104 protein-coding genes, 1 tRNA gene, 1 other RNA gene and 1 riboswitch (1 of these 107 only partly in view) are annotated in these 113286 nt (G+C 66.6%); of the genes, 61 read left to right on the forward strand and 45 right to left on the reverse strand.

Features of this window, described 5'->3' with window-relative positions:
• Together A6M56_RS10265 and A6M56_RS10270 are read right to left on the reverse strand one after the other, a co-directional pair.
• A partial coding sequence (locus A6M56_RS10265; RefSeq protein WP_286758128.1) for an aminotransferase class III-fold pyridoxal phosphate-dependent enzyme occupies positions 1-208 on the reverse strand: 208 nt, incomplete at its 3' end.
• Positions 209-484: 276 nt separating this feature from the next.
• Positions 485-1534 carry a CDP-6-deoxy-delta-3,4-glucoseen reductase gene (locus tag A6M56_RS10270; RefSeq protein WP_102080054.1) on the reverse strand — a complete coding sequence of 350 codons (1050 nt, stop codon included), beginning with the start codon at positions 1532-1534 and terminating at the stop codon, positions 485-487.
• A gap of 104 nt (positions 1535-1638) precedes the next feature.
• On the opposite strand from A6M56_RS10270, the gene A6M56_RS10275 reads away from it, so the two are divergent.
• Both A6M56_RS10275 and A6M56_RS10280 read left to right on the forward strand, forming a co-directional pair.
• Complete coding sequence (locus tag A6M56_RS10275) at positions 1639-2604, forward strand: NAD-dependent epimerase/dehydratase family protein (RefSeq protein WP_045787496.1); 966 nt, start codon at positions 1639-1641, stop codon at positions 2602-2604.
• A 1-nt stretch (position 2605) separates the two neighbouring features.
• Positions 2606-4270 (forward strand): GGDEF domain-containing protein, encoded by a 1665-nt coding sequence (locus A6M56_RS10280; RefSeq protein WP_045787495.1) that lies wholly within the window; start codon positions 2606-2608, stop codon positions 4268-4270.
• Positions 4271-4272: 2 nt separating this feature from the next.
• On the opposite strand, the gene A6M56_RS10285 is transcribed toward A6M56_RS10280, so the two are convergent.
• Positions 4273-6087: a chloride channel protein gene (locus A6M56_RS10285; RefSeq protein ID WP_102080053.1), complete on the reverse strand. Its 1815-nt coding sequence runs from the start codon at positions 6085-6087 to the stop codon at positions 4273-4275.
• Complete coding sequence (locus tag A6M56_RS10290; RefSeq protein ID WP_045787493.1) at positions 6074-6532, reverse strand: MarR family winged helix-turn-helix transcriptional regulator; 459 nt, start codon at positions 6530-6532, stop codon at positions 6074-6076. The genes A6M56_RS10285 and A6M56_RS10290 overlap by 14 nt, the downstream gene beginning before the upstream one ends.
• Before the next feature lie 252 nt (positions 6533-6784).
• On the opposite strand from A6M56_RS10290, the gene A6M56_RS10295 reads away from it, so the two are divergent.
• Entirely contained in the window at positions 6785-7987 is a 1203-nt protein-coding gene (locus A6M56_RS10295; RefSeq protein WP_045787492.1) for an MFS transporter, read from the forward strand.
• Between the two features lie 85 nt (positions 7988-8072).
• On the opposite strand, the gene ilvD (A6M56_RS10300) is transcribed toward A6M56_RS10295, so the two are convergent.
• From ilvD (A6M56_RS10300) to A6M56_RS10320, 5 genes are all read right to left on the reverse strand, one after another.
• On the reverse strand, positions 8073-9932 hold the full coding sequence (gene ilvD, locus A6M56_RS10300) for a dihydroxy-acid dehydratase (RefSeq protein ID WP_062737868.1): 1860 nt from the start codon (positions 9930-9932) through the stop codon (positions 8073-8075).
• 203 nt (positions 9933-10135) lie between these two features.
• Positions 10136-10220, reverse strand: a tRNA-Leu gene (locus A6M56_RS10305).
• A gap of 74 nt (positions 10221-10294) precedes the next feature.
• The gene (locus A6M56_RS10310; protein ID WP_102080052.1) at positions 10295-11179 is read right to left on the reverse strand and encodes an NAD(P)-dependent oxidoreductase; all 885 of its coding nucleotides are present in this window, start codon (positions 11177-11179) and stop codon (positions 10295-10297) included.
• 29 nt (positions 11180-11208) lie between these two features.
• Positions 11209-12390, reverse strand: a complete 1182-nt coding sequence (locus A6M56_RS10315) for an ABC transporter substrate-binding protein (RefSeq protein ID WP_045787489.1) — start codon at positions 12388-12390, stop codon at positions 11209-11211.
• Positions 12391-12427: 37 nt separating this feature from the next.
• A complete protein-coding gene (locus A6M56_RS10320; protein ID WP_045787488.1) occupies positions 12428-13369 on the reverse strand; it encodes a CysB family HTH-type transcriptional regulator in 942 nt (313 codons plus the stop codon).
• A 164-nt stretch (positions 13370-13533) separates the two neighbouring features.
• Between A6M56_RS10320 and A6M56_RS10325 the strand changes: the two genes are divergently transcribed.
• The 7 genes from A6M56_RS10325 (at position 13534) to cobA (ending at position 20613) form a co-directional block, all read left to right on the forward strand.
• The gene (locus A6M56_RS10325) at positions 13534-14307 is read left to right on the forward strand and encodes a sulfite exporter TauE/SafE family protein (protein WP_045787487.1); all 774 of its coding nucleotides are present in this window, start codon (positions 13534-13536) and stop codon (positions 14305-14307) included.
• A 129-nt stretch (positions 14308-14436) separates the two neighbouring features.
• Complete coding sequence (locus tag A6M56_RS10330) at positions 14437-16107, forward strand: nitrite/sulfite reductase (protein ID WP_045787486.1); 1671 nt, start codon at positions 14437-14439, stop codon at positions 16105-16107.
• 16 nt (positions 16108-16123) lie between these two features.
• Complete coding sequence (locus A6M56_RS10335) at positions 16124-16669, forward strand: DUF934 domain-containing protein (RefSeq protein ID WP_045787485.1); 546 nt, start codon at positions 16124-16126, stop codon at positions 16667-16669.
• Complete coding sequence (locus A6M56_RS10340) at positions 16666-17469, forward strand: phosphoadenylyl-sulfate reductase (protein WP_045787484.1); 804 nt, start codon at positions 16666-16668, stop codon at positions 17467-17469. The genes A6M56_RS10335 and A6M56_RS10340 overlap by 4 nt, the downstream gene beginning before the upstream one ends.
• A gap of 10 nt (positions 17470-17479) precedes the next feature.
• A complete protein-coding gene (gene cysD, locus A6M56_RS10345; protein ID WP_045787483.1) occupies positions 17480-18430 on the forward strand; it encodes a sulfate adenylyltransferase subunit CysD in 951 nt (316 codons plus the stop codon).
• 2 nt (positions 18431-18432) lie between these two features.
• On the forward strand, positions 18433-19752 hold the full coding sequence (locus tag A6M56_RS10350) for a sulfate adenylyltransferase subunit 1 (RefSeq protein WP_102080051.1): 1320 nt from the start codon (positions 18433-18435) through the stop codon (positions 19750-19752).
• Between the two features lie 54 nt (positions 19753-19806).
• Positions 19807-20613, forward strand: coding sequence for a uroporphyrinogen-III C-methyltransferase (cobA, locus tag A6M56_RS10355; RefSeq protein ID WP_045787481.1), 807 nt, complete (start codon positions 19807-19809; stop codon positions 20611-20613).
• Between the two features lie 6 nt (positions 20614-20619).
• Here the strand turns inward: cobA and A6M56_RS10360 are convergent, their stop codons facing one another.
• Positions 20620-21636, reverse strand: coding sequence for a zinc-dependent alcohol dehydrogenase family protein (locus tag A6M56_RS10360; protein ID WP_102080049.1), 1017 nt, complete (start codon positions 21634-21636; stop codon positions 20620-20622).
• Between the two features lie 122 nt (positions 21637-21758).
• Here A6M56_RS10360 and A6M56_RS10365 point away from each other — a divergent pair, with 122 nt between their 5' ends.
• Together A6M56_RS10365 and A6M56_RS10370 are read left to right on the forward strand one after the other, a co-directional pair.
• Positions 21759-22655 carry a LysR family transcriptional regulator gene (locus A6M56_RS10365; RefSeq protein ID WP_062737829.1) on the forward strand — a complete coding sequence of 299 codons (897 nt, stop codon included), beginning with the start codon at positions 21759-21761 and terminating at the stop codon, positions 22653-22655.
• 28 nt (positions 22656-22683) lie between these two features.
• Positions 22684-23100, forward strand: coding sequence for a 5-carboxymethyl-2-hydroxymuconate Delta-isomerase (locus A6M56_RS10370; RefSeq protein WP_045787478.1), 417 nt, complete (start codon positions 22684-22686; stop codon positions 23098-23100).
• Here A6M56_RS10370 and A6M56_RS10375 read toward each other — a convergent pair.
• The 3 genes from A6M56_RS10375 to lptF are packed head-to-tail and all read right to left on the reverse strand — an operon-like array spanning position 23093 to position 25787.
• Positions 23093-23464, reverse strand: coding sequence for a sirohydrochlorin chelatase (locus A6M56_RS10375; protein WP_102080048.1), 372 nt, complete (start codon positions 23462-23464; stop codon positions 23093-23095). The genes A6M56_RS10370 and A6M56_RS10375 overlap by 8 nt on opposite strands.
• Positions 23464-24657 (reverse strand): LPS export ABC transporter permease LptG, encoded by a 1194-nt coding sequence (lptG, locus tag A6M56_RS10380; protein WP_045787924.1) that lies wholly within the window; start codon positions 24655-24657, stop codon positions 23464-23466. The genes A6M56_RS10375 and lptG overlap by 1 nt, the downstream gene beginning before the upstream one ends.
• The gene (gene lptF / locus A6M56_RS10385; RefSeq protein WP_045787476.1) at positions 24657-25787 is read right to left on the reverse strand and encodes an LPS export ABC transporter permease LptF; all 1131 of its coding nucleotides are present in this window, start codon (positions 25785-25787) and stop codon (positions 24657-24659) included. The genes lptG and lptF overlap by 1 nt, the downstream gene beginning before the upstream one ends.
• 114 nt (positions 25788-25901) lie before the next feature.
• Between lptF and A6M56_RS10390 the strand changes: the two genes are divergently transcribed.
• Genes A6M56_RS10390 through A6M56_RS10400 form a run of 3 tightly spaced genes read left to right on the forward strand, consistent with a single transcriptional unit; the run spans position 25902 to position 28280 of the window.
• On the forward strand, positions 25902-27416 hold the full coding sequence (locus tag A6M56_RS10390; RefSeq protein WP_045787475.1) for a leucyl aminopeptidase: 1515 nt from the start codon (positions 25902-25904) through the stop codon (positions 27414-27416).
• Between the two features lie 22 nt (positions 27417-27438).
• Positions 27439-27867: a DNA polymerase III subunit chi gene (locus tag A6M56_RS10395; protein ID WP_045787474.1), complete on the forward strand. Its 429-nt coding sequence runs from the start codon at positions 27439-27441 to the stop codon at positions 27865-27867.
• Complete coding sequence (locus A6M56_RS10400) at positions 27864-28280, forward strand: DUF2486 family protein (RefSeq protein WP_102080046.1); 417 nt, start codon at positions 27864-27866, stop codon at positions 28278-28280. The genes A6M56_RS10395 and A6M56_RS10400 overlap by 4 nt, the downstream gene beginning before the upstream one ends.
• A gap of 56 nt (positions 28281-28336) precedes the next feature.
• Here A6M56_RS10400 and ilvD (A6M56_RS10405) read toward each other — a convergent pair whose 3' ends face one another.
• Positions 28337-30010 carry a dihydroxy-acid dehydratase gene (gene ilvD, locus A6M56_RS10405; protein WP_102080045.1) on the reverse strand — a complete coding sequence of 558 codons (1674 nt, stop codon included), beginning with the start codon at positions 30008-30010 and terminating at the stop codon, positions 28337-28339.
• 109 nt (positions 30011-30119) lie between these two features.
• Here ilvD (A6M56_RS10405) and A6M56_RS10410 point away from each other — a divergent pair, with 109 nt between their 5' ends.
• Together A6M56_RS10410 and lgt are read left to right on the forward strand one after the other, a co-directional pair.
• The gene (locus tag A6M56_RS10410) at positions 30120-31064 is read left to right on the forward strand and encodes a LysR family transcriptional regulator (protein ID WP_102080044.1); all 945 of its coding nucleotides are present in this window, start codon (positions 30120-30122) and stop codon (positions 31062-31064) included.
• Between the two features lie 12 nt (positions 31065-31076).
• The gene (gene lgt, locus A6M56_RS10415) at positions 31077-31979 is read left to right on the forward strand and encodes a prolipoprotein diacylglyceryl transferase (protein ID WP_045787470.1); all 903 of its coding nucleotides are present in this window, start codon (positions 31077-31079) and stop codon (positions 31977-31979) included.
• A gap of 66 nt (positions 31980-32045) precedes the next feature.
• Here lgt and A6M56_RS10420 read toward each other — a convergent pair whose 3' ends face one another.
• From A6M56_RS10420 to A6M56_RS10435, 5 genes are all read right to left on the reverse strand, one after another.
• Positions 32046-32747: an SIMPL domain-containing protein gene (locus A6M56_RS10420; protein WP_045787469.1), complete on the reverse strand. Its 702-nt coding sequence runs from the start codon at positions 32745-32747 to the stop codon at positions 32046-32048.
• A 94-nt stretch (positions 32748-32841) separates the two neighbouring features.
• Positions 32842-33312, reverse strand: a complete 471-nt coding sequence (locus A6M56_RS10425; protein WP_062737974.1) for an EVE domain-containing protein — start codon at positions 33310-33312, stop codon at positions 32842-32844.
• Between the two features lie 111 nt (positions 33313-33423).
• Positions 33424-33643, reverse strand: a non-coding RNA gene (gene ssrS, locus A6M56_RS24285) — 6S RNA.
• 214 nt (positions 33644-33857) lie between these two features.
• Entirely contained in the window at positions 33858-34175 is a 318-nt protein-coding gene (locus A6M56_RS10430) for a cell division protein ZapA (protein ID WP_102080043.1), read from the reverse strand.
• 2 nt (positions 34176-34177) lie between these two features.
• Complete coding sequence (locus tag A6M56_RS10435) at positions 34178-34495, reverse strand: hypothetical protein (protein WP_045787467.1); 318 nt, start codon at positions 34493-34495, stop codon at positions 34178-34180.
• Positions 34496-34638: 143 nt separating this feature from the next.
• Positions 34639-34889: riboswitch (cobalamin riboswitch) on the forward strand.
• Between the two features lie 256 nt (positions 34890-35145).
• Here A6M56_RS10435 and A6M56_RS10440 point away from each other — a divergent pair.
• The 7 genes from A6M56_RS10440 to cobC are packed head-to-tail and all read left to right on the forward strand — an operon-like array spanning position 35146 to position 41885.
• A complete protein-coding gene (locus A6M56_RS10440; protein WP_102080042.1) occupies positions 35146-37029 on the forward strand; it encodes a TonB-dependent receptor domain-containing protein in 1884 nt (627 codons plus the stop codon).
• Complete coding sequence (locus A6M56_RS10445; protein WP_104610425.1) at positions 37026-38045, forward strand: FecCD family ABC transporter permease; 1020 nt, start codon at positions 37026-37028, stop codon at positions 38043-38045. The genes A6M56_RS10440 and A6M56_RS10445 overlap by 4 nt, the downstream gene beginning before the upstream one ends.
• Entirely contained in the window at positions 38042-38881 is an 840-nt protein-coding gene (locus tag A6M56_RS10450) for an ABC transporter ATP-binding protein (protein ID WP_062737823.1), read from the forward strand. Before A6M56_RS10445 ends, A6M56_RS10450 begins: the two co-directional genes overlap by 4 nt.
• Entirely contained in the window at positions 38868-39491 is a 624-nt protein-coding gene (cobO, locus tag A6M56_RS10455) for a cob(I)yrinic acid a,c-diamide adenosyltransferase (RefSeq protein WP_102080040.1), read from the forward strand. The genes A6M56_RS10450 and cobO overlap by 14 nt, the downstream gene beginning before the upstream one ends.
• Positions 39491-40537, forward strand: coding sequence for a nicotinate-nucleotide--dimethylbenzimidazole phosphoribosyltransferase (gene cobT, locus A6M56_RS10460; protein ID WP_102080039.1), 1047 nt, complete (start codon positions 39491-39493; stop codon positions 40535-40537). Before cobO ends, cobT begins: the two co-directional genes overlap by 1 nt.
• 2 nt (positions 40538-40539) lie before the next feature.
• Entirely contained in the window at positions 40540-41322 is a 783-nt protein-coding gene (locus A6M56_RS10465) for an adenosylcobinamide-GDP ribazoletransferase (RefSeq protein WP_045787461.1), read from the forward strand.
• Entirely contained in the window at positions 41307-41885 is a 579-nt protein-coding gene (cobC, locus tag A6M56_RS10470; protein ID WP_062737820.1) for an alpha-ribazole phosphatase, read from the forward strand. Before A6M56_RS10465 ends, cobC begins: the two co-directional genes overlap by 16 nt.
• 27 nt (positions 41886-41912) lie before the next feature.
• On the opposite strand, the gene A6M56_RS10475 is transcribed toward cobC, so the two are convergent.
• From A6M56_RS10475 to cobU, 4 genes are read right to left on the reverse strand one after another with little or no spacing between them, the layout of a single operon-like run.
• Complete coding sequence (locus A6M56_RS10475) at positions 41913-42857, reverse strand: cobalamin-binding protein (RefSeq protein WP_045787459.1); 945 nt, start codon at positions 42855-42857, stop codon at positions 41913-41915.
• A gap of 22 nt (positions 42858-42879) precedes the next feature.
• Complete coding sequence (gene cobD, locus A6M56_RS10480) at positions 42880-43887, reverse strand: threonine-phosphate decarboxylase CobD (RefSeq protein WP_045787458.1); 1008 nt, start codon at positions 43885-43887, stop codon at positions 42880-42882.
• Positions 43884-44855, reverse strand: a complete 972-nt coding sequence (cbiB, locus tag A6M56_RS10485; RefSeq protein ID WP_254171169.1) for an adenosylcobinamide-phosphate synthase CbiB — start codon at positions 44853-44855, stop codon at positions 43884-43886. Before cbiB ends, cobD begins: the two co-directional genes overlap by 4 nt.
• Positions 44856-44860: 5 nt before the next feature.
• Positions 44861-45445: a bifunctional adenosylcobinamide kinase/adenosylcobinamide-phosphate guanylyltransferase gene (gene cobU, locus A6M56_RS10490; RefSeq protein WP_045787456.1), complete on the reverse strand. Its 585-nt coding sequence runs from the start codon at positions 45443-45445 to the stop codon at positions 44861-44863.
• Between the two features lie 49 nt (positions 45446-45494).
• Here cobU and A6M56_RS10495 point away from each other — a divergent pair, with 49 nt between their 5' ends.
• Positions 45495-46991 (forward strand): cobyric acid synthase, encoded by a 1497-nt coding sequence (locus tag A6M56_RS10495; protein ID WP_102080038.1) that lies wholly within the window; start codon positions 45495-45497, stop codon positions 46989-46991.
• A 76-nt stretch (positions 46992-47067) separates the two neighbouring features.
• Positions 47068-47733 carry a ParA family protein gene (locus tag A6M56_RS10500; RefSeq protein ID WP_045787922.1) on the forward strand — a complete coding sequence of 222 codons (666 nt, stop codon included), beginning with the start codon at positions 47068-47070 and terminating at the stop codon, positions 47731-47733.
• A 51-nt stretch (positions 47734-47784) separates the two neighbouring features.
• Here the strand turns inward: A6M56_RS10500 and panC are convergent, their stop codons facing one another.
• From panC to A6M56_RS10515, 3 genes are read right to left on the reverse strand one after another with little or no spacing between them, the layout of a single operon-like run.
• Positions 47785-48636 (reverse strand): pantoate--beta-alanine ligase, encoded by an 852-nt coding sequence (panC, locus tag A6M56_RS10505; protein ID WP_045787454.1) that lies wholly within the window; start codon positions 48634-48636, stop codon positions 47785-47787.
• A gap of 23 nt (positions 48637-48659) precedes the next feature.
• The gene (locus A6M56_RS10510) at positions 48660-49541 is read right to left on the reverse strand and encodes a segregation and condensation protein A (protein ID WP_045787453.1); all 882 of its coding nucleotides are present in this window, start codon (positions 49539-49541) and stop codon (positions 48660-48662) included.
• A gap of 31 nt (positions 49542-49572) precedes the next feature.
• The gene (locus tag A6M56_RS10515; RefSeq protein WP_045787452.1) at positions 49573-49761 is read right to left on the reverse strand and encodes a DUF3460 family protein; all 189 of its coding nucleotides are present in this window, start codon (positions 49759-49761) and stop codon (positions 49573-49575) included.
• A 225-nt stretch (positions 49762-49986) separates the two neighbouring features.
• On the opposite strand from A6M56_RS10515, the gene A6M56_RS10520 reads away from it, so the two are divergent.
• From A6M56_RS10520 to A6M56_RS10530, 3 genes are all read left to right on the forward strand, one after another.
• Positions 49987-51774, forward strand: a complete 1788-nt coding sequence (locus A6M56_RS10520) for an autotransporter assembly complex protein TamA (RefSeq protein ID WP_102080275.1) — start codon at positions 49987-49989, stop codon at positions 51772-51774.
• 11 nt (positions 51775-51785) lie between these two features.
• Entirely contained in the window at positions 51786-55691 is a 3906-nt protein-coding gene (locus A6M56_RS10525; RefSeq protein ID WP_180964258.1) for a translocation/assembly module TamB domain-containing protein, read from the forward strand.
• A gap of 95 nt (positions 55692-55786) precedes the next feature.
• Positions 55787-56329: a hypothetical protein gene (locus A6M56_RS10530; RefSeq protein ID WP_045787919.1), complete on the forward strand. Its 543-nt coding sequence runs from the start codon at positions 55787-55789 to the stop codon at positions 56327-56329.
• A gap of 565 nt (positions 56330-56894) precedes the next feature.
• On the opposite strand, the gene metG is transcribed toward A6M56_RS10530, so the two are convergent.
• Together metG and A6M56_RS10540 are read right to left on the reverse strand one after the other, a co-directional pair.
• The gene (gene metG / locus A6M56_RS10535) at positions 56895-58964 is read right to left on the reverse strand and encodes a methionine--tRNA ligase (protein ID WP_102080274.1); all 2070 of its coding nucleotides are present in this window, start codon (positions 58962-58964) and stop codon (positions 56895-56897) included.
• Positions 58965-59254: 290 nt separating this feature from the next.
• Entirely contained in the window at positions 59255-59884 is a 630-nt protein-coding gene (locus A6M56_RS10540; protein WP_045787451.1) for a YiaD family glycine zipper/OmpA-like lipoprotein, read from the reverse strand.
• A 205-nt stretch (positions 59885-60089) separates the two neighbouring features.
• On the opposite strand from A6M56_RS10540, the gene apbC reads away from it, so the two are divergent.
• The 15 genes from apbC to A6M56_RS10615 all read left to right on the forward strand — a co-directional run bounded on the left by apbC (position 60090) and on the right by A6M56_RS10615 (position 75863).
• Positions 60090-61178, forward strand: coding sequence for an iron-sulfur cluster carrier protein ApbC (apbC, locus tag A6M56_RS10545; RefSeq protein WP_102080273.1), 1089 nt, complete (start codon positions 60090-60092; stop codon positions 61176-61178).
• Between the two features lie 3 nt (positions 61179-61181).
• The gene (locus A6M56_RS10550) at positions 61182-61697 is read left to right on the forward strand and encodes a DUF3305 domain-containing protein (RefSeq protein ID WP_045787450.1); all 516 of its coding nucleotides are present in this window, start codon (positions 61182-61184) and stop codon (positions 61695-61697) included.
• A 15-nt stretch (positions 61698-61712) separates the two neighbouring features.
• Entirely contained in the window at positions 61713-62273 is a 561-nt protein-coding gene (locus A6M56_RS10555; RefSeq protein ID WP_102080036.1) for a DUF3306 domain-containing protein, read from the forward strand.
• 81 nt (positions 62274-62354) lie between these two features.
• Positions 62355-64514, forward strand: coding sequence for a 4Fe-4S binding protein (locus A6M56_RS10560; RefSeq protein WP_102080035.1), 2160 nt, complete (start codon positions 62355-62357; stop codon positions 64512-64514).
• A 19-nt stretch (positions 64515-64533) separates the two neighbouring features.
• Positions 64534-65205, forward strand: coding sequence for a TorD/DmsD family molecular chaperone (locus A6M56_RS10565; RefSeq protein WP_045787447.1), 672 nt, complete (start codon positions 64534-64536; stop codon positions 65203-65205).
• Positions 65206-65440: 235 nt separating this feature from the next.
• Positions 65441-65683: a twin-arginine translocation signal domain-containing protein gene (locus tag A6M56_RS10570; RefSeq protein ID WP_045787446.1), complete on the forward strand. Its 243-nt coding sequence runs from the start codon at positions 65441-65443 to the stop codon at positions 65681-65683.
• A gap of 58 nt (positions 65684-65741) precedes the next feature.
• Positions 65742-68738 carry a molybdopterin-dependent oxidoreductase gene (locus tag A6M56_RS10575; protein WP_102080034.1) on the forward strand — a complete coding sequence of 999 codons (2997 nt, stop codon included), beginning with the start codon at positions 65742-65744 and terminating at the stop codon, positions 68736-68738.
• Positions 68739-68750: 12 nt separating this feature from the next.
• Complete coding sequence (fdh3B, locus tag A6M56_RS10580; protein ID WP_045787444.1) at positions 68751-69419, forward strand: formate dehydrogenase FDH3 subunit beta; 669 nt, start codon at positions 68751-68753, stop codon at positions 69417-69419.
• 14 nt (positions 69420-69433) lie between these two features.
• Complete coding sequence (locus A6M56_RS10585; protein WP_045787916.1) at positions 69434-69673, forward strand: hypothetical protein; 240 nt, start codon at positions 69434-69436, stop codon at positions 69671-69673.
• A 23-nt stretch (positions 69674-69696) separates the two neighbouring features.
• Positions 69697-70857 (forward strand): formate dehydrogenase subunit gamma, encoded by a 1161-nt coding sequence (locus A6M56_RS10590; protein WP_102080033.1) that lies wholly within the window; start codon positions 69697-69699, stop codon positions 70855-70857.
• 25 nt (positions 70858-70882) lie between these two features.
• Positions 70883-71200, forward strand: coding sequence for a hypothetical protein (locus A6M56_RS10595; protein ID WP_045787442.1), 318 nt, complete (start codon positions 70883-70885; stop codon positions 71198-71200).
• Positions 71201-71278: 78 nt separating this feature from the next.
• Positions 71279-71821 carry a superoxide dismutase family protein gene (locus tag A6M56_RS10600; protein WP_045787441.1) on the forward strand — a complete coding sequence of 181 codons (543 nt, stop codon included), beginning with the start codon at positions 71279-71281 and terminating at the stop codon, positions 71819-71821.
• A gap of 91 nt (positions 71822-71912) precedes the next feature.
• Positions 71913-72788, forward strand: coding sequence for a formate dehydrogenase accessory sulfurtransferase FdhD (locus A6M56_RS10605; protein ID WP_045787440.1), 876 nt, complete (start codon positions 71913-71915; stop codon positions 72786-72788).
• A 173-nt stretch (positions 72789-72961) separates the two neighbouring features.
• Positions 72962-73528 carry a dCTP deaminase gene (dcd, locus tag A6M56_RS10610; RefSeq protein ID WP_045787439.1) on the forward strand — a complete coding sequence of 189 codons (567 nt, stop codon included), beginning with the start codon at positions 72962-72964 and terminating at the stop codon, positions 73526-73528.
• Between the two features lie 55 nt (positions 73529-73583).
• Positions 73584-75863, forward strand: a complete 2280-nt coding sequence (locus A6M56_RS10615; RefSeq protein WP_045787438.1) for an arginine/lysine/ornithine decarboxylase — start codon at positions 73584-73586, stop codon at positions 75861-75863.
• A 109-nt stretch (positions 75864-75972) separates the two neighbouring features.
• Here A6M56_RS10615 and A6M56_RS10620 read toward each other — a convergent pair whose 3' ends face one another.
• From A6M56_RS10620 to A6M56_RS10640, 5 genes are all read right to left on the reverse strand, one after another.
• Positions 75973-78033 (reverse strand): T6SS phospholipase effector Tle1-like catalytic domain-containing protein, encoded by a 2061-nt coding sequence (locus A6M56_RS10620; protein WP_102080032.1) that lies wholly within the window; start codon positions 78031-78033, stop codon positions 75973-75975.
• The gene (locus A6M56_RS10625; RefSeq protein WP_102080031.1) at positions 78012-78257 is read right to left on the reverse strand and encodes a DUF3304 domain-containing protein; all 246 of its coding nucleotides are present in this window, start codon (positions 78255-78257) and stop codon (positions 78012-78014) included. The genes A6M56_RS10620 and A6M56_RS10625 overlap by 22 nt, the downstream gene beginning before the upstream one ends.
• Before the next feature lie 313 nt (positions 78258-78570).
• Positions 78571-79986 carry an argininosuccinate lyase gene (argH, locus tag A6M56_RS10630; protein ID WP_062738283.1) on the reverse strand — a complete coding sequence of 472 codons (1416 nt, stop codon included), beginning with the start codon at positions 79984-79986 and terminating at the stop codon, positions 78571-78573.
• Positions 79987-80090: 104 nt separating this feature from the next.
• Positions 80091-80810 (reverse strand): anti-sigma factor, encoded by a 720-nt coding sequence (locus tag A6M56_RS10635; protein WP_045787436.1) that lies wholly within the window; start codon positions 80808-80810, stop codon positions 80091-80093.
• A complete protein-coding gene (locus A6M56_RS10640; protein WP_062738285.1) occupies positions 80810-81457 on the reverse strand; it encodes an RNA polymerase sigma factor in 648 nt (215 codons plus the stop codon). Before A6M56_RS10640 ends, A6M56_RS10635 begins: the two co-directional genes overlap by 1 nt.
• Before the next feature lie 191 nt (positions 81458-81648).
• On the opposite strand from A6M56_RS10640, the gene A6M56_RS10645 reads away from it, so the two are divergent.
• The gene (locus A6M56_RS10645) at positions 81649-82254 is read left to right on the forward strand and encodes a ferritin-like domain-containing protein (RefSeq protein ID WP_062738286.1); all 606 of its coding nucleotides are present in this window, start codon (positions 81649-81651) and stop codon (positions 82252-82254) included.
• 31 nt (positions 82255-82285) lie between these two features.
• On the opposite strand, the gene A6M56_RS10650 is transcribed toward A6M56_RS10645, so the two are convergent.
• Positions 82286-83170 carry a LysR family transcriptional regulator gene (locus A6M56_RS10650; protein ID WP_045787433.1) on the reverse strand — a complete coding sequence of 295 codons (885 nt, stop codon included), beginning with the start codon at positions 83168-83170 and terminating at the stop codon, positions 82286-82288.
• Between the two features lie 136 nt (positions 83171-83306).
• On the opposite strand from A6M56_RS10650, the gene A6M56_RS10655 reads away from it, so the two are divergent.
• Positions 83307-84719, forward strand: coding sequence for an MFS transporter (locus tag A6M56_RS10655; RefSeq protein ID WP_045787432.1), 1413 nt, complete (start codon positions 83307-83309; stop codon positions 84717-84719).
• Positions 84720-84722: 3 nt separating this feature from the next.
• Here A6M56_RS10655 and ppc read toward each other — a convergent pair whose 3' ends face one another.
• The gene (gene ppc / locus A6M56_RS10660) at positions 84723-87734 is read right to left on the reverse strand and encodes a phosphoenolpyruvate carboxylase (RefSeq protein WP_062738288.1); all 3012 of its coding nucleotides are present in this window, start codon (positions 87732-87734) and stop codon (positions 84723-84725) included.
• 109 nt (positions 87735-87843) lie between these two features.
• On the opposite strand from ppc, the gene hemC reads away from it, so the two are divergent.
• From hemC to A6M56_RS10675, 3 genes are read left to right on the forward strand one after another with little or no spacing between them, the layout of a single operon-like run.
• Positions 87844-88860, forward strand: a complete 1017-nt coding sequence (gene hemC / locus A6M56_RS10665) for a hydroxymethylbilane synthase (protein WP_102080030.1) — start codon at positions 87844-87846, stop codon at positions 88858-88860.
• Positions 88861-88875: 15 nt separating this feature from the next.
• Positions 88876-91002 carry a fused uroporphyrinogen-III synthase HemD/membrane protein HemX gene (gene hemDX, locus A6M56_RS10670; protein ID WP_279196126.1) on the forward strand — a complete coding sequence of 709 codons (2127 nt, stop codon included), beginning with the start codon at positions 88876-88878 and terminating at the stop codon, positions 91000-91002.
• Positions 91003-91004: 2 nt separating this feature from the next.
• Positions 91005-92198: a heme biosynthesis protein HemY gene (locus A6M56_RS10675; protein ID WP_062738290.1), complete on the forward strand. Its 1194-nt coding sequence runs from the start codon at positions 91005-91007 to the stop codon at positions 92196-92198.
• A 23-nt stretch (positions 92199-92221) separates the two neighbouring features.
• On the opposite strand, the gene A6M56_RS10680 is transcribed toward A6M56_RS10675, so the two are convergent.
• The 5 genes from A6M56_RS10680 to A6M56_RS10700 all read right to left on the reverse strand — a co-directional run bounded on the left by A6M56_RS10680 (position 92222) and on the right by A6M56_RS10700 (position 96867).
• Positions 92222-92755 (reverse strand): cytochrome b/b6 domain-containing protein, encoded by a 534-nt coding sequence (locus tag A6M56_RS10680; protein WP_102080028.1) that lies wholly within the window; start codon positions 92753-92755, stop codon positions 92222-92224.
• A 4-nt stretch (positions 92756-92759) separates the two neighbouring features.
• Complete coding sequence (locus A6M56_RS10685; protein WP_063391635.1) at positions 92760-93026, reverse strand: PepSY domain-containing protein; 267 nt, start codon at positions 93024-93026, stop codon at positions 92760-92762.
• A gap of 158 nt (positions 93027-93184) precedes the next feature.
• The gene (locus A6M56_RS10690) at positions 93185-94513 is read right to left on the reverse strand and encodes an MFS transporter (protein ID WP_102080027.1); all 1329 of its coding nucleotides are present in this window, start codon (positions 94511-94513) and stop codon (positions 93185-93187) included.
• Between the two features lie 124 nt (positions 94514-94637).
• On the reverse strand, positions 94638-95396 hold the full coding sequence (locus A6M56_RS10695) for an SDR family oxidoreductase (protein ID WP_063391633.1): 759 nt from the start codon (positions 95394-95396) through the stop codon (positions 94638-94640).
• Between the two features lie 34 nt (positions 95397-95430).
• Positions 95431-96867, reverse strand: a complete 1437-nt coding sequence (locus A6M56_RS10700) for an aldehyde dehydrogenase family protein (protein WP_045787423.1) — start codon at positions 96865-96867, stop codon at positions 95431-95433.
• Between the two features lie 164 nt (positions 96868-97031).
• Here A6M56_RS10700 and ppa point away from each other — a divergent pair, with 164 nt between their 5' ends.
• Both ppa and A6M56_RS10710 read left to right on the forward strand, forming a co-directional pair.
• A complete protein-coding gene (gene ppa, locus A6M56_RS10705; RefSeq protein WP_045787422.1) occupies positions 97032-97559 on the forward strand; it encodes an inorganic diphosphatase in 528 nt (175 codons plus the stop codon).
• Between the two features lie 298 nt (positions 97560-97857).
• Positions 97858-98046 carry a hypothetical protein gene (locus A6M56_RS10710; RefSeq protein WP_082062881.1) on the forward strand — a complete coding sequence of 63 codons (189 nt, stop codon included), beginning with the start codon at positions 97858-97860 and terminating at the stop codon, positions 98044-98046.
• Between the two features lie 71 nt (positions 98047-98117).
• Here the strand turns inward: A6M56_RS10710 and A6M56_RS10715 are convergent, their stop codons facing one another.
• The gene (locus A6M56_RS10715) at positions 98118-99341 is read right to left on the reverse strand and encodes a GNAT family N-acetyltransferase (RefSeq protein ID WP_102080026.1); all 1224 of its coding nucleotides are present in this window, start codon (positions 99339-99341) and stop codon (positions 98118-98120) included.
• A 54-nt stretch (positions 99342-99395) separates the two neighbouring features.
• Between A6M56_RS10715 and A6M56_RS10720 the strand changes: the two genes are divergently transcribed.
• Genes A6M56_RS10720 through glnK form a run of 3 tightly spaced genes read left to right on the forward strand, consistent with a single transcriptional unit; the run spans position 99396 to position 102023 of the window.
• Positions 99396-101033, forward strand: a complete 1638-nt coding sequence (locus tag A6M56_RS10720; protein WP_045787419.1) for an NAD+ synthase — start codon at positions 99396-99398, stop codon at positions 101031-101033.
• A 9-nt stretch (positions 101034-101042) separates the two neighbouring features.
• On the forward strand, positions 101043-101669 hold the full coding sequence (locus tag A6M56_RS10725; protein WP_045787418.1) for a class I SAM-dependent methyltransferase: 627 nt from the start codon (positions 101043-101045) through the stop codon (positions 101667-101669).
• A 15-nt stretch (positions 101670-101684) separates the two neighbouring features.
• On the forward strand, positions 101685-102023 hold the full coding sequence (glnK, locus tag A6M56_RS10730) for a P-II family nitrogen regulator (protein ID WP_045787417.1): 339 nt from the start codon (positions 101685-101687) through the stop codon (positions 102021-102023).
• A gap of 39 nt (positions 102024-102062) precedes the next feature.
• Here glnK and A6M56_RS10735 read toward each other — a convergent pair whose 3' ends face one another.
• From A6M56_RS10735 to trxB, 3 genes are all read right to left on the reverse strand, one after another.
• A complete protein-coding gene (locus A6M56_RS10735) occupies positions 102063-102683 on the reverse strand; it encodes a trimeric intracellular cation channel family protein (RefSeq protein WP_045787416.1) in 621 nt (206 codons plus the stop codon).
• A 37-nt stretch (positions 102684-102720) separates the two neighbouring features.
• Entirely contained in the window at positions 102721-103386 is a 666-nt protein-coding gene (locus tag A6M56_RS10740; protein ID WP_045787415.1) for a Smr/MutS family protein, read from the reverse strand.
• A gap of 109 nt (positions 103387-103495) precedes the next feature.
• Positions 103496-104455: a thioredoxin-disulfide reductase gene (trxB, locus tag A6M56_RS10745; RefSeq protein WP_045787414.1), complete on the reverse strand. Its 960-nt coding sequence runs from the start codon at positions 104453-104455 to the stop codon at positions 103496-103498.
• Between the two features lie 223 nt (positions 104456-104678).
• Between trxB and A6M56_RS10750 the strand changes: the two genes are divergently transcribed.
• The 3 genes from A6M56_RS10750 (at position 104679) to A6M56_RS10760 (ending at position 108230) form a co-directional block, all read left to right on the forward strand.
• Positions 104679-107021: a DNA translocase FtsK gene (locus A6M56_RS10750; RefSeq protein WP_045787413.1), complete on the forward strand. Its 2343-nt coding sequence runs from the start codon at positions 104679-104681 to the stop codon at positions 107019-107021.
• Between the two features lie 89 nt (positions 107022-107110).
• On the forward strand, positions 107111-107758 hold the full coding sequence (gene lolA / locus A6M56_RS10755) for an outer membrane lipoprotein chaperone LolA (protein WP_045787412.1): 648 nt from the start codon (positions 107111-107113) through the stop codon (positions 107756-107758).
• A gap of 46 nt (positions 107759-107804) precedes the next feature.
• On the forward strand, positions 107805-108230 hold the full coding sequence (locus A6M56_RS10760; protein WP_102080025.1) for a hypothetical protein: 426 nt from the start codon (positions 107805-107807) through the stop codon (positions 108228-108230).
• Between the two features lie 15 nt (positions 108231-108245).
• On the opposite strand, the gene A6M56_RS10765 is transcribed toward A6M56_RS10760, so the two are convergent.
• Entirely contained in the window at positions 108246-109142 is an 897-nt protein-coding gene (locus tag A6M56_RS10765) for a LysR family transcriptional regulator (protein WP_045787410.1), read from the reverse strand.
• Positions 109143-109272: 130 nt separating this feature from the next.
• Here A6M56_RS10765 and speB point away from each other — a divergent pair, with 130 nt between their 5' ends.
• The 4 genes from speB to serS form a co-directional block, all read left to right on the forward strand.
• Positions 109273-110232: an agmatinase gene (speB, locus tag A6M56_RS10770; RefSeq protein ID WP_102080024.1), complete on the forward strand. Its 960-nt coding sequence runs from the start codon at positions 109273-109275 to the stop codon at positions 110230-110232.
• Between the two features lie 32 nt (positions 110233-110264).
• Positions 110265-111569 carry an MFS transporter gene (locus A6M56_RS10775; RefSeq protein ID WP_102080023.1) on the forward strand — a complete coding sequence of 435 codons (1305 nt, stop codon included), beginning with the start codon at positions 110265-110267 and terminating at the stop codon, positions 111567-111569.
• Positions 111570-111659: 90 nt separating this feature from the next.
• Complete coding sequence (locus tag A6M56_RS10780) at positions 111660-112979, forward strand: replication-associated recombination protein A (RefSeq protein WP_102080022.1); 1320 nt, start codon at positions 111660-111662, stop codon at positions 112977-112979.
• Positions 112980-113057: 78 nt separating this feature from the next.
• Positions 113058-113286, forward strand: the beginning of a protein-coding gene (gene serS / locus A6M56_RS10785) for a serine--tRNA ligase (protein ID WP_045787406.1). It continues 1088 nt past the right edge of the window; 229 of the gene's 1317 nt are visible here — the first part of the coding sequence; the start codon lies at positions 113058-113060; its stop codon lies off the right edge, out of view.

Genomic DNA, 113286 nt, shown 5'->3' on the forward strand with positions numbered 1-113286 from the left:
TGATGAGCTTCCTGGCCTGGGTGTTGAGCGCCTCGATCATGCCGTCGTTCGAGTGGCCAAGGCAGTTGACGGCCCAGCCCTGCACGAAGTCCAGGTATCGCTTGCCGTTGTGGTCCGTCAGCCACGAGCCCTTGCCCTCGGTGAAGACGATCTCGGGCCGGTTGGTGATGTACATCAGGGACTGGACGGGGTAGTCAGCAAACGCCATGGCAGAAGCTCCAGAAAAAAGGCGGCAAGGAAATGAAAAGAGCGTGAAAAGAGCGGCGGGAAAAAGACAAAGGCCACGGGGGTCGCCCCGTGGCCTTGTGATCGTCGAATCCTGCGAACCCGATATGCAATCAGCAGACAGCCGCGCGGCTTCCCGAAGGGAGCAACGTACGGCGGCGTCGGAGGTGCAGGGCCTGGTTCATAAGGCGCAAGAATAAGACGGATGCCATGTCAAGTCAAAACCAAATTTTGACCGTCTTTGGATTTGTGCAACGCCTCAGCCCGCCGGGTGCAGGTCGGCTTCCGAGGTGAACGAGTCGGCAAAGAACGCGTCTGGATGCATCTTGCATTGCGCGGCAAAGTCGTTGCGGGCGGCATTGACCATGACCGGCGCCCCGCACGCGTAGACCTCGTGGTTGGACAGGTCTGGGTGGTCGGCCATCACAGCGTGGTGCACGAAGCCGGTGCGGCCCGTCCACGCGTCTTCGGGCAGGGCGTTCGAGATGACCGGCACGTAGGTGAAACCCGGGATCGTGCGCGCCCATTCCTCGGCCCTGGCGTGCATGTACAGGTCTTGCGGACGGCGGCCGCCCCAGTACAGCGTCATCGGGCGCTTGCTGCCGATGAACTGGGCGTGCTCGATGATGGCCTTGATGGGCGCGAAGCCCGTGCCGGAGGCCAGCAGCATGATCGGCTTGTCCGAGTCTTCGCGCAGGAAAAAGCTGCCCAGCGGCCCTTCGAAACGCAGGATGTCGCGCTCCTTCATGGCCGGCGCGCCTTCCTTGGCGCCGAACACATAGTCGGTGAATACGCCGCCCGGCATGTGGCGGATGTGCAGCTCGATCGGGCCTTCTTCGTGCGGCGGATTGGCGATCGAGTAGCTGCGGCGCTTGCCGTCGCGCAGGAGGAATTCGACGTACTGCCCGGCCAGGAACTGCATGCGCTCGGTGGCCGGCAGTTGCAGCTTGACGATGGTCACATCGGGCGCGGCCTTTTCCAGGGACGCCACGCGGCACGGGATCTTCTTGATGGGCACGTCGCCGGCGCCTTGCACTTCGCGCACTTCAATGGTGACGTCCGTGGCTGGCGTGGCGCAGCAGAACAGCGCCCGGCCCTCGGAAGCTTCCTGCGCGGACAGCGCGTTGGGCGAATGGTTGCCCTGCACGATCGAGCCCTCGCGCACATGCCCCTTGCACGAGCCGCATGCGCCGTTCTTGCAGCCGTACGGCAGGCCGATGCCCTGGCGAAGCGCCGCTGCAAGGATGGTCTCGCCGTCTTCGGCCTGGAACTGGCGGCCGCTGGGCAGCACGTTGATCTGGTAAGCCATACTACAATCCGAATATGTTGAAAAGAGTCTCTGGTCGCCTGAATGCGGCGCATTCGGCGGCACATCCGAGGGTGAGCCCGGCAGTCGCCCGGCCACCGGAATCCATGTCACGTCTGGGGCTTCCGCGCGTACTCATCGTCGGCTGCGGGGACGTCGGGCAACGTTGCCTGGCGATGCTGCGCACGCGTTTCCGCGTCTTTGCCGTCACGTCGCGCGAAGCGGGCCGTGCTGCCTTGCGCGAAGCGGGCGCCGTGCCGGTGCTTGCGAATCTTGACGATGCCGCATCGCTGCGCCGTCTGCGCGGGTTGAGCCAGCGCGTCCTGCACCTGGCACCGCCGCCCGCCACCGGCCGCGACGATCCACGCACCGGCGCGCTGCTGCATGCGCTCGCGCGTCCCGCCCGGAGCCCCCGGGCCACAAAGCATCGCATTTTACCCGAGCGGCCGCGCACGTCTGGCCGCTTCACGGGCCGCTTGAAAACCCGCCTCCAGGCGCGTGCGTTCGTGTACGCCAGCACGAGCGGCGTGTACGGCGATGCCGGCGGCGCCTGGGTGGAAGAAAGCCGCCCCGTGAAGCCGGCCACCGCCCGTGCCCAGCGCCGCGTGGCCGCCGAGCGCCGCGTGCGCTGGTTCGGAGCAGGCGGCGGCTGGCGCACGTCCATCCTGCGCATCCCCGGAATCTATGCGGCCGAGCGCCTGCCGACCGCCCGGCTGGAGCGCGGCACACCAGCCTTGCGCGCCGAGGACGATGTCTACACCAACCATATTCACGCCGACGATCTCGCGCGGGCATTGATCGCGGCGCTGTTCCGCGGCAGGCCGCAGCGCATCGTGCATGCAAGCGATGCGTCGGAGTTGCGCATGGGCGATTACTTCGACGCCGTGGCCGATGCCCGCGGCTTGCCGCGTCCGCCGCGCATCTCGCGGGCCGATGCCACGCAGCAGATCGAGCCGACGCTGCTGTCGTTCATGAGCGAATCGCGCCGTCTGCGTAATGCCCGCCTGATGCGCGAGCTGCGCGTGGTGCTGCGGTATCCGACGGTGGCGCATTTCCTGAGCGGTGGGGCTTGACATGGAGCCCCCGGCGCCCGCGGTATCTTCGCCCAGCCCGGCGCGGCGGCGTGCGATCCGGCTCGCGCTTGCGCTGACCGCGGTGGTGGTCGGCGTGGGAACGTGCTGGATTGCCGCATGCATCGTTGCGGACATGATTGCCGCGCGCGACGTGCAACAGATGGTCGAAGCCCGGCGCCAGCTTGCCGCCCAGGTGGCCGAGGGCATGTCGAGCCAGATCACGGCCGACGTCGCCCTGCTGCGCGCCATTCCGCAGACGCTCGCGCAGATCGATGCGATCCCGCGCGCGGTCAACCGCATCGATACGCGCCGCTGGAGCCTGATGGACCAGGGCTCGCGCGCCAAGGAGGCGCAGTCGTATCCGGAGGTTGCCGACATCAACGCGTTCCTGAGTACGACCGCCGGCAACCTCGGCCTCGACTACGTCTGGGTGGTCAATCGGCACCACTATGTGGTGCTGGGCAACATCGCCGGACACCCGGAGTCGTTCATCGGCGTGCTGTCGAGCATGCAGCCGTACATGAAGGAGGCGATGCTCGGCGGGTTGGGCGAGCAGTTCACGGTCGGGCGTGTCACCGGCGTGCCCGGGTTGTTCTTCGCCGCGCCGGTGTACGACGCGGGCGGCTACCTCGTTGCGGCGATGGGCACCAAGGTCAGTCTGGCACGCCTGCAGCACTGGGTATCGCACCCGACCTCGCTGGTCGCTGACGCAAACGGGCTGATCATCCTGTCGACTGACGCGTCGCTGGTCGGCAAGATGCTGCCGGGCGCCCGTCTGCAGCAGATGAGCGCCACCGATCGGTACGACGCGTACCAGCGCGTCGACTTCGACGTCTGGCCGTACCAGTCCGCCGCGCAGCCGCATCACCCGGTGCCGCGATGGGTGCCGCAGGACGTCCGCGATACGCTGGCCTGGCGCGAGGGCAGCGCAATGCCGTCGCTGACGGTGTCACGCAATGCCAGTGCCGATCTCACCGTCGTCGTGGCCGAGCCGCTGCCCGCGTGGAGCCAGCAGATTGCGGACCACACTCGCAATCGCACCCTCTGTTTCGTGCTCTTCGTGAGCGTGCTGGCGACGTTCGTTCTGGTGGTGTGGTCGCTGGTGCGCGAACGGCAGCATCATCGCGTCACGCGGCATCTGAACCAGCGGCTGCAGCGCACCAACAGCGCACTGGCCAACGAGGCGCACTTCGACCACCTGACCGGCGTGCTCACGCGCCGGCGCTTTCTGGCGCTGTTCGATACGGTGCTGATGCGTGCGCACAACCGCGGCGAGCCGCTTGTGCTGGTGCTCGCCGATCTCGATCACTTCAAGCGCATCAACGATACATGGGGCCACGCGGTAGGCGATCTGGCGCTGCAGCGCTTCGCCTCCCTTGCCACCGCGGTCCTGCGCAGCAGCGACATGGTCGGCCGCCTGGGCGGCGAGGAATTCGCCATCGTCATGGGCCGCACGACGCTGGACGCGGCAACGGAAGTCGCGGAGCACCTGCGCGCCTCCGTGGCCGAGACCGACGACAACTTTCCCACCGGCCTGTCGATGACCGTCAGCATGGGCATGACGGCCCGCCGGCCGGGCGATACCGCATCGGAGATGCTCAAGCGCGCAGACCTTGCGCTTTATCGCGCCAAGGAAAGCGGCCGCAACCGGCACGTGGCCGGCTGAGATCAGCGGGCCTGGCTGGCGCGCCCGTTGCGACGGCGGCGCAGCTGGAGGTGTGTGCGTGTGCCCGACAGCGGCACCCGGCGGAAGCGCTCCCGGCGCTGCTCCTCGTCGAAGAACGCGAGCGACGGTTTGACCAGGTCGCTGCGCGAGACGATGCCCACCACGCGGCGCGATTGCGAATCGGCCACCACGGGCAGCCGCTCCAGCCCATGCACGGCCAGCCGTGTGGCGACGATGCGGCAGGTCTCGCCGGGCAGCGCCATTGACGGTGCGTTGGCGCCGAACAGTTCAGCCACGGTGTGCGCGCCGCGCGCCTGGCCGGCCAGTAGCGCCTCGCGGTCGAGCATGCCGACGAGGGCGCCATCGCGCACCACCGGGAATGCGCGGTGCGCCTGCTTGGCCCCAAAGCGCGTGGCCAGCGTCTCCTGCAGCGTGGCGTGCGCATCGATGGTCTGCACCGAGCGCGTCATCACTTCATCGACGGCGTGGCGCTCGAGCGGGTCGACGGCGTATTCGCGATAGATGTGGAAGCCGCGGCGCGCGATCTTCTCGGTCATGATCGAGCGCGGCATGGTCAGCACGACAAAGCCATAGGACACCGCTACCGCCAGCAGGATCGGCAGCAGGGCATTCACATCGTGCGTGAGCCCGAAGGCGAAGACAATGGCGGTGAGCGGGGCGCCCAGCACGCCAGCCAGCGTGGCGGCCATGCAGACGAGCGGCCACAGGCCCGGATCGCCGCCCGACAGCACGGGGCCGATCAGCACGCCAAGCCCGGCGCCCATCATCAGCAGCGGGGCCAGCACGCCACCCGAGGTGCCCGAGCCCAGCGCGATCACCCAGATGATCGCCTTGACGACCAGCAGCGCCATCGCCACGCCGATGGCCAGGTGGTTGTGCAGCAGGTCGCCGATGACGTCGTAGCCGACGCCCAGCGCGCGCGGCTCGAAATAGCCGCCGATGCCGACCACGAGCCCACCGATGGCCGGCCACCACATCCAGTGGATCGGCAGGCGGCCAAACAGGTCTTCGGTCTTGTACAGCGCCATCGACAGCGACCGTGCCAGCGCGCCGCACAGCAGCCCGGCGACAATGCACGAGCCGAGCGCCGGCAGCGTCGCCGGTGCGGTTTCCAGCGGGAAGAGGGGGCCGGGCTCCAGCACGAGCACACGGAGGAAGCCCGCGACCGCGCACGCCACTGCCACCGGCAGCATGCTGCGCGGGCGCCATTCGAACAGCAGCAACTCGACGGCCAGCAGCAGCGCGGCCACCGGCGTGCCGAACACTGCCGTCATGCCGGCCGTGGCACCGGCCACCAGCAGCGTCTTGCGCTCGGCGGCGGTGAGCTTGAAGAACTGCGCAAACAACGAGCCCACCGCACCGCCCGTCATGATGATCGGGCCTTCCGCACCGAACGGCCCGCCGCTGCCGATCACGATGCCCGACGACAGCGGCTTGAGCACCGCCACCTTCGACGACATCTTGCTCTTGCCGAACAGGATGGCCTCGATGGCTTCGGGAATGCCGTGGCCGCGGATCTTCTCCGACCCGAAGCGCGCCATCAGCCCAACGATCAACCCGCCGATGAGCGGGATCGCGACCACCCAGATCCCGAGCGTGTTGGTGGCCGGCGAGCGATCCGCCAATGACAGCGTCTGGAAGAAGAACAGGTTGGTGAAGAAGCGGATCAGGTTGAGCAGCACCACCGCCGCCAGCGTGGCAAATGCGGCAATGACCACCGCCAGCGCAGTCGTGCGGAACAATGTGGTGTCGGTCGCAAAGTCGCGCCGATGCAGCGAGTGTTCAGGGGTTTGCATGACGTGACTGCGCGGCGGAGGGGTCAGCGGCTTGGTCGAGATGCGGGATCTTGAAGGCGCGGCTGAAGGCCGACAGCTCGCTCTGGTGCAGCCCAGCCAGCAGCGCGACGAGACGATCGCCCTTCCTGGAGAGGTGGACTTCGACCTGCCGCGCATCGGCGTCGCTCTGGCGGCGCTCGACCAGGCCGGCTTCCTCGCAGCGCGTGACCAGGGCCGCGGTGCCGTGCGCAGACGCCTGCAGCCGCTCGGCGAGCTCGCCCACGGTCGCCCACTCGCGCCCGGCGTAGCCCTTCACGTGCAGCAGCAACTGGTACTGCAACGGCGTGATGCCCTTGGAGTGGATCAGGTCTTCAGAGGCACGCAGGAAGCGACGCAGGTGGTAGCGGAAATCGGAAAGGGTCTCGAAATCCTGCTTGGACAACGGTCGTGGATTGGTGGCAGACATGATGGAATCAGCGTTTCGGCCCGAATGTATCACAACATGATATATCTGGCGATGTCCACCGGAAACGGCCGTGATGCCGCAGGTGCGCCATAACGGGCCCGAGATTGTTGAATTCCGCGCAAGACTGTTTGGTCCCCCAACGGGTTTTTCCGGCACGGCAAAGACAGCACACTGCGAGCCTGTCAAAACGTTTGCGGAGCGTCGGGCCACGATGCCGTCGGCTTTCCGCGTCTTGCCCAGGAGTTTTGCGGCATGCATGCCACACCCGCTTCCTCTGATCGCGCACCCGTCAGCGCAACGCTGCCGTTGCTCGCACTCGCAGCCGGCGCGTTCGGCATCGGGACCACCGAGTTCTCGCCCATGGGCCTGCTGCCCGTGATTGCCGAAGGCGTGCACGTATCGATTCCGCAGGCCGGCATGCTCATCAGCGCCTATGCCATCGGCGTGATGCTCGGTGCGCCCGTCATGACGCTGCTGCTGGCACGTTGGCCGCGCCGCTCGGCGTTGATTGCGCTGATGAGCATCTTCACGCTCGGCAACCTGTTGTCGGCCATCGCGCCGAATTACACGACGCTGCTGCTTGCGCGTCTGGTGACCAGCCTGAACCATGGCGCGTTCTTCGGGCTGGGCTCCGTGGTGGCGGCGAGCCTCGTACCGCGCGAGAAGCAGGCGAGCGCCGTGGCGACCATGTTCATGGGGCTGACGATTGCCAACGTGGGCGGCGTGCCGGCGGCCACGTGGCTCGGCCAGATGATCGGCTGGCGCATGTCGTTCATGGCGACGGCGAGCCTCGGCCTCATCGCCATCGCGGGCCTGTTCGCGGCGTTGCCCAAGGGTGACGCCGGCAAGATGCCGAACCTGCGCGCCGAGCTGCGCGTGCTGACGCGCCCCGTCGTCGTGGGTGCGCTGCTGACCACGGTGCTGGGCGCCGGCGCGATGTTCACGCTGTACACCTATGTGGCCCCCACGCTGGCCCAGCTGACCGGCGCCACCCCCGCTTTCGTGACGGCCATGCTCGTGCTGATCGGCGTTGGGTTTTCCATCGGCAACATGGCGGGAGGCCGGCTGGCGGATCGCTCGCTCGACGGCAGCCTCATCGGTTTCCTGGTGCTCCTGATCGCGACGATGCTGGCTTTTCCCGTGCTTGCAAAAACGCATGCCGGCGCCGCAGCTGCGTTGCTGGTGTGGGGCATTGCCACGTTTGCCGTCGTGCCGCCGCTGCAGATGCGCGTCATGCGCGCGGCCGCGGAGGCCCCCGGTTTGGCGTCGTCGATCAACGTGGGGGCGTTCAATCTGGGCAACGCGCTCGGAGCGGCGGCCGGCGGCGCGGTCATTTCGGCGGGGTTCGGCTATGCGGCGGTGCCCGTGGCCGGTGCGCTCATCGCGGCCGGGGGCCTATTGCTGGTGCTGCTGCAGGTGGCGCAGCGCCGGAGCCGGCTTGCGGTGAACCCGTAGTCGATTCCGAGCCTGGCGGGCTTGCGCATCGCCACCAAGAAAAAAGCCGCTCCGGAGAGCGGCTTCAGCAGCAGTTGCGCCGGGGTCAGTCGTCCAGCAGCGACAGGTCGCGCACGGCGCCCTTGTCGGCCGACATCACCAGCTTCGCGTAGGCCTTCAGCGCTGCCGACACCTTGCGCGGACGCGGCTTCGCCGGCTTCCAGCCCTTGGCGTTCTGCTCTTCGCGGCGGCGTGCAAGTTCCTCGTCCGACACGAGTACGTTGATCGTGCGGTTCGGGATATCGATGCGGATGCGGTCGCCGTCGCGCACGAGGCCGATCGCGCCGCCTGCCGCCGCTTCCGGCGAGCAGTGCCCGATCGACAGGCCCGAGGTGCCGCCTGAGAAGCGGCCATCCGTCAGCAGCGCGCACGCCTTGCCCAGGCCTTTGGACTTGATGTAGCTCGTCGGGTACAGCATTTCCTGCATGCCGGGGCCGCCCTTCGGCCCTTCGTAGCGCACGATCACCACGTCGCCGGCCTTCACCTTGTCGTTGAGGATGTTCTCGACCGCTTCGTCCTGCGATTCGGTCACGTGCGCGGTGCCCTCGAACACGAGGATGCTCTCGTCGACGCCGGCCGTCTTCACCACGCAGCCGTCGAGCGCGATATTGCCGGTCAGCACGGCGAGGCCGCCTTCCTTCGAGAACGCATGCTCGTACGAGCGGATGCAGCCTTCGGCGCGATCGAGGTCGAGGCTCGGCCAGCGCGTGTTCTGGCTGAACGCGACCTGCGTCGGGATACCGGCGGGACCGGCGCGGTAGAACGTCTGCACGGCTTCATCGGACGTGCGGACGATGTCCCACTGATCCAGCGCGTCCTTCATCGTGGGCGCATGCACGGTCGGCACGTCGGTGTGCAGCTTGCCGGCACGGTCGAGCTCGCCGAGGATCGCCATGATGCCGCCGGCGCGATGCACGTCCTCGATGTGGTACTTGTTCGTGTTCGGCGCGACCTTGCACAGCTGCGGCACGACGCGCGACAGGCGGTCGATGTCCTTCATCGTGAAGTCGATGCCGGCTTCCTGAGCAATCGCCAGCAGGTGCAGGATCGTGTTGGTCGAACCGCCCATCGCGATGTCGAGCGTCATCGCGTTTTCGAACGCCTTGAAGCCGACCGAGCGCGGCAGCACGCGGTCGTTCTCCTGTTCGTAGTATTCGCGGGTCAGCTCGACGATGCGGCGGCCGGCGCGCTTGAACAGCTGCTCGCGGTCCGCGTGCGTCGCGACGACGGTGCCGTTGCCCGGCAGCGCCAGGCCGAGCGCTTCGGTCAGGCAGTTCATCGAGTTCGCGGTGAACATGCCCGAGCATGAGCCGCAGGTCGGGCACGCCGAGCGTTCGACTTCCGCGACTTCGGCATCTGAATACGACTGGTCGGCCGCGATCACCATCGCGTCGACGAGGTCGAGCTTCTTCAGTTCGACGGTCTTGGTGACCGGGTTCGCGAGGCGCGTCTTGCCGGCTTCCATCGGGCCGCCCGACACGAAGATCACCGGAATGTTCAGGCGCATCGCGGCCATCAGCATGCCCGGCGTGATCTTGTCGCAGTTCGAGATGCAGACCATGGCGTCGGCGCAATGCGCGTTGACCATGTATTCGACCGAGTCGGCGATGATGTCGCGGCTCGGCAGCGAATACAGCATGCCGTCGTGGCCCATGGCGATGCCGTCATCGACGGCGATCGTGTTGAATTCCTTCGCGACGCCGCCGGCGGCTTCGATCTCGCGCGCGACGAGTTGGCCGAGATCCTTCAGGTGCACGTGCCCGGGCACGAACTGCGTGAACGAGTTGACGACCGCGATGATCGGCTTCTGGAAATCTTCGTCTTTCATGCCGGTGGCGCGCCACAGCGAGCGGGCCCCCGCCATGTTGCGGCCGGCGGTGGAGGTTTTGGAACGGTATGCGGGCATTTTGGGTACGGAAGCAAGTCGATTGTGGGGCGGGCCACGCGGATACAGGCCCTCGCGCGCCCGTGCAACCGGCCTCTTGAGCCACGCCCGGGGCAAAACAGGGATTATCCCACGCCGCGCCGGGCGCGTTGTCCTGCATCCTCGTCCTGCCGGACGTGCAATGAAAAAGCCGCTTCTGCATCAACAGAAGCGGCTTTGGAATCTGGTGCCCGGGGTCGGACTCGAACCGACACGCCTTGCGGCGGGGGATTTTGAGTCCCCTGCGTCTACCTGTTTCACCACCCGGGCAGGTGCGAACGAGCCGGCAATTATGCCAGAAGTTCGGCTCGCCCAACAAGGCAGGCGGGGCGACGGGCCGCGGCTCAGCCCGCCTTGTGTGCGTTCTGCAGTTCCAGCACGCGCAGCAAGGACGACGTATCGTCGTATCCCCAGCCGTTGGCCACCAGCGCGTTGAGCTGCGAGGCCACCAGCTCCATCGCCGGCATCTGCAGGCCCAGCTCGTGGGCGATCTCGCGCACGAGGCCGAAGTCCTTGTCGTGCAGGCGCGCTTCGATGCCGGCGGCAAAGTTCCGCTCGGCCATCTTGGGGCCCATCATGTCGAGCATGCGGCTGCCGGCAAAGCCGGGCCGGATGGCGTCCAGCACGCGCGCGGGGTCGGTGCCTTGCTCGCGCGCAAACAGCATCGCTTCGGCAATGCCCTGGATGTTGATGACCTGCACGATCTGGTTGCACGCCTTGGCAACCTGGCCCGACCCGGCCGCACCGATATAGGTGATGGTCGTGCCCAGCAGCTGAAGCAGCGGGCGCACGCGCTCCAGCACCTCGGGCTTGCCGCCCACCATGATGGACAGCGTGGCCTTCTGCGCGCCCATCGTGCCGCCCGAGACGGGCGCATCCAGGAACTCCAGCCCCGCCGCTTCCAGTTCCGCCGCAATGCGCCGCGTAGCCACGGCGGAGATCGTGCTGTGGTCGATGCAGACCGCACCACGCGGTGCGCCGTGGATGACGCCGTGCGGCCCCAGCAGCACGGCTTCGACGTCGGCGGTGGAGGTGACATTGGTGAAGATGACCTCCGCGTCGCGCGCGGCCTCGGCCGGCGTGGCGACCGGCTCCGCACCGAGGGCGCGGGCGTTGTCGGCCGCTTCCGGGCGGCGCACATAGGCACGCACGGTATGGCCGGCGGCGATCAGGTGCTGGACCATCGGCGTGCCCATGTTGCCGAGGCCGATGAAGGCGAGTCGTGTCATGGCGAATCTCGAATCTGTGTTGCTCGGGTTTAACGCGGGCCGGCGTAGGCGAACCGGCCGTTCCTGATGATGCCCATCACGCGCGAGCGCTGGTCGAAGCCCTGGTGATCCTGTGCATTCAGGTTCAGCACGCCGTTGGGCACGGTCAGGTCTCGCGTGGTTTCCAGCGCGTCGCGCAGGGCGGCGCGAAAGGCCGGGGTGCCCGGCTGCGTGCCGGTCTTGAGCGCACGGGCGGTGGCATTGTCGAGCAACTGCCACGCGCCCCACGCATCGCCCGCAAACTGCGTGACGGTGTTGGGGCCGTACCTGGCCTCGTAGCGCTCGGCAAATTCCACCGCGACCTTGCGCACCGGATGGCTGGCTGGCAACTCGCGGGCGACGACGACCGGGCCGGTGGGGAACAGCGTGCCTTCCACGTCCTTGCCGCCCACTTTCAGGAATTCCGTGCTGGCGATGCCATGCGTCTGGTAGATCCGGCCCTTGTAGCCGCGCTCGACCAGGGTGCGCTCGGGCAGCGCGGCCGGCGTGCCCGAGCCCGCGATCAGGATGGCATCCGGCCGGGCGGCCATCAGCTTGAGCGCCTGCCCGGTGACGCTGGCGTCCGTGCGCGCAAAGCGCTCGTTGGCGACGACGTGCAGCTTGCGCACGTCGGCCAGCTTCGAGAACTCGCGCCACCAGCTCTCGCCATACGCGTCGGCAAAACCGATGAAGCCGACGGTACGCACGCCGGTATCCGCCATGTGCTGCGTGACGAGCGTCGCCATGTGCGAATCGTTCTGGGGCATCTTGAAGGCCCAGTGGCGCTTGGCGTCCTGCGGTTCGACGATGGAGGCGGAGGCGGCCAGCGCCACCATGGGCGTCTGCCCTTCGGCCACGGCGTCGAGCGAGGCGAGCGCCGTCGGCGCGATGGTCGGGCCGACGATCACATCGACCTTCTCTTCGGCGATCAGCTTGCGCACATCGCGCACCGCCACCGAAGGGTCCGATGCATCGTCGAGGATGATGACCTGCGCGCGCTGGCCCCCGATCGTCGCAGGCCACATCTGCACGGTGTTCTTGCTCGGGATGCCGATGGCCGCGGCGGGTCCGGTGCTCGACAGCACCACGCCGACGCGGATATCGGCGTGGGCGGGCAGGGCGATGGCGGCAGCGCCGGCGAACAGCGCGAGGCCGCATATACGGTCGAAGAGGCGGCGACGTCGGGTCGTCATGAGGTCTCCAGGCATGTCAGGCGGAATTCGGGGCGATTCAAAGCTCGTACGCTTCGTGCTCGCCGGACATCAGCTGCTCGACCAGCTTGCGCGTGAGCGTCGGCGCGAACAGTTCGATGAATGTGTAGACGAAGCCACGCAGGTACGCCCCCTGCTTGATGCCCAGGTGGGTGACGTTGGTGCCGAACAGGTGCCCGGCCGGAATTGCGCGCAGGTTGCGGTCGCGCTCGGCATCGAACGCGACGCCGGCCACGATGCCCACACCCAGGCCGACTTCCACGTAGGTCTTGATCACATCCGCGTCGATGGCCTCGAGCACGATGTCCGGCTTCATCTGGCGCAGCTCGAATGCGTGGTCGATCTTCGGACGGCCGGCAAAGTGCTGGTCGTACGTGATGATCGGATAGCCCTTCAAGTCGTCGAGCGTCAGGTTCGGGCGGGAGAGGAGCGGGTGGTCGGGCGGCGTCACCACCACGTGCTGCCACTGGTAGCCCGGGATCGAGATCAGGTCCTTGATCTGCGAAAGCCCTTCGGTGGCGATGGCCAGGTCGGCCTGGTCGTGCAGCACCATCTCGGCGATCTGCGCCGGCGTGCCCTGCTGAATGGACAGGCGCACCTTCGGGTACTTGCGCGTGAATTCGGCGATCGCCTTGGGCAGTGCGTAACGGGCCTGCGTGTGCGTGGTCGCGATGGTGAAGTTGCCCTGGTCCTGCGCCGCGTAGTCCTTGCCCACGCGCTTGAGGGTTTCGACTTCCTCCAGTACCCGCTCGACGGAAGCGAGAATGCGTCGGCCGGGCTCCGTGAGACCCCGGATGCGCTTGCCGTGCCGCGTGAAGATATCGACACCCAGTTCCTCTTCCAGCTCGATGATGGCCTTGGAGACCCCGGGTTGTGATGTGTAGAGCGCTTTCGCCGCCTCGGTCAGGTTGAATTTCTGCCGGACGGCCTCGCGAACGAAGCGAAATTGGTGAAGGTTCATGGCGCGCGATCGGATGCGAAGAAAAGCGAGCGATCAGAACGCTACTTATAACCGACGCCATATAAACAAACAATTTTTTATTGGTTTGGGATATGAGGCCGCTTCATTACGATGCTCGAACTTCGTGATAACACGCCCACACTGTCCCTCGTGTCCCCCGCGCCATGACGCTTGCTTATACGGTTTCCGGTCTGCTGGTCGGCCTGCTGGTCGGCCTGACGGGCGTGGGCGGCGGTTCGCTGATGACCCCGCTGCTGACGCTGATGTTCGGCTTTTCGCCGGCGACCGCCGTGGGCACCGATCTGGCATTCGCCTCGCTCACCAAGGGTGTCGGCACGATCGCGCACCGCAGCCATGGGCATGTCCGCTGGGACATCGTCAAGCGCCTGTGCCTCGGTAGCCTGCCGGCCGCGCTGATCACGGTGATCGTGCTGAAGAACGCGGGCAACCTCGACGCCGAGTGGATGCACGTGATCCGCGTGACGATCGGCGTGTCGGTCATCCTGACGGTGATCTCGCTGCTGTTCCGCCAGCGTGTGCTGGGCTGGCTCGCCCGCAACCCGCGCTATCGCCTGCAGGGCTCGACGCTGGCTGTGGCAACCATCATCGTCGGCGTGGTGCTCGGGGTGCTGGTGACGGTGTCGTCGATTGGCGCCGGCGCCGTCGGCGCGACGCTCATCCTGATCCTGTACCCCGAATTGAAGAGCGCCGAGGTGGCCGGCACCGACATCGCCTACGCCGTGCCGCTGACCGCCGTGGCAGGCCTGGGCCACATGTACCTCGGCACGATCGACTGGAACCTGCTGGCCTCGCTGCTGGTGGGCTCCATCCCCGGCATCTGGCTGGGGGCGCGCCTGTCCAGGAATCTGCCGGAACGTCTGGTGCGCGGTGCGCTTGCCGCCACGCTGACGGTCACGGCCATCAAGCTGGTGTCGTGATGCGCAACGTCATGCCGACCCTGCTTGTGTGTTGCTGCTGTCGTTGAGCGACGGCAGCAGCCACATCACGAAACGCTTTCCCCCAAATTGAATCGCACGCCGGCGCCAGCCGGAATGGACTGAACAGTCATGTACCAATACGACGCTTACGATCACCGCCTCGTCGCCGACCGCGTTGCGCAGTTCCGCGACCAGGTGCGCCGCCGTATTTCGGGCGAACTGACGGAAGAAGAGTTCCTGCCGCTGCGCCTGCAGAACGGCCTGTACTACCAGCGCCACGCCTACATGCTGCGCGTGGCGATCCCATACGGCCACCTGCGTGCCAACCAGCTGCGCATGCTCAGCCACATCGCCGCCGAGCACGACCGCGGCTACGGCCACTTCAGCACGCGCCAGAACATCCAGTACAACTGGATCGAGCTGGAACAGGTGCCCGACATCCTCGCCAAGCTGGCGTCGGTGGAAATGCACGCCATCCAGACCTCCGGCAACTGCGTGCGCAACATCACGACCGACCAGTTTGCGGGCGTTGCGCCGGATGAGTTCGTCGATCCGCGTCCGCTGGCGGAAATCCTGCGCCAGTGGTCGACGTTCCACCCGGAGTTTGCCTTCCTGCCGCGCAAGTTCAAGATCGCCATTTCGGCCACGCGCGAAGACCGCGCCGTGACCCAGCTGCACGACATCGGCGTGTATGTGTACGAAAAGAACGGCCAGACGCTGCTGCGCATCCTGGCCGGTGGCGGCATGGGCCGCACCCCGATCCTCGGCGCGATCATCAAGGAAGACCTGCCGTGGCAGCACATGCTGTCGTACATCGAGGCGGCCATCCGCGTGTACAACCGCTACGGCCGCCGCGACAACAAGTTCAAGGCGCGCATCAAGATCCTGGTCAAGGCCATCGGCGCCGAAGAATTCGCGCGCCAGGTGGAAGAGGAATGGCAGGCCACGAAGGACGGCCCGTCGACCATCACGCAGGCCGAGTTCGACCGCGTGGCCAAGTTCTTCGCACCGCCCGCCTACGAGAAGCTGGCCGACACCGACGCCGGCTACGAGAAGGCACTGCTCGAGAACAAGGCGTTTGCGCGCTGGGTCAGCCGGAACGTGCATGCGCACCGCGTGCCCGGCTACGCAGCGGTGACGCTGTCGCTCAAGCCGGGCGTGGCGCAGCCGCCGGGCGATGCCACCGCCGAGCAGATGTCGCTGGTGGCGGATTGGTCCGAGCGCTTCGGCTTTGGGGAAGTGCGTGTCGCACACGAGCAGAACCTGATCCTGCCCGACGTGAAGAAGCGCGATCTGTTCGAGCTGTGGCAGCTGGCCAAGGCCAACGGCATGGCGACCGCCAACATCGGCCTGCTGACCGACATCATCGCGTGCCCGGGCGGCGATTTCTGCTCGCTGGCCAATGCCAAGTCGATCCCCATCGCGCAGGCCATCCAGGCGCGCTTCGATGACCTCGATTACGTGTACGACCTGGGCGAGCTGTCGCTCAACATCTCGGGGTGCATGAACTCGTGCGGCCATCACCACGTCGGCAACATCGGCATTCTCGGTGTCGATAAGCACGACGAGGAGTGGTACCAGGTGTCGCTGGGCGGCGCGCAGGGCAACGATTCGGCGATCGGCAAGGTCATCGGCCCGTCGTTCAAGGCCGAGGAAATGCCCGACGTGATCGAACGCATCATCGACACCTTCGTGGCCCACCGCACGGACGACGAGCGGTTCATCGACACCTATCACCGCATCGGGCTGACGCCGTTCAAGGAACGTGTCTATGCCCACAGCGACAAGCAGACTGCCTAAGCCCAGGGAAACGAACATGAGCAAGATCATCAAGCTGCAAAACGGTGCCCCGCAGATCGTGGCGGACGCGTGGACGGTGCTGCGCGCCCCCGAAGGCGGCGAGCTGACGCAAGCCGAAGTGGATGCCGCTTCGCACGCCATCGTGCCGCTGGCATTCTGGCAAGCCCATCGCGATGCGCTGCTCGGCCGCGCGCGTGCCGGCACGCTGGCGGTGTGGCTGGCGCCGGACGACGAGCCGTTCGCGCTGGAAGCCGACCTGCCGAACCTGTCGCTGGTGGCGGTCGATTTCCCGGTCTTCCGCGACGGCCGCGGCTACAGCACGGCGTTCCTGCTGCGCCAGCGCCTGGGCTTCACGCGTGAGCTGCGCGCCATCGGCGACGTGCTGCGCGACCAGCTCGACTTCATGCGCCGCTGCGGTTTCGACGCCTACGCCGTGCGCGCCGACAAGAGCATCGAGGATGCGCTGAACGGCTTCGGCGAGATCAGCGTGCGCTACCAGGGCGCCATCGACGACCCGCGCCCGCTGTTCCGCCGCGAGCGTGCCGTGCAGGAGGCCGCGTGAGCGACGTTCAGGACGTGAGCGTGTCGGAAGTGCCGGTGTCCGCGATCGGGCGACCGGCGCTGTGGACGCGTCCTCCGTACACCGGCACGGCGCAGGCGCTGGCGGCCAAGGAGGCCACGCTGTTCGCGCGCCTGGCTGAAATCGCCGGCAAGCACGGTGTGGCGAAGTTCGCCACGAGCCTGGCCGCCGAAGACATGGTCGTGACCGACGCCATCCTGCGCAGCCCCGAGGCGGTGCGTGCACACCTGCCGATCTTCACGCTGCAGACGGGCCGGCTGCATGCCGAAACGCTGGCAATGCTCGACCGCATCCGCGAGCACTACGGTCATGCGATCGAGCAATACGCACCGGACGCCCGCGCCGTCGAGGCCTACGTGCGCGACCACGGCCTGAACGCCTTCTACGACAGCATCGAGCTGCGCAAGGCCTGCTGCAACATCCGCAAGGTGGTGCCGCTGAACCGCGCGCTCAAAGATGCCGATGCATGGCTCACCGGCCAGCGCCGCGAGCAGGCCGTGACGCGTGCCGACCTGCCGTTTGCCGAAGACGACGACGCTCGCGGCATCGCCAAGTACAACCCGCTGTTCGACTGGACGGAGGCCGAGGTCTGGGCCTACCTCGAGCAGCACAACGTGCCCACCAATGCGCTGCACGACAAGGGCTACCCCAGCATCGGCTGCGAGCCCTGCACGCGTGCGGTACGCGCCGGCGAAGACGTGCGCGCCGGCCGCTGGTGGTGGGAATCGCGCGACAGCAAGGAATGCGGTCTGCATGCGACAAACCTGTCGCACAAAGCTTGAGGAAATGAAGATGGGAGTGATGAGCGAGATCCCCGGCACGGCGCTGACGCCTGTGCAGAACGACCACCTCGACTGGCTCGAAGCCGAGTCGATCTACATCATCCGCGAAGTGGTGGCCGAGTGCCGCAACCCGGCACTGCTCTTCTCGGGCGGCAAGGATTCGATCGTCATGCTGCACCTGGCGCTCAAGGCCTTCCGGCTGGGCGACCGCAAGATCGAACTGCCGTTTCCGCTGGTGCACATCGACACGGGTCACAACTACCCGGAAGTGATCGCGTTCCGCGACCAGCGCGTGGCCGAGCTTGGCGCGCGCCTGGTGGTCGGCCATGTGGAGGATTCCATCAAGCGCGGCACCGTACGCCTGCGCAAGGAAACCGATTCGCGCAACGCCGCCCAGGCCGTCACGCTGCTCGAAACCATCGAAGCCCACGGCTTTGACGCCCTGATGGGCGGGGCCCGCCGCGACGAAGAGAAGGCCCGCGCCAAGGAGCGCATCTTCTCGTTCCGCGACGAGTTCGGCCAGTGGGACCCGAAGGCCCAGCGCCCTGAACTCTGGAGCCTGTACAACGCCCGCATGGCGCAGGGCGAACAGATGCGCGTGTTTCCGATTTCGAACTGGACGGAGCTCGACGTCTGGCAGTACATCGCCCGCGAGAACCTCGCCCTGCCGCCGATCTACTACGCGCACCAGCGTGAAGTCGTGCGCAAGAACGGCCTGCTGGTGCCGGTCACGCCGATTACGCCCAAGGCCGACGGCGATGTGAGCGAAGTCCTGTCGGTTCGCTTCCGCACGGTGGGCGACATCAGCTGCACGTGCCCGGTGGCGAGTACCGCCGCCACACCGGCCGAGATCATCGCCGAGACGGCCATCACCGAGATCACCGAACGCGGTGCCACGCGCATGGACGACCAGACGAGCGAAGCCTCGATGGAAAAGCGCAAGAAGGAAGGGTATTTCTGATCATGACGAATCAAGCAACGCACCAAGGCCTGCTGCGCTTCATCACCGCCGGTTCGGTCGACGACGGCAAGAGCACGCTGATCGGCCGCCTGCTGTACGACAGCAAGGCCGTGCTGACCGACCAGCTGCAGGCGCTCACGCGTGCCAAGAACAAGCGCACCGCCGGCGAAGACATCGACTTCTCGCTGCTGACCGACGGGCTGGAAGCCGAGCGCGAGCAGGGCATCACGATCGATGTGGCATACCGCTACTTCTCGACCGCACGCCGCAAGTTCATCATTGCCGATACGCCGGGCCACGAGCAGTACACGCGCAACATGGTGACGGGCGCATCCACCGCGCACGCCGCCATCATCCTGATCGACGCCACGCGCGTGACGACCGTGGACGGCAAGGCGCAACTGCTCGCCCAGACCAAGCGCCATTCGGCCATCGTCAAGCTGCTCGAACTGCAGCACGTGATCGTGGCCGTCAACAAGATGGACCTGGTCGACTACAGCGAAGCGCGCTTCAACGAAATCCGCACCGCCTACGATGCGCTGGCCGTACAACTCGGCCTGCAGGATCACGAACATGCGGTGCGCTACGTGCCGGTCTCGGCCCTGCGCGGCGACAACATCGTGCATGCGTCCGAAGCCATGCCGTGGTACCAGGGCGAGCCGCTGCTGGCGCTGCTCGAAGACCTGAAGGTGGAAGAGACGGCACCGGTAGGTAACGATGCGCTGCGCTTCCCGGTCCAGCTCGTGGCGCGCCAGGACGGGTCGCAGGCGGACGACTTCCGCGGCTACATGGGCCGCGTCGAAGCCGGTACCGTGCGCGTGGGCCAGGCCGTGCGCGTGCTGCCCGCCAACCGCGAGACGACGGTTGCCGAAGTGCTGACGCCCAACGGCGCCGCCGACTCCGCCGGCCCGGGCGAAACCATCACCGTGCGGCTGGCCGATGACATCGACGTCTCGCGCGGCGATACCATCGTCGCGGCGCCGACGACTGCCGCCAACGCCGCCAGGAAGCTGCATGCCGATCTCTGCTGGTTCGACGAGCACGAGCTGAACCCGGCCCGCAAGTACGTGCTCAAGCACACAACCGCCACCGTGTTCGCGCGCGTGTCGGAAGTCGAGCGCGTGCTGGACGTGCACACGCTGTCGCACGAAACCGGGCGCAAGCAGATCGCGCTGAACGACATCGGCACGGTCAACATCAGCCTGCAGAAGCCGATCGTGTGCGATGCCTACGGCGACAATCCGGCGACCGGCGCCTTCATCCTGGTGGACGAAGCGACGCACCACACCGTGGCCGCTGGCATGATCCGTGCATTTTCCTGAGGTGGAGACGGCGCGGTGACACACGCCGTCCGGAAAAGCAAAGGAAGCCAATCCATGCAAGCGAAGACCCGCAAAACCCTCGGCCGTGTGAGCCTGATTGGTGCCGGCCCCGGTGCTGCAGACCTCATCACGGTGCGCGGTGCACGATTGTTGGGCGAGGCCGAAGTCGTGCTGCACGACGCACTGGTTTCGCCGGAGGTCTTCCGGTACTGCCCGCAGGCAGTGCTGATCCCGGTGGGCAAGCGCTGCGGCCAGCGCTCGACCGCGCAGCGCTTCATTAACCGCCAGCTGGTCGACCTGGCGACCAAGTACCAGCGCGTGGTGCGTCTCAAAGGCGGCGATCCGATGCTGTTCGGCCGCGCCGACGAGGAACTGCAGGCGCTTGAGCAAGCCGGCATCGACTACGAGGTCGTGCCGGGCATCACGGCGGCGCTGGCCGCGGCGTCGGCCATCCGCCAGCCGCTGACCAAGCGGGGTGTGGCGCGCAGCGTGGCGTTCGTCACGCAAGCCAAGGCTGCCGATCCCGACACGCCACCACCCGAAGGTGTCACACCGGAACCGGCCGCACAGGCCGATTCGCTCGTCTATTACATGGGCCGCGACCAGGCAGCTTCCATCGCCGCCGATCTGATCGCCCGCGGCCGCGCGCCCTCGACACCCGCGTGGGTCGTCGAGGCGGCCACTACGCCCGAGCAGCGCTCGGCGTGCTTCACGCTGCAGCAGATGGCCGACGGCGCTGCCGCCGCGTGGATCGACCCCGAGCATCCGAGCCTGCTGATGATCGGCGACGCGTTTGCCGTGCGGGCGAGCGCCGCCGCGCCGGAGGTGCTCGTCAGCGAGCCGCATATCTTGGCCGCCTGAGCATCGTCAGAACGCCAGCGCCACCTTCCCGAAGACGGCACCGGCCTCAAGCGCGCGGAACGCATCGGGCGCCTCCTGCCACGGCAGTACCTGGTCGACGATCGGGTGCAGGCCGTGCACCGCCAGCGCGCGGTTCATCGCCTCGAACGACCCGCGCGACCCCACCGATGCGGGCCGGATGACGGCCTTGCGGGCGAATATCTCCAGCGGATTCACACCACCGTCGCGCCCGGCGAGGTAGCCGATCAGGTGGATCTGTCCACCCACCCGCAATGCCTTCAGCGAACGTTGCAGCGTGCCGCCTCCACCGACTTCGATCACGTGGTCGACGCCGCGGCCGTCCGTGCGTGCGAGCACCGCTTCATGCCATTCGGGCGTCACGCGGTAGTTGACGGTGTCCGACTCGGGCACGCCCAACGTCTGCACGCGTTCGAGCTTGGCATCGCTGCTTGACAGCACGATCGGCCGAGCGCCCGCCATGAGCGCAAACTGCACCGCGAACATCGCCACGCCGCCCGTGCCTTGCACGAGCACGGTTTCGCCGGGCTGCAGGTTGCCTGTTTCGATCAGGCAATGCCACGCCGTGAGCCCCGCGCAGGGCAGGGTGGCGGCTTCTGCGTCGCTCAGGTGCCGGGGCACGAGCACGCTGCCGCCCGCATCCAGGCGGATCGTGTCGGCCAGCCAGCCGTCGATCGGGCCGCCGAGCATGCGGCGTGTGTCGGCATTGCGGAAGTCGCCGCCGTCCCAGCGCTGCCAGAACGTGCCGGCGACGCGATCGCCAACGCACACGCGACTGACGTTCTCGCCCACCGCGATGACGTGGCCTACGCCATCCGAAAGTGGAATCAGCGGCAGCGGGAAGCGCGTGAAGAACGTGCCCGAGACGATCTCCAGGTCACGGTAGTTGAGTGAGGCAGCGCGCGTGCGCACGATGATCTCGTCCGGACCAGGCGTGGGATCGTCGCGCTCGATGGGGTGCAAGGCGTTGATGCCGTAACCGTCGGTCAGTGCCAAGGCTTTCATGGTCGTCCTCGTGGTGGGGTGGAAGGGCCACGCAAAACGCGTGTGGCACTACTGTGGCGCCTGGCTTAAGATGAATCCAATTCAATTTGTTCAGATTCAACATAACTGGTAGGAATGTCGCCATGCTCGAAGAGATGCGTACCTTTGTGCTGCTGGCGCAGACGGGCTCCATTGCCCGCGTGGCGGAGCGCCTGCCGCTCACGCAACCTGCCGTCACCAAGCAGATTCAGCGGCTGGAACGCGCGCTCGATACCGTGCTGTTCGATCGGCGCGTCAAGCCGTTTCGTCTGACCGCGGAGGGCGAGGCGATCCTGGCGCGCTGCCGCACCATCGTCGGGGAGTTCGAAGCGCTGCGAGGCAGCGTGCGTACCACGGCCGAGCCGGAAGGCGTGCTGCGGGTGGGCGTCAGCCATGCCGTGGGCGATGCCCGCTTTGCGCGGACGCTGTCGGCGCTGCGGCAGCGCTACCCGGCCGTTTCGTTTCGGCTCAGCTGCGAGTGGGGCGGCGTGCTGCGCGAGCGGCTCAAGCGCGCCGAGCTGGACGCCGCGCTGTGGCTGGCGCCTTCGAATACCGCGGGTCACCATGCCGACGCGGATGTGCGCGTGATCGGCACCGAGGCTGTCAGCCTGATCGCCGCGCCGGCCCGCAAGCTGCCGCATGCGCTGTCGATGGCGCAGGTGCGGGACGAGGCGTGGGTGCTCAACCCGGCTGGCTGCGAGATGCGCGCGTGGCTGCTGAGCCGTTACGAGGCCGATCGCGTGACGCCGAATGTCGCCGCCGAGGTGCAATCGGTGCCGCTGCAGCACGCGCTCGTGGCAGAGGGCTTCGGGCTCGGGTTTGCGCCCGTGCGGCTCATCCGGGCCCAACTGGCCGAGGGTTCGCTGTCGATGCACAAGCTCGCCTCGGCGCCTGCCGACTGGGATGTCTGCGTGCAACGTGCGCCGTCGCTGGGCCGCCTAGCGCAAGTGGTGGATGCACTCGAGTCTGCGCTGTCGACGCAAGCGGCCGCAGAGCGTTAATCTCTGATCCTCCCTTCGGATACCTGCGATGCCGCACGTCATCATCGAATACACCGCCAATGTCGAGGCCGACGCCCGCATTCCCGAGCTGATGCGCGTGCTCAGCGATGTGCTGATCCGCCACGCCGACGTCTTCCCCATCGGCGGCATCCGCACGCGTGCGCTGCGCCTCGACCAATACCGCATGGCAGACGGCTCGGAAGACGACGCGTTCATCCATGTCACGTTCCGCATCAAGGCCGGGCGGCCCAAGAGCGTGACCGGGCCGGTCTGTGCGGAGATGTTTGCCGCGGCCCGTGCGCACCTGGCCGACGTATTTGCGCGTCGCTATCTGGGCCTGACGCTGGAACTGATGGAGTTCGACACGCACGGCTTCCACGTCGAGAACAACGTGCATGCGCGTTTTGCACGCGCGCCGCAGCCGCTACCTGGCCAGATCAGCTGAGCTGCCGCGCGCAATAGCCGGCGATGGCATCGAGCACGGCGTCGTCCTCGCCAACGGCATCGGCGCAATGGATGGAAAGGGTGGGATGGGCCTGCGCGCATTGCGCAACGAGCGCGGGCAGATCGCGCCGCAAGTGCCCGCCCTGGCCGAAGAACACCGGCACGATGGTGATGCGGTGGGCGCCGGCTGCGGCCAGGTCGTCGATGGTGCTGGGCAGGTCGGGCGCCATCAGTTCAAGGAAGGCGAGGCGGACGTCAACGTCCGGTTGCTGCACACAGAGGCGATCCTTCAGGCGGTCAAACGGCTCCCGCCAGCGGGCGTCGCGCGCGCCGTGCGCAAACAGGACGAGCGCGCGCGCGGCCATCAGTGGCGCTCCACCCAGCGCAGGCTCACCAGCGCCAGCGCCAGATACAGCGCCCCGGGCACGATGGCCGTGAAGATGGCCGGCCACGTGTTGAGCAGGCCAACGTGCGAGAACAGGTTGTTCACCAGCTGGAACGACAGCCCCAGCATGATGCCGCCGAACACCTTCAGCCCGACCGCTCCGGCACGCGCATGCAGGTACGCAAACGGCAGCGCCAGCGCCATCATCACCAGCACCGTGAACGGATAGACCACCTTCTTCCACAGGGCGATCTCGTAGCGCTGGGTATCCTGCTTGTTGTCGCGCAGATGGCGGATGTACTGGAACAGGTCCAGCGTCGCCATGCGGTCGGGCGTCACCATCAGCACCGACAGGATCTGCGGCGTGAGTTCGGAACGCATCTCCTGCTGTGGCACCTTGGTCTGCTCGCCGCGGAAGTCCGGCGCCAGTGCATCCGGGGCGCCGGGCACGGCCTGCACGGTGTCCCGCGATGCCACGGTGCCGGGCTTGCGCGGGAACTCGATGAAGCGCGTTTCCGTCACGTCATTCAGCTGCCAGTTCTGGTGGCCCTGATAGCGCGCCTGCTGCGCCACGCGGATCGAGCTCAGCCGGTAGTCCGCATCGAATTCATAGATGCGCAGGCCCTTGATGGACTGATCGGGCTGCAGGCTGCCCACATTGACGAACCGGGTGACCTCGCCGCCGCTGCCGTCGGCCTTGGCGGGGCCGCGATCCTTGACCCACACGCCCGAGCGGAAGCCGGCAGACACTGTGGCGCCCAGCGCCTCGAGCCGCACCTTCTGCGCGTATTGCTCCGATTTCGGCCCGATGAACTCGCCGAACACGTAGGTCACCAGCGCCAGGGGCAGCGCGATCTTGAACAGCGAGAGCAGCGCCCGCTTCGTGTCGAGCCCGGCCACGCGGAAGATCGTGAACTCCGACTGGCTCGCCATCTGCGAGAACACGTAGATGGCACTGATGAGCGCCGCCACCGGAATCACTTCATACACGCGCGTCGGCGCCTGCAGCAGCACGTGGAAGAACGCGATGAGCGTGGTGTAGCGCCCGACGACCGAGCCGAGCTCGCCAAGCATGTCGAAAAAGATGAACAGCGCCAGCACCGCAAACAGGATGAAGACGAACACCCCGTAGATCTGGCGCGCAAAGTACTTCTCGTAGACCGGCATCTTCATCATGCGCCCGCCTTGGTCTGTGCCGCCCGCGAAGCGAAGCCCAGCAGCGCCGAAATGCCCTTCAGGCCGGCCGCGCTGTAGTGGCGGAAGCGGAACAGCAGCACCGCGCAGATGAAGGCGACGAGGTGGATCGGCCACCACGCCATGAATACGTTCATCTTGCCCTGCGAGACCCACGCCTGCGACAGGTTCAGCAGGTTCGAGTACGTCAGGTAGATCAGGACCGCGAAGATCATCGGCGTGTAGCGGCCCAGACGCGGGTTGACGTAGGCCAGCGGAATGGCGATCAGCACGAAGTTCAGCGCCAGCAGCGGCAGCCCGATCCGCCAGACCAGCTCGCCGAGATTTTCGGGCGTCGGGTTGGCGAGCAGGTCCTTGGTGGAGCGGCTCTTGGTCGGCAGGTTGGCGTCGGCCTGCGGCGGCTTGTTGGCGACCTTCACGCCGTACTTGTCGAACTCGACGATGCGGTAGTCGAGCTTGCCGGGCGTGCCTTCATAGCGGCGGCCCTTGTCGAGCACGACGAAGCGGTCGCCGTTGGGCATGGTCTTGAACTCGCCGGTCTTGGCCAGCGCCACGCCGATCTTGTCCTGCTCGGCATTGGCGACGAACAGGTTGCGGGCGTGCTTCATGCCGGAATCCACGCCTTCGATGAACAGCACGTAGTTCCCGTGCGCGGGCTCGATGAAGCGGCCGGCGGAGATCATCGACAGCACGTCGCGCTGCTCGAAGCGGTCGCGGAACAGCGCGCTCTGCTGGTTGGCCCACGGCCAGCCGAACAGCGCCAGCAACGCCACCAGCACGATGAACGGCAGCGAGAAGCGCAGCACCGGGCGGATGAAATCCGTCAGGCTGATGCCCGAGGTGAACCACACCACCATCTCGGAATCCTTGTACCAGCGAGTGAGCACCAGCAACACCGAGATGAAGAGCGTGGCGCACAGCAGAATCGCCAGGTAGCCCAGCGTTGCCAGGCCGATGAGGAGCAGGACGTCGTTCGGATTCGCCTCGCCGTTGGCGGCCATGCCGAGGATGCGGATCACCAGGGTGGTCAGCATGAACGTCAGCAGCACGAGGAAGACGGCGCCGGCGGTGAAGGACAGCTCGCGTCGCAGGGCTTGTTCGAAAATCATGCGGATGCGGGATGGAGGGCGAGGTCTTGCCCGATGTGGATTCCACCGGAGCCCACCGCGCAAAATCGCGGATAATGTGGGCTTTCGTTGACTCGCCTCATAGAGAGAAGCGCGATGGAATTTAGCACAAAAGCCCTGGACTGGGCCAAAGCGGGCGCCCTGGCCGCCAAGAGCGATTGCCTCGTGATCGGTCTGTTCGAGTCGCAGACCCTGGCCGGCGCCGCCAAGGCGCTGGACGCAGCCACCAAGGGCCTGGTGGGCCGCCTGATCAAGCTGGGCGACTTTGAAGGCAAGCGCGGCACGTCGCTGCTGCTGCACGAAGTGGCCGGCGTGGGCGCCGCCCGCGTGCTGCTGGTCGGGCTCGGCAAGGAGGCCGACCTGACCGACCGGGCCTATGCCGAAGCCGTGCGTACCGCACTGCGCGCGCTGGCCGGCACCAAGGCCGCCAACGTCACGTGGACGCTCACCGAACAGTCCGCCCGCGACAAGGACACCGCCTGGTCCGTGCTGACCACCGTCACGCTCATCCGCGAAGCGAGCTACCGCTTCATCGAGCGCCATCCCGAACTCAAGAGCAAGCGCGACAAGAACGGCGCCGCCAGCGGCCTGCGCAAGGTCGTGCTGGCTGTGCCGGCGGCCGACGCCAAGGCCGCCAGCGTGGCCGCCGCCCGCGGCACCGCCATCGCCAACGGCATGGACCTCACGCGTGACCTGGGCAACCTGCCGTCCAATATCTGCACGCCGACCTACCTGGCCAACACCGCGCGCCAGATCGCCAAGGATTTCAAGCTGAAGGTCGAGGTGCTCGGCCGCAAGCAGATCGAAGCCCTGAAGATGGGCGCGTTCCTGGCCGTCACCAAGGGCAGCGAAGAGCCGCCGCAGTTCATCGTGCTGCGTTACGAGGGCGGGTCGCCCAAGCAGGCGCCGGTCGTGCTCGTCGGCAAGGGCATCACGTTCGATACGGGCGGTATCTCGCTCAAGCCGGGCGAGGGCATGGACGAGATGAAGTACGACATGTGCGGCGCTGCGTCCGTGCTCGGCACGCTGCGCGCCGTGGCCGAGATGGGCCTCAAGCAGAACGTCATCGCCGTGGTGCCGACCTGCGAGAACATGCCCAGCGGCATCGCGACCAAGCCGGGCGACGTGGTCACCAGCATGTCGGGCCAGACCATCGAGATCCTGAACACCGATGCCGAAGGCCGCTTGATCCTGTGCGACGCGCTCACCTACGTGGAGCGCTTCAAGCCGGCCGTGGTGATCGACGTGGCCACACTGACGGGCGCCTGCATCATCGCGCTCGGCCACGTCAACACCGGCATGTACGCCCGCAGCGATGCGCTGGCCGATGCGCTCATCGCTGCCGGCAAGCAGTCGCTCGACACCGCCTGGCGCATGCCGCTGGACGAGGAGTACCAGGAGCAGCTCAAGTCCAACTTTGCCGACATGGGCAACATCGGCGGCCGGCCGGCCGGCAGCGTGACGGCGGCCTGCTTCCTGGCACGCTTTACCGAGAAGTACGACTGGGCCCACCTGGACATCGCCGGCACCGCCTGGAAGAGCGGCGCGGCCAAGGGCGCCACGGGCCGGCCGGTGCCGCTGCTTACGCGCTTCCTGATGGACCGCGGCTGATCCATCGCAGGCAAGGCATCGTATGACCCGCGTCGATTTCCACAGCAACGTGCCCGGCAAGCTGGCCTACGCCTGCCGGCTGGTGCGCAAGGCTTACGGCGCGGGCCAGAACGTGATCGTGGTGGGGGATCGCGCCGCGCTCGAAGCGTTCGACACGCAGTTGTGGACCTTCAGCGCACTCGACTTCCTCCCGCATTGCGGCCTGCGGCACCCGCTGGCCGCCCAGACGCCCATCCTGCTGGCCGATGCATCCGAGCCGCTGGACGACGCGCCGCATCACGACATCCTCGTCAACCTGTCGTTCGATCCGCCACCGCTGTTTGCGCGCTTCGAGCGGCTGATCGAGATCGTCGGCGATGACGATGCCGACCGCGCCGCTGCCCGGGAGCGCTTCCGCTTCTACCGCGATCGCGGTTATCCGATCCAACACCACGACGTGGGGCGCGCATGAGCGACGGACGCTATCCCGGCTCGCAAGCGGACAACAACATCCCTGTTCTGACGGAGATCGTCGAGCTGGACGACGCCCCGCCCGTGGCTGAGCCGGTTGCAGAGCCGGCTTCGGCGCCGGCGAACGTCGTCCCGCCCGCGCTGCGCGAGCAGGGTCTGGCGCCCACCTCAGCCATGCCGCCCGCCGGCACCGACGCCGCACGCGTGATGGGCCACGTGATGTGGCGCTTCCAGACCGAGTGGCCTGCGCTGATCGAAACGCAATGCCGCGAGGCCATGGAATCGCGCCTGGCACTGCTGAGCGAGCAACTGGCCGCCGACCTGACCCGCACGCTGGAGGCCCGGCTGATGGATTGGCTCGGTGCGGCGCTGGAGGATGCGCTGGCTGCCGAGCGCAAGCCGCCGCAGCGCTGATTCCGCAAAAGAAAAACCCGCCGATGGCGGGTTTTTTGTTGGGACGCCGTCCGGACTCAATCCGTCACGGCGCCCTTGCTGGCCGGTGCCGCGAGTTTCGCGAACTTCGCCAGCACGCCACGGGTGTAGCGCGGCGCCGGCTGCTTCCATGCGGCGCGGCGGCGCGCGAGCTCGTCGTCCGGCACGTTCAGCTGCAGCAGGCGCTGGTGCGCGTCAATGGTGATCGAGTCGCCTTCCTGCACCAGCCCGATTGTCCCGCCGACGTATGCTTCCGGCGCGACGTGCCCCACCACCATGCCCCACGTGCCGCCCGAGAAGCGACCGTCGGTAATGAAGCCCACCGACTCACCCAGGCCCTTGCCGATGATGGCCGACGTTGGCGCGAGCATTTCCGGCATGCCCGGGCCGCCCTTGGGCCCGAGATAGCGCAGCACGAGAATGTCCCCGGCCTGGATGCGATCGCCCAGGATCGCGTCCATCGCGCTCTGCTCGTCGTCGAACACGCGGGCCGGGCCGGTGATGACGGGGTTCTTCAGCCCGGTGATCTTCGCCACGGCGCCTTCCGGCGCCAGGTTGCCCTTCAGGATCGCGAGGTGGCCTTCCTTGTAGAGCGCACGGTCAAGCGGCAGGATCACGTCCTGATCCGCGCGCGGCTCGTCGGGCACGTGCGCGAGCTCTTCGGCGAGCGTCCTGCCGGTGATGGTGATGCAATCGCCGTGGAGCAGGCCGGCGTTGAGCAGGATCTTCATGACCTGCGGGATGCCGCCGGCCGCGTGCAGATCGGTCGCCACGTACTGGCCTGACGGCTTGAGGTTGCAGATGACCGGCACGCGCTGGCGCATGCGCTCGAAATCGTCGATGGTCCACTCCACTTCGGCAGCGTGCGCGATGGCGAGGTAGTGCAGCACCGCGTTGGTCGAGCCGCCCGTGGCCATGATGACGGCCACGGCATTTTCGATGGACTTGCGCGTGATGATGTCACGCGGCTTGAGGTCGTGGCGCACCGCCTCGACCAGCACGCGGGCCGATTCAGCGGCGCTGTCCACTTTCTCCTGGTCAGGATTGGCCATCGTCGAGGAATACAGCAGCGACATGCCGAGCGCCTCGAACGACGAACTCATCGTGTTGGCCGTGTACATGCCGCCGCACGAACCGGAGGTGGGGCACGCGTTGCGCTCCACGCCTTCGAAGTCTTCCTCGCTCATGCGACCGGCGGTGAATTCGCCCACGGCCTCGAACGACGACACGATGGTCAGGTCCTTGCCCTTCCAGTGCCCCGGCTTGATGGTCCCGCCGTACACGTAGATGCCCGGCACATTCGTGCGCGCCAGGGCGATCATGCCGCCGGGCATGTTCTTGTCGCAGCCGCCGATGACGACCACGCCGTCCATCCATTGGCCGTTGACGCAGGTCTCGATGCAGTCGGCAATCACCTCGCGCGAGATCAGCGAGAACTTCATGCCCTCGGTGCCCATCGACATGCCGTCGGAGATGGTCGGCGTACCGAAGGTCTGCGGATTGGCCTTCGCCTCCTTGATGGCAGCCACGGCCGCATCCGCGAGTTTCTGCAGGCCCGAGTTGCAGGGCGTGATCGTCGAATGGCCGTTCGCCACGCCGATCATCGGGTTGTTGAAATCTTCCTTCTTGTAGCCCAGCGCGTAATACATCGAGCGGTTGGGCGAGCGCGCCACGCCTTGCGTGATGTGCTGGGAACGCTTGTTATCTGGCATGGGGTCTCCGTGGGCGTTGTTCTGTGGCGCTCAGCATGCGCTTGGACGAAAGGCGCGTCAAATATATTATTGATAGCCTATTGATTCATAAAACATATCAATCGCTGACATGGACCTGCGCCAACTGCGCTATTTCGTGACGGTGGCCGAAGAGCTGCACTTCGGTCGCGCTGCCGAGCGGCTTGCGATGACGCAGCCGCCGCTGTCGCAACAGATTCGCGCGCTGGAAGAGGAGCTCGGCGTCACGCTGTTCCATCGCACGCAGCGTTCGGTCGCGCTCACGCCGGTGGGGGCGCGGTGGCTCGTCGAGGTGCGGCGCGTCCTCGCCGAGGCCGGGGCACTACCGGCGCTGGCCCAACGCCTGGCGCGCGGGGAAGTCGGTTCGCTGTCGCTGTCCTTCGTCAGCACGGCTGACTACGGCATCCTGCCCGCCGTGCTGCGGCACTTTCGTGACGCGCGGCCGGACGTGCAGCTGCAGCTGCGCGAGGCCACCAGCGATGTGCAGATCGAGGCGCTTCTGGCCGGCGAAGTCGATGCTGGCATCGTGATTGCGCATCACGCCGGCTCGGTGCCCGGCGAGCTGGAATACCGCCCGCTGGTGCGCGAGCCGCTCGTGCTGGCCGTACCGGCTTCGCGGGCCGCGCGGTGGGGCATCGGGCCGGGCCAGCCGTTCCCGTTGGCCGACGCTGCGGCCGAGCCGCTCATCATCTTCCCGCGCCGGTCCGCGCCTGCGCTGTATGACATCATTACCGGCTATCATGCCGCGCACGGCGGCCGGCCTGAAGACGCCGGGGCTGCCACGCGCATCGGCCAGGAAGCCATCCAGATGCAGACCATCGTCAGCCTCGTCTCGGCTGAGATGGGCGTGGCGCTGGTGCCGGCTTCGCTATGCAACCTGCAGCGGACCGGCGTGGTCTATCTTGAACTCGCCGCGCCGAGCCCCGTCATCGAGACCGGCCTGGTGTGGCGGCGCGATGCGGCCTCACCGGTGCTGCCGTGGTTCGTGGCCAGCGCCGAAGCGGTCGCCAGGCTGCAAGAAGACAACCAAACCTGAAACACAGGATTCATGCTCATCCATCCGCAATTCGACCCCGTCGCCCTGCATCTGGGGCCGCTCGCCATCCGCTGGTACGGCCTGATGTATCTGGCGGCGTTCATCATGTTCCTGTGGTTCGGCCGCCTGCGCACGCGCCAGCCGCACATCGCCGCTGAAGGCTGGACCGGCCGCGACCTCGACGACATGCTCTTCTACGGCGTGCTCGGCGTGATCCTGGGTGGGCGCCTCGGCTACGTGCTGTTCTACAAGGCCGATTGGTATTTCGCCCACCCGCTCGACATCTTCAAGGTCTGGGAAGGCGGCATGGCGTTCCACGGCGGCTTTCTCGGCGTGGTCGTGGCGATGATGCTGTATGCGCGCATGCGCGGCCGCTCGTGGATGCAGGTGACCGATTTCATCGCGCCGATGGTGCCGTGCGGGCTTGCCGCAGGGCGCCTGGGCAACTTCATCAACGGTGAGCTGTGGGGACGCGTGTCGTCGCCCAACCTGCCGTGGGCGATGATGTTCCCGCAGGCGCAGGGCGAAGACCGCGAGTGGTTGCTTTCGCATGCGCAGGAGGCCGTCACCAGCGGCCTGCAGGCCATTTTCGACCAGTACCACATGCTGCCGCGCCACCCCTCGCAGATCTACCAGTTCCTCGGCGAGGGCGTGCTGTTCTTCATCCTGCTGTGGCTGTACGCGCGCAAGCCCCGGCCGATGGGCGCCGTGTCCGGGGCGTTTCTGGTGGGCTACGGCGTGTTCCGCTTCGCCGCCGAATTTGCACGCGAGCCGGACAACTTCCTCGGCCTGCTGGCGATGAACCTGTCGATGGGGCAGTGGCTGTCGCTGCCGATGATCCTGATCGGCATCGCCATGCTGGTCTGGTCCTATCGTCGTGCAGGCAACGGTGCAAAAAGCCAGGCACACGCCTGACGTCGCCGCCGCGCAAAGAAAAAGCCACCGAACTTCGGTGGCTTTTTTCATGGACCGGCTCGCGGCTTATTTCAGCATCTGCACGGCGCCGGAAACCGTCACCGTGACCTGCGCCTTGCCGCCCTCGATGGGCACCGGCGCCGAATCGAACGATGCCGGAGCGGCTGCCATGCGCATCATCGGACGCGGGCCCGGATTGTTGCTGCCCTCGCTCACGTGCACGTCGCGGATCGTGTAGCTCGTGTAGCCAAACAGCTTGGTGGTTGCCAGCGCCTTGTCGCGGAATGCACTCACAGCCTGATCGATCAGCTTGGCTTCCGCCGCCGTGCGCGCCTCGCGCGAGAGCGTGAAGTTCACGTTCTGCACCTGCATCTGATTGGCCAGCTGCCCGGCGAGCTTGGAGGCGGCCGCGAAATCCTTCGAGGTCAGGCGCACTTCCGCGCGGCCCCGCCACACGCTGATCTTGCCATTGCGATCGGTGTTCGGATAGATGTTGAAGCCGCCGGTTTCCGCCTGCACGCCGGAGGTCCGCTTGGCCTGGTTGATGACCTCATCCGCCTTGCGTGACAGGGCCGTCGAGATCGTGCCCGGGTCGGCACCTTCCTGCTCGGCGGCCAGCGTGAGCGTCACGGTGTCGGTGGGGACTTCAGCTACGGCCTGGGCATCCAGCGAGAGCACGCCCGAATGATTCGTCTCAGGTGCGGCTTGCGCGACAGCGGTCGTCATCATTGCAGTCCCCAGAATGGTTGCGGCCAGGACAGATTTCATTGTGTTCTCCCAAAAAAGCAATGTGATGCTTCTGACTGGGCGCCGCGCGCATCGTTCATCACGTTTGTAACAATTCCCAGCCGAAGCACGCCATTCACTCAGGATCGCGCATCAATTTGGTGGTGATGTAGCGCCATTGCGCGGGGGTGACGGGCGTGATCGACAGGCGATTGCCTCGCTGCAGCACCGTCATGTCGGCGAGCTGCTCGTGCGCGCGCAGCGTGGGCAGGTCGATCAGCGCGCATTTGCGCACGAACTTCACGTCGACGAGCATCCAGCGCGGTGCGTCCGGTTTGGATGCGGGGTCGTGATAGGGGCTCTTGGCGTCGAACTGCGTCGGATCGGGGTAGCTCGTCGAGCAGATTTCCGCCAAGCCCGCAATACCTGGCTGCGGACAGGACGAGTGGTAGAACAGCACGCCATCGCCGATGCGCATGCGGTCGCGCATGAAGTTGCGTGCCTGATAATTGCGCACGCCCGTCCAGGGCAACGTGCCCTGGGCGTGGAGCGTGTCGATGCTGGCCTCGTCGGGCTCAGACTTCATCAGCCAGTATTGGGCGGCCATGGTGCGCGAGCGGAAGTGGCGGTGTGCGCAGCATAGCAACACGGCGATGCGGCTGCACCACGCAGCACGCAAAAGAAAAGGCGATCGTGCGCAATGCACGACCGCCTTTGTTGGGTCCCCACCTCGGCCGCTAGGCCCGCCTCCTGAACCCAAGTACGGTTCAGAGTGGCTGCGGAAGCCGCATTTCGGGTACATCACCGGCGCAGGGAGCACACGACTTTCGTCGCATGCTGTGCACCGGAAGACGCGCGCGCCCACACGGCATGTCCCGCACCAAGCAATGCTTATCGGTTCAAGGAATGTATGACCTTGGCGAACCAGGCAGGGAAACTGTCAGACGCATCGTCACGCTGCTTTTGATGCATGGCGATGCGTCTGAGAATTCATCGCAGGCAACCGATTTTTCTCGAGTCTGGAGCCGCTAAAGCCTTATGTTGAAAGGGTTTGCGGGCAGTTGCCGGAAGCCATTGGGTGACACTATACACCCGTTCGCATCCGAACCCAAGCCCGGATGCGATCCGGTTACAAACACGTTTTGTATGGGGTCAAACGACTTCGCCGTACTGGCGCAGCGCTTCATCGGCGCGTGCATTCAGGTCGGCCAGCTTGGCACGGATGGTGTCGACCGGCAGCGCGGCATCGGCGGCGGCCTGGCGCTGCATCGACAGCAGGTCCGAGGCGATGCTGATGGCGGCCATGACGGCCACGCGCTCGATGCCCTTGGTGTTCGAGCCGTTCTTGATGCGCGTCATCTGGGTGTCCACCATGGCGGCGGCTTCGCGCAGCGCGGCTTCGTTTTCGGGCGAGACGGCAAATTTGTAAGCCTGCCCGGCGATGTTCACTTCAATCTGCTTGCTGCTCATGCTTAGGTCTCCGGATGCGGGGCAGGGGCGGCGGTGGCGTCATCGCCGGCGGCCTGGCCGAGGAGGTCAAGCTGCCGGGCGTCGGTGGCCGTGGGCAGCTTGTCGAGAATCGACTGGATGCGCAGTTGCGCTTCCTCGATCTTGGCATTGAGCACGCTGCGATCAGCGACCATGGCATCGCGCTCGGTCCTGGCGGTCTCGGCCTCGGCCTGCAGCCGCTCGACTTCGGCGCGCAGGCGCTGGTTCTCGGCGGCAAGCGCGTCGGCGTGACGCAGCACGCGCGTGAGCTTGTCGGCAAGTTGTTCGAGTTCGTTCAGCATTGGTTGTCAATCGGAATCGAGTGGGGGGATTTTAGCCCATCGCTGCGGCAGCGCCTGTCCTCCATACGGATGCGCAATGCGAGGCGGCGCGCGGGGCACAACGGGCGACGGGCTTATTTGGCGAGCAGGACGGCGTTTGGCGTTAAACTTCGCGGCGTCCTGGTGCCCGCAGCACCATCTGCAGTTAAACGGGAAGCAGGGAGCGCGCGCCCCCAAAGCGATGCGCCAACCTGCGCTGCCCCCGCAACGGTAAGCGAACGTCGCGGTGCCCGCCATCTCGCCAAGAAGATGGGCGCCGCGCGGTCTGTCCAACCAAGCCACTGTTCCCTTGGGAATGGGAAGGCGGACGGGCCGCTTCGCCAGCCCGGATACCGGCCAGGACGGTGGATCTCAGAGGATCGGTCAACGATCCGGGTGCGCCGCCCGAGCTTGGCCCTGTGATGCCCGCCGTACCCCGTGTACGGCTGCGCTCCCGGGGCCGACGTCGGACTGCTCGCCACGGACCGTGAGCCGGTCCAGAGCCGATGTGAGGGAACCGCATCGAGATCCTGCTGCCAGCGACCCGCGGGGGAACGGGTCCGGCTGACGCTTCTTGTCTTTTCAACATGAGCTTGACTACAAAGCGGCCACTCCGGAAGCCCCGGACGGCCATGCGTGCGCTTGCCGGTGCACGATTGGGGGTTGTTGCAGGGGTCATGGCAGGTGCGGTTGCGCCGGCCTGGTCACAAAGCAATGCACAGGCGAACGGGACGCCGGTGGGTGAACTGAATCCGACCGTGGTGACCGCCTCGCGGGGCGAGCAGCCGCTCTCCGATGCGCTGCCGCACACCACGGTCATCAGCCGCACCGACATCGAGCGCTCGCAGGCGCCGGATGCGGTGACGCTGCTGCGCCGCGAGGCCGGTATCGAAATCGCCCAGAACGGCGGCCCCGGCACCAACGCCAGCCTGTTCATGCGCGGCGCCAGTTCCAACCAGACGCTGGTGCTGATTGACGGCGTGCGTGTGAGTTCTGGCACATCGGGCGGCGCGCAGATCGGGCAACTGATGGCAGACCAGATCGACCACATCGAAGTCGTGCGCGGTAATGTGTCGGCGCTCTATGGCTCGGACGCGGTCGGTGGCGTGGTGCAGATCTTCACGCGCAGCGGTCGCGGCCATGCGCCGCTGGCCAATGCGGAGATCGAATACGGCGCGCGCAACACCAAGCGCGCGCAGGCGGGCATCAGCGGGTCGGTGGGCGAGCGTGGCGATACGTCGTTCGCCGTGTCGGTGTCTGAGTTCAAGACCAGCGGGTTCTCGACCATGAACCCGCTACTGGCGCCGAAAGCGAACCCGAACGACAACCCCTACACGAACAAGAGCGTGTCGGCGCAGCTGTCGCATCGGTTCTCTGCGGACTGGCAGGCGGGGCTGACGTACTTCCAGACCTGGGGCGATGTCAGCTACGACAGCAGTTTCGGCAAGCCGACCGACATCAACACGGCGCACAACGTGGTGCGCTCGATGTCCGCCTTCGTGGATGGCAAGGTGACGCAGGACTGGAAGACGCGCGTGACGCTCTCGCAAGGGGATGACCGCAGCCTGAACTTCACCAACGGCGTGCCGCAGGTGCCCGCGCGTTTCAACACGCGCAACCAGACGGCGAGCTGGCAGAACGACTGGACCTTCCTGCCGAACCAGCTGCTCAAGGTCGGCCTGGAACATCTGCAGACCAGCATCGACAGCGACGCCTACGATGTGCCCACGCGCAACGTCGACTCCGGCTACATCGGCTACGAAGGCAAGTTCGGCCCGCACCAGTTGCAGCTCAATCTGCGCCGTGACCGCTATTCGGATTTCGGCGGCGCCAACAGCTACTACGCCGGCTACGGCTTTGCGTTCAACCCGCAGTGGAAGGCGGTGGCGAGCGTGAGCAACGCCTTCCGCGCGCCGAGCTTCAATGAGTTGTACTACCCGTTCTTCGGCAACCCGAACGTGCAGCCGGAAAAGGCGCGCTCGGTGGAGGGCGGCGTGGAATATAACGGCGCGATCGGCCTGGTCCGCATGACGGTGTTCGAGACGGACTACAGCAACCTGATCACCTCCGTGTGCGATGCCGCGTTCAACTGCGCGGCTGCCAACGTCAACCGCGCGCGGGTGAACGGCGTCGAGACTTCGTACCGCGGTTCCATCTATGGCGTGGACGTGCGCGCCAGCTTTACCATGCAGAACCCGCAGGACTTGTCGGCCAACCAGTTGCTGTCGCGTCGTGCACGGCACTTCGGCAGCGTCTCGGCGTACAAGACGGTCGGGCCGTTCTCGGCGGGCGTGGAGTGGAACGCGGCGGGTGATCGGCAGGACTCGACGAGGGCGCTGGGCGGTTACGGCGTGCTGAACCTCGTCGGCCGCTACCAGATCACGCGCGACTGGGCGTTGTCCGCTCGCCTGGAGAACGTGACGAACAAGAACTACCAGTTGATCTATCCGTACAACACGGCATCGCGTGGAGTGTTCTTCACGCTGTCGTGGCAACAGCACGAACCGAAGCGATGACGACACCTGCACTGCCCGCTCGCGCGGCACGCGGTTTTGCCTGGCGGCTGTGGTCGCTGCTGGCCCTCGCGTGCGTGGTGGTGCTGCTGGCGTCGCTGATGCTCGGCAGCGTGCGGCTGTCGCCTGCAGAAGTCTGGCGGGCCTTGACTGGCGGCGGCGATGGCCTGGCAGCAGGCATCGTCACCGAGCTGCGCCTGCCGCGTGCGGGCGCGGCATTTGCGGCCGGCGGGCTGCTCGCGTTTGCGGGCGCGCTCATGCAGATGCTGCTGCGCAATCCGCTGGCCGATCCGTATGTGCTGGGCGTGTCGGGCGGCGGTGCGGTGGCGGCCCTCACGGCGATGCTGTTTTCGCTGCCGTGGTGGGCGGTGCAGACCAGTGCCGGCGCGGGGGCGTTGCTGTCGATGGCGCTGGTGGCAGCGCTGGCGCGCCAGCACCTGTGGCGCGGTGAACCCGGCGAAGCGAATGCGCGTCTGCTGCTCGGCGGCGTGGTGATGGCTTCGGGCTGGGTTGGCCTCATTACCCTCATTCTGACGGTCGCGCCCGAGAACAAGCTGCGCGGCATGATCTTCTGGATGGTCGGCGACCTTGGCGGCGCCGATCGTTACGTCGGCGCCTTGATTGCGCTGGTGGCGGCGGTGGCCGTGGTGCTGCCTCATGCTCGGGACCTCAATGTGCTGCTCGCGGGCGAGATGCGCGCCCGCGCGCTCGGCGTGCCGGTGGCGCGCGTGCGGGCGCTGATCTACGTGGTGGCGTCGCTGTGCACCGCCGTGGCCGTGACGATGGCAGGCTCCGTCGCCTTTGTCGGCCTGCTCGTGCCGCACATGGTGCGCCTGGCGTGGACGCGCGACGTGCGCATCCACCTGCCCGCCACCGCGATGGCCGGCGGCGGCCTGCTGATGCTGGCCGACCTGATCGCCCGCACGCTCATCGCGCCGACGCAACTGCCGGTGGGCGTGATCACCACGATGATCGGCGTGCCCACCTTCCTCTACCTGCTGATGCGGAGCGCGCGATGAGCTGGCTGCGCCGCACACCCGCACCGCCGGCATTTGCGCAGATGGAGGCGGCGCCCGAACTGGCCTTGCACGATCTGCGTGTGGCGGTGGAAGGGCGCGTGCTGATCGGGCGCCTGTCGATGACGGCGACGGCCGGCCAGCTCTGGAGCGTGGTCGGCCCCAACGGCGCAGGCAAATCGACGTGGCTCTCGGTGCTTGCAGGGCTGCGCGCGCCGGACGGCGGCAGCGTCACGCTCGACGGGGCGCCGCTCGCCGACTGGCCAGCCGTGGCGCTGGCACGCCGCCGCGCCTTCCTGCCACAGACGCTGCACGACACGTTTCCGGTCTCCGTCCATGACGCCGTGATGACGGGCCGCCATCCCCACCTCGCGCGCTGGGAATGGGAGGGCGATGCCGATGCACGTGCTGTCGATGCTGCCCTCTCTGCGCTGCACCTGCAGCCGCTGGCGCAGCGCGACGTCCGCACACTTTCCGGCGGCGAGCGGCAGCGCGTGGCGATCGCCTCGGTGATTGCGCAGGACGCTCGCGTGCTGCTGCTCGACGAACCCGTCGCGCACCTGGACTTGCATCAGCAGATTGCCGTGCTCCGCCTGCTGCTTGAAGGCTGCCGCAAGCACGGCTGGCTCGTCATGCTGACCGTGCACGATTTGAACCTCGCGCGCCGCTTTGCCACCCATGCGCTGTTGATGGACGGCGCGGGCCACACGATTGCCGGCAAGGCAGCCAACGTGCTCACGCCCGAGCACTGCGCGCGCGTGCTGCGCACCCCGATTGCCGAGGTGGCCGACGGCCGCCGCACGGCACTGATTCCGGATGACCCCGATGACCATGCCTGAAAACGAAGACGGCGGCCTCAATGCCCGCCATCGCATCCGCATGCAACGCAAGAAGGCCGTGGTGGACGCCAGGATCGCGGCCGCCACCGACGTACGCGGCGTGCTGCTCGTCAACACCGGCAACGGCAAGGGCAAATCGAGCTCGGGCTTCGGCATGGTGATCCGCGCGATGGGGCACGACATGCAGGTGGGTGTCGTGCAATTCATCAAAGGCGCGATCCCCACCGGCGAAGAGCGTTTCCTGCGGCGGTTTCCCGAGCAATGCCGCTTCCACGTCATGGGCGAAGGCTATACGTGGGAAACGCAGGACCGCACGCGCGACATCGAGAAGGCGCAAGCCGCGTGGGCCTGCGCCCGCGAGCTGCTGAACGATCCGTCGATTGGCCTGGTGCTGCTCGATGAGCTGAACATCGCGCTCAAATACCACTACCTGGACGTGCAGACGGTGCTGGCCGACCTGCGCGCCCGGCCGGCAGCGCAGCATGTCGTCGTCACCGGGCGCGGCGCGCCACCCGAGCTGATCGAAGCGGCCGATACCGTGACCGACATGACACTCGTCAAGCACGCGTTTTCGCAGGGCGTCCAGGCGCAGCCGGGGGTGGAACTGTGATGGCCCCCGCGATGCGCATTCCCCCGTTTGATGACGCACTGCGCGCGCGTCTGCAGGCCGCCGTAGACACCAAGACCAAGCCGCTCGGCGCGCTGGGCCGGCTCGAAGCGCTGGCCGTGCAGATCGGGCTGATCCAGAACACCGAGGCGCCGCAACTGATCCGCCCGGCCATGGTGGTGTTCGCGGCGGACCACGGCATCGCCCATGCCGGCGTGAGCGCGTATCCGCAGGCCGTGACGGCGCAGATGGTGCTCAACTTCGTGGCGGGTGGCGCTGCGGTCAACGTGTTTTGCCGCCAGCACGGCTTTGCGCTCGAAGTCGTGAACGCCGGCGTCGCCGCGCCGCTGTGGGCAGGCGACACACCGGGCCTGGTCGATGCGCCCATCAGCCCGGGCACGCGCGATTTCGCCCAGCAGCCCGCCATGACCGCCGAGGAGCGCGACCGCGCCATCGCGCTCGGCGCCCAGCGGGTGGCGCACCACGCGACGCTCGGCAGCAACGTCATTGCACTCGGCGAAATGGGCATCGCGAACACGGCGTCGGCTGCCTGCCTGATGGCGCGGCTGTGCGATCTGCCGGTGGCGCAATGCGTCGGTCGCGGCACCGGGCTGGACGATGCGGGCCTGGCCCGCAAGCGCGCCGTGCTGGAAGCCGCCATGGCGCGGCATGCACAGGTGAAGGCGCCGCTTGACGTGCTCGCCTGTTTCGGTGGCTTCGAGGTGGCAGCGATGGTCGGCGCGGTCCTGGAGGCGGCGCGGCGGCGCATGGTCATCCTCGTCGACGGCTTCATCGCCACGGCGGCCGTGCTGGTGGCGGCGCGCGTGGCGCCCGGCGTGCTGCGCTATTGCGTATTCGGCCATGTGTCGGATGAACGCGGGCATCGCGCGCTGCTGGAGGTGCTCGATGCGCGACCGCTGCTGTCGCTGTCGTTGCGGCTGGGCGAGGGCAGCGGGGCGGTGCTGGCGTATCCGCTGGTCGTGTCTGCCGTGGCGTTCCTGCGCGAGATGGCGACTTTCGCCAGCGCCGGCGTGAGCGAGCGCGCGTAGCCATGAACCCGTTGCGCGAACACTGGCAGGCGCTGTGGATGGCGGTCGGGTATTTCACCCGCATCCCCGTACCGGCGTGGGTCGGGCTCGGTCCCGATACCTGGCAGGCCGGGCTGAATCGCGCGGCGCGGTACTTTCCGCTGGTGGGCTGGCTGGTGGGCGCGGTGGCTGCGGCGGTGTACTGGCTGGTGTCGCGCACCGTGCCTGCGCCCGGCGTGGCAGTGGCCGTGTCGATGGCGGCCACGCTGCTGCTGACCGGCGCGTTCCACGAAGACGGCCTGGCCGATTGCGCGGATGGCTTCGGCGGCGGTTACACAGCCGAAGACCGCCTGCGCATCATGCACGACTCGCGCATCGGCGCGTTCGGGGCGATTGCGGTGTGCATGGCGCTGCTGCTCAAGTGGCAACTGCTGAGTGCGATGGCGTCGCATGGCACGGCGATCCTCGCAGCAATGGTTTGTGCCCATGCCGCCAGCCGTGCAGCCGCGGTGAGCTACCTCCTCACGCATGACTACGTGCGCACCGAAGGCAAGGCCAAGCCCGTCGCCCAACGCATGCGCTGGGCCGGAGCGCTGTGGGCCAGTGCATTCGGCATCGTGCCGCTGCTGTGGTTCGGGGCCGTGTGTGCAGCGCTCGTTGTCGTGGGGCTCATCGTTGCGCGCTGGCTGCTGGGCCGCTACTTCGTGCGCCGCATCGGCGGCATCACCGGCGATTGCCTGGGGATGGCGCAGCAACTCTTTGAACTGCTGATCCTGTGGGGGCTGCTGGCGTGGATTTCATCCTGATCCGCCATGCGCGGCCTGCCATGACGGCCGGGCTGTGCTACGGCCGCACCGACCTGCCGCTGGCCGACCCGATGGACCCGCATCCTTCGGCCATCGTCGACAAGCTCACCGCACACGCGCCGCACCGCCTGCTGGCAAGCCCGCTCCAACGTAGCCGCCTGACAGCGGAGGCGATCGCGCGCGTGGCCGAGGTGCGTGCTGTCGAAATCGATGCCCGCTTGATGGAGCTGGACTTTGGCACCTGGGAAGGCTGCCAGTGGGACGACCTGCCGCGCGCCCAGGTGGATCGGTGGGCGCATGACCTCGTGCACGGGAACCCGCATGGCGGCGAATCGGCGGCGGACCTGCTGGCGCGGGTGACCGCCTGGGCGGAAGCCACCGCGGCCGCCGAGGCATCGTGCGTGTGGGCGGTCACGCATGCCGGCTGCATGCGCGCCTTGGCTGCCCATTGGCTGCAGCGTCCGCTGGCCGAAACGCTGCAATGGCCGCTGCAATGGGGCGCCGCGTGCGGCTTTCGCGTGCAGCCCGACGGTTTGCCGGTGCTGCTGTTCTGGAACCGATGAGGCGCTACGCCCGACGCGCGGCCAACGTCAGCGTCCGATCCTGGCGTGCATCCCGAGCCGCCGCGTGCGCGCCTCTTCCAGGTCTTCGCACAACTGCGTGGCGGCCTCCACCAGGCGTGGCCCGAAGCGGTTGATGAGGTCGCCGTTGATCGTAAAGAGGTTGCCGCGCTGCACGGCCTGCAACTGGGGCCAGCGCTTCCAGCCGTCGAGCGTGTCGATGGGGCGATTGCCCTGCGTGGCGCCCATGCTGGCCGTCAGCAGCACCTCGGGGTTGGCCGCGATCACAGCCTCCGCCGAGACCGTCGGCACCAGCAGCGGCTCGCTGGCAAACACGTTGCGGCCGCCGCATAGCGCCAGCATGTCGGAGAAGATGTGCTGGCCGTTGAGCGTCATCAGCGGCTGTTCCCACACCTGGTAGAACACCGTCACGGGCGGGCGGCCGCTGTAGCGGTTGCGCAGGCCATCGACGCGCTGGCGGAACTGCTGCGCGGCGTCGTGGGCGCTGGCGCGCGTGTCGAGCAGCGTGCCGAGCGCTTCGATGGAGCGCGGGATGTCCGCCATGCGATGCGGTTCAGAAAAGAACAGCGGAATGCCAAGCGCACGGAGCCGGTCGAGCTGCTTCTGCGCATTGCCGTGGCGCCAGACGACCACCAGGTCGGGCTTGAGCGCGGCGATGCGCTCGAGGTCCAGCGACCGGTTGTCGCCCACGCGCGGAATGTCGCGGGCGGCGGGCGGGTAGTCGCTGTACGTCACGGTACCGACGATGCGCGCGCCGCCGCCCGCCGCGAACAGCAGTTCGGTGGCGTGCGGCGCAAGGCTGACGATGCGCTGCGCAGGGCGTTGCAGCGTGACGGCGGCGCCGGTGTCGTCGGTGACGGAGATTGCGGCAAGGGCGGGGGCGACCGCGGCGAGCAGGGCGGCAAGGCCGAGCGCGGCAACACCGCGGGCAAGGTGGCTGAAACGGACTGTCATCAAACGGGGCGGGGGGAGGCGGTCATGCGGAAAGCGACAGCGATGCTAACGCATCGTCCAGGCGTTGCCATCCGGGTTCATCCGCAGGCAAGCCGAAGCGCAGGCCCGCGACGGGCCCATCGAACAGGCGGGTCCAGACGCCGACCCGCGCCAGCCGTGCGTGAAGCGCCGGTGCCTCGGCCGTCGGTGCCCAGGCAAACAGCGGCGTGGCGGTGTTGCGCAGGCCGTGGCGATCCAGCAACGCATGCAGCCGCGCGCCTTCAGCTTGCAGGCGCGCGCGCGTGGCGCTCTGCCACGGCGCGTCGGCCAGCGCGGCACGCACCACGGCGCGCGCCGGGCCGTTGACGGTCCAGTGGCCCAAGGCGTCGCGCAGCGCATCCACGAGTTCCGGCGCAGCCAGCGTGAAGCCGATGCGCGCTCCGGCCAGCCCATAGAACTTGCCGATCGAACGCAGGACCACCAGGCCCGGCGCCCCCGCCAACGGCGCCATCGTCGGGCCATCGTCGAACGCCTCGATGAAGGCCTCGTCGACGATCAGCGTGCCGCCGCGCACAAGCAGGCGCGCATGCCAGTCGCGCAGCGTTTGCGCGGGCAGCAGGCGTGCGGTCGGGTTGTTCGGGTTGACGACGACGAGATGCCGCACGTTGGCCGGCAGGTCGGTGAAGAACGCGTCTTCGGGCAGCGGTACGACGGTGTGGCCGGCTCGCGCGAAGGCCGGCGCGTATTCGCTGTAGCCGGTCTGCGCAATGCCGACGCGCCCGCGCGGCAGCAACGCCGGCAGCCCGCGGATGGCCGCCTGCGAGCCGGCCACCGCCAGCACCGCACGCGTATCGCTCACGCCGTAATGCGCGGCGGCTTGCACTTCGAGCCCATCGTCTTCGGGCAGTCGCAGCCAGGCATCAGCCGGGATGGGCGGAACGGGATAGCCGCGCGGATTGATGCCGGTCGAGAGATCCAGCCAACCACCGGCCGGCTCGCCGTAGCGGGCACGGGCGGCGGCCAGGTTGCCGCCATGGACGATGCCGCTCATGACGCGCTCCACGCGATGACGGCGAGGCTGCCCAAGATGGCCAGCCACCACCACAGCGTGCGCGAGACCAGAGCCAGTGCGCGCGTGATGTCGGCCGCGGCGACGGGCGCGCCGGTGCCCAGCGGTGGGCGCGGCTCATCCACGCCTTCGTAGCGCGCGGTGCCGCCAAGCTTCACGCGCAGGCTGCCGGCGCCGGAGGCCATCACCGGGCCTGCGTTGGGGCTCGACCATTGCGGCGCCTGTGCGCGCCAGCAGCGCAGCGCATCACCGGTGTGGCCGAGCAGCGCATAGCTCGTGGCCGTGAGCCGGGCGGGCACCCAGTTGAGCACGTCGTCGATGCGTGCGGCTGCCCAGCCGAAACCGGCAAAGCGCGCATTGCGGTAGCCCCACATCGCGTCCAGCGTGTTGGCCAGCCGGTACAGCACCACGCCGGGGGCGCCTGCCACGACGAGCCAGAACAGCGGCGCAAAGATGGCGTCGCTGCCGTTCTCGAGGGCCGATTCCACGGCGGCACGAGCAATGGGCTCGCCGTCGGCATCGTGCAGGTCGCGCGAGACGATGCGCGACGCCAGTGCGCGTGCGCGGGGCAGATCGGCATCGCGCAGCGCAAGCGCGATCGGGGCGATGTGGTCATGCAGGCTGCGTGCGCCGATGGCGATGTAGAGCGCGATGGCATCGAGCGCCGTCACGCACCATGGCGAGGCGCCTCGCGCCCCGGTGACGAACCACCCCGCCACCAGCACGAACGGCAGGACGGCGATCGCCCACGCGATGAGCCCGGCGGTGCGCGACCACGCCAGCGCGGCAGGCCTGCGGTTCATGGCGCGTTCCACGGCAGTGGCGATGCGCCCGAAGCCGACCAGCGGATGCCAGCGCGGCACCTCGCCGAACAGGCGATCAAGCAGCACGCCCCCGAGCGCAGCGAACGCAACGAGTGGCCACCCGAGATCGAACACGCCGCCCAGCATGGCACTCACTTCGTCGCGCCGAGTGCCGGCCCCTTCACGACCATCGGAATGCCCGCGACCAGCAGATGCACGTTGTCGGCCAATGCGGCGAGGCGCTGGTTCAGCCGTCCAAGCTCATCCACGTAGAAGCGCGTGACGGCGCCCATCGGTACCACGCCCAGTCCGATCTCGTTGCTCACCAGGATGATGTCGCCGGGCACCAGCGGCAGCGCGGTGAGCAGCGCGTCGATCTCGTGCGTCCAGGCCTCGGGCGGGGTGATGACGCCGGTGTCGGGGTAGGCGTGCGGCGCGGCCGGGTCGCCGAACAGCAGGTTGTTGAGCCACAGCGTCACGCAATCGACCAGGACGCAACCGCCGTGCTGGGCGTGTGTGTAGAGCGCTTCCGCCAGGTGCACGGGCTCTTCCACGAGTCCCCACGCGGCGGGGCGGCGCGCGCGGTGCAGGGCCACGCGCAACTGCATCTCGTCGTCGCCCTCCCGCGCGGTGGCGAGGTACGTGACGGGACCCGTACATTGCAGCGCGAGCTGTTCGGCGTGGTGGCTCTTGCCCGAGCGGGCGCCACCGAGGACGAGCGTAAGACGGCGTGACATCCGTGCATTCTAGCGAGGGCGCGGCGAGGGCGGGTGCGATAATCCGCGCATGTCGAAAGCACCTTTCCTTGTGCCGCCGCGGGGCACGCTGATGATCCAGGGCACCACGTCGGACGCCGGCAAGAGCACGCTCGTCGCGGGGCTGTGCCGCGTGGCGCGCCGTGCGGGTGTGCGCGTGGCGCCGTTCAAGCCGCAGAACATGGCGCTGAACAGTGCCGTCACCGCAGACGGCGGGGAGATCGGTCGTGCACAGGCGCTGCAGGCGCAGGCCGCCGGCGTCGCCCCCACGGTCGACATGAACCCCGTGCTGCTCAAGCCCAATAGCGACACCGGCGCGCAGATCATCATCCACGGCCAGCCGCGCTGCGATCTCGACGCCCGCGCGTATCACGCCTACAAGCCCACCGCCATGGCGGCCGTGCTCGAATCGCACGCACGGCTGCGCGCGCAATACGAGCTCGTGCTCGCGGAAGGCGCCGGCAGCCCCGCCGAGATCAACCTGCGGGACCGCGACATCGCCAACATGGGCTTTGCGCAAGCCGTCGACTGCCCCGTCGTGCTGGTCGCCGATATCGACCGCGGCGGCGTGTTCGCGCACCTGCTCGGCACGCTCGCGTGTCTGTCCGACAGCGAACGCGCGCGCGTGGCCGGTTTCGTCATCAACCGGTTTCGCGGCGATGTTTCGCTGCTCACGCCCGGCCTGGACTGGCTGACCGCGCAGACCGGCAAGCCGGTGTTTGGCGTACTGCCGTATCTGCACGGTCTGCACCTCGATGCCGAGGACGCCGTGCAGACCGCGCAGCATGCGGCAGCGGCCGACGCATTGCGCGTGGTGATCCCCGTGCTGCCGCGCGTGTCGAATCACACCGACTTCGATGCGCTGCGCGCGCATCCGCAGGTGGACGTGCGCCTCGTCGGCCCCGGGCAGCCGATTCCGCCGGCCGATCTCATCATCCTGCCCGGCAGCAAGAGCGTGCAGGCCGATCTGGCGTGGCTGCGCGCCAACGGCTGGGAGCCGGCCATCGCGAGACACCTGCGCTACGGCGGCAAGCTGATCGGCATCTGCGGCGGCATGCAGATGCTGGGCCGGCGCCTGCATGACCCCCAAGGCCTCGAAGGCGCGCCCGGCAGCAGCGATGGCCTCGGTTATCTCGACTTCGAAACCACGCTCGAAGCCGCCAAGCAGTTGCGCCACGTGCGCGGCACATTGGCCGAGGGCGGGGCGGGCGTCACCGGCTATGAAATCCACATGGGCGTGACCGACGGCCCGGCACTCGCGCGGCCCGCCGTGTGCCTCGACGACGGCAGACTGGACGGGGCGGTCTCGGCCGATGGGCAGATTCTGGCCACGTACCTGCACGGGCTGTTTGATGCGCCCGAGGCGTGTCGCGCGCTCCTGGCCTGGGCGGGCGTGCGTGATGCGCAGGCACAGGACTACGCCGCCCTGCGGGAGGGCTCGATCGAGCGGCTGGCGGGCGTCTGCGAGGCACATCTCGACCTCGCCGCGCTGTTTGGGACCTTTCCGCCGCCGTCACATACCCGCTGAGCCATAATCCGCAGAGATGCAGATTTTCCGGGTGATCGACCCGGCACACGAGTTCGACGAGCACAAGGAGGCAGGCATGCCGGTGGCCGTTGTAGCGAATCCGAAGGGCGGGGTGGGCAAGACCACGTTGGCGACCAACCTGGCCGGCTATTTTGCGGCCCAGGGCCACGCCGTGATGCTGGGCGACACCGACCGCCAGCAGTCTTCCCGCGAATGGCTGGCATTGCGCCCAGAGACCGCCCGGCCCATCCGCACGTGGGAAATCAATGCCGACCACATCGCCAAGCCACCCAAAGGTACGACGCACGTCGTGCTGGACACGCCGGCTGGCCTGCATGGCTGGCGCCTGGGCGACCTGGTCAAGATGTCAGGCTACGTGATCGTGCCGCTGCAGCCTTCGATGTTCGACATCCTGGCCACGCAGTCCTTCCTGCGCAGGCTGGCCGACGAAAAGCCGATCCGCCACGGCGAGGTCAAGCTGGGCGTGGTCGGCATGCGGGTGGACATGCGCACGCGTGCCGCCGAGCAACTCCAGCGCTTCGTGCAGGGCCTGGACGTGCCCATCCTGGGCTACCTGCGCGATACCCAGAACTATGTGCAACTCGCCGCGCACGGGCTCACGCTGTGGGACGTGGCGCCGTCGCGCGTGGCGAAAGATGTGGAGCAGTGGAGCGGTATCCTGGCCTGGCTCGGCGCGCGGCCCGTAGAGGCGTCGCCCGCCAACGCGTCGGTGGCAGCATGAAAAAAGCCCGGCAACTTGCAACTGCCGGGCTTTTTCGTGGACCGCCTTCGCTCAGATCTCGAGATTGTCGATCAGGCGGGTCTTGCCGAGCTTGGCGGCGGTCAGCACCACCAGCGGCTCGCCGGCGGCGATGTTCTCGGGCGTCGGCACCTGCAGGTCGGAGCGGCGGCGCACGGCCACGTAATCGGGCTGCCAGCCGCGGCCGCGCAGGTACTCCATCGCCTTGTTGGTCACCTCTTCGTGCGACGCCTGGCCCTGCAGCACGGTCTCCAGGACGTCCTGGCGCACCCGGTGCAGCATGCGGTACAGCTCGGGCGCCTCGGCGCGCTCTTCGTTGGTCAGATAGGCGTTGCGCGACGACAGCGCGAGGCCGTCGTCCGCGCGCACCGTTTCCGCCGGGATGATGTCCACCGGCAGCGCAAACTGGTTGGCCATGCGGCGCACGATCATCAACTGCTGGTAATCCTTCTTGCCGAACACCGCCACGCGCGGCTGCACGCACGAAAACAGCTTCATCACCACCGTGCACACGCCCTTGAAGAAGCCGGGGCGGAACTCGCCTTCGAGGATGTCGCCCAGATCATGCGGCGGCTCGACGCGGTATTCCTGCGGCTCGGGGTACATGTCGCGCTCGGTGGGCGCGAACAGGACGTATACGCCTTCCTTCTGCAGCTTTTCGATGTCGTCCTGCAGCGTGCGCGGGTATTTGTCGAAGTCTTCGTTCGGGCCGAACTGGAGGCGGTTCACGAAGATGGACGCCACGACGGGGTCGCCGTGCTGGCGCGCCAGTCGCATCAGGCTCAGATGGCCCTCATGCAGGTTGCCCATGGTCGGCACGAAGGCGACGCGGTTCTGGCCGCGCAGCTGGTCGCGCAGTTCCTGGATGGACGAGATGACTTTCATGCGGTCTGGTTATGGGCCGACGTTCAGGTCGGCGAGTAGGCGAGGCGCACGTAAATGGGTGCGTAGGGTTCAGCCTGGGTGATTTCCACCAGGGATTCGCGGGAGAGCTCCAGCATGGCGACAAAGTTGACCACCACGATGGGCGCGCCCTTGCCGGACTGGATCGCTTCTTCAAACAGCTCGGTGAATTCCATGAACCGGGCGTGCTGCAGGCGGCGCAGGATCTGGCTCATGTGCTCGCGCACGGACAGCTCTTCGCGCGAGATCTTGTGGTGCTGCGTGAGCTTCGCGCGGCGCAGCACGTCGGCCCACGCAGCGCGCAGGTCGTCGGTATTGACGTCGGGATAGCGCGGCGCGAGGCTCTGTTCGATGTAGACCTGCGCGCGCAGGAAGTCGCGTCCCAGCTGCGGCAGGGCATCGAGCTTCTGCGCGGCCAGCTTCATCTGCTCGTATTCGAGCAGACGGCGCACAAGCTCCGCGCGCGGGTCTTCGGGCTCGGTGCCTTCGTCGGTCTTCTTGACCGGCAGCAGCATGCGCGACTTGATCTCGATCAGCATGGCCGCCATCAGCAGGTACTCGGCGGCCAGCTCGAGGTTGGTTGCGCGGATCTGCTCGATGTACGCCAGGTACTGCCGCGTGACCTGCGCCAGCGGAATGTCGAGCACGTTGAAGTTCTGGCGCCGGATCAGGTACAGCAGCAGGTCCAGCGGGCCTTCGAATGCTTCAAGGAAGACCTCGAGCGCATCCGGCGGGATGTAGAGATCCTGCGGGAGCTTGAACAGCGGCTCGCCGTACAGCCGTGCGAAGGCAAGGCCGTCGACCTGCGCGGGCGTGGAGTCCTGCTCGGGCGCTACGGTGGGCAGCTCGACGGGCAGCGGCAGCTTGTCCTGCGCAGAAGTGGTCATGCGGCGATCCGCTCGAGGGCCGGCGGCGGGATCAGTCCAGCGAGTAGACGTACGGCTTTTGCGGCACGCGGGCGGCCTTGGCGCGCGCACGTTCTTCCAGATCGATCGGGTCTTTGTCCCACAGCAGGGCGCGGCCCTGGCGCTGCTGCGCTTCAAGCTCGGGCTTCTGGGTCTTGAGTTCTTCCAGGAACTGGGTGATCTCGGACTTGTACAGGGACATGGCGGTAAGTGATGTTGGATGACCTTGCCCGCCCACGGCATGCCAGGGCGGATAACCGCGCATTTTACCGTATTGGCCGGCGGGCACGCCGTCTGCGGAGGGGGTCTGGATTTGTCCGCAAGGACGTTTTCGTCGCATTGACCAGGGCACCGGCCACGCCCGGTATGGTCAAATACGGCTTTCCTCGATCCGGCCGGCCCGTGGGGCGGCGCCATGTTTGCCACGATGAAGGGTTCCAACCGACCATCGCGACCATCACGACCGCCACGTTTTCGCTTTCTGGATGCGCGAGCCGCTGCGTTCGCGGCGGGCTGCGTCCTGGGTCTGGCCGGTATGCCGGTTCACGCAGAGTACGACGTCAAGATCGACGCCCCGAAGAGCATCCGTGAGTTGCTCGAGCGGCATCTGGACCTGTCGCGCTACAAGGGCCGCAAGGACATCACCGAAGACCAGCTCCAGTACATGGTCGAAACCATTGGCGACCAGGTCACCAAGCTGACGGCCACCGAGGGCTATTTCGTGCCGAAGGCCACCGCACAGATCGAAGGGCAGCCGGAGCACCGCGTCGTGCAGGTGAAGGTCGACCCTGGCCCGCGCACCACGGTCGACAGCGTGTCGCTCGACTTTACCGGGGCCATCACGCAGGAACCCAAGCGCATCGATGAGCTGAAGAAGGCCTGGGGCCTGCAGCCGGGCGTGGCTTTCCGCCAGACGGGGTGGGACAAGGCCAAGGACGACAGCCTCGCCGCGCTGCAGAGCAAACGTTACTACGCGGCCAGGCAGACGGCGTCCGAGGCGCGCATCGACCCGGATGAAAGCAAGGCGGACCTGTCCGTCGCGTACGACAGCGGGCCGGCCTACACGCTCGGGCCGCTCGACGTACAGGGCCTGTCGCGCTATCCGCGCAGCATCATCGATCGCGTGAACCCGTTGCGCGTGGGCGAGGATTACTCGGCAGACCGCCTGCAGTCCTTGCAGGCGGCCATCCAGGGCCAGCCATACTTCGCGAACGCCATCGTGGACCTGGGCGACGATCCGAAGAACCCCGTGAACGCCCCGGTGCGTGTGCGGGTGCGGGAGTACCCGCCCAACCGCCTGACCAGCGGCGTCGGCTACGGCACCGACACGGGCGCCTCGGTGGAAGGCCGGTATCAGTATCTGAACCTGTTCAACAAGGCGTGGGTGGCCGACACCCAGGCGCGCATCGAGCAACGCCGGCAGTACCTGTTCGGCAGCGTGACCCTGCCGCCGGACGAGAGGCAGTACGTCAACAGCGTCTACGCCAGCATGGACCGCACGGACACCTCCGGCACCGATACGCGCAGCTATCGCTCGGGCTTCAAGCAGACACGCGTGCGCGGCATCTACGAGACGTCGTTCACCGTCGATTTCTACTACGACGACCTGCGCCCCGACGGCGCCGAGCGCCAGTTGAGCAAGGCCCTGGTGCCCGGTTTCTCGTGGACGCGCCGCGACGTGGACGACCCGCTGTTCCCGCGGCGCGGCAACATCATCACCACGCAGATCGGCGCGGCGGTCAAGGGCGTGCTGACGGACCAGTCGTTCGTGCGTTCGTACAGCCGCATCCGGCAGTTCGTGCCGGTGGGGCAGCGCGACATCCTGGTCGCGCGGGCCGAGCTGGGGGCCGTCATCACCAGCGGTCCTGGCGACGGCGTGCCGGCCACGCTGCGCTTTCGCACGGGCGGCACGCAGTCGGTGCGCGGCTACGATTTCCAGAGCATTGGCAACAACGTCAACGGCAGCACGCTGCCCGCCAAGTTCCTCGTGACGGGCGGGCTGGAGTACCAGCGCTGGTTTCTGCCGGAATGGGGCGCCGCGGTGTTCTGGGATACCGGTACCGCCACCGACAACTGGCCGGAGCGCCGCTGGTACAACGGCGTCGGCGTCGGCGTGCGCTGGAAGAGCCCCGTCGGCCCGATCCAGCTGGATCTGGGCTACGGAATCCAGGAGAAACAGTTCCGGCCGAGCGTGTCGCTGGGCATCGCGTTCTGAGCATGAGCATGGTGGAATCGCAGACGCCCGAATCGACCCAGCCCGAAGTGCCGCCGCCCAGGCGTAACCGCCGCCGCCTGTGGCGCTGGCTGGGTGGGTTTGTCGCCTTCGTGCTCCTCATCGTGCTGGCGCTGGCCGGCTGGCTGGTCTGGGCGGTGCATTCGCAGACGGGGACGGCGCAGCTGTGGTCGCTCGTCACGCGCTTCGGTCACGCCTATGTGTCGGGCAGGCTCGTCGGTGGCACGGCGCGCGAGGGCCTGTCGCTGCGCGACGTGCACGTGCGCGCGGGCAGCACGGAGGTGCGCATCGACCACGTCGAAGGCAAGTGGGCCATCACGCGCGGCCCCTGGCATGCACACTTTGGTTACCTCACCGCCGGCAATGTCGAGGTGATCCTGCACCCGACGCCGCCATCGCCGCCGAGTGGGCCGCCCGACTCGCTGGTGGTGCCGCTGGCGCTGGACGTGGACCGGCTCGCCGTGGACCGCCTGGCCATCCGCCAGGGGACGTCCACCACCGAGCTGAAGTCGATCGCCGGCAGCCTGCATTCCGACGGCACGCATCACAACGTGCTGCTTGACGGCATGCAGACACCTGCCGGCAAGCTGGCCGCGACGCTTCGCGTGACGGGCACTCGGCCGTATCCGTTGACGGGTGCGGCGACGCTTGCGACGCAGTTCGAGGCTGGCGGGCAGAAGCAGGATGCATCGGTGTCGGCGCAGTTGGCGGGGTCGTTGGAAGCGCTGCACATCGATGCGACGGGCAGCGGCGCCAAGATGACCGCACAGGCACAGATCGACGCCACGCCGTTTGCCGCGCTGCCGTTGTCGCGCGCCGTCGTGTCGGCCGACCACGTGAACCCGCGTGCGTTTGCGCCCGGCGCGCCGCAGGCCTCGCTGTCCGTGCATGCCGACCTGCGCCCCGACGAGAAATCGCCGGTGCTGACCGTGGCGGGCCCGATCCAGATCGACAATGCCCAGGCCGGCACGCTCGACAAGCAGAAGCTTCCGCTGCAATCGCTGCGCGCGCAGGTGCGCCTGAACGAAGACGCGCAGCAACTCACCGGCCTCGACGTACGGCTGTTGGGCGGCGCGCAGCTCACCGGGGGCGCCGACGTGAAGAAGGGCCACGGCGCGCTGCGGGTGGAAGTGCGCCAGCTCGATCTGCAGGCGCTGCACACGTCGCTGGAGAAGACCCGGCTCGCGGGCCCCATCACCGTCGATTTCGCGGGCGGCACGCAGCACGTGGCGCTGGATCTGGCGGGCGGCGACATGCGTGCGCAAGCGAAGGCCGTGCTGGACGCCGCGCAAGTGGCCGTGGAGAACGCGCAGGTCTCGCTTGGCCGCTCGCGGCTGACGCTGGCGGGCACGCTCAGGCACGACGACGCGCAGTCGTTCGCTTTCAAGGGCAAGTTGGCGGAGTTTGATCCGGCGCGGCTCGCCAAGGTGGCCAAGGGCCGCATCAACGCCGACCTCGACGCACACGGCACGCTGGCCGAGCCCATTGACGCGGCCATCAAGTTTGCCGTGCGCGACAGCGACTACGCCGGGCTGCCGATGACGGGCGACGGCAACCTCCACGTGCGCATAGCGGGCGAGTCGATGCGCCTGCTGCCGAGCGACGCAAGGCTCGACGTGGCCGGCAACAAGGCGAGCCTGCACGGCAGCTTCGGCGCCGCGGGGGACCGCCTGCGCGTGGATGTCGATGCACCGCAGCTGGCGCGGCTGCAGTTCGGCGTCAGTGGTTCGCTCGCCCTGTCCGCCGATGTGTCGGGCACCTTGAAGCGGCCGCAGGCGGATGCCACGTTCCGCGCGAGCCAGCTCGCCTATCAGGGCAACCGGATCGACGCTGCCAGAGGCCGCGCCCAGATCCGCGACGGCATCGACGGCCCGCTGCTGTTTGAGCTCGCCGCACAGCGCGTCACGGGGCCGAGCATTTCGTTGCGCGAGGTGCGCGCCACGCTGGACGGCACGCGCCGTGCGCACCGTTTCCACGCCGATGCCGATGGCAACGTGCGCAACCAGCCGTTCAAGTTCGCGCTCGCCGGCGACGGCGCACTGACGCCCGGCAAGGACGGCGACGGCTGGGACGGCACGATCTCCACGCTGTCGGCGCAGGGCGCGCCCAACCTCCAGTTGACTGCCCCGGTGCGCGTTTCCGTCGGGCCCGGCCGCCTGCTGGTCGGGCGCGCCGATCTGACACTGGAGCAGACGCCCATCCGAATCGATCGCGTCGAATCCGTCCAGGGCCACGTGCGCAGCGCCGGCCGCTTCGATGGACTACACGTGGCACGGGTGCTCGAGCTCGCGCGCACGTGGACGGGCCAGACGCCGCCCGTGCGCAGCGATCTCGTCATCGACGGACAGTGGGACGTCGACCTCGGCGCCACTGCGATCGGTACGGCGCACATCGCCCGGCGCAGCGGCGATCTGTCGATCAACGCCGGACGCGGCTTCACGCCGCTGGGCTTGACCGAGGCCACCATCGACGCGCGCGGCGAGGGCATGCGGCTCGCCGTGCGCGGCAACGTGCAGTCCACGCGTGTCGGCAACCTCTATCTCGATGCCGGCGTGGGGCTCATGCGCGACGGAGGGCCGGGCGCGCTGGCATTGATGGCGCCCACGTCGCCGCTGTCCGGCGGCTTGACGATCAGCCTGCCGCATCTGAAGGGCATCGGCGATCTGCTTGGGCCCGACGTGGCCACCGACGGCCAGCTCGCGGCCAGCCTGACCTTTGCCGGCACGGTCGGCGCGCCCAAAGTCAGCGGCTTCCTGACCGGGCAGGACGTCGAGGTGGCCTTGTATGACCAGGGCATCCGGCTGACGGGCGGCGTGCTGCGCGTGGCGCTCGACCAGAACGTGGTCGACCTGCAGGACGTGGTCTTCCACGGCGGCGAAGGCACGGTGCGCGCGCAGGGCCGCGTGCAGCTGGGCGAGGCCAACCCGAACCTCGCGGGGTCCATCGTGGCCGACAGGCTGCAGCTGTTTGCCGATCCAGATCGCACGCTGGTGCTGTCGGGCCAGGCGCGGATCACCAACGACAATGACCGCGTGGCCATTACCGGCAAGTTCAAGGTCGACCGCGGCCTGTTCGACCTGCCCAAGGACGGCGCACCGAGCCTCGGCGATGACGTGGTGATCGTCCGGCGCGCCGATGCCGCCCGCAACCAGGCCGAACGCGGCGTGAAGCGCGAGGAGAAGCCAGCCGGCCGCTTCAGCCCCGTGGTCGATGTTGACGTCGACTTTGGCGACAACTTCCGCTTCAAGGGCGCCGGCGCAGACCTGTCGCTCGGCGGACAGATGCACGTGCACAGCGAGCCGCTGGTGCCGCTGCGCGGGACGGGCACGATCTTCGTCCGACAGGGCAGCACGTACGAGGCGTTCGGCCGCAAGCTCGCGATCGAGCAGGGTGTGCTGAACTTCATCGGGCCGATCAACAACCCGTCGTTCAACATCATCGCGATGCGGCGCAACCAGGAGGTCGAGGCCGGCGTGCAGGTGACGGGCACCGTGCGCCAGCCGCGCGTGAAGCTCGTCTCCGAGCCCAACGTCCCGGACGAAGACAAACTGTCATGGCTGATGTTCGGCTATAGCGCGTCCAACGCGGGCCTGGGCCAGCAGCAGGCCATGTCCGGCGCGGCGCTCGGCCTGCTGGGCAACGTGGCCGGCAAGAACGTGGCGCGGCGCTTCGGGCTCGACGAATTCTCGATCGGGCCATCCACGTCGGGCCTGACCGACCCGCAGGTGGTGAGCTTGGGCAAGGCAATTTCGGAGCGCATCACCGTGGGCTATGAGCAGAGCCTGTCGACAGCGGACTCCATCGTCAAACTGACGTGGCAATTCTCGCGACGGTGGTCGGTCGTGGCGCGCGGCGGCACGATCAACGGTGCGTCGGTCCTGTTCAACAAGCGTTGGTAATCGGATAGCCCGGCTGCCAGAATGGCGACGGGTACAGGTTTCGAACGAGGAGTTCCATGTCGCATCTTCGTCAACTCGCACAAGTGGGAGTCACCATGGGCATTCTGGCTTCATTGCTGGGGTTGTTCGGCTGCGATCAGCAGAAGGTCGACCAGGCAGTGGATCGCGTCGGCGATGCCGCCAAGCGCGCGTGGCAATCGGCCAAGCCCGACAACCTGCTGTTCAAAGGCATCGTGGCCGGGCAATCCACCGAGGACGATGTCAGGGCCACCGCCGGCCAGCCCGAGACGATCTGGGAGAACGAAGGCGGCACGCGGCAACTGGAGTATCCGCGCGGTCCGGAAGGGACTTCAACGTGGATGGTGACGATCGGGCCTGACGGGCACGTGCAGAAGATCGAGCAGGTGTTGACCGCCGAGAATTTTGGACGCGTCCAGGTGGGGCAGAGCAAGGATGACATTCGCCGGATGCTGGGCAAGCCGGGGAAGGTGGAGGTGTTTAAGCTGAAGCAGGAAGAGGTTTGGGGGTATCGGTGGATGGAAAGCGCGACTGAACGGGCTTTCTTCAATGTGCACTTTGGGGTGGATGGGCGTGTTACGACGACTTCGCGGAGTGATGATCGGTTGAATGGGGGGTAGGGTTTTTGGCTCTGGTTTTTTTGTGGTGCATCCCTTGTTTCATCCCCTGGCGGGGCTGACTCACTTTCTTTGGTCTTGCCCAAAGAAAGTAAGCAAAGAAATGCGCGCCCGAGATGGCGAAAGACTCCTTGAATTTATGTCGCAGGGAGGGGAAGGGAAAAACTCGCTTCGCTCAGACAGTTTCCCTTCCTTTTTCCTCCCTGCAACAGAAATTCAAGGCGCCATCTAGGGCAGGAAAGTCAAAGGACAAAAGCCGAACCATCTGAGCGCCAGCCCAAACGACAAAGGCCAACCGCGCGATGGGTTGGCCTTTTTTCTTTTGACGTTGAGCCCTTGATGGCGCCTTGGATTTTTGTTGCGGGAAGGATAAAGAGGGGAGGCCTGTCTGAGCGCAGCGAGTTTGCCTCCCCTCCCTTCCCGCGACACAAATCCAAGGGGAAGTCGCCATCTCGGGCGCGCCTTTCTTTTGCTTACTTTTCTTTGGCAAGACAAAGAAAAGTGAGTCGGTCCCGGCAGGGAACGAAAGGGAGATGGACCACCAAGCCCAACTCCCCATCAAACCAAATCAACGCACCCGCATCCCCGGCACCGCCCCAGAATGCGGCTCAAGAATATAAAGCCCAGGCTGAGCCTTCTCATCAGCAGCCGAAGCCGCCAACACCATCCCTTCCGACATCCCGAACTTCATCTTGCGCGGTGCCAGGTTGGCGACCATCACGGTCAGCTTGCCCACGAGATCTTCCGGCGCATACGCCGACTGGATGCCCGAAAACACATTCCGCGTCTGTCCTTCACCCACATCCAGCGTCAGCTGCAGCAGCTTGTTCGATCCTTCCACGCGCTGGCAGGCGACGATCTTGGCGACACGCAGGTCGATCTTGGCGAAGTCGTCGATGGTGATGGTCTCGGCGATCGGCTCGATGGCGGCAGCACCGTTGGTGGCAGCAGCCGGGGCATCGGCGGTCGCCTGCAGGGACTGACGATTTGCCTCCACCAGCGCATCTACCTGCTTTTTGTCCACGCGCGTCATCAGGTGCGAATACGGCTGGATCGGCTTGGCCGACGACAGCTGCGAGTCAATCGCGTGCCAGGTCAGCGGCTCGATGTTCAGGAACGCTTCGATGCGTGCGACCGTGGCCGGCAGGACCGGCTTGAGGTAGATCGCGAGCAGGCGGAACGCTTCCAGCGCAACGGAGCACGTGGCGTGCAGCTTCTCGCGGTTCGCTTCGTCCTTGGCCAGATCCCACGGTTTTTCGGTGTCGACGAAGGCGTTGACGGCGTCGGCCAGTTCCATCACGGCACGCAGCGCCTTGCTGTACTCGCGCTTTTCGTACAGATCGGCAATCTGCGGGGCGGCTTCGCGCAGTTGCACCATGAGCGGATGGCCCAGCGCGGCATCGCTCACGCGGCCCTCGAAGCGCTTGACGAGGAAGCCCGCCGAGCGGCTGGCGATGTTGACGAACTTGCCGACCAGATCGCTGTTCACCCGGGCGATGAAATCGTCCAGGTTCAGGTCCAGGTCTTCCATCGTCGCGTTCAGCTTGGCGGCAAAGTAGTAGCGCAGCCATTCCGGATTCAGGCCGGTGTCGATGTAGCTCTGCGCGGTGATGAACGTGCCGCGCGACTTGCTCATCTTGGCACCGTCCACGGTCAGGAAGCCGTGCGCGAACACGTTGGTCGGCGTGCGGTGGCCCGAGAACTTGAGCATGGCCGGCCAGAACAGCGTGTGGAAGTACAGGATGTCCTTGCCGATGAAGTGGTATTGCTCGGTGGTGGAGTGCTCGTTGATCCACGATTCGAAATCGAGGCCGAGCTTGCCGCACAGGTTCTTGAAACTGGCGTAGTAGCCGACCGGTGCGTCCAGCCACACGTAGAAATACTTGCCGGGCGCGCCGGGAATCTCGAAGCCGAAGTACGGGGCATCGCGCGAGATGTCCCAGTCCGACAGCTTGGCTTCGCCATCGTCGCCGAGCCACTCGCGCATCTTGTTGGTCGCTTCCGGCTGGGCCAGGTCGGCCACCCATTCGCGCAGGAACGTCTCGCAGCGCGGGTCGGAGAGCTTGAAGAAGTAATGTTCCGACGACTTGCGCACCGGCGTCGCGCCCGATACCACGGAATACGGGTTCTTCAGGTCGGTCGGCTGGTACGTCGCGCCGCAGACTTCACACGAATCACCGTATTGGTCCTTCGCGCCGCACTTGGGGCACTCGCCCTTGATGAAGCGATCCGGCAGGAACATCTCCTTGACGGGGTCGTAGAACTGCTCGACCTCGCGCACGTCGATCAGGCCGTTTTCCTTGAGCTGCAGGTAGATGCGTTCGGACAACGCCTTGTTCTCGTCCGAGTCGGTGCTGTAGTAGTTGTCGAAAGAGATCAGGAAGTTGTCGAAATCGCGCTTGTGCTCCGCCCATACGCGCTCGATCAGCTGGCGCGGGGTCAGGCCTTCCTTCTCGGCGCGCAGCATGACGGGCGTGCCGTGCGTGTCGTCCGCGCCCACGTAGTAGGTCTCATGGCCGCGCATGCGCTGGAAGCGCACCCAGATGTCGGTCTGGATGTACTCGACGAGGTGGCCGATGTGGATCGGCCCGTTGGCATAGGGCAGGGCGGAAGTGACGAGGATGCGACGTTCGGACATGGGCAGGCCAGAAGAGTGCAGGCGGGCCGCAAACTGAGCGCGGCGCGCGGAGAAACGCATATTTTAGCGCGCCCGGGCCGCGCGAGCCCGCCACGGGTGAATACCGCCGATCTGCACGCCGGACCTGCGGCAGGACGCCGCATTCTGCGCAAGCCAAAAAAAAGCGCCGGTCTGAGCCGGCGCAGCTTTCCACAACGGAAAAGGAGGAGAAATCAGGTGCCGCCCGGGAGGTCAGCCACGCATCGCGAGCCAGCAACGTGTGGCAAGCGGCACCCGTTCTCTATGACTGGTCACCCTTGGATTGGTTTCAAATAAATTTCGACGCGGCGGTTTTGTGCGCGGCCGGCCTCGGTGGCGTTGTCTGCAACGGGCTGCGTCTGGCCGCGGCCTTCCGCGTTCAGGCGGTTGCGGGCGACACCGCGGTCAGTCAGGTAGCTGGCCACGCTCTGGGCGCGCTTTTGCGACAGCGTCATGTTGTAGTTCGGGTTGCCCGTGCTGTCGGTGTGGCCGACCACGGTGGCAGCCAGTTCCGGATGCTGCGTGAGCGTCTGTGCCACGCTATCCAGCGCGCCGCGGAACGAGGGCTTGATCACCGCGCTGTCGGTATCGAACGACACCTGGCTCGGGATGTTCAGCTTGAGCGACCCGTCGGGCTGTTCGGAAATTTGCGTGCCCGTGCCAGCGGTGTCACCGGCCAGCTTCGATTTGATCGCACCCCAGTTGTAGCCCACGGCCGCACCGGTTGCCGCGCCCAGCGCACCGCCGATGGCCGCGCCACGGCCATTGCCGACCAGCGCACCGATGCCGGCACCCACGGCCGCGCCGACCCCCGTGCCCACGGCGGTCTGGTTCTGCTGCTCGGTGGCGCAGCCCGCTGCCAGCAAGGCGACGAGCGAAACGGAAATAAGCTTGGCTTTCATGATTTCTCCTACGAGGTAACGGGATCGGTTCTTGTTGAGTCTGCCGATAGCCGGCGTGCCGAAGGGTTTTGGGGGGAATCGGACGAATGTTGCGCCGGCAAAATACAATAGCAAACCAGCACGTAGAGTGGCGAGTGCATTGCAAAGTTCATGTGACGCCCCTGTTGGACCGTCCCCCATTCGCATTAGATTCGTGGAGCAAATGTTGAGCGTAACCATCGAACAGATCACCGAAGCCTTGCGCGGCGTGGTCGATCCCAATACCCAGCGCGACCTGGTGTCGTCGAAATCGGTGCGCAACATCCGGGTCGATGGCGGCGAGGTGTCGCTCGACGTCGAACTCGGCTACCCGGCCAAGAGCCAGTTCGATGCGATCCGCAAGCTGGTGATCGGCGCGCTGCGCCAGGTGCAAGGTGTCGAGAATGTGAGCGTGCAGGTCTCGATGAAGATCGTCGCGCACGCGGTGCAGCGCGGTGTGAACCTGCTGCCGAACGTGAAGAACATCATCGCCGTGGCGTCGGGCAAGGGTGGCGTGGGCAAGTCGACCACCGCCGTGAACCTGGCGCTCGCACTGGCCGCTGAAGGCGCCAGCGTCGGCATTCTCGATGCCGACATCTATGGCCCGAGCCAGCCGATGATGCTCGGCATCCACGGCCAGCCGGAGTCGGCCGACGGCAAGACGATGGAGCCGATGGAGGGCCACGGCCTGCAGGCCAATTCGATCGGTTTCCTGATCGAGCAGGACAACCCGATGGTGTGGCGCGGCCCGATGGTGACCTCGGCGCTGGAGCAACTGCTCAAGCAGACGAACTGGCGCGACCTCGATTACCTCATCGTCGACATGCCGCCGGGCACGGGCGACATCCAGCTCACGCTGTCGCAGAAGGTGCCCGTGACGGGCGCGGTGATCGTCACCACGCCGCAGGACATCGCGCTGCTCGACGCCAAGAAGGGCCTGAAGATGTTCGAGAAGGTGGGGATTCCCATCATTGGCGTGGTCGAGAACATGGCGGTCTACTGCTGCCCGAACTGCGGCCACATCGAACACATTTTCGGTGCCGGCGGCGGCGAGAAGATGTGCGCGCAGTACGGCGTGCCGTTCCTGGGCAGCCTGCCGTTGAATCTGTCCATCCGCGAGCAGGCCGATTCGGGCCGGCCCACCGTGGTGGCCGACCCGGACGGCGCGATCGCCGGCGTGTACAAGCAGATCGCGCGTCGCGTCGCCATTGCCGTGGCCGAGAAGGCGAAAGACATGACGAGCAAGTTCCCGTCGATCGTCGTGCAGAACACATAAGCCATGGAACCGCGCGAGCCCTCGACCGAGCGCCCCTCCGTGCGGGTCGCGGTGGTGCTGTGCCGCCGTCCTACGGCCAACCGCTGGCAGCCGTTCCAGTGGCGGCTCGAGGCCGTGGTGCCGGATCTTGGCGAATACGGCACCGAGCCGCGCTGCCTTGATCGCACCGAGACCGAAGAGCGCTGGCTGACCCCTGGCTTTACCGTCACGCTGTTCCGCGACGAGGCCGAGGGCTACTACCTGAACGTGACGTCGGCCGCTCCATGCTGGTTTGTGCTGTGGCGCCTTGGCGAAGCCGGGACGGCCGATGAAGGACGTGCGGTTCCGCATACCGTCTCCCTCAGCTACAACGAGGCGGGCCGCTGGCTCGACGGCGGCGAGACGGTCGAGAACGCGCCGCTCGATGCCGCTGCGCTCGCGTGGCTGGAGGCTTACGTGGCCGAGAACTACCGGCCCGAGCCGAAAAAACGGCGCCGGCCGGAATCGTTCCTGCGGCCGGAAGATCGCGCCAAGTATTGATCGAGCGACATTGCCGTGAGCGACGAATCCTTCCTTTCACGCTGGTCGCGTCGCAAGGCCGCGCAGCGCCGTGGCACGCCCGAACCAGAGGCACCACCGCGTGCCGAGGTCGTGCGTCCACCGCAGCCAGAGTCGGCGCCTGCGCCTGCTGAACCGGCACCCGACGCACCGCCGCCGCTCACGCTGGAAGACGCGGCCAAGCTCACGCCCGCCGACGACTTTGCCCCATTCGTCGCGCGCGGCGTCGACGAGGCCGTCAAGCGTGCCGCCCTGAAGAAGCTCTTCGCCGATCCGCATTTCAACGTGATGGACGGGCTCGATACGTATATCGACGACTACTCCCAGCCCGACCCGATTCCGCCCGACATGCTGCGTGAACTGCGCCACACCGTAGAGCTGCGGCTGTTCGATCCGCTGGACGAGGAGGTTCCGCCGCCGGTGGCCGCGGAACCGGTATCCCAGGCAACGCCAGCCGTGACGGAGGAAACGCGCGCACAATCGCCCGCGCCGCCGGCGCAGGACGGCTCCGCCCAGGCAACCCCGCATGGCGAGGCCAGGCCGCCGTCCGTAGAATAAGAAAGAGGTCCGCGCGGCAGCCACCGCCCGGCCATGTCCCCACAGCCCGCGCGGCAGACGCGGGCGTTCACGCACACATCCATGCCTACGCTGGTCTGCAGTTGCAATCACACCATGCCGCTCGATGCCGGGGCGGTGAGCGACGCCCTGCGCGCCGCCGACACGCCCATCGATGCGCCTGGCCAGACACACCACCTGCTGTGCCGCCGCGAAATCGGCGCTTTCACGCAGGCGCTCGGCAGCGCGGAGGACGTGATCGTCGCGTGCACGCAAGAGCAGGCGCTGTTTGCTGAAGTGGCCGCGCAGCAGGAAGGCGTGGTCGCGCCGATCCGCTTCGTCAATGTGCGGGAGACGGGCGGCTGGTCGGCGGGCGCCAGGCGGGACCGGCGCGGCTTTCACGCAAAGACGGCCGCACTGCTGGCCGTGGCGGGTCTGCCCGCCCCGGACCCGGTGCCGGTGGTGGACTACCGCTCCGATGGCAACCTGCTGATTGTCGGTCCGGCCGAGCGCGTGATGCCGTGGGCCGAACGCCTGGCCGATCAGTTGAGCGTGACGGTGCTGGCCACAGGCCGAGATCGCACCGCCGGGCCGCTGTCGGTGTCGATGGAACGCCGCTGGCCGGTCCACGCTGGCGAACTGGTGGCGGTCAAAGGCTGGCTGGGCGCGTTCGACGTGCAATGGCGCAACCGCAATCCGATCGACCTCGACCGCTGCACGCGCTGCAACGCCTGCATCGATGCATGCCCCGAAGACGCCATCGACGCGCTCTACCAGATCGACCTGGACCGCTGCCGCGATCACCGCGCCTGCGTGAATGCGTGCGGTGACGCAATGGCCATCGACTTTGGCCGTGCGCAGGCGCCGCAAACGCTATCCGGCCAGTTCGACCTTGTCTTCGATCTGAACGACGCACCCGCCTTCACGCAGCACCAGCCGCCACAAGGCTATTTCCATGCCGGTGCGGACGCCGGGAAGCAGTTGAGCGCCTCGTTGGCGCTGCTGCAGATGGTGGGTGAATTCGAGAAGCCGAAGTTCTTCCAGTACAAGGAATCCATCTGCGCGCACGGACGCAACGGGCAGGTGGGCTGCGATGCGTGTGTGCAGGTGTGTTCAGCGTCGGCCATCTCGTCGCAGTGGAAGGACGGGCGTGGCAGCGTGCAGGTCACGCCCAACCTGTGCGTGGGCTGCGGCGCCTGTACGACGGCATGCCCGACCGGCGCGATGACCTATGCCTACCCGAGCGCGCCGTATCAGGGGCGCAAGCTCAAGACGCTGCTGAATGCGTATGCATCGGCAGGTGGGCGTGATGCCGTGGTTCTGCTCCACAACGGCGAGCGCGGCCGCGCGCTCGTCCAACACGTCGGGCGCGCCGCGCGCATCGGCAAGGCGCAGGGCCTGCCGGTGAACGTGCTGCCGGTCGAAGTCTTCCATGCGGCGTCGACCGGGCTCGAGCTGTGGTTCACGGCCCTGGCCTACGGCGCCGCACGCGTCGTCATCCTGCTCACCGAGGACGACGCGCCGCAGTACCGGGCGATGCTGGCCGAACAGGTGGCCGTGGCGCAAGCCGTGCTGCAGGGGCTGGGCGAGCCGGCCGATGGGTCGCCCGTCGTGCTGATCGACGTGACCGATGCCGCCGCGCTCGACGCGCGCCTGAACGCCGCGGACGTGTCGGGCCCGCTGCGAGGCTTCCGCCGCGACATGCCGGCCGCCACCTTCGCCGTGGCCGCCGCCAAGCGCGAGACGCTCGACTTCGCGCTGGACCACCTGGCACGTCACGCCAAGGCTACCGAGGCGATCATCCCGCTTCCCGCCAGAGCGCCGTTTGGCGCCGTCACCGTCGACCGGGAAAGCTGCACGCTGTGCATGGCGTGCGTGGGCGCATGCCCCTCGCAGGCGTTGCGCGATACCGCGGAGCGCCCGGTGCTCGCCATGATCGAGCGCAACTGCGTTCAGTGCGGCCTGTGCGAGACCACCTGCCCCGAAGATGCCATCGCGCTGGTGCCGCGCCTGAACCTGACCGCGCAGGCCCGCCAAGCCGTCACGCTGAACGAGACGCAGCCGTTCCACTGCATCCGCTGCAGCAAGCCGTTCGGCACCGCGCAGATGGTGGCGACCATGCTGGCCAAGCTCGGCGCGCATCCCGCCTTTTCGGGCGCGGCTGCCGAACGCCTCAAGATGTGCGGCGACTGCCGCGTGATCGACATGATGGAGCGCGGCGAACGCCCGGGCGCCACGCATTGAAGACTCCGTTCCCGATTCCATGACCGACGCCCAGCCCCTGCAATTCCAGCTCGCCGCCACGCCCCCCGACAGCGCCGAGGACCTGGCCCGTGCCGACCTGTACGGCTTGCTCGCGACGCTGTTCTTTCGCGCGCCCGATGCCGATTTGCTGCAGCGCATCGCCGCCGCGCCGCTGGACCCGGTGGACGACGGCAGCGCCGATCCGGCCGATGCCGAAGCCGCCGCCGGCAGCGCCCTGAGCCAGGCCTGGCGCCGCCTTGTCACGCGTGCCGGCAAGACTGGCGCCGCGCAGGCGGACGACGAGTACACCGACCTCTTCATCGGCGTCGGCAAGCCCGAAGTCTTTCTGTACGGCTCGTACTACCAGGCCGGCTTTCTCAACGAAAAGCCGCTCGTGGTGCTGCGCGACGACCTGCGCCGCTATGGCCTGGAGCGCGCCGAGGGCATCACCGAGACCGAAGACCACATTGCCACGCTGTGCGAGGTCATGCGTTACCTGATCGCGGGGGACGATGCGAAGCTCGGCCGCATTGAAGAGCAGCGCGCCTTCTTCCAGCGTCATCTGGCACCGTGGGTGGACACCGCGTGCGATGCTGTGTTGCAGCATCCGCGTGCGGGGTTTTATGCCGATGTCGCAGGTTTGGCGAAAGCGTTTTTTGATGTGGAACGGCTCGCGCTCGAACTCGCGTGACCGTGGTCCGCATCGTTGCCTAGAAAATAAGCACAACACGAAGACTTGCGCCCTGTGAGCATCCCGGCGGGGTGGGACAACGCTTGCCGATTGAAAAAATTCATCGGCAAATCGTCAGGAAAATCCCGAGTTGAGCGGTACTGAGCATGGTTTTCTGGTGCCGTTACTTCTAGAATGTGTCGGATATTTCCTATTACATTCGGTCATCGGTCCGGCAAAGCCGGGGAGCTTCGACATGCCAACCGTCCCTCACGCCCATGCTCAAGCGGATTCCCTTGATTCCGCACCTACGCGCCGCCGCTTCCTGATGGGCGCCGCCGTGGCTGCTGCGGCCGCCGGCACGGCCGCCACGGCAGGTCACCTGGCCCAGCAGGCCAGCGCCGGCTCCGCGCGGCCGGCCCAGCCCGCCGACGACGGCACCACGGGCTACCGTCTGACCGAACACATCCGCAAGTACTACAAGACGACCTGGATCTGACGCGCCGCGTTCGCGCGCCCGTTTCCATGTCGCAGACCCCACATCTTCAGGTGACCCCATGCTTCTGACCCGCAAACCGGCGGTACAGGACACCAAAGCCGCCCCGGCACGCCGCTCGGGCACAACCTCGCTCACGGGCAGCCTGGCCCGCAGCCTGGCCGGCGCGCTGCCGACCATGGACCGCCGCACGTTCCTCAAGCGCTCCGGCATTGGCGTGGGCGCGGGGCTGGCCGCCACGCAGCTTTCGCTCGTGAAGAAGTCGGTGGTGGGCGAGGCGCAGGCGGCCGAGGGCAAGGGGGACATCGTGGTGCGCCGTACCGTGTGCTCGCACTGCTCGGTCGGGTGCGCCGTCGATGCCGTCGTGCAAAACGGTGTGTGGGTGCGCCAGGAGCCGGTGTTCGATTCGCCGATCAACATGGGCGCGCACTGCGCCAAGGGTGCCGCGCTGCGCGAACACGGCCACGGCGAATACCGCCTCAAGACGCCGATGAAGCTCGTTGACGGCCGCTACCAGCGCATCAGCTGGGAGCAGGCGCTCAACGAGATCGTCGCCAAGATGAAGACCATCCGCGAGGAAACCGGCCCGGATTCGTTCTTCTTTGTTGGCTCATCCAAGCACAGCAACGAGCAGGCGTACCTGCTGCGCAAGTGGGTGTCGTTCTTCGGCACCAACAACTGCGACCACCAGGCGCGCATCTGTCACAGCACCACGGTGGCGGGCGTCGCCAACACGTGGGGCTATGGCGCGATGACCAATTCGTACAACGACATGCAGAACGCCAAGTGCGCGCTGTACATCGGCTCGAACGCGGCCGAGGCGCACCCGGTGTCGATGCTGCATCTGCTGCATGCCAAGGAGAACGGCTGCAAGGTCATCGTGGTCGACCCGCGCTACACCCGCACGGCGGCCAAGTCCGATGAATACGTCCGCATCCGTTCGGGCACCGACATCGCGTTCCTGTTCGGGGTGCTGTACCACATCTTCAAAAACGGCTGGGAAGACAAGCAGTACATCCACGACCGCGTCTACGGCATGGACAAGGTGCGCGAGGAAGTGCTCGCCAAATGGACGCCGGACAAGGTCGAGGAAGTGTGCGGCGTGCCGGAGGCGCAGGTGCACAAGGTCGCCGAGATGATGGCGATGAACCGCCCGAGCACACTCGTGTGGTGCATGGGCCAGACGCAGCACACCATCGGCAACGCCATCGTGCGTGCGTCGTGCATCGTGCAGCTGGCGCTGGGCAACATCGGCAAGTCGGGCGGCGGGGCCAACATCTTCCGCGGGCACGACAACGTGCAGGGCGCGACCGACGTCGGCCCGAACCCCGATTCGCTGCCGGGCTACTACGGTCTGGCCGCCGGGGCGTGGAAGCACTTCGCGGCCGTGTGGGGCGTCGATTACGACTGGATCAAGGGCCGCTTCGCCTCGCAGGCCATGATGGAAAAGTCCGGCACGACGGTCTCGCGCTGGGCCGACGCAGTGCTCGAGAAGAACGACCTGATCGACCAGGACAACAACGTCCGCGCCGTCTTCTATTGGGGCCATGCACCCAACTCGCAGACGCGCGGCATGGACATGAAGCGCGCGCTCGACAAGCTGGACTTGCTGGTGGTGGTGGATCCGTATCCGTCGGCCACGGCGGCGATGGCCAACATGCCCTCGGCCGACGGCACGCCACCGAACCCGAACCGCGCGGTCTATCTGTTGCCGGCTGCCACGCAGTTCGAAACGTCGGGTTCATGCACGGCGTCGAACCGCTCGCTGCAGTGGCGCGAGAAGGTCATCGAGCCGCTGTTTGAGTCGCAGCCCGACCACGTCATCATGCAGGCGTTTGCCGACCGCCTGGGTTTCGGCAAGGAGCTGTCGAAGAACTACAAGATCAGCGAATACAAGCGCGCCGGCATGACATGGCGCGAGCCCGAGATCGAATCGATCCTGCGCGAGATCAATCGCGGCAACTGGACGATCGGCTACACCGGTCAGTCGCCGGAACGCCTGAAGGCGCACATGCGCAACATGCACCTGTTTGACGTGCGCACCCTGCGCTGCAAGGGCGGCAAGGATCCGCAAACCGGCTACGACCTCACCGGGGATTACTTCGGCCTGCCGTGGCCGTGCTACGGCACGCCGGAACTGAAGCATCCGGGCTCGCCCAACCTGTACGACACCAGCAGGCACGTGATGGACGGCGGCGGCAACTTCCGCGCCAACTTCGGCGTGGAGCGCGACGGCGTCAACCTCCTGGCCGAAGACGGCTCGTGCTCGCTGGGCGCCGAGCTCACCACGGGCTACCCCGAATTCGACCACGTCTTCCTCAAGAAACTCGGCTGGTGGGATGACCTGACCGACGCCGAAAAGAAGGCCGCCGAAGGCAAGAACTGGAAGACCGATCTGTCCGGCGGCATCCAGCGCGTGGCGATGAAGCACGGCTGCCATCCGTTTGGCAACGCCAAGGCGCGCGCCGTCGTGTGGAACTTCCCCGACGGCATTCCGCAGCATCGGGAGCCGCTGTATTCCACGCGGCCCGACATGGTCGCCAAGTACCCGACGCACGACGACAAGAAGGCGTTCTGGCGCCTGCCGACGCTGTACAAGACGGTGCAGCAGCGCAATATCGAAAACAAGGTCTACGAGAAATTCCCGATCATCCTCACGTCCGGCCGTCTGGTCGAATACGAGGGCGGGGGTGAAGAGACGCGCTCGAACCCGTGGCTGGCTGAGCTGCAGCAGGAGAACTTTGTCGAGATCAACCCGAAGGCCGCGGCCGACCGGGGCATCCGCCACAACGACTTCGTCTGGGTCAAGACGCCGACCGGCGCCCAGATCAAGGTGCGCGCGCTGGTGACGGAGCGCGTGGGCGTGGACCACGCCTTCATCCCGTTCCACTTCTCGGGCTGGTGGCAGGGCAAGGATCTGCTCGGCTATTACCCGGAAGGCGCTCACCCGATCGTGCGCGGCGAGGCCGTCAACACAGCCACCACCTACGGCTACGACTCGGTGACGATGATGCAGGAAACGAAAACGACGGTCTGCCAGATCGAGCGTTTCGCATAACGGGGAGCGATCATGGCACGCATGAAATTCATCTGTGACAGCGAGCGCTGCATCGAATGCAACGCCTGCGCCACGGCCTGCAAGAACGAACACGAAGTGCCCTGGGGCGTGAACCGGCGCCGCGTGGTCACGATCAACGACGGCATGATCGGCGCGGAGAAATCCATCTCCGTGGCGTGCATGCATTGCTCCGATGCGCCGTGCATGGCGGTCTGCCCGGTGGACTGCTTCTACCGCACCGAAGACGGCGTGGTGCTGCACGACAAGGACGTCTGCATCGGCTGCGGCTACTGCTCGTATGCGTGCCCGTTCGGTGCGCCGCAGTTCCCGAGCCAGGGCACGTTTGGCGTGCGCGGCAAGATGGACAAGTGCACGTTCTGCGCGGGCGGCCCCGAGAAGAACGGCAGCGAGGAAGAGTTCGAAAAGTACGGCCGCAACCGCCTGGCCGAAGGCAAGCTGCCGCTGTGCGCGGAAATGTGCTCGACCAAGGCGCTGCTCGGCGGCGATGGCGATGTCATTTCCGACATCCTGCGTAACCGTGTCATGAAACGCGGGAAGGGCGCGGAGTTGTTCGGATGGGGCACGGCCTACGGCGGCACGCAGGGTAAGGGCGGTCAGGCGGCACCGGCGGGCCAGCCTGCGCCCGCTGCACCGGCTTCCACGCCAGGAGCCCAATCATGAGCCCGCGCGTCAAGATGCCTTCGCGACCGACGGGGCTGCTGATCGCGCTCGGCGCGGTGCTGCTGCTCGGCGCTTGCGGCGAGCGCTCGCAAACCGCCCTTGCATCGCACCGCAAGGACGACGCTCCCGCCTACAAGGGCGCGCAGGACGATCCGTTTGTGGCCAAAGGCTGGACGCCCGGTGACCGCACGAGCTGGGTGAACCAGATCCGCGCGCGCGGCCAGTACCAGAACGAGTACAACAAGACGCCATGACGCGCGCAAGCGGAGGTCTGTCCATGGGTACGTCCTGGAAACACCTTGTGATGGCGGTGCTGTTGGGGGGAGCTGCCACGCTGGCGGTTGCGCAGCAAGCGGCCAGCGGGCCGGCAGCGAACGCGCAACCCCTCAATCCGGCCGTGCAGCCGGCGCAGCCGTTTTCCAACATCGTTTCGGAGAACGTCTTTGACGTGCAGAAGCGTGATCTCGCCAAGGAAGCGCAGGACCAGGCCGCGCGACGCACGACGCAGCCCGGCAACAATGCGCCCGTCTGGCGCGAGGTGAATTCGGACCAGGCGCACTACGCCAGCATCCCCGGGCTCGAGGCCGGCGTGCTGATCCAGCGCACGGGCCAGAAATGGCGTCTGTTCCGCAACGGCGTCATCACCGTGTGGGGCGGCTGGCTGCTGGTGCTGGTGCCGCTGGCCATCCTGGGCTTCTTCCTGTGGAAGGGGACGATCCGCCTGAAGGAAGCGCCCACCGGCCGCAAGATCGAACGTTTCACGCCCACCGAACGCTACGTCCACTGGACGATGGCGATCTCGTTCGTCACGCTCGGCGTGTCTGGCATCGTCATGCTGTGGGGCAAGCACTTCCTGCTGCCGGTCCTGGGGCACCAGCTGTTCGGCTGGCTGACGTATGTGCTGAAGAACCTGCACAACCTGGTCGGGCCGTTGTTTACGGTCAGCATCGCCGTTGCCTTCGTGATGTGGGTCCGCGACAACCTCCCGCGCCGCGGCGACCTCAAATGGCTGCTGAGCCTGGGCGGCATGTTTGCCGGCGACCACGGGGCCGAAGTCCCGTCGCATCGCTTCAATGCGGGCGAGAAGCTCTGGTTCTGGGGCGGCCTGGTCGTATTCGGGTTGATTCTCTCGGCGTCGGGCTGGGTGCTCGATCGCATCGTCCCGGGCGTCGACTATTACCGCAGCACCATGCAACTCGCCGAGATCATCCACGCCATTGCGGCGGTGGGCATGATGTGCATGTCGCTGGGCCATATCTACCTCGGCACGATCGGCATGGAAGGCGCCTACCGGGCCATGCGCGACGGCTATGTCGACGAGGCCTGGGCCAAGGAGCACCACGAGCTCTGGTACGACGACATCAAGGCCGGCAAGATTGCCGCGCAGCGCTCGCAGCCGCCCGCTCCCCCGGCGGCGGAGCATCCCGTCAAATCCTGACGCCATCGATTCAAGGAGCTTCACCATGCATGCATCCGCGATGACGCGCGCCGCACGTATGGCCGTCGCGGCCAGCCTGCTGAGTCTCGCGAGCGGGCTGGCTTTCGCAAAACTGCCGGCCCTGACAGAAGAGCAACAGGCACAGGCCGCGCTGGCCAAGGCCAAGGCAGCGTGGACCGACAAGGTGGCTGCATTCCAGACTTGCAAGGCGCAAGACAAGGTGGCGGCGGCGTATCGGGCCAGCGGCAAGGGCGCGCTTACGCAGCCGGGCACGCCGTGTGCGGATCCGGGGCCGTTCGTGGCGCCTGCGCCGGCCGCGCCGGCGCCCGCTGCAAAAGGCTGATCGGCTGCCGATGTTGCGGGTTCATCATCCGGCAGTACAATCGTCTGCTCGCAAGTGAACCCTGACTGGAGGTGACACATGAAGCAACTCGCGATTGGACTTGCCGTGCTGGGCCTGATGGCTGGCTGTGCATCGAATACCGGCTCGACAGCCAGGACGGCTGACTCGGCCATGGCCGCTTCGGCCGTGCTGGCGCCCAAGAGCGGCAGCACCGTGCAAGGCAGCGTGAAGCTGGTGCAACAAGGCGACAATCGGGTTGCCATGGCCGTGGACATTTCGGGCCTGCCGGCCAACGGCATGTTCGGTTTCCATGTGCACGAGAAGGGCGATTGCTCGTCGCCGGACGGCAACAGCGCCGGCGGCCACTTCAATCCGACCGGCCAGCAGCATGGCGATCCGCGCAGCGGCGCGCACCATGCCGGCGACATCCCGATGCTCCAATCCGACGCCAACGGCAAGGCCGTCGGCTCGATCGTCCTCTCCGGCGTGACGCTGACCCCGGGACCGACCAGCCTCGTTGGCCATGCGCTGATCGTGCATGCCGGCAAGGATGACTACAAGACCCAGCCCACCGGCAATTCCGGCGGGCGCATCGCCTGCGGCGTGATCGTGGCGAACTGATCGCCGGAGCACGTGCCCATCTGCGGATGGGCATTGCCTGCATGCCAATGCGCACGCCTGCCGTGCGCATTTTTGTTTGAAACCCGATTCGATGCCGCTGCGCCCTTACCTGACCAACGCTTCTGTTCCGCTGCTCGATGAGGTCGACGTCGTCGACGAGCTCGGCCGTACGCGCACCGTCCACATTCCCGGCGAGCGGCCACTCACCGTCTACCTCGACAAGCGCGAACTCGTGACGTTGATGACGCTCGGCGCCGCCCCCGAGGCGCTGGTGCTCGGCTACCTGCGCAACCAGCGCCTCATCGGAAGCATTGAGGACATCGCCTCGGTGCAGGTCGACTGGGAGACCGAATCCGCGGCGGTCACCACGCGCGCCGGCATTGCAGACCTGGACGAAAAGACCGCGCGCCGCACTGTCACGACCGGCTGCGGGCAGGGCACGGTGTTCGGCTCGCTGATGGACGAAGTGGACGCCATCCACCTGCGGCCCGACGCGCGCATGACGCAGACAACGCTGTACCGCGTGGTCGATACCATCCGCCTGCAGCAGTCGATCTACAAGCAGGCGGGCTCCGTGCATGGCTGCGCGCTGTTCGATGCGCGCGGCGAGCTGCTCGTCTTTATTGAAGACGTGGGCCGCCACAATGCCGTGGACGCGATTGCCGGCCGCATGTGGCTCGACGGCATGGAAGGCGGCGACAAGATCTTCTACACCACCGGGCGCCTGACCTCCGAAATGGTCATCAAGGGCGCGCAGATGGGCATCCCGTTCCTGCTGTCGCGCTCGGGTGTCACACAGATGGGCTACCAGATGGCACAGCGGGTGAACCTCACGCTGTTTGCGCGATGCACCGGCCGGCATTTTCTGCTCTATACCGGACCGGAGCGCTTTGTGGCCGAACCGGAGATGGCCGGGGTGGTCGGCGCGCGCGGCCAACTGCCGCAGCCCGTGAATTCCAGCGGGTAAGCCCTGCGCAAGCCATCGCCCGGCCCGGGGTTTTCCGTCACAGGTTTGGGAGTACAATCCGCGTTCCAAAGCGGACCGGGCATCGACCTTGCGACCCGGCGTGACCAAATGGGGACAGTTTTCGCACCGCGAAGGCTGCCCCCATTTGTTCATCCAAGGTATCTGGACGCTCCATGAGCATCAAATCCGACAAATGGATCCGCCGCATGGCCGAGCAGCACGGCATGATCGAGCCGTTCGAGCCCGGTCAGGTGCGCGAGGCAGACGGCCGGCGCATCGTCTCGTACGGCACGTCGAGCTACGGCTACGACATCCGCTGCGCCGACGAATTCAAGATCTTCACCAACATCAACAGCACCATCGTCGATCCGAAGAACTTCGACGAGAAGTCGTTTGTCGACTTCAAGGGCGATGTGTGCATCATCCCGCCGAACTCCTTCGCACTCGCTCGCACGGTCGAGTACTTCCGCATCCCGCGCACGGTGCTGACGGTGTGTCTGGGCAAGAGCACGTACGCGCGTTGCGGGATCATCGTCAACGTGACGCCGTTCGAACCCGAATGGGAAGGCTACGTGACGCTGGAGTTCTCGAACACGACGCCCCTGCCCGCCAAGATCTACGCCGGCGAGGGCTGCGCGCAGGTGCTGTTCTTCGAGAGCGACGAGGAATGCGAAACCTCGTACAAGGACCGCGGTGGAAAATACCAGGGCCAGCACGGCGTGACGCTTCCCAAGACCTAGTTTTCTCTCCGTTTCCGACCTACGGAGCGGTGCCTTTCTGCATTAAGGAACCACGATGAAATTCCGCTTTCCCGTCATCATCATCGACGAGGACTTCCGCTCCGAGAACGTCTCCGGGTCGGGCATTCGCGCGCTGGCCCAGGCCATCGAGCAGGAAGGGATGGAGGTCACGGGCCTCACCAGCTACGGTGACCTGACGTCGTTTGCACAACAGTCGAGCCGCGCGTCGACCTTCATCGTCTCGATCGACGACGACGAGTTCATCAACCCGGACAGCGACAAGCCGGAGCCGGAAGCGGTCGAGAACCTGCGCGCCTTCGTGGCCGAAGTGCGCCGCCGCAATGCCGACATCCCGATCTTCCTGTACGGCGAGACGCGCACCTCGCGCCACCTGCCCAACGATGTCCTGCGCGAGCTGCACGGCTTCATCCACATGTTCGAGGACACGCCGGAGTTCGTGGCCCGGCACATCATCCGCGAAGCGCGCAACTATCTCGATTCACTGCCGCCGCCGTTCTTCAAGGCGCTGATCGACTACGCGCAGGACAGCTCGTATTCGTGGCACTGCCCGGGGCACTCGGGTGGCGTGGCGTTCCTCAAGAGCCCCGTCGGCCAGGTGTTCCACCAGTTCTTCGGCGAGAACATGCTGCGCGCCGACGTCTGCAACGCAGTGGAAGAGCTCGGCCAGCTGCTCGACCACACGGGCCCGGTAGCAGCATCGGAGCGCAATGCCGCGCGCATCTTCGGCTCGGACCACATGTTCTTCGTGACCAACGGTACGTCCACGTCGAACAAGATGGTCTGGCACGCCAACGTGGCCCCCGGCGACATCGTCGTGGTGGACCGCAACTGCCACAAGTCGATCCTGCACGCGATCATGATGACGGGCGCGATTCCCGTGTTCCTGATGCCGACGCGCAACCACTACGGCATCATCGGCCCGATTCCGCAGAGCGAGTTCGAGCCGGAGACGATCGCCAAGAAGATCGCCGACCACCCCTTCGCCAGCCAGGCCAAGAACAAGAAGCCGCGCATCCTGACCATCACGCAGGGCACGTACGACGGCGTGCTCTACAACGCCGAGCGCATCAAGCACATGCTGTCGACCGAGATCGACACGCTGCACTTTGACGAGGCCTGGCTGCCGCACGCCGCCTTCCACCCGTTCTACCGCGACATGCACGCCATCGGCCACGGCCGCGCGCGCAGCAAGGACGCGCTGGTGTTTGCCACACAGAGTACGCACAAGCTGCTGGCCGGTCTGTCGCAGGCGTCGCAGATCCTCGTGCAGGATTCCGAGACGCGCAAGCTCGATACGTACCGCTTCAACGAGGCGTATCTCATGCATACGTCGACGAGCCCGCAGTACTCGATCATTGCCTCGTGCGACGTGGCCGCGGCGATGATGGAAGCGCCGGGCGGCACCGCGCTGGTGGAGGAGAGCATTGCCGAAGCGCTGGACTTCCGCCGCGCCATGCGCAAGGTCGAGCACGAATACCTGGGCGCGAATGGCGGCAACGGCCGCGGCGACGACTGGTGGTTCAAGGTCTGGGGCCCGAACGATCTGTCCGACGAAGGCATCGAAGATCGCGAAGCCTGGATGCTCAAGGCCAACGACCGCTGGCACGGCTTCGGCAACCTGGCCGAAGACTTCAACCTGCTCGACCCGATCAAGGCCACGATCATCACCCCGGGCCTCGACGTGGACGGCAAGTTCAGCGACTCGGGCATCCCGGCCGCCATCGTCACGCGCTACTTGGCCGAGCACGGCATCATCGTCGAGAAGACCGGCCTGTACTCGTTCTTCATCATGTTCACCATCGGCATCACCAAGGGCCGCTGGAACTCGATGGTGACCGAGCTGCAGCAGTTCAAGGACGACTACGACAACAACCAGCCGCTGTGGCGCGTGTTGCCGGAGTTCGTGCGCCAGTATCCGCAGTACGAGCGCATCGGCCTGCGCGAGCTGTGCGACAGCATCCACAGCGTCTACCAGGCCAACGATGTCGCGCGCGTGACGACCGAGATGTACCTGTCCAATATGGAGCCTGCGATGAAGCCGTCCGACGCCTGGGCCAAGATGGCGCACCGCGAAACTGAGCGCGTGGCGATCGACGAGCTGGAAGGCCGCATTACCGCCATCCTGCTGACGCCGTATCCGCCGGGCATTCCGCTGCTGATTCCGGGCGAGCGCTTCAACAAGACGATCGTGCAGTACCTGCAGTTCGCGCGCGACTTCAACCGCCTGTTCCCTGGCTTCGAGACCGACATCCACGGGCTGGTGGAAGAGGAAGTCGACGGCAAGATGGGGTACTTTGTGGACTGCGTGCGCTGAGATTCAGCCGCACAAAAACAAAACGCCGCGCAGAGATTGCGCGGCGTTTTTGTTTGGCGAAAGCGACGGAGAAGGGGCCCGAGCGTCTGCAGGCGGCGAACTCCCGCACTCAAAGGCTTCGAAACCACTCCGACATTGGCGGAATGCGTGGCGGCATCCGAGCGGCGGCAGCCTCGTTGCGCTGGCCTCTCGCCTCGGCAATGCGCTGTTCGTTTTCATGCTTGATCCTGTCACGGATGATCTTGTCCCCGGCATTTCCAAAGTAGATTCGCCGGAACTTCGCGAGCCCATAACCATTCAGCTGGAACTCAGGCATGCCGAAACCGATGAAGCCAGCCATGGAGTCATGCACGTAGGCATCGAAAAAGTTGCCGATCGCTTCCGGAACGGGGCGACTGCGCAGAGCTTCCAACAACCGGATGACGTCTCGCTCGGGCGCGTCGGCATTCCGCACTTCCGGGTACATGTTGTCAGCGAGCCACCGCCGCCACCGTGCGAGCACGGCCGGTGCACGCTTGGCGACGGCATCGGCGTGGGGTTGCCGCGCGTCGTCCAGTATCGGGCCGCTTTGGTGTCTTACGGCGTGGTAGATGGCCGCTGCCGGGCTGCGCCACGATTGGGCGGTCGCGTTCTTTGCAGCCGCACCCAACTCGAATGGGCTCCTCAACGCTTCGCCTCGTTGTTCGACGTCCTCTCGGTTGAGTTGCATGCGCTGTTCGAGGTGATGGCAGGATGCCGCAATCATTTGGACGAGTGCGCGCTGCGTGTGCAGCATCCACGTGGCCTCACCCCGGAAGTCCTTACCTTGGTCGGCGTTGGGCTCGCCCCGAGCGCGTTGGTACTGCGGCGTTTTGTGAAAGCCCGCTTCCAGCAGCTGCCAGCGGTGGCTGAAGTACCAGCTCAGATGCTGACGTGCCATTTCTTCTACCGGCCCGGGTTGGATGTTGGCGTGCTGGTAATAAGCGGCGAGGGCGTCAAGGGTGGCTTTAGAAGGTGCTAACGCGTCAAAGATATGTTGCTCCCTTCTCTCAGCAAGCTCTTCTGGCGAGTAGAACGGCACACCGGCCGCAAGCGCTGCACAGTACATCTCAAAACCCGGCACGCGAGCGAGTTGGAGATCGGTGTTTTTGCCGTCGCGGCTCCAATCGGCCTTGCCTAGCGCCAGCGGCATGTACCCGCCGCCCACGTCGGAGTGTGAGCCGGGAAACACATACTCCTTGCAGTTGGGCGGATACTTGCTATCGACGCGCACGGAGTCGAGCGGGAAACAGGCACGGATTTCATGGCCCGCCACCAGATGCAGACATCGCTCCACCGCCGGGTGGATCTGCATGTTGTCGTCGGCCCAGTCTTGCCTGCCTTCTGTAATCGGGTACAAGCCCGCCAGCCCTACCGACGCCACTGTGTCGAAGATGCCCAGGAACTGTATCCGCAGCGGGATGCCAGCAAAGAGCCAGCCGCCGTCCTTCTGTTCGCACAACTCGTAGAGCCAGTTGACGAACGCACGTGCTTCTGCCGCGCCGCGCGAGAAGCCGAACACACTCAGGTTAATGAGCCGCAGCTCTGGCTTCTGGCCACGGATTTTTGTCTTGAGCCGCGCCTGGTAAACGTCTTTCAGTTCGCGAAGCCGTCTTTTGTAGTTCAACGTCTGCTGTGTGTTGAGCAATGCGTGGAAGGGGTTTGCCGAAACAGAAAACCGCTTGGCGAAGTTCGTGGGGGAGAAGCTCAGTGGGTTGCATAGGTCTTTAGCTTCGCTTTCGGAAATGAGGCCGCTTTCGTGGAAGTAACGATGGATAGCGTTGAGTACTTGTATCAGCCCCCAAAAGATTCGCGGTGCGCCACCCCAGCCCGCGGCGGATCCAAGCGGATTGGGAACACCGGGAATAACCGTGCCGTCGTCGCCCACCTTGTCGAACGGCGTGCCGACGCCAGGAATGTAGTAACGGTAATAAGCATCCGTTCCTTTCTTCTCCTTCAAGTCTGGATAAGCGTGGTAGAGGCGAACCACATTGCTGTGCTTTTGATGGCGCGGGTCGCCCCGGTGCTTCTTGTAATCTTCATCTTCGTTGTTGCCGGTGCCGTCAAAGAACATGCCGACGAAGAGGTTCCCATCGCAAGACGGTATGTGGCTCTTGGGGAGCAGGGCATTTAAAGCGCACATGCGCTGCATGGTTTCTTTCTCGCTCCACCACCGCTTTCCGGAAACAGGTTGGGACCACTGGCGTCATTGACGGTGAACCACAGGATCGCGCGCTTGTGCATGTGGTCGTAGCCGGTAATCTCGACAGTGGTCTTGTTGTCGAGACAGCTGACGATCCACCCCATCACCAGAAACGGCGCGAGCCACTGGATGGTGGTGTACAGGTGTGGGACGTGTTTTTTCAATGCGCGCATTGGTACATCTCCTTATGTCCGCGATGGCGTTGTGATTTTTTGCTATTCGACATGCCGCCAATGGCGTTCGAAGTAATGCGGGGAGCAGGTGATTTTCCCAACTATTTCTGCGCAATCACGTCAAGATTTGTGTCGCGTTATTGGGTGGCGCCAGAAGATGGGGGGCGCCAATGGCGGGCAACGGCGGTAGCACCGGAAACAGCGATGCCGCGCGTCGTGGAGTGGTGCCTTAGGAAATTGCCCGCTGTAAAGGCAGGGGCAAAAAAAACCGCGCTGAATCAGCGCGGCGTTTTTGTTTGAAGCGTGCAGCGGACTATTCAGCCAGTGCAGCGCGCGCAAACGCAATGGCCTGTTTGACCTGCTCCGGCGCGGTCCCGCCGATGTGGTTGCGCGAAGCGACCGAACCTTCCAGCGTCAGCACGGCGTGCACATCGTCGCTGATCAGATCGGCCTTGTCGCCCAGGCCGCTGATGTCGCGCAGCTGCGCAACGCTCAAGTCGGCCAGGTCGCAGCGCAGGTCGTCGCAGGCGCGCACGGCGTGGGCCACGGCTTCGTGTGCATCGCGGAAGGGGAGGCCGCGCTTGACGAGGTAGTCGGCGAGGTCTGTGGCGGTGGCATAGCCCTGCAACGCGGCGGCACGCATGGCGTCGGCCTTGACAGTGATGCCCGGCACCATGTCGGCAAAGATGCGCAGCGTGTCGACCACGGTATCGACGGTGTCGAACAGCGGTTCCTTGTCTTCCTGGTTGTCCTTGTTGTACGCCAGCGGCTGGCCCTTCATCAGCGTAAGCAGGCCGATCAGGTGGCCGTTGACGCGGCCGGTCTTGCCGCGTGCGAGTTCGGGCACGTCGGGGTTCTTCTTCTGCGGCATGATCGAGCTGCCGGTGCAGAAGCGGTCTGCAATGTCGATGAAGCCCACGCGCGGGCTCATCCACAGCACCAGCTCTTCAGAGAAGCGCGAGATGTGCGTCATGATGAGCGCGGCGGCGGCGCAGAATTCGATGGCAAAGTCGCGGTCCGATACGGCGTCGAGCGAGTTGCGGCACACACCGTCAAAGCCGAGTTGCTGGGCGACGAATTCGCGGTCGATCGGGTAGCTCGTGCCGGCCAGCGCGGCGGCGCCCAGCGGCAGGCGGTTGACGCGCTTGCGGGCGTCGAGCATGCGCTCGGTGTCGCGCGTGAACATCTCGACGTAGGCCAGCAGGTGGTGGCCGAACACCACCGGTTGCGCGACCTGCAGGTGCGTGAAGCCCGGGACGATGGTGTTGGTGTGTTGCTCCGCCAAGTCCAGCAGCGCGCTGCGCAGGGCCTTGAGCAGACCGACGATGTTGTCGATCTCGCTGCGCAGCCACAGGCGGATGTCGGTGGCGACCTGGTCGTTGCGCGAGCGGCCCGTGTGCAGGCGCTTGCCGGCGTCGCCCACCAGCGCGGTCAGGCGCGCTTCGATGTTCAGATGCACGTCTTCCAGGTCCAGCTTCCACTCGAACGCGCCGGATTCGATCTCCTGGCGGATCTGCGCCATGCCCTGTTCGATGGCGGCGCGATCGGCTTCGGCGATGATGCCCTGCCTGGCGAGCATGGCCGCATGCGCGAGCGAGCCCTGGATGTCGAACAGCGCGAGGCGCTTGTCGAAGAACACCGACGCGGTATAGCGCTTGACGAGGTCGGACATCGGCTCGTTAAAGCGGGCGGACCACGCTTCGGCCTTCTTGGCGAGTTGGGAGGTCATGGGCGGACTGCGGGAGGAGGGCGGCCAGGCAAACGCTTCGGCCGCAAATTCAGGAAACCGCGATTATATCGCCCGCCGGGTCTCCCGGCCGCCCGCTGGGGTGCCTACAGCGTGCTGCCGATCAGCGCCCCCTTGAAGACCACCGGCCCCGTCGGCCCCTCCGGATTGGGCGAGCCTCCACGCGGTTCCACGCTGATGGCGAGGGCCGGGACCTGCCGCAACGGCTGCGGCACCGTCAAGCGGACGGCGCGCTGGTGCCCGATCACCCCAAGTGACTGCGGATGCCCGCCGGGCGGCAGGGCCCACAGCTGCAAGGCCTGCTCGCCGGAAAGCGGCGTGGCGTCGAGTCGCTTGAGCGACAGGATGCCGGTCCGGGCGTCCCACGTGACGAGCACGGCCGCCTGCGCCTGTGCGTCCTGCAGCACGGCGACAGCGTCGGCAATGGGCGCCTCGCGCAACTGCTGCGCCAGCCGCAGGTTCAGCCCGACGGCCACGACGGCAACCAGCGCGGCGGCGGCCGTCGCTGCGCGCCAGAAGCCCGTGCCCTGCCAAAGCCGTTGCCACCATCGCTCGCGCGCCGGTGGAGGGTCGCGCCAGCCCAGTTGCACTTCCACGCGGCAGAGAATCTCGGGCAGCGGCGCGGTGGCGGGCTGCAGCGCCGGCAGATCCGCCAGATAGCGCTGCCAGCGCTCCACGGTCGCGCGCACGGCGTCGTCACGGCGAATGATCTGCTCGAAGCGCCGCCTGGCGCCCGCGCGTAGCGTGCCCACCGCATATTCGGCGGCCAGCTTGTCGACGAGATCGGGGTGGCGGCGAGGGTCCATCACGGCGCTCCGAGGCATGCGCGCAGGCGGTCCAGGCTGCGCCGCATCCACGATTTGACGGTGCCCAGCGGCAATGAGAGTGCCTGGGCCAGCTCGGTGTGCGACAGGTCGCGCAGATAGGCCAGCGTGACGACTTCACGCTGCCGCGGGTCCAGGCGCTTCAGGCATTCCGCGAGCGCCCGTGCCTGCTGGCCAGCGAGCGCGAGGTCAGCCGGACCGGGCGCGTGATCGGCCAGTACGTCGGCGTACGACGCATCCAGCGGTACGGATTCCTGCACCCGCTCTGCATGCTGGCGGCGCAGGCAGTCCAGCGCGCGGTTGCGCACGATGGTGGTCATCCACGTCATGGGGGCGGCCAAGTGCGGGCGGTAGTCGCCGGCGTGGCGCCAGATGTTGACGAAACTTTCCTGCAAGACGTCCTCGGCCCAATCCTTCCTGACCAAGATACGCAGCGCGAGCCCGAACAGTTTCGGCGCGCATCGCGCATAGAGCGCACGCAGCGCATCGCGCTCGCCCAGGCCGATGCGCTGCAGCAGGGCGGCCAGTTCGTCGGCCTCGCTTCCCTGCGGGCGTCCGGTTGCGGCCGCCGCTGGTGCGCTGGCGTTTTCGGCTGCGTGGTCTGCGGCGGTGCGCTGGAAGGTGAGCACGGGGCGGCGTTGTGGTGTGTCCTGCACGAAGTGTAGGAAGAATCCGGCGTCGTGGGGCAATTCACGATGAGGTCGGGAGGTTTTGCATCCAGTGGCGACTGCGCTCCGTATAAGCGGGCAGGCGGTGGATAAAACGCCGCCGGCCCGCATCCCGTGGGCCGCTTCCTCCACGAAAGCACAGGAGTCCAACCATGGATACGACGAAAGAGCGGGATCTGCTCGATACCGATACACCGCGCATGGACGCACGCCGCCGCGTACTGCTGCGCGCGCCGGGGCTGATGGCGCTGGGTTCGCTGGCGGCGGTGACGCTGGGGCGCTCGATGCCAGCCTGGGCGCAGACGCAGTCGGGCAGCGTGAAAGACGACATCAACATCCTCAACGTGGCGCTCGGGCTGGAGTACCAAGCCATCGCCGCATACCAGGTGGGGGCGGAGAGCGGGCTGCTGCAAAAGCCGGTGCTGGCGACGGCGGTGAAGTTCCAGGGCCATCACAAGGCGCACGCCGCCGTGCTCGCGGACACCGTTTCCAAGCTGGGTGGCACGCCGGTCATGGACAAGAAGGTGTCGGAATACAACTTCCCGATCAGCCAGTTGAAGACGCAGGCCGATGTCCTGCGCTTTGCCGCCGGGCTCGAGAAGGGCGCGACGTCCGCCTACATGGGCGTGATGCCCAATTTCCATACGCGTGAGCTGACCAAGGCTGCGGCCAGCATCATGGGCGACGAAGCCATGCACTGGGCGGTGCTGCTGTCGGCGCTCGGCGAGGATCCGGTGCCGGTCGCTTTCATCAGCTAGCCCAGATTGCGCCGCTGCGCCACCGGGCCCGTTACGGCGCAGCGGTCTTCTTGAGCGCGTCGAAGGCCTCGACGATGCACTCCATCAGCGCCCGGATGCGCGCGGTCTTGTGCAGATCGGCATGCGTGACGAGCCACACGTCCTGCATGCTGCGGCGGTTCGGCAGAACACGCACGAGTTGCGGATAGGCCTCGGCACGGCGGCATACCAGTTCGGTGATCCCCATGCCCGCGGCCACCGCCTCGATGAGTGCGGTCGCCGAATTGCTCTGCAGCACGACCCGGCCGCGCGTGATGGGCTCGCCGCAGAGGTCGTCCCACATCCATGGCACTTCGTTGCGCGGGTAAAGCACGAGGTCGTGGCCCGCAAAGGCGCTTCCCTCTTCGGGCTCGCCGCGCGCGGCGACGTAGCCTCGGCTTGCGTAGACGCCCGTTTCCATGTGTCCGATACGCCGGGCGATGAGGTCGGGCGCGTCCGGGCGCAGCGTGCGCACCGCCACGTCGGCCTCGCGCTTGGTCAGGTTGGCGATGCTCTTGGAGGCCATGCACACCACGTCGATACCCGGATGCCGCTGCCGCAGCTGCGCAATGGCCGGCAGCACGAAGGTGGCGGCCATGGTGTCGGTGGTGGCCACGCGGATGGTGCCGGCGAGCTGCGCGTCGATGCCGGCCACGCGGCGCTCGATGGCGTGCGCGGCTTGCTCCATCGCCTCGGCCGGGGCCAGCAGCGCCTCGCCGGCGGGCGTCAGAACCAGCGCGGTGGATGTCCGCAGGAACAACTTGGCCGACAGCTCTTCTTCCAGTCCCGCAACGCGGCGGCCGACCGTGGCCTGATCGACGCACAGCCGCTGTGCCGCGCCGCGCAGCGTGCCGGTGCGCGCCACGGCCAGGAAAAAGCGGGCGTTGTCCCAGTTCATGGTTCGGCTCCTGGTCTTCGTAGTCTGGGTGATGCAGATTTGCAGCGGAGTGATGCAAAAACACTGCTTTTTTGCATGCCCTGCCAAGCCTACACTTCGGCGCATGAACTTGCCAAGATTGCCGAAGGGTTCCGTCATGTCTTCTTGCAACGCCAACGCATTGTGTGCTCCTCAGCGGCCCGACCTCAGCCGCTGGCGCCGCAATGCCACGCTGGGCATCCTTACGTCGGGTGTGTTCATGGCCGTGCTCGATACGACCGTGGTCAACGTGGCCCTCATCGCCATGCGCGACAGCCTGCACAGCAGCGTCGCCGAACTTGCCTGGATCGTCGACGCTTACACGCTGGCGTTTGCCGCGTTCATCCTCACCGGGGGCCTGCTCAGCGACCGTATCGGCGCGCGCACGGTGTTCATGGCCGGCATGGCCGTGTTCATCGTGGCGTCGGCCGGCTGCGGGCTGGCGCCTTCGGTTGCCACGCTGATCGCCGCGCGCATCCTGCAGGGTGTGGGCGCGGCGATGTTCCTGCCGAGCTCGCTGTCGCTGATCCGCAGCACCTTTGAAGACCCGCGCGAGCGCGCCTGGGCCATCGGCCTGTGGGGCGCCATCGTCGCGACTGCGGCGGCGGTGGGGCCGGCGCTCGGCGGCATTCTTGTCGATACGTACGGCTGGCGCAGCGCGTTCCTCATCAACGTGCCGCTGGGCGTGGCGGGCATGCTCGGCACGTGGGTGATCGTGCGCGAGGTCCAGCCGGTGCGTGCCCGGCCCTTCGATTGGGCAGGGCAGGTCACCAGCGCGGTGATGCTCGCGGCGCTGTGCTTCGCGGCCATCGAGTGGCCGGTGCGCGGCGGGCAGTCGCCGTGGGTGTGGGGCGCTGCGCTGTTGACGCTGGCGGCCGGCGCGCTGTTCGTCATGGCCGAACGCCGCGCGCCTGCCCCGCTGGTGCCGCTGGCGTGGTTTGCGCACCGCACGCTGGGTGCCGTCAACGGCATGGGCTTCCTGCTGAACTTCGGCTATTTCGGCGCGCTGTTCGTGTTGAGCCTGCATTTGCAGAACGCGGAGCACCTGAGCGCGCGCCAGACCGGTCTCGTCATGCTGCCGATGGCGATCAGCCTGTCTGCGGGCAACATCTCTGCGGGCAAGCTGATGGGGCGGTTCTCTGCGTACAGCATGATGCTCAGCGGCCTGCTGATCGCCGCGTTGGGCCTGATGGCGACATCGGCCGCGCTGAGCGGGCACGCGCCACTGTGGCTCGCCAGCGCGACGATGGTGGCGTACGGCGGCGGCACCGCGCTCGCCATTGCACCGATGACGTCGACCATCCTGTCCGCCGCACCGGGCGAGCTCGCCGGCACGGCGTCGGGCCTGCTCAATGCGGCGCGGCAGACCGGCAGCCTGCTGGGCGTGGCGGCGGCGGGCGCCGTCGTGACGGTGGTGCCCGACGTCGCGCGCGCCGCGCCCACCGTGTTCGGGCTAATGACGCTGTCTTACGCCGGCGCGATGGCGATGGCGTGGATCAGCCGCCGCCCCGCCGCCACCGCGCTGGCCTGAGCGTCAGCCGCTATTGCGCAGCCCGGCCGCGATCCCGTTGATCGACAGGTGGATGCCGCGGCGCACGCGTGCATCGTCGCTGCCGGCCTTGCCCGAGCGGAACCGCTTGAGCAGTTCGACCTGCAAGTGGTTCAGCGGGTCCAGGTAGGGGAAGCGGTTTTTGATGGAGCGCGCGAGCAGCGGGTTGTCGGCCAGGCGCTCCGATTGCCCCGTGATGGCGGCCAGCATCTGCTCGGTCAACGTGAACTCCGCCGAGATGCGCGAGAACACCGCGTTGCGCAGCTTGCGGTCCTCGCACAGCTGCGCATAACGCGAGGCCACGTTGAGGTCCGCCTTGGACAACACCATGTCCATGTTCGACAGCAGGTTCGCAAAGAACGGCCACTGCTTGTACATGCGCTTGAGCGTGGCCAGGCGTGCCGCGCGGGCCCGGGCGCTGCCGGCGGCGTCCAGCCACTGCTGCACGGCGCTGCCAAAGCCGAACCAGCCCGGCAGCAGCAGGCGGCACTGGCCCCACGAGAAGCCCCACGGAATCGCGCGCAGGTCTTCGATGCGACGATGCTTCTTGTCCATCAGCTTGCGCGAGGCCGGGCGCGAACCGAGGTTCAGGTCGGCAATCTCGGTGATGGGCGTGGTGGCGAAGAAGTAGTCCTTGAAGCCCGGCGTTTCGTAGACGAGGTTCCGGTATGCGGCAAAGGCGTTGTCCGACAGCGCCTGCATGGCGGCTTCGAACTCTTCCAGGCCCTTGGGGCGGTTGCGCGTAGGCAGCAGCGTCGCTTCCAGCGTGGCGGCGACGATGGTCTCCAGGTTGCGCCGGCCGATCTCGGGGTTGGCGAACTTGCTGGAGATGATTTCGCCCTGTTCGGTCAGGCGGATCTGACCGTTCACGGTGCCCGGCGGCTGCGACAGGATGGCCTGGTAGGTCGGGCCGCCGCCTCGGCCCACCGTGCCGCCGCGGCCGTGGAACAGGCGCAGGCGCACGCCCTTGCGCTCGAACAGCTCCACCAGTGCCAGCTCGGCCTTGTACAGCTCCCAGTTGGAGGTGAGGAAACCGCCGTCCTTGTTGGAGTCGGAATAGCCGAGCATGACCTCCTGCTCGTTGCCCTGCGCGGCCAGCACGGCATCGAAGCCGGGCAGGGCTAGCAGCTCGCCCATGATCTCCGGGGCGTTGCGCAAGTCTTCAATGGTTTCGAACAGCGGGATCACCATCACGTCCAGCCCTGCGCCTGCACCCTCGGCGCCCGTGCGGAACATGCCGGCTTCCTTCTGCAGCAGCATCACTTCGAGCAGGTCGGACAGCGTCTCGGTGTGCGAGATGATGTAGTTGCGCACGATGCGGTTGCCGTAGCGGGCCCGCACCTCGCGCGCGGCACGGAAGATGTCGAGCTCCGACGTGGTCTGCTCGCTGTACGTATGGAACGGCAGCGTCAGCAGGCGCGGCTGTTGCAGCTCGCGCAGCAGCAGCGTGCGCTTCTCGGCTTCGGACAGCGCCGCGTACGCGCTTTCCACGCCCGCGACCTTGAGCAATTCGGCGACGGTCGCTTCGTGCACGTCCGACACCTGCCGCAAGTCGATCGAAGACAGGTGGAAGCCGAACACATCGATCGCGCGCGCCAGCGAGCTCAGGCGCGCATCTGCCAGCGCCTCGCCGTGGTGCGCGGCCAGCGAATCGATGACGGTCTGGATGTCGGCGCGCAGTTCCTCCGCGCTGGCATAGGCGGGTGCCGGGCCCACGGCATGGCGGCCTGCGTCTTCGCCAGTCAGCTCGCGGCACGTGGCAGCCAGCCGGGCGTAGACGCCGATCAGCGCGCGGCGGTAGGGCTCGTCCGCGCGATGCTCGGAGCGGTCGGGCGATTGCTCTGCCAGCGCCAGCAGTTCGGCGCTTACATCGACCTGCGACGTTGACATCGACAGCTCGGCGCCCAGTGCGTGGATCTCTTCCAGGTACCACGCGAGGATCACGCTCGCCTGCTTGCGGGCCGCGTAGCGCAGCGTTTCTGCCGTGACGAACGGGTTGCCGTCGCGGTCGCCGCCGATCCACGAGCCCATCTGGAAGAAGGCGGGCAGCGGAGCCGGCGCGCCACGGGCGCCGCGGCGCGGGAAGACGGTCGCCAGATCCTCTTCGAGCTCGCGGTACAGCGCGGGAATCTCGCGCAGGAACGTCGTCTGGTAGTACGACAGCGCGTTTTCGATCTCGTCGGCCACCATCAGGCGCGTGGTGCGCAGCATGCGCGTCTGCCACAGCTTGGTCACGTGCGCGCGCAGCAGCGTCGTGTTGCGTTCGCGCTCGCGCGTCGTGAGCGGCGTGTCCCGTTCGGCCAGCAGGCGCGCAATCTCGCGCTGCGCATCGAGAATGCTCTTGCGCTGCACCTCGGTCGGGTGCGCAGTGAGCACCGGCACGATCAGCGCGGCATCAAAGAACCGGCGCAGCGTCTCGCCAGACACCCCTTCATCGGCCACCGACAGCAGCGCCCGCATCAGGCTGCCCGGCTGCGGCGGCGAGCCGGCCAGCGCATGCACGCGGCGGCGGCGGTTGTGGTGCTGGTCTTCGGCAATGTTGGCCAGGTGCGAGAAATAGCTGAACGCGCGCACCACGGAGTTCGTCTGCTCGCGCGAGAGCGTCTTGAGCAGGCGGTCGAGTTCCTGCTCGGCCTGGCGGTCGCCATCGCGGCGAAAGCGTACGGCGGTCTGGCGGATGGTCTCGACGGTTTCGAAGGCGGCGGCGCCTTCCTGTTCGCGCAGCACATCGCCCAGCAGGCGGCCGAGGAAGCGGATGTCTTCCTTGAGCGGCTGGTCCTTGGCCGCCGCACTGCCAGACGAGCGCCGTGCGACTGGCCCGAACGATGGCGCACCGAGTGATGTGCCGTTGGCCTGGTCCACGCCATTGGCCTTGGCCACCGGCGGTGTCGCGGCTTTGGCCGCCCTGGTGGCCTTGGCCGGCTTGGCGGGGGCGGCGGATGCCTTGCGGGCGGGGGTCGCGCGCGAGGAAGCGCGGCGCGCGGCGGGCTGCGTCATTACTGTCTCCTGAATGGGATGGGTAGGGTGCTGGATGCGCACCGTTTTCGGCATCATTTCAACGTGATAGTCGGGCTGTCGCGAAAATGCTGCGTGCTACCATTGCCGCATGTCTTCCAACACCCGTCCGACCCCCGTCGAATCCCAGCTTGCAACGACTCCTGCAGCCCAGGCGCCGACCAAGCTGGTCATCGCCTCGCGCGAAAGCCGGCTTGCACTTTGGCAGGCCGAACACGTGCGTGCTGCATTGCAAAAATACTATCCCGCGTGCGACGTGTCCATCCTCGGCATGACCACGCGCGGCGACCAGATCCTCGACCGCTCGCTCGCCAAGGTGGGGGGCAAAGGCTTGTTCGTGAAGGAGCTGGAAGTCGCGCTGGCCGAGGGGCGGGCCGACCTGGCCGTCCATTCGCTCAAGGACGTGCCGATGGAGCTGCCGCAGGGCTTTGCGCTGCCGAACATCCTCGAGCGCGAAGACCCGCGCGACGCCTTTGTCTCCAACGACTACGCAGACCTTGCATCGCTGCCGGCCGGCGCCGTGGTGGGCACGTCCAGCCTGCGCCGCGAGGCTTCGCTGCGCGCGCGCTTTCCGCACTTGGTAATCCGGCCGCTGCGGGGCAACCTCGACACGCGCCTGGGCAAGCTGGATCGCGGCGATTACGCGGCCATCATCCTGGCTGCGGCCGGGCTCAAGCGCCTCGGTCTGGCCGATCGCATCCGCTCGACCATCGCGCCGGAAGAATCGCTGCCCGCGGCAGGCCAGGGCGCACTCGGCATCGAAATCCGCGCCGATCGTGCCGACGTGCAAGCGTGGCTGGCGCCTCTGCACCATCTGCCGACGGCGCTGGCGGTCACGGCCGAGCGCGCCGTTTCGCGCATCCTGGGCGGTTCTTGCCAGGTGCCGCTGGCTGCGTTTGCGCAGTGGTCGGACGCCGGCACGCTGCGCCTGCGCGCCTTCGTTGCCTCGCAGGACGGCACCCGCAAGCTCGCCGCCGACGGCGAAGCCGCACCTGCCACGCTGGCCGAAGCCGATGCGCTGGGCGTGCGCGTTGCCCGGCAGATGCTGGACGGCGGTGCGCGCGACATCCTTGCCATGCTGGGCGCCGACGCGCCGCCTGCCACCTGATTCCAACGGCTCGCCATGGACGATCAATTGCCGCCGAACTCGTCGCCATCATCGCCCGCCTCCAGCGCGCCACCCGCTGCCCAGCTTCCTGCCGATCCGCCTGTCGTGGTGGTCACGCGCCCGCGTGCGCAGGCGCCCATGCTGGTGGCGGCGCTCGAGCGCCACGGCTTGCGCACGCACCAGTTCCCGCTGCTCGACATCGCACCGACGCCGAACCTGGACGACTTGCGCGCGGCGCTGGGTGACCCGTCGCGCTATGCGCTCGTTGTATTTGTCAGCCCAAATGCCGTGCAGCAGGCGTTTGCTGCCATGCCCGAGGGCTACCGGTGGCCTCAGGAAGTGCCGGTGGCCGTTGTCGGACCAGCGAGCGCCCAGGCACTGGCCGCCCATGGCGTTGCGCCGCCCGCGCATCGCGTGATCCAACCCGACACGCACGCCGACGATGCCCGGCAGGATTCGGAGGCGCTGTATGGGCGGCTCGACGTGCCGTCCCTGCAGGGCCGCGAGGTGCTGATCGTGCGCGGCAACGGCGGGCGCGAATGGCTGGCCGATCAGCTGCGCGAAGCCGGCGCATCGGTTCGCACGGTGGAGGCGTATCGGCGCAGTGTGCCCGCGCCTGATGCCGCCGCGTGGCTGGCGTTGCGCGCCGTGCTCTCGCGTCGCCACGCGTGGACGCTCACCAGCTCTGAAGCCGTTCGCAATCTCGATGAGCTGGCCCGCGCCAACCTGTCGCCGCCGGACCTCGATACGCTGCATGGCGCGCCATGCTTCGCTTCGCATGCGCGCATCGTCGAACAGGCGAAATCACTGGGTTTCCGCGACGTCACCCTTACCGGGGCCGGCGATGATCGCCTGCTCGCCAGCGTGCTGGCCTGGGCCGGGCCCGTGTCGGTACCGGTGCCCGTGCCGGCCGCTGCAGAATCGAACATTCCTTCTTCCTCATCCACCGTGACGCACACTCCCGTTCCCTCGTCCGCTCCTGCGCCGGCACCCGCCCCGACATCGGGCGCCACGCCGGCGGCGGACAAACCCAGCCCCGCTCCCGCACCGTTCGCGCCCAGCATGACCGTCAACCATGCGCCGCGCCGTGGCGGCTGGCTGATCTGGGTGGTGCTGGTGATCGTGGTGGTGGCGGTGGCTGCGCTGCAGGTGCGCAACGAACGCTTGGCACGCGACATCCGCCAGCGCGCGCAGCAGAACGAAGCGCTGGCGCAGGAGATGCGCGTGCTTTCGCGTGCCGACCAGGATGCCGTCGCGCAACTGCAGCAAAAGTTCGGCGCGCTCGATGCCCGCACGACCGAAACGCGCGACCGGCAGACTGCCCTCGAGCAAGCCAATCAAGACCTGCTGCGTAACCGCGACGACTGGCAGCGCGCCGAGATTCAACGCTCACTGGAGGTCGCGGCGGAGCAACTGCAGTTGACGGGCAATGCGGCGGGCGCGCTGACTGCGCTGCAAGCCGTCGAAGCGCGTCTGGCTGCCCTCGATAAGCCGCCGTTCAACGCCGTGCGCCGCGCGGTTTCGCGGGATATCGCCAAGCTCAAGGCGATGCCGTCGCTCGACCTGTCGGGCGCGGCGCTGCGGTTGGACGACGCCATCAACGCGATCGATACGCTGCCTGTTCTGGCTTCGGCCCAGCCGCTGGATGCAGAACGTGCCGCGCAGGAGAGGCCGCGCGAGCCGGCAGCAAAATCCACCAGACATGCGAAGGCGCACGCGGCTGCGGCATCGGCTCCCGGCGCGTCTGAGCAGGCCGCTGCCGGCTGGTCTGCCGGCGTGCGCACCTGGTGGTACCGGCTCTGGGACGACGTGCGCGGTGAACTCGGCCAGATCGTGCAGGTGCGCCGCGTCGACCAGCCCGAGGCGTTGCTGCTCTCGTCCGACCAGGAGTGGTTCCTGCGCGAGAACCTCAAGCTGCGGCTCATGAACGCGCGCCTCGCGCTGCTTTCCCGCAACGACGCCGTCTTCCGTGCCGATCTCGCGCGCGCCGATACGCTGCTCTCGCACTATTTCGACACGAAGTCGGCGCAGGTGACGGCGGTCCAGAACCAGTTGACGCAAGTGCGTGCCGCGGTCGGCACGCTGCAGGTGCCGACGCTGGCTGAGAGCCTGGCGGCCGTGCGCGGCCAGGGCAAGGAGTGAGTATGCGCTGGGTATTCTGGGTCGCGCTCCTGTTTGCCGCCGCTGTCGGACTGGCGCTCTTTACCGAACTGAACCTGAGCAACGTGGTGCTCTTCTACCCGCCGTACCGGGTGGAAATGTCGCTCAACTTCGTCTTGGCGGCGTTGCTGCTGACGTTCGTGGTGCTGCATCTGCTGATGCGGGTGTTTCATCACGTCGCGGGCATGCCGGCGCGGGCGGCCGCCTACCGCGAGCGCAACCGGATCCTGAAGGCGTCCGCCGCGCTGCGTGAAGCGATGGAAAGCCTGTTTGCCGGCCGCTTTGGGCGCGCCGAGCGCCTTGCGCGCGAAGCGCAGGCCTGGGAGCCACAACGCGAGACAGCGGCCCTGATCGGGGCTCGTGCCGCACACCGCATGCAGGAAACCGAGCGCCGCGACGCCTGGATGGCCGAGGTCGTCTCGCCGGATCGCGAGCAGGCCAAGCTCGTATCGATGGCCGAGCTGCTCGTCGATGCGCGCGATGCGGAAGGCGCGCTCGAGAAGATCGCGCAACTGCAATCGCAGGGTGCGCGCCAGATTCACGCGCAACGCATCGCACTGCGCGCGCACCAGCACCTGAAGAACTGGAGCGAGGTGCTGCGCCTAACGCGCGCACTGGAAAAGCGCAACGCGATTCACTCGGTGCTGGCGGCGCGTCTCAAGCAGATGGCGTGCGAAACGCTGCTGGCCGAGCGCCGCCATGACGCCGATGCCCTCAACAGCTTCTGGCGCGAGTTGACCACCGAAGAACGCCGCTCGCCGCGCATTGCGTCCCAGGCCGCGCTGTACTTTGCGCAGTTGGGCCGCACCGAGGATGCCAAGCGCATTGTCGAAGACGGGTTGAAGACGCACTGGGACGGCCGCCTGATCCGCCGCTATGCCGACTGCGCGGTGCCCGGGAAGGCATTGCCGCTCATCCAGCAGGCCGAGAAATGGCTGGCGCAACATCCCGTGGACGCCGACCTGTTCTACACGCTCGGCATGCTGTGCTTCAAGGAGCAGCTCTGGGGCAAGGCCCAGTCGAACCTGGACGCGGCCTTGAAGTACGCCGATGCCGACCATTCCGGCAACCTGTGCGCGCATGCGCATCTGGCGCTCGCGCAGATGTACGAGCAGACCGAACGGCTGGAAGAGGCCCAGCGCCACTACCGGCAGAGTGCCTTGCTGGCCGTCAAATAGGCGGACGGCGTGCGGAGCGTGCGTCAGTCGTGGCGCCGCTTCTTGCCGGTGAGCATTGCGAGGATGAGGTTGTCCTTGTGTACTACGCTCATGACGATGGCTGCGCTCACGTGCAGCACCACCAGCGCCAGAAGCGCGTACGCGGCCCAGGCATGCAGAACGATGGGCCAGTCCTCGCCCCAGAATGCATCGAGGCGCGATAGCCAGCCCGTGGCGGTGAGCACGGCGACGAGGCCCCACATTGCCAGCATCCCCAGCGCGCCGAGCGGGTTGTGGCTGGCGAACTTCATCGGGGTGCGCGTGCGCAGCGAGGCAAGATAGCCGCGCAACGTCGATACGCGCGGCCACCATGCGGCAAACCGTGCGTTCCGGCTGCCTACCACACCCCACACCAGCCGCGCCGCGACCAGCGCGGCAGCGGCATAGCCGAGATTGCGGTGCAAGGGGCCGCCCGAATCTTCAAACAGATTCCACAGCACCAGTGCCGCCACGCTCCAATGCGTGACGCGGACGACGGCATCCCACGCCGGCGCGGGCGTGGGCGATTCCTGCGTCACGGCCTTATTTCTCGATCTCGGATTTCACGACTTCCAGGGTCTTGGTGTCGTAGTAGATCTCGACTTTCTTGCCGTCCTTGTTGGTGCCGTAGATTTCGTAGCAGTTGCCGTCGACCTTGAACTTCTTGATGGTGTAGCCCTCGGCCTTGATCTTGGCCTGCGCTTCGGCCTCGGGCATCCATTCGTTCTTCGGGTGCTTGGCGCACTTGGCGCTGGCCAGCGCGCTGGTGGAGCAGGCAATGGCCAGGGCGGCGACGGTGATCTTCAGCATGCGGTCTCCTCGTTGAGGGTTCAGGGAGAACGCAGTCTGGGCCAGTCGAGAATGATTCGCAATACGGGATTTCCGCCAGGGGCGGCGGCGCTGTAATGCGATGGAAAGGAAGACGCGCCACCGCTATCGTGAGGCGGTGGCGCGGATCTGCCCCGGGGTTACTTGTTGACCGTCCGCGCGGGCACCGAGAGCGTCAGGACCGCGCCCAGCACCATCGAGGCCGCCAGCATGTACATGCCCGAATCGGTGCTCTGCGTGGCGTCCTTGAGCCAGCCGACGGCGTAGGGGCTCAGGAAGCCCGCCAGGTTGCCCAGCGAATTGATCAGCGCAATACCGGCCGCGGCGCCCGTGCCGGCCAGGAAGGCGGTTGGCAGGCTCCAGAACAGCGGCAGCGTGGTCAGGATGCCCATGGTGCCCAGCGTGAGCGCGGCCATGGCAAGCGTCGTGTTGGTGTGCCACACGGCCGACAGCACCAGCCCTACCGCGCCCGCAACGGCCGGAATGGCAATGTGCCAGCGCCGTTCGCGTGTGCGGTCTGCGCTGCGGGCGACCAGGATCATGGCGACGACCGCCGCGCCGTACGGAATGGCCGTCAGCAGCCCCACCGAGAACGGATCGGCCACGCCCGTCTGCTTGATCAGCGTCGGCAGCCAGAAGCTCACGCCGTACAGTCCCATCACGAAAGTGAAGTAGATCAGGCTCATCAGCCACACGCGCGGGCTGGACAGCACGGTGCCGATGGGCGGGTCTTCCTTTTCGGCGTCTTCCGCGGCGATGTTGCGGGCGAGCAGGGCCTTCTCATCGTCGGTCAGCCACTTGGCGTGCGCGATGCGGTCATCCAGATAGAACAGCACGATGATGCCCACGATGACCGACGGAAGACCTTCGATCAGGAACATCCATTGCCAGCCGGCCAGGCCCTGGACGCCGGCAAACGTCTTCATCGCCCAGCCAGAGAGCGGCCCGCCAATCACGCCGGACAGTGCCACTGCCGTCATGAAGAAGGTGGTGGTCCGTCCGCGCCGGTGTGCCGGATACCAGTAAGTGAGGTACAGGATGATGCCCGGGAAGAAGCCCGCTTCGGCCAGCCCCAGCAGGAAGCGCATCACGTAGAACATGGCCGGCGTGGTCACGAACATCATGGCCGCCGAGATGATGCCCCACGAGATCATGATCCGCGCGATCCACAGGCGCGCTCCCACGCGGTGGAGGATCACGTTGCTCGGCACCTCGAACAGGAAGTAGCCGATGAAGAAGATGCCCGCACCGAGCCCGTAGACGGTCTCGCTGAACTTCAGGTCGTTGAGCATCTGCAGCTTGGCAAAGCCAACGTTCACGCGGTCCAGATACGCCACCACGTAGCACAGCAGCAGGAACGGAACCAGGCGCCAGCTCACCTTGCGGTAAGTGGCCTCTTCGAATGCGCTTGCGGACTGCGGCGGCAGCGTGCCTGCGCCAACCGGTGAGGGTGGGGTGGTGGTGGCCATCGGGTCTCCTTGTGTTGTTGTGACCTCAGGCCGAGGAATGCCTCGTCACCAACCTCGGCCCGGAAAACCGCCACCGCATTCTGCGCTCGTCGGCGCGTGCCGCCAAGCGTTTGCGGGTCAGGGCTTACACGCAGCGCCCGCCATCTACCTCGAGGCACGTGCCGGTGATGAACTCGGCTTCGTCCGAGGCCAGGTACAGGCACGCATTGGCCACATCCTGCGGCGTGGACAGGCGCCCCATCGGGATCGTCGCCAGAAAGCGGGCGCGGTTCTCGGGCGTGTCGGGCATGCCCATGAACTGTTCGATGAGGCCGGTCGCGCCCATCACGGGGTTCACGCAGTTCACGCGGATCTTGTCCGGCCCCAGCTCCGCGGCCATCGCCTTGCTGGCCGTGATGACGGCGCCTTTGCTCGCGTTGTACCAGACCAGTCCGGGCCGCGGCCGGATGCCGGCGGTGGACGCCACATTGACGAACACGCCGCCGCCGCGTGCACGGAAGTGCGGCACCATGTGGTGCGCCGTCCAGTAGACGCTCTTCACGTTGACGGCCATCACGCGGTCGAACTCGGCCTCGGTGATCTCCAGGATCGGCTTGTTCCTGTGTGTGGTGCCGGCGTTGTTCACGACGATGTGCAGGTCGCCATAGCGCGCCAGCGTGGCGCCGAGCAGCTTGGCCACGGAATCGCCATCGGACACGTCGGCCTGTACGAAGTGCGCGTCGCCGCCGGCCACGCGGATGGCGCTGGCGACGCGCTCGCCGGCTTCGGCGTTCAGGTCATTGACAATGACGCGGGCGCCTTCGCGGGCAAAGGTGTTGGCGATGCCCTCGCCGAAACCCGAACCCGCGCCCGTGACGATGGCGATCTTGCCGGCAAGCCGCATGGTGTCTCCTCGTGTTGTCTGCGTTGTAGGTGTGTCAGCCGTGGCGGATGGCGATGGTCTTCAGCATTGTGAAGCCGTACAGCGCCTCGAAGCCTTTCTCGCGGCCGTGGCCGGATTGGCCCGTGCCGCCGAAGGGCAGCTCCACGCCGCCGCCCGCGCCGTAGTTGTTGATGAAGACCTGGCCCGCCTTCAGCTTGCGCGCCAGGCGCATCTGCCGGGCACCGTCCAGCGTCCACACGCCGGCGACCAGGCCGTACGGCGTGCCGTTGGCCAGTGCCAGCGCCTCGGCTTCCGTATCGAACGGCATCGCGGCGAGCAGCGGGCCGAACACTTCTTCCTGCGCCAGGCGGTGCGTGTGCGGCACGTCGCGCAGCAGCATCGGCGCCTGGTAGTAGCCGGTTTCCGGCGCCTCCGGGACGATCTGCCCCTGCGCCATCACCGGGATGTGGGCGTGCTGCGCATCCGAGACGAAATCCCACACGCGCTGCTGCTGCTTCGGGTTGATGAGCGGGCCGCAGTCAAGGTCCAGCGACGACGGGCCGACCTTGATGGCTTCGAACACCGTCGCCAGGCGGTCCAGTACTGTTTCATAGACGCTGCGCTCGATGAGCACGCGGCTGCCGGCCGAGCACGTCTGCCCGGCGTTCTGCACGATACCGTTCACCACGGCCGGGATCGCCGCTTCCAGATCGGCATCCGCAAAGAGAACCTGCGGAGACTTGCCGCCGAGTTCCAGCGTCACTGGCACGTGGTTTTCGGCCGCCGCGCGCGCGATGGCCTTGCCGGTTTCCGGCGACCCGGTGAACGACATGTGGTTGATGCCCGGATGCGCTGCCAGCGCCGCGCCGGCCTCATGGCCGTAGCCGGTCACGATGTTGAGCGCGCCATCGGGCAGCCCGGCCTCGGCGGCCAGCTCTGCCACGCGCAGGATGGACAGGCACGCGTCTTCGGCCGGCTTGACCACGCACGCATTGCCCGCGGCCAAGGCGGCCCCCACGCTGCGGCCGAAGATCTGCATCGGGTAGTTCCACGGGATGATGTGCGCCGTCACGCCATGCGGCTCGCGCACCGTCAGCACCGTGGTATCAGCCGGATAGGGGATCGTCTGGCCGTGCAACTTGTCCGCCGCACCGGCGTAGAACTCGAAGTAACGGGCGACGGCACGGGCGTCGGCGCGGGCCTGGCGCATCGGCTTGCCGGTGTCGCGGGCTTCCAGGCGGGCGAGTTCTTCTTCGTGATCGGCCAGGCGCAGCGCCACGCGCATGAGCAGGCGGCCGCGCTCGGCCGGGCTCAGCTGGCCCCACACGCCGTCAAAGGCACGCCGGGCGGCGTGCACGGCCACGTTGATGTCGGTGGCGTTGCCGCGTGCAATCTCGGCAAAGGACTGGCCATCGGACGGATCGAACACTTTGATGCGCATGCCCGAATCGGGCGACATCAGGCGGTTGGCGATGAAGTGCTGGGCGTGCATGGGGGGGTTCCTGCAGAAGATCGGCAACGCACGATTCTCGCACGGGCACAGCGGGGCGGGCAGCCGGGAGTCAGGGGCTATAATGCCCGCCGACAGTTTTTCACGCTTCTTTTCAACCCTCTGCGCCGCGTTTCTACGCACTTCGCGCATTCCGGAGCATTTCCATGAGCTTCAACAACGTCTCGCCGGGCAAGGACATCCCCAACGATTTCAACGTCATCATCGAGATTCCGGCGCAGAGCGACCCGGTCAAGTATGAAGCCGACAAGGAAACGGGCATGCTGCACGTCGACCGCTTCGTCGGCACCGGCATGCGCTACCCGGCCAACTACGGCTTCATCCCGCAGACCCTGTCGGGCGATGGCGACCCCGTGGACGTGCTGGTTGTCACGCCGTTCCCGCTGATCCACGGCTGCGTTGTCCGCTGCCGCGCGCTCGGCATGCTGAAGATGACGGATGAATCGGGCGTCGACGCCAAGCTGGTGGCCGTGCCGGTCAACAAGCTGAGCCCCGCTACCGCCCACATGACCGACCTGTCCGACATCGGCCAGAACCTGCTGGACCAGATCAAGCACTTCTTCGAGAACTACAAGGCGCTCGAAGCCGGCAAGTGGGTCAAGGTCGAAGGCTGGGGCGGCATCGAAGAGGCCCATAAGGAAATCGTCGACGGCGTGGCCAACTATAAGAAGTAAGCCACTTCCGGTTTTTGCCGTACGGCTTGTCCGACAAATCCCGGCCTCCGAAAGGAGGGCCGGGATTTTTTCATGGCAGCGACGCACCGATGGCGCAGCCGGAGCGCCGTCGAGGCCCGTCGGACCGCCATCTGCGCCGATCGGGGATGAACCATGCGAATCTCGACGATTATGTCGATTTATGCATAATCGAGTCGCGTAATGGCGCTATACAGAGATTTAAGTAACGCTCATTTGCTCGCGGGAAACGAGCCCTCTAGACTCCCCGTCAAGTTTGACTCCAACCCCTGGTATTGCGATGTTGAACAAGACCGTTGTCGTTCCCGTCCTCTCCGCTGCTGCCATGGCCGCGTTCACGGTGTGGGCGCTGCTCGTCGGTCCGCCCGACAGCGCACATGCCGGCGAACGTGCTGTTGCGTCGACCACCGCGGCCGCTCCTGACGGGGCGCATTGTGTGATCGCCCAGCAACAGCCTGCGGCCCACTGAATTGACCTCCAGCGTCCGCCGTTCGCGCGGACGCGGTCTTTCCACTTCTGCTGTTCTTCCGCCGCACGGCCTCACGGCTCGCGCCTGAATGGCGAGCGGTCCGTCAGTTCATCGCGATACGCCTGCATGCCCGCCGTTTCCCGCTCCAGGAACCGGCTCACCGCATCGGCAAAGGCCGGGTGCGCCAGCCAATGCGCCGACAGCGTCGCCACAGGCTCGAACCCGCGCGCCATCTTGTGCTCGCCCTGGGCGCCGCCCTCGAATGTGCGGATGCCGTGTTCGATGCAATACGCCAGTGGCTGGTAATACGCGGTCTCGAAGTGCAGGCAGGGGTGATGTTCGACCGCCCCCCAGTACCTTCCATACATGACCGAAGCCTCCGGCCGCCTGTCGATCACCAGCAGCGCGCTGGCGATGTCGTTGCCGTCGCGCGAGGCAATCACGACCAGCAGGTTCTCCGGCATCGTCTGGCCGATCTGCTGGAAGAACGCCAGGTTCAGGTACGGCGACGAGTGATGCTCACGATAGGTCGCCCGATAGCAGCGGTGGAAAAAGCGCCAGTCGGCTTCGGTGGCCGCGGCGCCCGGCACATGGCGGAACGTGATGCCGGCCTCGCGCACCCGCCGGCGTTCCGCGCGGATGTTCTTGCGCTTTTTCTGCTCCAACGCGCCGAGGAAGTCGTCAAAGCTGGCAAACCCGGCGTTGCACCAGTGGAACTGCACGCCCTCGCGCAGCAACATGCCGGCCGCGCGCATCTGCTCGGCCTCATCAGCGGTCGGGAAGAGCACGTGCAGCGACGACAGCTCGCTCTGGCGCGCGATGGCGAGCAGCGTGGCGAGCAGCGCCGCCCGTGAAGCCGCATCGCGCGCCAGGAGACGGGCACCCTGCACCGGCGTGAACGGCACGGCCGACAGCCATTTCGGGTAGTACTCCAGCCCGTGCTGCGCATACGCGTTGGCCCACGCCCAGTCGAAGACGTATTCGCCGTAGGAGTGGCCCTTCACATACAGCGGCATGGCCGCGGCCAGCACATCGCCATCGGAGGTGGGCTCCCACAGCGTCAGGTATTGCGGCGACCAGCCGGTTTCCGGTGAGGCGCTGCCGCTTTCGTGCAGTGCCTGCAGGAAGTCGAAGCGCAGAAATGGCGTGGCTTCGGGCTGCAGGGCCAGCAGGGCGTCCCACGCGACGCGGCCGATGTCGCGCAGATCGGTCACGAGCTGCGTGCGATAATTGGCCGATTCGTGTCGCGAACCAGTGCGAGCTTCGGGCCCGGGAAAAAGGGGGCGAGAGGTCATGCCGCCGATTCTAATTCCAGCCCGGAATGCCGCGCTTGCCTTCCACATACCCCCATGACCGTCACAGTCGCTCTTGCACAGATCAACTGCACCGTCGGCGATTTCGCCGGCAATGCCGCCCGCATCGTTGCCGCCGCACGTGAGGCGCACCAGGCCGGTGCGCGCATTCTGGTTACGCCGGAACTTTCGCTCACCGGCTATCCGCCCGAAGACCTGCTGTTGCGCCCGGCGTTCATCGACGCCAGCGCGCGTGCGCTGGACGCGCTGATCGCAGAGTTGGCGGCGTTTGCAGGCCTGCACGTGCTGATCGGGCATCCGCAGATCTCGCTGGAGCCCCCGGCGCCGGGCGTGCTGCCCAAGCCCACCAACGCCTGCACCGTGGCCGCCGATGGCCGCGTGGTCGGCCGCTACCACAAGCTCGATCTGCCCAATAGCGAGGTCTTTGACGAAAAGCGCTACTTCCAGCCCGGCACCGAGCCCTTCGTGTTCGAGGTGGATGGCACGCGGTTCGGCGTCATCATCTGCGAAGACGCGTGGTACCCCACGGCCACGGCCTACGCCAAGGCCGCTGGCGCGCAGGTGGTGCTGATCCCGAACGCGTCGCCGTATCACCTCGACAAGGAAGACCTGCGCGAGCAGATCATCGGCGCGCGCGTGAAGGAATCGAGCTTGCCGCATGTGTATGCGAACCTCGTCGGCGGGCAGGACGAGCTCGTGTTCGACGGCGGCTCCTTCGTGCTCGATGCCGACGGCAAGGTGGTCGTGCAGATGGGCCAGTTTGTCGAAGGCCTCGGCTATGCGCAGTTCGACGGCGGCAAGGCGCTGCCCGGCACGATCGTGCCCGAGGCGCCGCTGGAAGCGCAGGTGTACGAAGCACTCAAGCTCGGCGTGCGCGATTACCTCGGCAAGAACGGTTTTCCGGGCGCGATCATTGGTCTTTCTGGCGGGGTCGACTCCGCCCTCGTGCTGGCGATTGCCGTCGATGCGCTGGGCGCCGACCGCGTGCGCGCCGTCATGATGCCGTCGCGCTACACGGCCGACATCTCCTGGCTCGATGCGCGCGACATGGCCGCCCGCCTCGGCGTGCAATACGACGAAATCCCCATCGCGCCGATGTTCGACGCGTTCAAGGGTGCGCTGGCGGAGGAATTCCGCGACCTCCCGGAAGACGCCACGGAAGAGAACATCCAGGCGCGCATTCGAGGCACGCTGCTGATGGCGCTGTCCAACAAGTCCGGCCGCATCGTGCTGACCACCGGCAATAAAAGCGAGATGGCGGTCGGCTACTGCACGCTGTACGGCGACATGGCCGGCGGCTTTGCGGTCATCAAGGACATCTTCAAGACGCTGGTCTACCGGCTGTGCCGCTACCGCAATACGCTGTCGGACGTGATTCCCGAGCGCATCCTCACGCGCGCGCCGTCAGCCGAGCTGCGTGAAAACCAGACCGACCAGGACAGCCTGCCCGAATACGATGCGCTCGATGCCATCGTGCAGCGTTACATGGAGCAGAACCAGCCGGTGGCCGACATCATCGCGGCCGGCTTTGCCGCGGCCGACGTGCAGAAGATCGTGCGTCTCATCAAGATCAACGAGTACAAGCGCCGTCAGGCCCCGGTGGGCATCCGCGTCACGCAGCGGGCGTTCGGGCGGGATTGGCGGTATCCGATCACCTCGCGCTTCAAGGAATAGGCCGACGCCATGCTCGACTACTACGCCAGGCGCGCCCCCGAATACGAAGGCATCTATGCGAAGCCGGAGCGGCAGGGCGATCTGGCGTGGCTGAAGGCGCGCGTGCGCGACATCACGCGTGGTGCACGGGTGCTGGACCTGGCGTGCGGCACCGGCTTCTGGACCGAGGCCATGGCGGACGCGCGCAGCATCGTCGGCGCCGACTACAACGACACCGTGCTGCGTATCGCGCGCGACAAGCGCATCGCCGGGGCGTCCTTCGTGCGTGCGGACAACGATGCGCTGCCGTTCGTGCCCGGTGCGTTTGATGTGATGACCGCAGGATGCTGGTGGTCGCATGTGCCGCTGCAGCGTTTGCGTGCACACGTCGAAGGGTTGCACCGCGTCGTCGGGCCAGGCGTACGCGTGCTCTGGTTCGACAACCAGTATGTGGCCGGCTCCAGCACGCCCATCGCCTACCGCGACGAACATGGCAACACGTGGCAGCGTCGCCCCCTGCAGGACGGCACCGAGCACGATGTGCTGAAGAACTTTCCCGACGACCCCGTGCTGCTGCAGACGGTGGCCGGCATCGGCAGGGATGTGCGCGTCACCCGCCTCCAGTATTATTGGACGCTTGAATACCTCACCAACTAGTTTGCGAGACACCCCATGAAACAGATCACCGCCATCATCAAGCCCTTCAAACTGGACGAAGTGCGCGAGTCGCTCGCCGACGTGGGGGTGACCGGGCTGACCGTCACCGAAGTCAAGGGTTTCGGCCGGCAGAAGGGCCACACCGAGCTGTATCGCGGCGCCGAATACGTGGTCGACTTCCTGCCGAAGATCAAGATCGAGGTGGTGGTGGCCGACAGCCAGGTCGAGAACGTGATCGATACCATCGTCAAGGCTGCCAAGACGGGCAAGATCGGCGACGGCAAGATTTTCGTGATGCCGGTGGAGCAGGTGATCCGCATCCGCACCGGCGAGAAGGACGAAGCCGCCGTGTAAGCGGTTCTTGGCCGGCGTGCCAACGCCGGCCGGTGTCGATCAGCGCGGCAGGGTGATGTTCCAGCGCAGCGCCACCAGCCGCCCGATCACGATCGCCAGCGTGGCGATCACCACGGATACGCTCGGCAGCAAGTCCGTATGCGTCAGCCCGACGTAGAGGAAGCACCCGAGAAATGCGCACGTCGCGTACGGGTGGTTGTCCCGCAGCAGCATGGGCACTTCATTGCAGACCACATCGCGCAGCAGGCCGCCAAAGGCCGCCGTGATGACGCCCATCATCACCGAGACGAAGACCGGCACGCCCGCATCCAGCGCCAGCTGCGTGCCAAGCACGCCAAAGAGCCCGAGGCCGATGGCATCGGTCACGATCAGCAGGCGGTCCGAGACCAATTGGCTTACCAGCCGGATCACCCAGTTGGCGAACAGGCTCATCACGAACAGCGCCAGCAGGTAGTGCTCGTGTTCCACCCAGTAGAAGGGCCGGCGATCGAGCAGCAGATCGCGTAGCGTGCCGCCGCCAAACGCGGTGAGGAACGCCACGATGAACGCGCCCACGGCATCGAGCCGTCGCCGCTTCGCCTCGGCCAGCCCCGAGATGGCAAACGAGAAGACCGCGAGGATCTCCATCCAGTGCATGACGAGTTCCAGGCGCGAGTGCATGGGCGTGCTGTTCTTGTTGTATCGACTGGGTGCTGCTTCAGGAGCCGTGCGGCTGGCGCAGCAGCACCAGCACCGCGCCGGCGCCGCCGGCCGTGTTGCGCGGCTCGACGAAGGCGATTACTTCTTCCTTCTGCACCAGCCAGGAACGCACCTTGCCCTTGAGCACGGGCGTCCGGTCGGGCGAGCCAAGGCCCTTGCCGTGGATCACGCGCACGCAGCGGATGCCGCGCTGCACCGCCCGGCGCAGGAACGCCGCCAGCGCCTCGCGGGCTTCATCGCGGCGCAGGCCATGCAGGTCGATCTGGTCTTGCGTGGCCCACTCGCCGCGGCGCAGTTTCTTCAGTACGTCGGCGCCGATGCCGGGGCGGCGGTACGACAGCGTGTCGTCGGTGTCGAGCAGGTTGTCCACGTCGAATTCGTCCGACAGGGAGGCATCGAGCACGCGCTTGTCTTCGGCGCGCGAGTGCACCGGGTCGGGGGCCGGAGGATTGCGCGGATGCTCCACGCGCCTGTTCTGGCGCAGCGCACTGACCTCGCCGATGCTGGCGCGGAAGATGTTGGCCTCTTCGGCCGCCTGGCGTGCCGCCGCTTCGGCGCGCTGGCGTTCGGCTTCACGGGCCTCGGTCTCGTGCTTGAGCTGCTCGCGCAGCTTGGCAAGATCGGTCAGCCCGAGCTTGTTGGCGGGAGTGGAGGCGCGTTTCATGGCGAAGGGCAGATCAGGTGGACCGTGCGTGGATTATACGAATGCGCCGCACATGGCAAAGCGGCCGATGGTCGCCCATCGGCCGCTGCCAGGACGGGGCGCAGCCCGCTTAGTTCTGCAGGCCCTCCAAGTAGCGCTGCGCGTCCAGCGCGGCCATGCAGCCCGTGCCGGCGCTGGTGATGGCCTGGCGGTAGATGTGGTCCTGCACGTCGCCGGCGGCGAACACGCCAGGGATGTTTGTGGCCGTGGCCATACCGTCCAGGCCGCTCTTCGTGCGGATGTAGCCCGTGTCGTTCATCTCGAGCTGACCCTTGAAGATGTCGGTGTTCGGCTTGTGGCCGATGGCGATGAACACGCCCGCCACCTTGATCTCTTCGGTCTTGCCTTCATTTTCGTTGGTGCCCTTGAGGCGGGCGCCAGTGACACCGGACTCGTCGCCGAGGATCTCGTCGAGCACCATGTTCGTCCGGAGCTCGATCTTGCCTTTCTTCTCCTGCTCGTGCAGGCGGTCGACCAGGATCGGCTCGGCGCGGAACTTGTCGCGGCGGTGGATGAGCGTGACCTTGCTGGCGATGTTCGACAGGTACAGCGCTTCTTCCACGGCGGTGTTGCCGCCGCCCACCACGGCCACTTCCTGGCCCTTGTAGAAGAAGCCGTCGCAGGTGGCGCATGCGGACACGCCGCGGCCCGCGAACTTCTCTTCCGACGGCAGGCCGAGGTACTGCGCCGAGGCGCCGGTGGAGATGATCAGCGCGTCGCAGGTGTACTCGCCGGAATCGCCGATCAGGCGGATCGGCTTTTCATGCAGATGCGCAGTGTGGATGTGGTCGAACAGCACCTCGGTCTTGAAACGCTCGGCGTGCTCCAGGAAGCGCTGCATCAGCTCGGGGCCTTGCAGGTGCTCCTTGTCGGCGGGCCAGTTTTCAACGTCGGTGGTGGTCATGAGCTGGCCACCCTGGGCCAGGCCCGTGATCAGCACCGGGTTCAGGTTGGCCCGGGCGGCGTAGATGGCGGCCGTGTAGCCGGCGGGGCCGGAGCCGAGAATCAGCACTTTTGCGTGTTTTGCCATGATGCGTTCGGTTTGTGCGCGGCACGGGGTGAAGGTTGAAAGTAAAGCGGCCGCCGTGCAGGCTAGGTGAGGGTGATGGCCGCCATTATAAAGTGGGCCCCCCTCGTCCGCCCGGTTGTAAATTCCAATGGCGGTGATAGGGCCGCGTTACAATCGTTGCCATCGCATTCGTGCAGTCCCAAGCCGCGCGGCCCACCTGCCGGGCGGCATATCCGTCTCCCGCATGGCCCGAGCTTCCACCACTCCGACGACCCGTACCGACCCCGCCGCACTGCCCTCCCGCATCGGGCGGCTGCTGGGCGAGGTCCGCTGGTTCCTGTTGCTGGCGGTGACCATCGCCTTCCTGATCATCCTCCTGTCATACAACAGGGCCGATCCCGGCTTCACCCACGCCAGCCAGGTCGACCAGATCCGCAACCTGGGCGGCCGCGTGGGCGCGTGGCTGGCCGATCTGCTGCTGTTTGTCTTTGGCGCGTCGGCCTACTGGTGGGCGGTGCTGCTGGTGCGCAAGGTGTGGCGCGGCTGGCGCGAGCTGATGTCGGACGAGCGCCTGCCCCGCACGGCCATGCCGCGCGTTGACGCCAGCGTCACGTGGATCGGCTTTGCGCTGATTTTGGCCTCCAGCATGGGCCTGGAAGCCATCCGCATGTACAGCATGCACATGAAGCTGCCGCGTGCGCCTGGCGGCGTGCTGGGCGACCTGATCGGCGGGGCGATGCAGCATTCGCTCGGCTTTACCGGCGGCACACTGGCGCTGCTGTTTGCGTTTCTGGTGGGGCTGTCGCTGTTCTTCCACTTTTCGTGGCTGAACCTCGCCGAGCAGATCGGCGCGGGCGTCGAGATGCTGTTCGTCGGCTTCAAGACGCGCCGCGAGAGCAAGCAGGACCGGGCCATCGGCGAGGCCGCCAAGGTCGAGCGCGAAGAGGTGGTCGAAACCCGCCGCGTGCGCATTGAAGAATCGCCGCCGGTGCAGATCGTGCGCCCGGCCGCCGTGGTCAAGAGCGAGCGTGTGGAGCGCGAGAAGCAGCAGCCGCTGTTTGTCGACATTCACGATTCCGACCTGCCGCCGCTGGCGCTGCTTGATCCGGTTCCGCCCGTGGTGGAAACCGTGAGCGCCGAGACGCTGGAATTCACCTCGCGCCTGATCGAGAAGAAGCTCAAGGATTTCGGCGTGGAAGTGCAGGTGGTGGCGGCCTATCCGGGCCCGGTCATCACGCGCTATGAAATCGAGCCCGCCACGGGCGTGAAGGGCAGCCAGATCGTCAACCTGGCGAAGGACTTGGCGCGTTCGCTGTCGCTGGTGTCGATCCGCGTAGTCGAGACGATTCCGGGCAAGAACTACATGGGCCTAGAGCTGCCGAACCCCAAGCGCCAGGCCGTGCGCCTGTCGGAGATTCTCGGTTCGCAGGTCTACAACGAGAGCGCATCGCAGCTCACGCTCGCGCTGGGCAAGGACATCGCCGGCAAGCCGGTGGTGGCCGACCTGGCAAAGATGCCGCACTGCATGGTGGCCGGCACCACGGGTTCCGGCAAGTCGGTCGGCATCAACGCGATGATCCTGTCGCTGCTGTACAAGGCGAAGGCCGACGCGGTGCGCCTGATCCTGATCGACCCGAAGATGCTGGAACTGAGCATCTACGAAGGCATTCCGCACCTGCTGTGCCCGGTCGTGACGGACATGCGCCAGGCCGGCCACGCGCTCAACTGGGCCGTGGGCGAAATGGAGCGCCGCTACAAGCTCATGAGCAAGATGGGCGTGCGCAACCTGGCCGGCTTCAACAAGAAGATCGAAGAAGCCGCCGCGCGCGAAGAAAAGATTCCCAACCCGTTCAGCCTCACGCCCGACGCGCCGGAGCCGCTCGACAAGCTGCCGATGATCGTCATCGTGATCGACGAACTGGCCGACCTGATGATGGTGGTCGGCAAGAAGGTCGAAGAGCTGATCGCGCGGATTGCGCAGAAGGCGCGTGCGGCCGGCATCCACCTCGTGCTGGCGACGCAGCGTCCGTCGGTGGACGTGATCACGGGCCTGATCAAGGCCAACGTGCCGACGCGGATCGCGTTCCAGGTCAGCAGCAAGATCGACTCGCGCACGATTCTCGACCAGCAGGGCGCCGAAGCGCTGCTCGGCATGGGCGACATGCTGTACCTGGCGCCCGGCACCGGCTTGCCGGTGCGCGTGCACGGCGCGTTCGTGTCGGACGACGAAGTGCATCGCGTGGTGGAAAACCTCAAGGCGCAGGGCGAGCCGAACTACATCGAGGGCATTCTCGAAGGCGGTGTGGCCGACGACGGCGGCGGCGACGGGTTCGGCGGCGGCGCAGGCATTGCAGGCGGCGGTGGCGGCGAAGCCGACCCGCTGTACGACCAGGCGGTCGACGTGGTGCTCAAGAACCGGCGCGCGTCGATCTCGCTGGTGCAGCGTCACCTGCGCATCGGCTACAACCGCGCCGCGCGCCTGCTCGAAGACATGGAAAAGGCGGGGCTTGTGTCCGCCATGTCGGGCAACGGCAACCGCGAAATCCTGGCGCCCAATCGCAACGGCAACGTCGTCGAAGAGGAATGACGCTGCCGTTACATCGCGTTACCGCGCGAGTGGAATGTTCCGGCGCGCTCGACGACTAACCACCACATCAACTGCTTACCGGGATTCCGATGTTTGTGTTGAAAGCACGTCACCTGATGGCCGCCGGGCTGGTCTCGCTGGCGGCATGGTCTGCCGGGGCCTACGCAGGCGCCGTCGAACAGCTCAACGCCTTCGTGAGCAACGTCACCACCGCGCGCGGCGAGTTCGTGCAGCGCCAGGTGAAGGGCGGCACCAACGGCAACCCGCTGCGTGTGGCCGGCACGTCCAGCGGCGACTTTGTCTTCTCGCGCCCGGGCCGCTTCGTCTGGCGCTATGTGAAGCCCTATGAACAGCAGCTCTCCGCCGACGGCCAGACGCTTTACATCTTCGACAAAGACCTGAACCAGGTCACGGAGCGCAAGCTCGATGCGTCGCTGGGTTCCAGCCCGGCCGCCATCCTGTTCGGCAGCAACGACCTGTCGAAGAACTTCGCGCTCAAGGAGGGCGGCACCAAGGACGGTATCGACTGGGTTGAGCTCACGCCCAAGGCGAAGGACACCCAGTTCGAGCGCATCGCCATCGGTTTTCGCAGCGGCGAGCTGCAGGGGATGGAGCTGCGCGACGCCTTCGGGAACACCACCCTCCTGACGTTCTCGAACATCCAGAAGAATCCGCAACTGCCGGCCAACGTGTTCCGCTTTACGCCACCCAAAGGGGCCGACGTCATCAAGCAATGACGCGTGGAGGCCGGCGCCGTTGCTGTCCTAGACCAGGAGACCGACCATGCCTTTGCCGTTCACCACGTCGCTGCACCGAGCCGCCGCTGTTGCCGTTGCGGCGTCAGCGGCGGTTGTGTTTGCGGGATGCGCCTCCACGGGTGCGTCCCGTTTTGATGTCGATTCGTTCCTCACCGCGCCGGACACGGTGCTGGCAGAGGCCTTGGTCAACAAGGATTTCCTGCATGCGACTGAGCTGCCCAGCGCCGAGTGCAGCGCATTGGTGAAAGGCCACGCCGGGCAGGTCGTGCCGATCCAGGCGCCGGTTGATCCGCGTCTGCCTGAGGCTTCGGCGCGTCAGCCGTTCGTGATTCAGCCGCCAGCCAGCGAGAACGTCTGGCTGCTGCTGCGCGCGGCCAACGGCACGCAGTCGTGCCATGGGCCGCTTCCGGCCAAGGCGTTTATGGGGTTGGTGCAGCGCGCGTCGAACTGACGGCATGCGCGTCTTTTAGGCGTGGGCCGCTTTCATGTCGGCAATGAAGGCGGCCAGCAGATCATTGCGCCGGGCATCGCGGCGCACCACCATGTCGAACGGCACCTCGTAGCGCATGGCAGCGGGTGCCAACGGCGTCAGCAGGCCCTGCGCCACATAGGGCGCCGCAAAGTGCTCCGGCAGGTAACCCAGGTGCCGGCCTGACAGCACCAGCATTGCCACCGCTTCCATGTTGTCTGCCACCGCAGTCACCGGCCGCTCGGCCGGCGAGCCCGCCGCTTCCGGCAGCGGATAGCTGCGCCACGCCCACGCGTGCGCCAGTGCCTGCGCGGGCGTCACGTCCCCAGCCTTCTTGAACAGCGGATGGCCGCGCCCCGCATACGCAAGCTGCGTCTCGTGGAAGATCGTCGTGTAGTCCAGCGCCGGCACGCGGTGCCAGAAGTAGCCGATCGCCATATGGATCTTGTTGTCGAGCAGCAGTCCTTCCAGCTCCCCGGGCGGGCGTACCGAGACCGTGAAATGCACGGATTCATCGCGTTGCCGAAAGCGCTCGATGGCCTGGCTGATACGCGCATTCGCGTTGACGGGCGCATGGCCGATCAAGCCGAGATTCAACGTGCCGACCAGCGTGCGGCCCACCTTGCGCGCCTCCGCGCTGAAGACGTCGAGTGCGCCCAGCAGCTTGCGGGCGGAATCGACGAAGCGTTCGCCGCGCGCGGTGAGCCGGAAGCCACTGCGGCCGCGCTCGCATAGCCGGTAGCCGAGTCGCGTCTCCAGCGTGGACAGCTGCGTGCTGATGGTGGATTGCCCCACGTTCAGCGTTGCCTGGGCAGGGGTGATGCCGCCCGCGTCGACCACGGCGAGAAATACGCGGATCAGTCGCAGATCAAGGTCGGAAGCTTGTCCCAGCACGGTCGATACATCGATCTATATCGATGTTTAATTCGGAGATTTCGCATTCTACGTGCGAAATCCATCGGCAAGAATGCAGCGTATTGACCCTCCTTACATCGTCTCGGGACGATGTGACCATGCGACTGCCATGAACGACCGCGCCGATCTCTTCCAGCCCGCTTCGGGCAACGCCATGCCGCGTTTTGGCGGCATTGCCACCATGATGCGGCTGCCTGCCGCCACGTCTGCCGCCGGGCTGGACGCCTGCTTTGTCGGCGTGCCGTTCGACCTGGGCACGTCCAATCGCAACGGCGCACGGCTCGGGCCCCGGCAGATCCGCGCGGAATCCGTCCTCCTGCGGCCGTACAACATGGCCACACGCGCTGCGCCGTTCGACTCGCTGCGCGCGGCCGACATCGGCGACGTGCCGACCAACCCATACAACCTGCATGACTCGATCGCGCGCATCGAGGCCGCATACCGGGAGATCATCGCCGGCGGCTGCCGCCCGATCGGCCTGGGCGGCGACCACACCGTCACGCTGCCTATCCTGCGCGCGATGCATGCCAAGTACGGCCGCATCGGCCTCATCCACGTGGACGCGCATGCCGACGTCAACGACACGATGTTCGGCGAGAAGATCGCGCACGGCACGCCATTTCGCCGCGCGGTGGAGGAGGGCTTGCTCGATTGCAACCGCGTCGTGCAGATCGGCCTGCGCGGCACCGGCTACGCGGCCGAGGATTTCGACTGGTGTCGTGAACAGGGCTTTCGCGTGGTGACCGCCGAGGAATGCTGGCACCGATCGCTCGCGCCGCTCATGGAGGAGGTGCGCGCTCGCGTGCAGGGCGGCCCGGTCTACATCAGCTTCGACATCGACGGGATCGACCCGGCCTATGCGCCGGGCACAGGTACGCCGGAGATTGGCGGCCTGACCGTGCCGCAGGCGCTGGAGATCGTGCGCGGCGCACGCGGTCTCGACATCGTCGGCGCGGATCTGGTCGAGGTGTCCCCCCCATACGACCCGTTCGGGACGACGGCGTTGCTCGGCGCCAACCTCGCGTTCGAGATGCTGTGCGTGCTGCCCGGCGTCGAATACCGCGCCTGACGCGACACCCATAAGAACAGAGAGGAGACCCCATGCAAGCAGCGCAGTCGATCGCCCAGCCACGCCGTGCGGCGATGGCATCGTTCATCGGCACCACCATCGAGTGGTACGACTTCTACAGCTACGCCACGGCGGCGGCGCTTGTCTTCGGGCCGCTGTTCTTCCCGGGAGAGAACCGCTTGCTGGGGCTGCTGGCTTCGTTCGGGTCGTTCGCCATTGGATTTCTTGCCCGGCCCATCGGCGGCGTGCTGTTCGGCCGCATCGGCGACAGGCTCGGCCGCAAACGCGCGCTCATGGGCACGCTCACCCTCATGGCCGTTGCCACCGTGCTGATCGGTTGTCTGCCCACCTATGCGCAGGCCGGATGGATTGCGCCGGTCGCGCTGGTGGCGTTGCGTGTGCTGCAAGGCATTGCCGTGGGTGGCGAGTGGGGCGGCGCGGTGCTGTTGGCCGGCGAGCATGCGCCGAAAGGCCGGCGTACCTTCTTTGCTTCGTTCGCGCAGCTTGGCAGCGCCGGTGGCCTGATTCTGTCGATGCTGGCCTTTTCCGCCGTCAGCCGGCTCGAGCCGGAGGCCTTCATGGCGTGGGGCTGGCGCCTGCCCTTCCTGGCGAGCGCGGTGCTGCTGGCCGTGGGCTTTGTGATCCGCATGTCGGTCAACGAATCGCCGGAATTCGAGGCGATGCAGGCCTCCGGCGACGTGGCGAAGCAGCCGCTGGCGGAGGCGTTCAAGGCGTGGCCGCTGATCGCGCTGGCCATCGGCGCCAACGTGTACGGCATCGCGGGCGTGTACTTCAGCAATATCTTCATGATTTCGTATGCCACGCAGTACCTGCAGCTCGATCGCGCGATGATTCTCGACTGCATGTTCTGGGTGGCCGTGCTGCAGTTCTTCGTGCAGCTTGGTGTGGCCACGCTGGCCGACCGTTTCGGAACGCGCCGCATGCTGGTCATCCTCGCGGCCTTCGCGGTGGTCGTGCCGTTCATCATGCTCCCGCTGGTCCGCATGGGCGAGGCGCATACCGTGTTTGCAGGAGTGGCCATCGCCACGCTGGCCGAGTCCGGCTACTACGCGATCATCGCGGGCTTTGTCAGCGGCATGTTTGCGGCGCGCATCCGCTACACGGCGATCTCGTTGTCGTATCAGGTGTGCGGCGCCTTTGCGGGTGGCCTGACACCGCTGCTTGCCACGGTGCTGGCCGATCGCTTCTTTCCGTTGTGGTGGCCGATGGCGATCTTCTATGCCGGTTTTGCGGCGCTGTCGCTGACGTGCGTGCTCTGGATCGGCAAAGGGGGGCCCATCGCCGAGGAGCGGGCCCTGAACGCACGCGCCACCTGACACGGCCGTGCGAAGCGGCCGGCGAGCGGATTCTGCGACAATCTCCGCATGAACGCTTCCGCATCTCTCTTCCCAGACGCGCCCGCCCACATGCCGCTGGCCGAGCGCCTCCGCCCCCATTCCGCCGACGATGTGATCGGTCAGCAGCACCTGCTGGGGCCGGGCAAGCCGCTGCGCGTGGCGTTTGCCTGCGGGGAGCCGCATTCGATGATCCTCTGGGGCCCGCCCGGCGTCGGCAAGACCACGCTGGCGCGGCTGATGGCCGATGCGTTCGATGCCGAGTTCATCGCGCTGTCGGCCGTGCTGTCTGGCGTGAAGGACATCCGCGAGGCGGTGGAACGCGCCGAGCAGTTCCGCGCCAACGGGCGCCGGACGCTGGTGTTCGTCGATGAAGTCCACCGCTTCAACAAGAGCCAGCAGGACGCCTTCCTGCCGCACGTGGAAAGCGGCCTGTTCACCTTCATCGGCGCGACGACCGAGAACCCCTCCTTCGAGGTGAACGGGGCGTTGCTCTCGCGTGCGGCTGTCTACGTGCTCAAGAGCCTGTCGGACGACGAGCTCAAGCAGCTGGCCGAGCGCGCGCGCCTGGCGCTGGGCAGCCTTGAGTGGACACCCGCCGCGCTCGATGCCATCGTGGCTTCCGCCGATGGCGATGGCCGCAAACTGCTCAACAACATCGAGATCGTCACGCGCGCCGCGCGCTCGCAGGCCGAGGGCGCGGGGGCCGGAAACCAAGTGCCGGTCATCGACGAGGCGTTGCTGGCTTCGGCGCTGTCCGAAAACTTACGCCGCTTCGACAAGGGCGGCGACGCGTTCTACGACCAGATCAGCGCGCTGCACAAGTCCGTGCGCGGCTCCGATCCGGATGCGGCGCTGTACTGGTTCTGCCGCATGCTCGACGGCGGCGCCGATCCGCGCTACCTCGCGCGCCGCATCGTGCGCATGGCCTGGGAAGACATCGGCTTGGCCGACCCCCGCGCCGCGCGCATCACCCTCGATGCGGCGGAAACCTACGAGCGGCTCGGCTCGCCCGAAGGCGAACTGGCGCTCGCGCAGGCGCTGATCTACCTGGCCGTCGCGCCCAAGTCCAATGCGGGCTACAACGCCTACAACGCGGCCCGCGCGTTCGTCAGTCAGGACAAGTCGCGCGCGGTGCCCGTGCATCTGCGCAATGCGCCGACCAAGTTGATGAAGGAGCTCGGCTACGGCCACGCCTATCGCTACGCCCACGACGAGCCCGAAGCCTATGCTGCCGGCGAAACGTACTTTCCCGACGATCTGCCCGCGCAGAACTGGTACGTCCCGACGCCACGCGGCCTCGAAGGCAAGATCGGCGACAAGCTGCGCCACCTGCGCGAGCTGGATGCGCAGTGGCACGCCGAACAGGACAAATCGTCCCGCAGCAAATAAAGGCGGCAGGCCGGTGCGATAAAATCGGCCTTTTCGGTCATTCCGATCGTTCGCAATCCTCGGTTTCCTCTCCCCACCATGCTTGATATCCAACTGCTGCGCAAAGACATCGACGCCGTTGCTGCGCGCCTCAAAGACCGCGGCTATGTGCTCGACGTGGCCGGCTTTGCCGCGCTCGAAGCGGAGCGCAAGGCCATCCAGACCCGCACGGAAGAGCTGCAGGCCCGCCGCAACAGCCTCTCCAAGCAGATCGGCATGCTCAAGGGCAAGGGCGAGGACGCCTCGGCGGTGATGGCGGAAGTGTCGG

The sequence above is a fragment of the Ralstonia sp. RL genome, from assembly GCF_001683835.1.
GTDB lineage: Bacteria > Pseudomonadota > Gammaproteobacteria > Burkholderiales > Burkholderiaceae > Ralstonia > Ralstonia mannitolilytica.

What these genes read in the sequence shown, in the direction of transcription:
- glnK (WP_045787417.1), top strand. Translation starts at nt 101,685, where the DNA reads ATGAAACAGATCACCGCCATCATCAAGCCCTTCAAACTGGACGAAGTG.
- A6M56_RS10390 (WP_045787475.1), top strand. Translation starts at nt 25,902, where the DNA reads ATGGAATTTAGCACAAAAGCCCTGGACTGGGCCAAAGCGGGCGCCCTG.
- A6M56_RS10650 (WP_045787433.1), bottom strand. Translation starts at nt 83,170, where the DNA reads ATGAACTGGGACAACGCCCGCTTTTTCCTGGCCGTGGCGCGCACCGGC.
- hemDX (WP_279196126.1), top strand. Translation starts at nt 88,876, where the DNA reads ATGGACGATCAATTGCCGCCGAACTCGTCGCCATCATCGCCCGCCTCC.
- A6M56_RS10370 (WP_045787478.1), top strand. Translation starts at nt 22,684, where the DNA reads ATGCCGCACGTCATCATCGAATACACCGCCAATGTCGAGGCCGACGCC.
- trxB (WP_045787414.1), bottom strand. Translation starts at nt 104,455, where the DNA reads ATGGCAAAACACGCAAAAGTGCTGATTCTCGGCTCCGGCCCCGCCGGC.
- hemC (WP_102080030.1), top strand. Translation starts at nt 87,844, where the DNA reads ATGTCTTCCAACACCCGTCCGACCCCCGTCGAATCCCAGCTTGCAACG.
- cobD (WP_045787458.1), bottom strand. Translation starts at nt 43,887, where the DNA reads ATGAGCGGCATCGTCCATGGCGGCAACCTGGCCGCCGCCCGTGCCCGC.
- A6M56_RS10595 (WP_045787442.1), top strand. Translation starts at nt 70,883, where the DNA reads ATGCATGCATCCGCGATGACGCGCGCCGCACGTATGGCCGTCGCGGCC.
- A6M56_RS10700 (WP_045787423.1), bottom strand. Translation starts at nt 96,867, where the DNA reads ATGCACGCCCAGCACTTCATCGCCAACCGCCTGATGTCGCCCGATTCG.
- A6M56_RS10780 (WP_102080022.1), top strand. Translation starts at nt 111,660, where the DNA reads ATGCCGCTGGCCGAGCGCCTCCGCCCCCATTCCGCCGACGATGTGATC.
- A6M56_RS10495 (WP_102080038.1), top strand. Translation starts at nt 45,495, where the DNA reads ATGTCGAAAGCACCTTTCCTTGTGCCGCCGCGGGGCACGCTGATGATC.
- A6M56_RS10585 (WP_045787916.1), top strand. Translation starts at nt 69,434, where the DNA reads ATGCCTTCGCGACCGACGGGGCTGCTGATCGCGCTCGGCGCGGTGCTG.
- A6M56_RS10510 (WP_045787453.1), bottom strand. Translation starts at nt 49,541, where the DNA reads ATGACCACTTCTGCGCAGGACAAGCTGCCGCTGCCCGTCGAGCTGCCC.
- A6M56_RS10425 (WP_062737974.1), bottom strand. Translation starts at nt 33,312, where the DNA reads ATGGCCGCCCAATACTGGCTGATGAAGTCTGAGCCCGACGAGGCCAGC.
- A6M56_RS10475 (WP_045787459.1), bottom strand. Translation starts at nt 42,857, where the DNA reads ATGACAGTCCGTTTCAGCCACCTTGCCCGCGGTGTTGCCGCGCTCGGC.
- A6M56_RS10275 (WP_045787496.1), top strand. Translation starts at nt 1,639, where the DNA reads ATGTCACGTCTGGGGCTTCCGCGCGTACTCATCGTCGGCTGCGGGGAC.
- cobU (WP_045787456.1), bottom strand. Translation starts at nt 45,445, where the DNA reads ATGTCACGCCGTCTTACGCTCGTCCTCGGTGGCGCCCGCTCGGGCAAG.
- speB (WP_102080024.1), top strand. Translation starts at nt 109,273, where the DNA reads ATGAACGACCGCGCCGATCTCTTCCAGCCCGCTTCGGGCAACGCCATG.
- ppc (WP_062738288.1), bottom strand. Translation starts at nt 87,734, where the DNA reads ATGACGCAGCCCGCCGCGCGCCGCGCTTCCTCGCGCGCGACCCCCGCC.
- panC (WP_045787454.1), bottom strand. Translation starts at nt 48,636, where the DNA reads ATGAAAGTCATCTCGTCCATCCAGGAACTGCGCGACCAGCTGCGCGGC.
- A6M56_RS10520 (WP_102080275.1), top strand. Translation starts at nt 49,987, where the DNA reads ATGAAGGGTTCCAACCGACCATCGCGACCATCACGACCGCCACGTTTT.
- A6M56_RS10290 (WP_045787493.1), bottom strand. Translation starts at nt 6,532, where the DNA reads ATGTCTGCCACCAATCCACGACCGTTGTCCAAGCAGGATTTCGAGACC.
- A6M56_RS10310 (WP_102080052.1), bottom strand. Translation starts at nt 11,179, where the DNA reads ATGACACGACTCGCCTTCATCGGCCTCGGCAACATGGGCACGCCGATG.
- A6M56_RS10625 (WP_102080031.1), bottom strand. Translation starts at nt 78,257, where the DNA reads ATGCGCGCATTGAAAAAACACGTCCCACACCTGTACACCACCATCCAG.
- A6M56_RS10500 (WP_045787922.1), top strand. Translation starts at nt 47,068, where the DNA reads ATGCCGGTGGCCGTTGTAGCGAATCCGAAGGGCGGGGTGGGCAAGACC.
- A6M56_RS10330 (WP_045787486.1), top strand. Translation starts at nt 14,437, where the DNA reads ATGTACCAATACGACGCTTACGATCACCGCCTCGTCGCCGACCGCGTT.
- A6M56_RS10400 (WP_102080046.1), top strand. Translation starts at nt 27,864, where the DNA reads ATGAGCGACGGACGCTATCCCGGCTCGCAAGCGGACAACAACATCCCT.
- A6M56_RS10530 (WP_045787919.1), top strand. Translation starts at nt 55,787, where the DNA reads ATGGGCATTCTGGCTTCATTGCTGGGGTTGTTCGGCTGCGATCAGCAG.
- A6M56_RS10635 (WP_045787436.1), bottom strand. Translation starts at nt 80,810, where the DNA reads ATGGACCCTCGCCGCCACCCCGATCTCGTCGACAAGCTGGCCGCCGAA.
- dcd (WP_045787439.1), top strand. Translation starts at nt 72,962, where the DNA reads ATGAGCATCAAATCCGACAAATGGATCCGCCGCATGGCCGAGCAGCAC.
- A6M56_RS10750 (WP_045787413.1), top strand. Translation starts at nt 104,679, where the DNA reads ATGGCCCGAGCTTCCACCACTCCGACGACCCGTACCGACCCCGCCGCA.
- cbiB (WP_254171169.1), bottom strand. Translation starts at nt 44,855, where the DNA reads ATGCTGGGCGGCGTGTTCGATCTCGGGTGGCCACTCGTTGCGTTCGCT.
- A6M56_RS10715 (WP_102080026.1), bottom strand. Translation starts at nt 99,341, where the DNA reads ATGACCTCTCGCCCCCTTTTTCCCGGGCCCGAAGCTCGCACTGGTTCG.
- A6M56_RS10620 (WP_102080032.1), bottom strand. Translation starts at nt 78,033, where the DNA reads ATGCAGCGCATGTGCGCTTTAAATGCCCTGCTCCCCAAGAGCCACATA.
- A6M56_RS10695 (WP_063391633.1), bottom strand. Translation starts at nt 95,396, where the DNA reads ATGCGGCTTGCCGGCAAGATCGCCATCGTCACGGGCGCGGGTTCGGGT.
- A6M56_RS10325 (WP_045787487.1), top strand. Translation starts at nt 13,534, where the DNA reads ATGACGCTTGCTTATACGGTTTCCGGTCTGCTGGTCGGCCTGCTGGTC.
- A6M56_RS10435 (WP_045787467.1), bottom strand. Translation starts at nt 34,495, where the DNA reads ATGCTGAACGAACTCGAACAACTTGCCGACAAGCTCACGCGCGTGCTG.
- cobO (WP_102080040.1), top strand. Translation starts at nt 38,868, where the DNA reads ATGACCATGCCTGAAAACGAAGACGGCGGCCTCAATGCCCGCCATCGC.
- A6M56_RS10570 (WP_045787446.1), top strand. Translation starts at nt 65,441, where the DNA reads ATGCCAACCGTCCCTCACGCCCATGCTCAAGCGGATTCCCTTGATTCC.
- A6M56_RS10365 (WP_062737829.1), top strand. Translation starts at nt 21,759, where the DNA reads ATGCTCGAAGAGATGCGTACCTTTGTGCTGCTGGCGCAGACGGGCTCC.
- A6M56_RS10445 (WP_104610425.1), top strand. Translation starts at nt 37,026, where the DNA reads ATGACGACACCTGCACTGCCCGCTCGCGCGGCACGCGGTTTTGCCTGG.
- A6M56_RS10360 (WP_102080049.1), bottom strand. Translation starts at nt 21,636, where the DNA reads ATGAAAGCCTTGGCACTGACCGACGGTTACGGCATCAACGCCTTGCAC.
- A6M56_RS10515 (WP_045787452.1), bottom strand. Translation starts at nt 49,761, where the DNA reads ATGTCCCTGTACAAGTCCGAGATCACCCAGTTCCTGGAAGAACTCAAG.
- A6M56_RS10395 (WP_045787474.1), top strand. Translation starts at nt 27,439, where the DNA reads ATGACCCGCGTCGATTTCCACAGCAACGTGCCCGGCAAGCTGGCCTAC.
- cobT (WP_102080039.1), top strand. Translation starts at nt 39,491, where the DNA reads ATGGCCCCCGCGATGCGCATTCCCCCGTTTGATGACGCACTGCGCGCG.
- A6M56_RS10600 (WP_045787441.1), top strand. Translation starts at nt 71,279, where the DNA reads ATGAAGCAACTCGCGATTGGACTTGCCGTGCTGGGCCTGATGGCTGGC.
- A6M56_RS10465 (WP_045787461.1), top strand. Translation starts at nt 40,540, where the DNA reads ATGAACCCGTTGCGCGAACACTGGCAGGCGCTGTGGATGGCGGTCGGG.
- A6M56_RS10430 (WP_102080043.1), bottom strand. Translation starts at nt 34,175, where the DNA reads ATGAGCAGCAAGCAGATTGAAGTGAACATCGCCGGGCAGGCTTACAAA.
- lptG (WP_045787924.1), bottom strand. Translation starts at nt 24,657, where the DNA reads ATGAAGATGCCGGTCTACGAGAAGTACTTTGCGCGCCAGATCTACGGG.
- A6M56_RS10740 (WP_045787415.1), bottom strand. Translation starts at nt 103,386, where the DNA reads ATGAAACGCGCCTCCACTCCCGCCAACAAGCTCGGGCTGACCGATCTT.
- metG (WP_102080274.1), bottom strand. Translation starts at nt 58,964, where the DNA reads ATGTCCGAACGTCGCATCCTCGTCACTTCCGCCCTGCCCTATGCCAAC.
- A6M56_RS10615 (WP_045787438.1), top strand. Translation starts at nt 73,584, where the DNA reads ATGAAATTCCGCTTTCCCGTCATCATCATCGACGAGGACTTCCGCTCC.
- A6M56_RS10375 (WP_102080048.1), bottom strand. Translation starts at nt 23,464, where the DNA reads ATGGCCGCGCGCGCGCTCGTCCTGTTTGCGCACGGCGCGCGCGACGCC.
- fdh3B (WP_045787444.1), top strand. Translation starts at nt 68,751, where the DNA reads ATGGCACGCATGAAATTCATCTGTGACAGCGAGCGCTGCATCGAATGC.
- A6M56_RS10350 (WP_102080051.1), top strand. Translation starts at nt 18,433, where the DNA reads ATGACGAATCAAGCAACGCACCAAGGCCTGCTGCGCTTCATCACCGCC.
- A6M56_RS10410 (WP_102080044.1), top strand. Translation starts at nt 30,120, where the DNA reads ATGGACCTGCGCCAACTGCGCTATTTCGTGACGGTGGCCGAAGAGCTG.
- A6M56_RS10285 (WP_102080053.1), bottom strand. Translation starts at nt 6,087, where the DNA reads ATGCAAACCCCTGAACACTCGCTGCATCGGCGCGACTTTGCGACCGAC.
- A6M56_RS10335 (WP_045787485.1), top strand. Translation starts at nt 16,124, where the DNA reads ATGAGCAAGATCATCAAGCTGCAAAACGGTGCCCCGCAGATCGTGGCG.
- A6M56_RS10315 (WP_045787489.1), bottom strand. Translation starts at nt 12,390, where the DNA reads ATGACGACCCGACGTCGCCGCCTCTTCGACCGTATATGCGGCCTCGCG.
- A6M56_RS10760 (WP_102080025.1), top strand. Translation starts at nt 107,805, where the DNA reads ATGCCTTTGCCGTTCACCACGTCGCTGCACCGAGCCGCCGCTGTTGCC.
- A6M56_RS10270 (WP_102080054.1), bottom strand. Translation starts at nt 1,534, where the DNA reads ATGGCTTACCAGATCAACGTGCTGCCCAGCGGCCGCCAGTTCCAGGCC.
- A6M56_RS10420 (WP_045787469.1), bottom strand. Translation starts at nt 32,747, where the DNA reads ATGAAATCTGTCCTGGCCGCAACCATTCTGGGGACTGCAATGATGACG.
- A6M56_RS10710 (WP_082062881.1), top strand. Translation starts at nt 97,858, where the DNA reads ATGTTGAACAAGACCGTTGTCGTTCCCGTCCTCTCCGCTGCTGCCATG.
- A6M56_RS10560 (WP_102080035.1), top strand. Translation starts at nt 62,355, where the DNA reads ATGCCTACGCTGGTCTGCAGTTGCAATCACACCATGCCGCTCGATGCC.
- A6M56_RS10775 (WP_102080023.1), top strand. Translation starts at nt 110,265, where the DNA reads ATGCAAGCAGCGCAGTCGATCGCCCAGCCACGCCGTGCGGCGATGGCA.
- ilvD (WP_102080045.1), bottom strand. Translation starts at nt 30,010, where the DNA reads ATGCCAGATAACAAGCGTTCCCAGCACATCACGCAAGGCGTGGCGCGC.
- ppa (WP_045787422.1), top strand. Translation starts at nt 97,032, where the DNA reads ATGAGCTTCAACAACGTCTCGCCGGGCAAGGACATCCCCAACGATTTC.
- A6M56_RS10605 (WP_045787440.1), top strand. Translation starts at nt 71,913, where the DNA reads ATGCCGCTGCGCCCTTACCTGACCAACGCTTCTGTTCCGCTGCTCGAT.
- A6M56_RS10720 (WP_045787419.1), top strand. Translation starts at nt 99,396, where the DNA reads ATGACCGTCACAGTCGCTCTTGCACAGATCAACTGCACCGTCGGCGAT.
- A6M56_RS10550 (WP_045787450.1), top strand. Translation starts at nt 61,182, where the DNA reads ATGGAACCGCGCGAGCCCTCGACCGAGCGCCCCTCCGTGCGGGTCGCG.
- A6M56_RS10735 (WP_045787416.1), bottom strand. Translation starts at nt 102,683, where the DNA reads ATGCACTCGCGCCTGGAACTCGTCATGCACTGGATGGAGATCCTCGCG.
- A6M56_RS10685 (WP_063391635.1), bottom strand. Translation starts at nt 93,026, where the DNA reads ATGCTGAAGATCACCGTCGCCGCCCTGGCCATTGCCTGCTCCACCAGC.
- lptF (WP_045787476.1), bottom strand. Translation starts at nt 25,787, where the DNA reads ATGATTTTCGAACAAGCCCTGCGACGCGAGCTGTCCTTCACCGCCGGC.
- argH (WP_062738283.1), bottom strand. Translation starts at nt 79,986, where the DNA reads ATGACCTCCCAACTCGCCAAGAAGGCCGAAGCGTGGTCCGCCCGCTTT.
- A6M56_RS10450 (WP_062737823.1), top strand. Translation starts at nt 38,042, where the DNA reads ATGAGCTGGCTGCGCCGCACACCCGCACCGCCGGCATTTGCGCAGATG.
- A6M56_RS10295 (WP_045787492.1), top strand. Translation starts at nt 6,785, where the DNA reads ATGCATGCCACACCCGCTTCCTCTGATCGCGCACCCGTCAGCGCAACG.
- A6M56_RS10725 (WP_045787418.1), top strand. Translation starts at nt 101,043, where the DNA reads ATGCTCGACTACTACGCCAGGCGCGCCCCCGAATACGAAGGCATCTAT.
- A6M56_RS10655 (WP_045787432.1), top strand. Translation starts at nt 83,307, where the DNA reads ATGTCTTCTTGCAACGCCAACGCATTGTGTGCTCCTCAGCGGCCCGAC.
- A6M56_RS10675 (WP_062738290.1), top strand. Translation starts at nt 91,005, where the DNA reads ATGCGCTGGGTATTCTGGGTCGCGCTCCTGTTTGCCGCCGCTGTCGGA.
- A6M56_RS10575 (WP_102080034.1), top strand. Translation starts at nt 65,742, where the DNA reads ATGCTTCTGACCCGCAAACCGGCGGTACAGGACACCAAAGCCGCCCCG.
- cobA (WP_045787481.1), top strand. Translation starts at nt 19,807, where the DNA reads ATGCAAGCGAAGACCCGCAAAACCCTCGGCCGTGTGAGCCTGATTGGT.
- A6M56_RS10440 (WP_102080042.1), top strand. Translation starts at nt 35,146, where the DNA reads ATGCGTGCGCTTGCCGGTGCACGATTGGGGGTTGTTGCAGGGGTCATG.
- lgt (WP_045787470.1), top strand. Translation starts at nt 31,077, where the DNA reads ATGCTCATCCATCCGCAATTCGACCCCGTCGCCCTGCATCTGGGGCCG.
- A6M56_RS10280 (WP_045787495.1), top strand. Translation starts at nt 2,606, where the DNA reads ATGGAGCCCCCGGCGCCCGCGGTATCTTCGCCCAGCCCGGCGCGGCGG.
- cysD (WP_045787483.1), top strand. Translation starts at nt 17,480, where the DNA reads ATGGGAGTGATGAGCGAGATCCCCGGCACGGCGCTGACGCCTGTGCAG.
- A6M56_RS10320 (WP_045787488.1), bottom strand. Translation starts at nt 13,369, where the DNA reads ATGAACCTTCACCAATTTCGCTTCGTTCGCGAGGCCGTCCGGCAGAAA.
- A6M56_RS10645 (WP_062738286.1), top strand. Translation starts at nt 81,649, where the DNA reads ATGGATACGACGAAAGAGCGGGATCTGCTCGATACCGATACACCGCGC.
- A6M56_RS10590 (WP_102080033.1), top strand. Translation starts at nt 69,697, where the DNA reads ATGGGTACGTCCTGGAAACACCTTGTGATGGCGGTGCTGTTGGGGGGA.
- ilvD (WP_062737868.1), bottom strand. Translation starts at nt 9,932, where the DNA reads ATGCCCGCATACCGTTCCAAAACCTCCACCGCCGGCCGCAACATGGCG.
- A6M56_RS10540 (WP_045787451.1), bottom strand. Translation starts at nt 59,884, where the DNA reads ATGAAAGCCAAGCTTATTTCCGTTTCGCTCGTCGCCTTGCTGGCAGCG.
- A6M56_RS10565 (WP_045787447.1), top strand. Translation starts at nt 64,534, where the DNA reads ATGACCGACGCCCAGCCCCTGCAATTCCAGCTCGCCGCCACGCCCCCC.
- A6M56_RS10690 (WP_102080027.1), bottom strand. Translation starts at nt 94,513, where the DNA reads ATGGCCACCACCACCCCACCCTCACCGGTTGGCGCAGGCACGCTGCCG.
- lolA (WP_045787412.1), top strand. Translation starts at nt 107,111, where the DNA reads ATGTTTGTGTTGAAAGCACGTCACCTGATGGCCGCCGGGCTGGTCTCG.